This window comes from Aerococcus mictus (genome assembly GCF_003286595.3).
In the GTDB taxonomy this organism is placed as follows: domain Bacteria; phylum Bacillota; class Bacilli; order Lactobacillales; family Aerococcaceae; genus Aerococcus; species Aerococcus mictus.
Genome location: NZ_CP132985.1, coordinates 805,665 through 921,007, shown reverse-complemented (window position 1 = coordinate 921,007; position 115,343 = coordinate 805,665). Strand labels below are relative to the sequence as shown.

Annotated in this window: 74 protein-coding genes, 26 tRNA genes, 3 rRNA genes, 1 pseudogene and 1 riboswitch (2 of these 105 cut by a window edge); of the genes and pseudogenes, 9 read left to right on the top strand and 95 right to left on the bottom strand. The window is 39.6% G+C overall.

Features of this window, described 5'->3' with window-relative positions:
* Nucleotides 1–149, bottom strand: partial view of a histidine phosphatase family protein gene (locus DBT49_RS04325; RefSeq protein WP_060778105.1) — the beginning only. It extends 571 nt beyond the left edge of the window; the window shows 149 of its 720 coding nt (coding positions 1–149); it begins with the start codon at nt 147–149; its stop codon lies beyond the left edge, outside the window.
* 171 nt (nt 150–320) lie between these two features.
* Between DBT49_RS04325 and DBT49_RS04320 the strand changes: the two genes are divergently transcribed.
* Nucleotides 321–1,193: an AraC family transcriptional regulator gene (locus tag DBT49_RS04320; RefSeq protein ID WP_111872343.1), complete on the top strand. Its 873-nt coding sequence runs from the start codon at nt 321–323 to the stop codon at nt 1,191–1,193.
* Between the two features lie 195 nt (nt 1,194–1,388).
* Here DBT49_RS04320 and smpB read toward each other — a convergent pair whose 3' ends face one another.
* The 15 genes from smpB to clpP all read right to left on the bottom strand — a co-directional run bounded on the left by smpB (nt 1,389) and on the right by clpP (nt 16,273).
* Complete coding sequence (gene smpB / locus DBT49_RS04315) at nt 1,389–1,853, bottom strand: SsrA-binding protein SmpB (RefSeq protein ID WP_013669518.1); 465 nt, start codon at nt 1,851–1,853, stop codon at nt 1,389–1,391.
* 21 nt (nt 1,854–1,874) lie between these two features.
* Nucleotides 1,875–4,199, bottom strand: coding sequence for a ribonuclease R (gene rnr, locus DBT49_RS04310; protein ID WP_111822340.1), 2,325 nt, complete (start codon nt 4,197–4,199; stop codon nt 1,875–1,877).
* A gap of 7 nt (nt 4,200–4,206) precedes the next feature.
* Nucleotides 4,207–4,956, bottom strand: a complete 750-nt coding sequence (locus tag DBT49_RS04305; protein WP_181566501.1) for an alpha/beta hydrolase — start codon at nt 4,954–4,956, stop codon at nt 4,207–4,209.
* 74 nt (nt 4,957–5,030) lie between these two features.
* Nucleotides 5,031–5,261, bottom strand: a complete 231-nt coding sequence (gene secG / locus DBT49_RS04300) for a preprotein translocase subunit SecG (protein ID WP_013669309.1) — start codon at nt 5,259–5,261, stop codon at nt 5,031–5,033.
* A gap of 102 nt (nt 5,262–5,363) precedes the next feature.
* On the bottom strand, nt 5,364–6,548 hold the full coding sequence (locus DBT49_RS04295; RefSeq protein ID WP_111822338.1) for a 3-phosphoglycerate dehydrogenase family protein: 1,185 nt from the start codon (nt 6,546–6,548) through the stop codon (nt 5,364–5,366).
* Entirely contained in the window at nt 6,535–7,626 is a 1,092-nt protein-coding gene (gene serC / locus DBT49_RS04290; protein WP_111822337.1) for a 3-phosphoserine/phosphohydroxythreonine transaminase, read from the bottom strand. Before serC ends, DBT49_RS04295 begins: the two co-directional genes overlap by 14 nt.
* Before the next feature lie 118 nt (nt 7,627–7,744).
* Nucleotides 7,745–8,374, bottom strand: coding sequence for a TIGR01906 family membrane protein (locus DBT49_RS04285; protein WP_111822336.1), 630 nt, complete (start codon nt 8,372–8,374; stop codon nt 7,745–7,747).
* Entirely contained in the window at nt 8,347–9,171 is an 825-nt protein-coding gene (locus tag DBT49_RS04280; protein ID WP_111822335.1) for an HAD-IIA family hydrolase, read from the bottom strand. The genes DBT49_RS04285 and DBT49_RS04280 overlap by 28 nt, the downstream gene beginning before the upstream one ends.
* Nucleotides 9,171–9,773 carry a YutD family protein gene (locus DBT49_RS04275; protein WP_064293520.1) on the bottom strand — a complete coding sequence of 201 codons (603 nt, stop codon included), beginning with the start codon at nt 9,771–9,773 and terminating at the stop codon, nt 9,171–9,173. Before DBT49_RS04275 ends, DBT49_RS04280 begins: the two co-directional genes overlap by 1 nt.
* Nucleotides 9,774–9,940: 167 nt before the next feature.
* The gene (gene eno, locus DBT49_RS04270; protein WP_064293521.1) at nt 9,941–11,239 is read right to left on the bottom strand and encodes a phosphopyruvate hydratase; all 1,299 of its coding nucleotides are present in this window, start codon (nt 11,237–11,239) and stop codon (nt 9,941–9,943) included.
* A gap of 48 nt (nt 11,240–11,287) precedes the next feature.
* Entirely contained in the window at nt 11,288–12,043 is a 756-nt protein-coding gene (tpiA, locus tag DBT49_RS04265) for a triose-phosphate isomerase (protein ID WP_111872378.1), read from the bottom strand.
* Nucleotides 12,044–12,058: 15 nt separating this feature from the next.
* Nucleotides 12,059–13,255 (bottom strand): phosphoglycerate kinase, encoded by a 1,197-nt coding sequence (locus DBT49_RS04260; protein ID WP_013668894.1) that lies wholly within the window; start codon nt 13,253–13,255, stop codon nt 12,059–12,061.
* 98 nt (nt 13,256–13,353) lie between these two features.
* Nucleotides 13,354–14,352 (bottom strand): type I glyceraldehyde-3-phosphate dehydrogenase, encoded by a 999-nt coding sequence (gene gap / locus DBT49_RS04255; protein ID WP_111822333.1) that lies wholly within the window; start codon nt 14,350–14,352, stop codon nt 13,354–13,356.
* 36 nt (nt 14,353–14,388) lie between these two features.
* Nucleotides 14,389–15,429 carry a sugar-binding transcriptional regulator gene (locus DBT49_RS04250; RefSeq protein ID WP_181646010.1) on the bottom strand — a complete coding sequence of 347 codons (1,041 nt, stop codon included), beginning with the start codon at nt 15,427–15,429 and terminating at the stop codon, nt 14,389–14,391.
* A gap of 241 nt (nt 15,430–15,670) precedes the next feature.
* On the bottom strand, nt 15,671–16,273 hold the full coding sequence (gene clpP, locus DBT49_RS04245; protein WP_013669776.1) for an ATP-dependent Clp endopeptidase proteolytic subunit ClpP: 603 nt from the start codon (nt 16,271–16,273) through the stop codon (nt 15,671–15,673).
* Between the two features lie 269 nt (nt 16,274–16,542).
* Here clpP and DBT49_RS04240 point away from each other — a divergent pair.
* A tRNA-Arg gene (locus DBT49_RS04240) sits at nt 16,543–16,614 on the top strand.
* Nucleotides 16,615–16,902: 288 nt separating this feature from the next.
* Here DBT49_RS04240 and DBT49_RS04235 read toward each other — a convergent pair.
* The 34 genes from DBT49_RS04235 to DBT49_RS04070 all read right to left on the bottom strand — a co-directional run bounded on the left by DBT49_RS04235 (nt 16,903) and on the right by DBT49_RS04070 (nt 31,819).
* Nucleotides 16,903–17,724 carry a MetQ/NlpA family ABC transporter substrate-binding protein gene (locus DBT49_RS04235; RefSeq protein ID WP_111822331.1) on the bottom strand — a complete coding sequence of 274 codons (822 nt, stop codon included), beginning with the start codon at nt 17,722–17,724 and terminating at the stop codon, nt 16,903–16,905.
* A 333-nt stretch (nt 17,725–18,057) separates the two neighbouring features.
* Complete coding sequence (locus tag DBT49_RS04230) at nt 18,058–20,052, bottom strand: PTS fructose transporter subunit IIABC (protein WP_111822330.1); 1,995 nt, start codon at nt 20,050–20,052, stop codon at nt 18,058–18,060.
* 18 nt (nt 20,053–20,070) lie between these two features.
* The gene (pfkB, locus tag DBT49_RS04225) at nt 20,071–20,991 is read right to left on the bottom strand and encodes a 1-phosphofructokinase (protein ID WP_111822329.1); all 921 of its coding nucleotides are present in this window, start codon (nt 20,989–20,991) and stop codon (nt 20,071–20,073) included.
* Nucleotides 20,988–21,728, bottom strand: coding sequence for a DeoR/GlpR family DNA-binding transcription regulator (locus DBT49_RS04220; RefSeq protein ID WP_111862572.1), 741 nt, complete (start codon nt 21,726–21,728; stop codon nt 20,988–20,990). Before DBT49_RS04220 ends, pfkB begins: the two co-directional genes overlap by 4 nt.
* Before the next feature lie 223 nt (nt 21,729–21,951).
* A tRNA-Glu gene (locus tag DBT49_RS04215) sits at nt 21,952–22,023 on the bottom strand.
* Nucleotides 22,024–22,038: 15 nt separating this feature from the next.
* A tRNA-Phe gene (locus tag DBT49_RS04210) sits at nt 22,039–22,111 on the bottom strand.
* Between the two features lie 12 nt (nt 22,112–22,123).
* Nucleotides 22,124–22,196, bottom strand: a tRNA-Asp gene (locus DBT49_RS04205).
* Nucleotides 22,197–22,218: 22 nt separating this feature from the next.
* A tRNA-Met gene (locus tag DBT49_RS04200) sits at nt 22,219–22,291 on the bottom strand.
* A 41-nt stretch (nt 22,292–22,332) separates the two neighbouring features.
* Nucleotides 22,333–22,404 (bottom strand) — tRNA-Glu (locus DBT49_RS04195).
* A gap of 9 nt (nt 22,405–22,413) precedes the next feature.
* Nucleotides 22,414–22,501, bottom strand: a tRNA-Ser gene (locus DBT49_RS04190).
* A gap of 12 nt (nt 22,502–22,513) precedes the next feature.
* Nucleotides 22,514–22,587 (bottom strand) — tRNA-Ile (locus tag DBT49_RS04185).
* A gap of 10 nt (nt 22,588–22,597) precedes the next feature.
* A tRNA-Gly gene (locus DBT49_RS04180) sits at nt 22,598–22,668 on the bottom strand.
* A gap of 3 nt (nt 22,669–22,671) precedes the next feature.
* Nucleotides 22,672–22,744: transfer RNA gene (locus DBT49_RS04175), tRNA-Asp, on the bottom strand.
* 17 nt (nt 22,745–22,761) lie between these two features.
* Nucleotides 22,762–22,834 (bottom strand) — tRNA-Met (locus DBT49_RS04170).
* 11 nt (nt 22,835–22,845) lie between these two features.
* Nucleotides 22,846–22,935 (bottom strand) — tRNA-Ser (locus DBT49_RS04165).
* An 18-nt stretch (nt 22,936–22,953) separates the two neighbouring features.
* Nucleotides 22,954–23,027: transfer RNA gene (locus tag DBT49_RS04160), tRNA-Ile, on the bottom strand.
* 9 nt (nt 23,028–23,036) lie between these two features.
* Nucleotides 23,037–23,110 (bottom strand) — tRNA-Met (locus DBT49_RS04155).
* A gap of 14 nt (nt 23,111–23,124) precedes the next feature.
* A tRNA-Ala gene (locus DBT49_RS04150) sits at nt 23,125–23,197 on the bottom strand.
* Nucleotides 23,198–23,202: 5 nt separating this feature from the next.
* Nucleotides 23,203–23,276 (bottom strand) — tRNA-Pro (locus DBT49_RS04145).
* 4 nt (nt 23,277–23,280) lie between these two features.
* Nucleotides 23,281–23,354: transfer RNA gene (locus DBT49_RS04140), tRNA-Arg, on the bottom strand.
* Between the two features lie 18 nt (nt 23,355–23,372).
* Nucleotides 23,373–23,458, bottom strand: a tRNA-Leu gene (locus DBT49_RS04135).
* Nucleotides 23,459–23,490: 32 nt separating this feature from the next.
* Nucleotides 23,491–23,562: transfer RNA gene (locus tag DBT49_RS04130), tRNA-Gly, on the bottom strand.
* Nucleotides 23,563–23,573: 11 nt separating this feature from the next.
* A tRNA-Thr gene (locus DBT49_RS04125) sits at nt 23,574–23,646 on the bottom strand.
* A gap of 11 nt (nt 23,647–23,657) precedes the next feature.
* Nucleotides 23,658–23,739, bottom strand: a tRNA-Leu gene (locus DBT49_RS04120).
* 7 nt (nt 23,740–23,746) lie between these two features.
* Nucleotides 23,747–23,819: transfer RNA gene (locus DBT49_RS04115), tRNA-Lys, on the bottom strand.
* A gap of 4 nt (nt 23,820–23,823) precedes the next feature.
* Nucleotides 23,824–23,896, bottom strand: a tRNA-Val gene (locus DBT49_RS04110).
* Between the two features lie 10 nt (nt 23,897–23,906).
* Nucleotides 23,907–24,022, bottom strand: a 5S ribosomal RNA gene (gene rrf / locus DBT49_RS04105).
* Between the two features lie 76 nt (nt 24,023–24,098).
* A 23S ribosomal RNA gene (locus DBT49_RS04100) occupies nt 24,099–27,002 on the bottom strand.
* 167 nt (nt 27,003–27,169) lie between these two features.
* Nucleotides 27,170–27,242: transfer RNA gene (locus DBT49_RS04095), tRNA-Ala, on the bottom strand.
* Between the two features lie 34 nt (nt 27,243–27,276).
* Nucleotides 27,277–27,350: transfer RNA gene (locus DBT49_RS04090), tRNA-Ile, on the bottom strand.
* Nucleotides 27,351–27,432: 82 nt separating this feature from the next.
* A 16S ribosomal RNA gene (locus DBT49_RS04085) occupies nt 27,433–28,980 on the bottom strand.
* Together the 16S, 23S and 5S rRNA genes with 24 tRNA genes alongside form the textbook arrangement of a ribosomal RNA operon.
* A gap of 483 nt (nt 28,981–29,463) precedes the next feature.
* Nucleotides 29,464–30,813, bottom strand: coding sequence for a glucose-6-phosphate isomerase (locus tag DBT49_RS04080; protein WP_111821167.1), 1,350 nt, complete (start codon nt 30,811–30,813; stop codon nt 29,464–29,466).
* A gap of 2 nt (nt 30,814–30,815) precedes the next feature.
* Nucleotides 30,816–31,226: a CvfD/Ygs/GSP13 family RNA-binding post-transcriptional regulator gene (locus DBT49_RS04075; RefSeq protein ID WP_111821168.1), complete on the bottom strand. Its 411-nt coding sequence runs from the start codon at nt 31,224–31,226 to the stop codon at nt 30,816–30,818.
* The gene (locus tag DBT49_RS04070) at nt 31,226–31,819 is read right to left on the bottom strand and encodes a peptidylprolyl isomerase (RefSeq protein ID WP_111821169.1); all 594 of its coding nucleotides are present in this window, start codon (nt 31,817–31,819) and stop codon (nt 31,226–31,228) included. The genes DBT49_RS04075 and DBT49_RS04070 overlap by 1 nt, the downstream gene beginning before the upstream one ends.
* Before the next feature lie 154 nt (nt 31,820–31,973).
* Here DBT49_RS04070 and DBT49_RS04065 point away from each other — a divergent pair, with 154 nt between their 5' ends.
* Nucleotides 31,974–32,477: a divergent PAP2 family protein gene (locus tag DBT49_RS04065; protein ID WP_111821170.1), complete on the top strand. Its 504-nt coding sequence runs from the start codon at nt 31,974–31,976 to the stop codon at nt 32,475–32,477.
* A complete protein-coding gene (locus tag DBT49_RS04060; RefSeq protein WP_111821171.1) occupies nt 32,477–33,481 on the top strand; it encodes an NAD(P)/FAD-dependent oxidoreductase in 1,005 nt (334 codons plus the stop codon). Before DBT49_RS04065 ends, DBT49_RS04060 begins: the two co-directional genes overlap by 1 nt.
* Nucleotides 33,482–33,550: 69 nt before the next feature.
* Here the strand turns inward: DBT49_RS04060 and DBT49_RS04055 are convergent, their stop codons facing one another.
* The 14 genes from DBT49_RS04055 to DBT49_RS03990 form a co-directional block, all read right to left on the bottom strand.
* A complete protein-coding gene (locus tag DBT49_RS04055) occupies nt 33,551–34,222 on the bottom strand; it encodes a DnaD domain-containing protein (protein ID WP_111821172.1) in 672 nt (223 codons plus the stop codon).
* Nucleotides 34,223–34,236: 14 nt separating this feature from the next.
* Nucleotides 34,237–35,424, bottom strand: a complete 1,188-nt coding sequence (locus DBT49_RS04050) for a pyridoxal phosphate-dependent aminotransferase (protein WP_111821173.1) — start codon at nt 35,422–35,424, stop codon at nt 34,237–34,239.
* Nucleotides 35,425–35,437: 13 nt separating this feature from the next.
* On the bottom strand, nt 35,438–35,914 hold the full coding sequence (locus DBT49_RS04045) for a cell wall elongation regulator TseB-like domain-containing protein (protein ID WP_111821174.1): 477 nt from the start codon (nt 35,912–35,914) through the stop codon (nt 35,438–35,440).
* Between the two features lie 11 nt (nt 35,915–35,925).
* Entirely contained in the window at nt 35,926–38,598 is a 2,673-nt protein-coding gene (locus DBT49_RS04040; RefSeq protein ID WP_111821175.1) for an exonuclease domain-containing protein, read from the bottom strand.
* 27 nt (nt 38,599–38,625) lie between these two features.
* The gene (locus DBT49_RS04035; RefSeq protein ID WP_258451610.1) at nt 38,626–39,864 is read right to left on the bottom strand and encodes a CCA tRNA nucleotidyltransferase; all 1,239 of its coding nucleotides are present in this window, start codon (nt 39,862–39,864) and stop codon (nt 38,626–38,628) included.
* Nucleotides 39,861–40,649, bottom strand: a complete 789-nt coding sequence (gene dapB, locus DBT49_RS04030) for a 4-hydroxy-tetrahydrodipicolinate reductase (RefSeq protein WP_220091752.1) — start codon at nt 40,647–40,649, stop codon at nt 39,861–39,863. Before dapB ends, DBT49_RS04035 begins: the two co-directional genes overlap by 4 nt.
* Nucleotides 40,650–40,695: 46 nt before the next feature.
* Nucleotides 40,696–41,985, bottom strand: a complete 1,290-nt coding sequence (locus DBT49_RS04025; protein ID WP_181566415.1) for a tetratricopeptide repeat protein — start codon at nt 41,983–41,985, stop codon at nt 40,696–40,698.
* A gap of 116 nt (nt 41,986–42,101) precedes the next feature.
* Complete coding sequence (locus tag DBT49_RS04020) at nt 42,102–42,380, bottom strand: HU family DNA-binding protein (RefSeq protein WP_013669777.1); 279 nt, start codon at nt 42,378–42,380, stop codon at nt 42,102–42,104.
* A gap of 124 nt (nt 42,381–42,504) precedes the next feature.
* Nucleotides 42,505–43,815 carry a ribosome biogenesis GTPase Der gene (gene der, locus DBT49_RS04015; protein ID WP_064293269.1) on the bottom strand — a complete coding sequence of 437 codons (1,311 nt, stop codon included), beginning with the start codon at nt 43,813–43,815 and terminating at the stop codon, nt 42,505–42,507.
* Nucleotides 43,816–43,905: 90 nt separating this feature from the next.
* Nucleotides 43,906–45,228 (bottom strand): 30S ribosomal protein S1, encoded by a 1,323-nt coding sequence (gene rpsA / locus DBT49_RS04010; protein ID WP_111821178.1) that lies wholly within the window; start codon nt 45,226–45,228, stop codon nt 43,906–43,908.
* A 132-nt stretch (nt 45,229–45,360) separates the two neighbouring features.
* Nucleotides 45,361–46,035, bottom strand: coding sequence for a (d)CMP kinase (gene cmk, locus DBT49_RS04005; protein WP_111821179.1), 675 nt, complete (start codon nt 46,033–46,035; stop codon nt 45,361–45,363).
* Nucleotides 46,036–46,066: 31 nt separating this feature from the next.
* Nucleotides 46,067–46,795, bottom strand: coding sequence for a LysM peptidoglycan-binding domain-containing protein (locus DBT49_RS04000; protein ID WP_013669922.1), 729 nt, complete (start codon nt 46,793–46,795; stop codon nt 46,067–46,069).
* A gap of 78 nt (nt 46,796–46,873) precedes the next feature.
* Nucleotides 46,874–48,352, bottom strand: coding sequence for a RecQ family ATP-dependent DNA helicase (locus DBT49_RS03995; RefSeq protein WP_111821181.1), 1,479 nt, complete (start codon nt 48,350–48,352; stop codon nt 46,874–46,876).
* The gene (locus DBT49_RS03990; RefSeq protein WP_181566417.1) at nt 48,346–49,350 is read right to left on the bottom strand and encodes a helix-turn-helix domain-containing protein; all 1,005 of its coding nucleotides are present in this window, start codon (nt 49,348–49,350) and stop codon (nt 48,346–48,348) included. The genes DBT49_RS03995 and DBT49_RS03990 overlap by 7 nt, the downstream gene beginning before the upstream one ends.
* A 433-nt stretch (nt 49,351–49,783) precedes the next feature.
* Between DBT49_RS03990 and DBT49_RS03985 the strand changes: the two genes are divergently transcribed.
* Nucleotides 49,784–51,316: a helix-turn-helix domain-containing protein gene (locus DBT49_RS03985; RefSeq protein WP_111821183.1), complete on the top strand. Its 1,533-nt coding sequence runs from the start codon at nt 49,784–49,786 to the stop codon at nt 51,314–51,316.
* 149 nt (nt 51,317–51,465) lie between these two features.
* Here DBT49_RS03985 and DBT49_RS03980 read toward each other — a convergent pair whose 3' ends face one another.
* The 6 genes from DBT49_RS03980 to DBT49_RS03955 all read right to left on the bottom strand — a co-directional run bounded on the left by DBT49_RS03980 (nt 51,466) and on the right by DBT49_RS03955 (nt 55,650).
* Nucleotides 51,466–52,056, bottom strand: a complete 591-nt coding sequence (locus DBT49_RS03980; RefSeq protein WP_013669995.1) for an ECF transporter S component — start codon at nt 52,054–52,056, stop codon at nt 51,466–51,468.
* A gap of 108 nt (nt 52,057–52,164) precedes the next feature.
* Nucleotides 52,165–52,283: riboswitch (FMN riboswitch) on the bottom strand.
* Between the two features lie 55 nt (nt 52,284–52,338).
* Nucleotides 52,339–53,061 (bottom strand): pseudouridine synthase, encoded by a 723-nt coding sequence (locus DBT49_RS03975; protein WP_060778060.1) that lies wholly within the window; start codon nt 53,059–53,061, stop codon nt 52,339–52,341.
* Nucleotides 53,061–53,621, bottom strand: a complete 561-nt coding sequence (scpB, locus tag DBT49_RS03970; RefSeq protein ID WP_111821184.1) for an SMC-Scp complex subunit ScpB — start codon at nt 53,619–53,621, stop codon at nt 53,061–53,063. Before scpB ends, DBT49_RS03975 begins: the two co-directional genes overlap by 1 nt.
* On the bottom strand, nt 53,618–54,388 hold the full coding sequence (locus DBT49_RS03965; protein ID WP_111821185.1) for a segregation and condensation protein A: 771 nt from the start codon (nt 54,386–54,388) through the stop codon (nt 53,618–53,620). The genes scpB and DBT49_RS03965 overlap by 4 nt, the downstream gene beginning before the upstream one ends.
* Entirely contained in the window at nt 54,385–54,750 is a 366-nt protein-coding gene (locus tag DBT49_RS03960) for a reductase (protein ID WP_146742936.1), read from the bottom strand. The genes DBT49_RS03965 and DBT49_RS03960 overlap by 4 nt, the downstream gene beginning before the upstream one ends.
* A 168-nt stretch (nt 54,751–54,918) precedes the next feature.
* Nucleotides 54,919–55,650 carry an NAD-dependent protein deacylase gene (locus DBT49_RS03955; protein WP_064293257.1) on the bottom strand — a complete coding sequence of 244 codons (732 nt, stop codon included), beginning with the start codon at nt 55,648–55,650 and terminating at the stop codon, nt 54,919–54,921.
* Between the two features lie 134 nt (nt 55,651–55,784).
* On the opposite strand from DBT49_RS03955, the gene DBT49_RS03950 reads away from it, so the two are divergent.
* On the top strand, nt 55,785–56,591 hold the full coding sequence (locus DBT49_RS03950) for an FxLYD domain-containing protein (protein WP_111821187.1): 807 nt from the start codon (nt 55,785–55,787) through the stop codon (nt 56,589–56,591).
* A 118-nt stretch (nt 56,592–56,709) separates the two neighbouring features.
* Here the strand turns inward: DBT49_RS03950 and xerD are convergent, their stop codons facing one another.
* The 11 genes from xerD to mutS form a co-directional block, all read right to left on the bottom strand.
* Nucleotides 56,710–57,603 (bottom strand): site-specific tyrosine recombinase XerD, encoded by an 894-nt coding sequence (gene xerD, locus DBT49_RS03945; RefSeq protein WP_111821694.1) that lies wholly within the window; start codon nt 57,601–57,603, stop codon nt 56,710–56,712.
* 10 nt (nt 57,604–57,613) lie between these two features.
* A complete protein-coding gene (locus DBT49_RS03940) occupies nt 57,614–58,483 on the bottom strand; it encodes a CvfB family protein (protein WP_111821188.1) in 870 nt (289 codons plus the stop codon).
* A 137-nt stretch (nt 58,484–58,620) separates the two neighbouring features.
* Nucleotides 58,621–60,408, bottom strand: a complete 1,788-nt coding sequence (pyk, locus tag DBT49_RS03935; RefSeq protein ID WP_013668589.1) for a pyruvate kinase — start codon at nt 60,406–60,408, stop codon at nt 58,621–58,623.
* A 20-nt stretch (nt 60,409–60,428) separates the two neighbouring features.
* On the bottom strand, nt 60,429–61,415 hold the full coding sequence (pfkA, locus tag DBT49_RS03930) for a 6-phosphofructokinase (RefSeq protein ID WP_111872449.1): 987 nt from the start codon (nt 61,413–61,415) through the stop codon (nt 60,429–60,431).
* An 89-nt stretch (nt 61,416–61,504) separates the two neighbouring features.
* Nucleotides 61,505–64,879, bottom strand: coding sequence for a DNA polymerase III subunit alpha (locus DBT49_RS03925; RefSeq protein WP_111821190.1), 3,375 nt, complete (start codon nt 64,877–64,879; stop codon nt 61,505–61,507).
* Nucleotides 64,880–64,967: 88 nt separating this feature from the next.
* A complete protein-coding gene (gene queA / locus DBT49_RS03920) occupies nt 64,968–66,026 on the bottom strand; it encodes a tRNA preQ1(34) S-adenosylmethionine ribosyltransferase-isomerase QueA (RefSeq protein ID WP_111821191.1) in 1,059 nt (352 codons plus the stop codon).
* On the bottom strand, nt 66,001–67,038 hold the full coding sequence (gene ruvB, locus DBT49_RS03915) for a Holliday junction branch migration DNA helicase RuvB (protein WP_111821192.1): 1,038 nt from the start codon (nt 67,036–67,038) through the stop codon (nt 66,001–66,003). Before ruvB ends, queA begins: the two co-directional genes overlap by 26 nt.
* A gap of 19 nt (nt 67,039–67,057) precedes the next feature.
* Entirely contained in the window at nt 67,058–67,666 is a 609-nt protein-coding gene (gene ruvA / locus DBT49_RS03910; RefSeq protein WP_111821193.1) for a Holliday junction branch migration protein RuvA, read from the bottom strand.
* Nucleotides 67,667–67,678: 12 nt separating this feature from the next.
* Nucleotides 67,679–68,116 carry a peptide-methionine (R)-S-oxide reductase MsrB gene (msrB, locus tag DBT49_RS03905; protein ID WP_013668696.1) on the bottom strand — a complete coding sequence of 146 codons (438 nt, stop codon included), beginning with the start codon at nt 68,114–68,116 and terminating at the stop codon, nt 67,679–67,681.
* A gap of 62 nt (nt 68,117–68,178) precedes the next feature.
* Complete coding sequence (gene mutL, locus DBT49_RS03900) at nt 68,179–70,083, bottom strand: DNA mismatch repair endonuclease MutL (protein WP_111821194.1); 1,905 nt, start codon at nt 70,081–70,083, stop codon at nt 68,179–68,181.
* Nucleotides 70,079–72,667 (bottom strand): DNA mismatch repair protein MutS, encoded by a 2,589-nt coding sequence (mutS, locus tag DBT49_RS03895; RefSeq protein ID WP_111872450.1) that lies wholly within the window; start codon nt 72,665–72,667, stop codon nt 70,079–70,081. Before mutS ends, mutL begins: the two co-directional genes overlap by 5 nt.
* Nucleotides 72,668–72,793: 126 nt before the next feature.
* Here mutS and DBT49_RS03890 point away from each other — a divergent pair, with 126 nt between their 5' ends.
* The 3 genes from DBT49_RS03890 (at nt 72,794) to DBT49_RS03880 (ending at nt 74,428) form a co-directional block, all read left to right on the top strand.
* The gene (locus DBT49_RS03890) at nt 72,794–73,420 is read left to right on the top strand and encodes a histidine phosphatase family protein (RefSeq protein WP_111821196.1); all 627 of its coding nucleotides are present in this window, start codon (nt 72,794–72,796) and stop codon (nt 73,418–73,420) included.
* A gap of 31 nt (nt 73,421–73,451) precedes the next feature.
* Nucleotides 73,452–73,539 (top strand) — tRNA-Ser (locus DBT49_RS03885).
* Between the two features lie 376 nt (nt 73,540–73,915).
* A complete protein-coding gene (locus tag DBT49_RS03880) occupies nt 73,916–74,428 on the top strand; it encodes a GNAT family N-acetyltransferase (protein ID WP_070559101.1) in 513 nt (170 codons plus the stop codon).
* 211 nt (nt 74,429–74,639) lie between these two features.
* On the opposite strand, the pseudogene DBT49_RS09795 reads toward DBT49_RS03880, so the two are convergent.
* The 14 genes and pseudogenes from DBT49_RS09795 to DBT49_RS03805 form a co-directional block, all read right to left on the bottom strand.
* Nucleotides 74,640–76,169, bottom strand: a pseudogene (locus tag DBT49_RS09795) (IS1182 family transposase).
* Between the two features lie 992 nt (nt 76,170–77,161).
* Nucleotides 77,162–77,908 (bottom strand): NAD-dependent protein deacylase, encoded by a 747-nt coding sequence (locus tag DBT49_RS03865; protein WP_070559103.1) that lies wholly within the window; start codon nt 77,906–77,908, stop codon nt 77,162–77,164.
* Nucleotides 77,909–78,086: 178 nt separating this feature from the next.
* Nucleotides 78,087–78,794: a hypothetical protein gene (locus tag DBT49_RS03860; protein WP_083300447.1), complete on the bottom strand. Its 708-nt coding sequence runs from the start codon at nt 78,792–78,794 to the stop codon at nt 78,087–78,089.
* Between the two features lie 2,497 nt (nt 78,795–81,291).
* Complete coding sequence (locus DBT49_RS03855) at nt 81,292–81,753, bottom strand: GNAT family N-acetyltransferase (RefSeq protein ID WP_070559107.1); 462 nt, start codon at nt 81,751–81,753, stop codon at nt 81,292–81,294.
* A 1,216-nt stretch (nt 81,754–82,969) separates the two neighbouring features.
* Nucleotides 82,970–90,010: a G5 domain-containing protein gene (locus DBT49_RS03850; protein ID WP_181562746.1), complete on the bottom strand. Its 7,041-nt coding sequence runs from the start codon at nt 90,008–90,010 to the stop codon at nt 82,970–82,972.
* Between the two features lie 432 nt (nt 90,011–90,442).
* Nucleotides 90,443–97,051, bottom strand: a complete 6,609-nt coding sequence (locus DBT49_RS03845) for an Ig-like domain-containing protein (RefSeq protein ID WP_111872453.1) — start codon at nt 97,049–97,051, stop codon at nt 90,443–90,445.
* A gap of 2,834 nt (nt 97,052–99,885) precedes the next feature.
* Nucleotides 99,886–100,644, bottom strand: a complete 759-nt coding sequence (locus tag DBT49_RS03840) for an ABC transporter ATP-binding protein (RefSeq protein ID WP_070559111.1) — start codon at nt 100,642–100,644, stop codon at nt 99,886–99,888.
* Nucleotides 100,645–100,658: 14 nt separating this feature from the next.
* A complete protein-coding gene (locus tag DBT49_RS03835; RefSeq protein ID WP_181565423.1) occupies nt 100,659–101,708 on the bottom strand; it encodes a FecCD family ABC transporter permease in 1,050 nt (349 codons plus the stop codon).
* The gene (locus DBT49_RS03830; protein WP_111829206.1) at nt 101,701–102,726 is read right to left on the bottom strand and encodes an ABC transporter substrate-binding protein; all 1,026 of its coding nucleotides are present in this window, start codon (nt 102,724–102,726) and stop codon (nt 101,701–101,703) included. Before DBT49_RS03830 ends, DBT49_RS03835 begins: the two co-directional genes overlap by 8 nt.
* Before the next feature lie 651 nt (nt 102,727–103,377).
* A complete protein-coding gene (locus DBT49_RS03825) occupies nt 103,378–105,291 on the bottom strand; it encodes an AAA family ATPase (protein ID WP_070559117.1) in 1,914 nt (637 codons plus the stop codon).
* Between the two features lie 163 nt (nt 105,292–105,454).
* On the bottom strand, nt 105,455–109,669 hold the full coding sequence (locus DBT49_RS03820) for an immunoglobulin-like domain-containing protein (protein ID WP_070559119.1): 4,215 nt from the start codon (nt 109,667–109,669) through the stop codon (nt 105,455–105,457).
* A 187-nt stretch (nt 109,670–109,856) separates the two neighbouring features.
* Nucleotides 109,857–112,499, bottom strand: coding sequence for an immunoglobulin-like domain-containing protein (locus DBT49_RS03815; protein ID WP_070559121.1), 2,643 nt, complete (start codon nt 112,497–112,499; stop codon nt 109,857–109,859).
* Nucleotides 112,500–112,571: 72 nt separating this feature from the next.
* Complete coding sequence (locus DBT49_RS03810; RefSeq protein WP_070559124.1) at nt 112,572–114,698, bottom strand: tropomyosin; 2,127 nt, start codon at nt 114,696–114,698, stop codon at nt 112,572–112,574.
* A 210-nt stretch (nt 114,699–114,908) separates the two neighbouring features.
* Nucleotides 114,909–115,343: the 3' portion of a G5 domain-containing protein gene (locus tag DBT49_RS03805; protein ID WP_070559126.1), read on the bottom strand. The gene runs 942 nt beyond the window's last position; 435 of the gene's 1,377 nt are visible here — the last part of the coding sequence; its start codon lies beyond the right edge, outside the window; it ends in the stop codon at nt 114,909–114,911.

Below are 115,343 nucleotides of genomic sequence, written 5' to 3'. Positions count from 1 at the left end.
TTAACATCACGTAAACCTATGGCGCTCCTTTGGGCATCGCGTTTACCCTTCTCTGTTAAAGGCGCATCCGCCCAACCTTGGATCCGATGATAGTGGTTGAGGTAGGTTTGGCCATGACGCATAAAATAAATTGTTACACCTTTACTCATTTCTTTCAACCTCGCATTCATACTGATAAACCTGAAACTATCATAACAAAAAATGCTCATTTTAGCGAAACATATCAAATTATAAAACGTTTACTAAAACTTTTCTGATATAATTTATTTAGATATAAAAAGATATTTCTATTCTTAAGTCTAGAAAGAGGAAGATTTCCTATGGAACGTGAGCAACTCGTTAGAAACCGTCTTCTTCAACTTGAACTTCATTTTAAAAGTATACGCTACTTTGACCGCAGGAAGGATAAGCAATTAGAATCAATCCTCCTCTTTAGCGATCAAAGACCTAATGAATTAATCATTATTTACTGCAAAGAAGGCTTTCTAACTATAAATTCTGATGATAAAAATTATATTATGGATAATAACAGCTATTGTATTATTAACAACAGAGCCCATTTAAAAGCCCAAGATATCGATGCGGAAGCTTTAGAAAAATGGTATGAATTATCGATCATCAGTCTAGTCGGCCGTAATCAAAGTTTTAAACTATCGCATGAAAACATTGCTTGTTGTCAAGACACTCATAAAGGGATTGAAAATTATTTACAATTAATTGACTACGAAGATAAAAAAGGTGAGCTTGAAGAGGACGAAAAAGAAACCATCTTACAAATGCTGATCCAAATGTTATTTACTCGAATATATTTCCAGCAAAAAAATTTATTCGCCTTAAAAAGTGAATTTACCAATGAGGAAAAAATTCACTGGCTGAAAAAGTATATTGATAACTATTATACCAAGGATATTAGTTTGGACCATCTCAGTAATTTAATCAGTATGAATAAATACTATATGATTCGTCTTTTTTCAGAGGCCTTTTCCGCGTCTCCGATTGATTATTTAATTAAAGTAAGAATAGATAAAACCAAGCAGCTACTGAAGGCCACCAATTTTAGTATCAGTCATGTCGGTAAATTGGTAGGCTTTGGCTCAGCTTCATATTTCTCAAAAATGTTTAAAAGACTAAATGGCATCTCACCTAGTCAATATCGGAAAGAGCATAGCCAAGATAATAAAGAAAACAATTAATCACTCACAGTAGCCAAATAGCTGATTTTCTATATCATATTTCTTCCGACCTAACGCCCCTTTTAAATAATTAAAAGGACTACGACCTGTAGCAAGTCTCAAAAGTTTGACATTTAGTCTAACTTTTGGGGAACTCTTACAGGTCATAGTCCTTTTTATGAATCCTTGTTCTTTTATAACACAAGAAATAACCTTTTAATATTTTTCTTTCATTGCCCGTTTAATGTCACGCTTCATATCTTTTTCTTTTAAGGCTTGGCGCTTATCGTATTTTTTCTTCCCTTTACCAATGCCGATGAGTAATTTAGCAAAGCCTCTTTTAATATACATCCGTAGTGGGATAATCGCATAACCTTCTTGGCTAACATGCTTAGCTAGGCGATTGATTTCACGTTTCTTTAATAATAATTTTCTTGGCCGCATAGGATCCGGGTTAAAACGGTTGCCTTGTTCAAAGGGACTCACATGCATCCCATAGACCCATACCTGACCATTTTCTACCCGGGCAAAGGAATCCTTTAAGTTTACCTTCCCCTTACGAATCGATTTAATTTCTGTTCCAGTTAAGACAAGACCAGCTTCAATAGTATCTTCAATGATATAATCATGATTCGCTTTGCGATTTGTCGCTACCACATTGTCTTGCTTCTTCTTTGTCACACAGTTTCTCCCCTTTTGTTATCATTTAGCCTTTCGAATAACAAAATTCTTCTTGTTTTTCTGCTTCTTATGCTTTTTCTTATGTTTATTCTTTTTAGCTTTTTTAGAATGCTTCTTGTGTCCTTGAATATTTTTCCCTTTATGATCGGTTTTCTTAGGCTGGGAATTAGTTTTCTTAGTCTTTTTCTCTGGGTTGATAATCTCAAAATCAATCTGTCTAGAGTCTGTATCAGCCTTGACCAATTTCACCCGCACTGGGTCTCCTATACGATAAATATTCCCCGTATGCTCCCCAACTAAGATCATATGTTTATCCACATAGTTATAATAATCATCATCCAAGTTAGAGATATGGACCAATCCTTCAACCGTATTAGCGAGTTGTACGAAGATACCAAACTTGGTCACTGAAGAAATAATACCATCAAATTCTTCCCCAACTTTATCAACCATAAATTCAGTTTTCTTAAGGCTCTCGGTTTCTCTTTCGGCATCCACACTACGCCGCTCTGTTTTTGAAGCTTGATCGGCAGTAACTTCAATGCTTTGACTGAGCTCATCCTTCTTGGCAGGATTGGGCTTGTGGGTGAGATAATAACGGATGAGGCGATGGGCTAAGAGGTCAGGATAACGACGAATTGGTGAAGTAAAGTGGGTATAGTCCTTGGCAGCTAGGCCGTAGTGACCAATTGGCTGGAGGTCATACTTAGCCTGTTGCATACTCCGTAAAGCCATGACTTGGACAACGGGAGCATAACTTTCACCAGCTGCTTCTTCCAGGGTATTTTGCAAATCTTTAGGACTTACTTTGCCGTCTGTTTTCTTCACATGAACCCCTAACGTTTGAGCAAATTCAATAAAGGTCTTCATCCGCTCATCATCAGGCGATTCGTGGATACGATAAATGAACGGCAGGTGGCGCTTAGTAAATTCATGAGCCACGATTTCATTAGCAGCTAGCATAAAAGATTCAATCATCCGTTCAGCTGTTCCACGTTCCCTAACCACAATATCAAGGGGACGGCCTTCTTTATCAACAATGATTTCAGCTTCAGGCGTATCAAAATCAATCGCCCCTCTGTGATGGCGTTTATCGCTTAAAGACTGGTGGAGTGCAGCCATGTCATTAAGCATAGGTAAAAGTTCAGTGTATTTTTCACTTAATTGTTTATCTTTACCCTCTAATAATTTATTAACGTCATCATAAACCATCCGATAGTCCGATTGGATGATGCTTGGCCCAATATGATAATTTATAACCTTGGCTGATTTAGGATCAATTTCCATCAAGCATGACATGGTTAAACGGTCCTGGTTAGCCTGTAAGGAACAAATCCCGTTGGATAAGCGTTGAGGTAGCATAGGAACCACGCGATCAGTTAAATATACACTGGTCCCACGTTTCCAGGCTTCCTTATCAATAGCGCTTCCTGCGGTAACATAATAGGAAACATCGGCAATATGAACACCTAACTCCAGATGGCCATTGCCAAGTTTTCTTAAGGAAATCGCATCGTCCAAGTCTTTAGCATCAGCCCCATCGATGGTAATCGTAAGTAAGGAACGATAATCATAACGTTTTTGAGCCTCCCCTGGGTCAATTTGCTCAGGGACTTCCTCCGCTTCATCAAGAACCTCCTCAGGAAATTCATGAGGAATATCAAACATATTTAAGATAGCGAGAATATCGACCCCAGGAGCATCCTTATGACCAATGGTTTGGATGACACGACCAGTCATTTGTAAGGGCTGGTCGAGAGAAGGATATTCTGCAATTTCTGCGATGACAATTTCACCCTCTACTGGGTGTAGTCCATCACTCAAGACAAAGCAAGTCATCATTTCTTCGCCTTTATTTTGAATCCTTATCCCACCAATATAACCGGATTCGGCTTTTAGCTTATCATTATAAGGAACAAATTCACCGGTCACTCGATTCAAAGCTCTTTCTAGTACCTTTGTAATCGTGCCTTCATCTTTTTGTTCTCCCCGGTTACGTTTAGTCAATTGAACCGCCACTTGGTCGCCATTCATTGCACCACCAGTTTCACCACGGGGGATGAAAATATCGTCATCAAATCCCTCAATGGAAACAAAACCAAAGCCTTTTTGATTTAAAGAAAAACTTCCCTGATAACGTTTGTCTGATTTTTTAGAAACTAAGCCCCCGTTATCAAGAATTTCGATGTCACCATTTCTCTGTAACTGGGCAACTAATTTTATAAATTCAGGATAGTCATCACTGCTATTGCAATTAAACCTCTGACTCCATTCTTGTATCGTTAAGGGGGTCGCTTCTTTTTTTACTGCAGCGACCAATTGCTGACTGACTTGGTCTATATTCATATATGTTTTACACCACCTGGTTGAGAAATTTGATTAGTGCTTGTTCAAATGCTTGATGGGCTTTGCCAACGGTAATCACATGGCCACTATCTTCAAAATGGGCTAAGGTCACCTGAGCATTGGGCATAGCTTCTTTCAACAGACGACCACTATTATCACCGACAAGTTCATCTTGACCGGCTTCGGCGATGAAGTAAGGTTTAGTGATTGTCCCTAGTTGGCTATGCATGGAATTGTTAAAACGATTGATCTTCTCTAGGGAAAGAGAGAGGTCCGCTTCAATGTCCTTTAATTCCGCTTCCAGAGCCTCTCCACTAAAGCCTTCCTTTTCTTTGACATTTCTAGCCATGGCCATAAAAGCCTTTCCTACATTCGTTTCTTCAATGTTTGTAGTCATAATAGGCGTACAGAAAGAGCCAGCTGCTATAAATTGACTCTCTTCTTCAATAAATAACTTGGTGGCAATAGAACCACCCAAAGACAAACCAAAGACCGCTAGCTTGTCATAGCCTTGGCTGTTGATAAAGGCTAAAGCTTGGCGAGCATCCTCGATCCAATCACTTGGATCTGCTGCTAAAATATCTTCTACGCGTCCAGTGCCATGACCGGTTAAATTATGACAATAGACTGTATAGCCTTCACGATTCAAAGCCCGCCCTGTCATTCTTACATCAGCTGTGCTTCCTGTATAAGCATGAAATAAGAGGACAGCTACTTCATTATCGCCGGTAAAATAAAATGATTCTTGCTTTTGCATAGAGGTCCCTGATCTTTCTAAGATTGACATTTTTCTATAAAAAAAGCTGGGATAAGCCCAGCACTTTCCTAAAACTAGGAAGATAATTTTGCTAACACGACAGCAATTATCATAAAGGCAAATCCTAGAACGCTAATAATGCGATCCATGGCCGCGTCAAAACCGCGGGCCTTTTTTCCATTCATTCCTTGGTCCATTGCGCCTGTGATATTGGCACTGGAACTTGTTTTGGCTGGGGAAATAATCACTGCTAATATCAATAAAATACTAATTACAATTATTGAAATAAGTAATATATTTTTCAAAAGTTTCCCTCGTCTCTTCTACTAGGTTTCTTAGCAATGGTAACATAATAATCATAGGGACTCAAGGAAAAAACTATTTCGTCTCAGCAGGACAGCTAGTCATTATTTATCATGAGGATTTTGAATCATACGAATCTTTTTAATCCCTTTAACGCTTCTAACATCTTCCATAAAGGTATTGACTTTGCTTAAAAGATCATCCCCACTCACATCGACTAAGGTGTAAGCATAATTTCCTCGACTCTTATTGATAATTTTTTCGATGTTAATATCTTCATCTGCTAGGTAACGAGATATCCCAGCCACCATATTAGGAATGTTTTCATTAATAATGGACAGACGTAATGGCGCATTGAAGGTCATTTCCACATTGGGGAAGTTAACAGAATTCTTGATTTCGCCACTTTCCAGGTAATGATTTACTTCTTGGGCCACCATCAAGGCACACTTTTCTTCAGATTGTTCGGTGCTTGCTCCTAAGTGAGGAGTCATAATAAAGTCCTCCCTACCTGCCAATTCTTCAAAATAGAAATCACTAGCAAAGTATTTCACCATGCCATTTTCTAAGAAGGTAAGCATGGCTTGGGGATCAACTGTTTCTTGACGTGAATAGTTAAGAATAATCGCTCCTGTTTTAACCAGAGAGAGGTTTTCAAAACCAATTAAATGGTGGGTTTCTTCTGTATAGGGGGTGTGGATGGTGATGTAGTCGGATTGTTGGAAAATATCTTTCACATCATCACAATAAGACACTTTTTGGTTAATTTGCCAAGCATTTTTCACTGAAATATAGTTATCATAGCCAATGACATCCATACCTAGTTCAATTCCCGCATTAGCGACCCGAGCGCCGACATTACCTAGGCCAATAACTCCTAAGGTCTTGCCCATTAGCTCTTGACCACGGAACATCTTCTTTCCGGCTTCAACTTGCTTGTGGACATCTTCCCCCTCTAAGCGATTGATCCAATGTTCTGCTTGAAAGACATTGCGAGAGAGATTAATCATCATAGCAATAACCAGTTCCTTAACCGAGTTGGCGTTGGCCCCCGGTGCATTAAAGACAACAATCCCCTTTTCACTACATTCATCAACAGGAATATTATTTACCCCCACGCCTGAGCGCCCGATTGCTTTTAGTTGAGACGAAAAGTTGTAGTTATGAATATCGCTACTGCGTAAAATAAGAGCATCCGGCTCTTGGTCATTATTAATTAAGTAGCCTTGTTTACGTAAATAATTAAGCCCTGTTTCAGCGATATTGTCTAAAGTATTAATTTTTTTCATGTTTAACCTCACTTTCAAAATCCTTCATGAATTGGACTAAGGCATCCACACCCGCTTCAGGGAAGGCATTATAGATGCTTGCGCGCATCCCACCTACAGAACGATGACCTTTCAAATTAATAAATCCCTTCTTCTTGGCTGCTTGGATAAATTCTTGGTCGATATCAGCATCTTGGCTGGTAAAAGGAATATTCATAGGTGAGCGATCTGATGGAAGAACCGGGTTAACAAAGATTTCTGATTGATCAATGGCTTGGTAGAGTTTAGCGGCTTTTCTTTGATTGATTTGGTCAATAGCGGCTAAGCCCCCCTGATTTTTAATCCATTCCAGAACTAAACGCATCACATAAATAGAGAAGGTTGGTGGGGTGTTGTATAAGGAATGCTTGCTGGCATGGGTTTTATAGTCTAAATAAGTTGGAATTACTTGACCATTATCCTCTAATAAATCATCACGGATAATCACTACACTGACACCAGCTGGTCCAACATTCTTTTGCGCCCCCGCATAAATCAAAGCAAATTGAGAAACATTCACGGGGTGGCTAAGGAAGTCCGATGACATATCAGCGACTAAGTTTGAGCTTTTCGGATCAGGATAATTTCGGAATTGGGTTCCCTCAATAGTATTGTTACTGGTGATATGAATGTAATCATAGTCACTAGAATTAAAATCGGTTAAGAGGGGTAATTTTTGGTATTGATCGTCTTTAGAAGAGGCTAGAATAGTAGCCTTACCGGTTAATTTTTTAGCTTCTTGATAGGCCTTCTCACCCCAGCTACCACCAATAAGGTAAGCCGCTTTACCGTTTTTTAATAAGTTTAATGGAAGTGCTGAAAATTGCAAGGTTGCACCACCTTGCATAAATAACACTTGATAATTGGAAGGGACAGCTAATAATTCTCGAATTAAAGATTCTGCTCCTTCAATGATCTCTTGAAAAGAGTCTGATCGGTGACTCATTTCCAAAACAGATAAGCCTTGACCATGATAATCAACTAAGTTCTCCTGAACATTTTCCAATACTTCTAAGGGTAAAGTTGCCGGTCCGGCAGAGAAATTCCACACACGAGTCATTTTTAACACGCCTTCCTATATAAACTCTATGATTGTTTCATGATTTTTCTTACCAATAAGTATAGCAAAGACTAGAAAAAAAGCCTATTTAATATTTAAAGGAAAAATAAAAACCAGCCTACTTTTCGAGACTAGTTTTTCCTAAACGATAAAAATAATAAAAGGCCCCTTCAACCAGAACCACCACCAAAATAAAGCAAGCCAAAAAGAATGTCTCTGGCAAGATTTCAATCACTGGATCAAGCTTGGGATCAAAGAGCCAAGCGTCATTATTGAATAAAACTTGGTGGAATAGAACAAAAACCTGGTCAAAAAATATAAGAAAGAGCGGTATTAATAAAAGAGGTAAGACCATTAACCCCTTCATGGGTCGATATAAATAGAAGTAAGCCTGGTTAGTTTTTACTTTTTTTAGGAAGCGAGCGGATAACAGACCACTGATTAATAATAAGATATATAGGATTTGAAATAGCCGCTTGACTTCATAAAAATGAAAGATCCCTTTTGGACTCATCGGAAAATGCTGTAAGGACAAGTGTTCAATCCACGGGAAATTGAGGTAAGCAATAATACGATGGTAGTCCTGGAAAATCTCCAACCATGATAAATCAACGACTTGATTGACCTCTTCAAGATATGCACTCAGATAATAGAGTGGGGTAAACCAAATCGTGAAGGTAATCGCTCCACACAATATAAAAAGCACCAGGCTGCTAAGTCCTAAGTAAAATCGGATATTTCTTGCCATAATTTTCCTAATTCCTCATAATCTTTAACGATATAATCTGGCTTAGCAGAAAAATCTTCTAAGTCTTCTTTATGATGGACACCGGTCTCAATTAATATCGCCGGCATATCCATACGATTTGCCGCTAAGATATCGGTGGTTAAGTTATCACCCAGCATGGCCACTTCATCGGCTTGAAGACCTAACTTAGCTAAGGCACCGGACATAATCAATTTTTCTGGTTTGCCACAAACCATGGGACGCGTCCGACTTACCTCACTGATCATACGACCTAGTGAGCCAGCACCGGGCACAAATCCTCGTTCATCTGGAAATTGTATATCCGGGTTAGTTAAGTAAAAATCCGCCCCTCTTTGGACTGCAATAGCTGCTTGAGCGAGCTGGTCATAAAAAACACTTTGATTCAAGCCTACGACTACTAGGTCAATCTGCTGATCAATATTTGTTCTTAGTTCAAAGCCTAAGTCACTGACACTCTTTTTAAGAATTTCACTACCAATAATATAAGCGGCCTGTTGGTGATCGACCTGGTGGTAAGCGTCTTTCAGAGCATAAACTAAGGCATCTACACTACTATAAACCCTTTCTGGATCAACCAAGATATGGTGTTCTTTTTCTAGGAAAGCTTGGACTTCTTGGTGGGACCTCATGGAATTATTGGTTAAAAATAAAAAGGGCGTTTGACTAGTAATGAGTTTTTCAATAAATGCTTTAGCTCCCTTAATTGAACTTTTCCCACGATAAACCGTTCCATCCAAATCAATCAATAAGCCTTTTATCTTCTTAGCTTTTCTCATCACTTTTTCCTTATTTTAAACGTTTTTTTATCAGTTACTTTAACAGCATTGGCTTTACGACTGGAATTTTTCTTTTTCACCGAGAAGCGCTTACCCACTGTCTTCGTTTGTTTTTTAGAAGCTTTTTTATGATTATTTCCTTGGTTATTATGACGACTATTCCTTCTCTTCTTGCGCTTAGAATTTTGATTATTCCGTTTACTCTTCAATTGGCGATTACGTTCATTTATTTCTTCTTCACTACGCAGGTGCTTTAAAACAAAATAATCGCAACCAAAACTACAATATTCATACAAATAATCATCTAAAAAAGAAATTTGCTGGTCAATACTGGTGTGGGGTAATTTATCTTCATAAAAACCCTTCAAACGCAATTGTTGGAAACTCCAATCGCCCACCACATAGTCATAGCTATCCAAAATATCCATATAGCGGTTAGCTAACTCCTGCTTATCGATGCCCGCTTCAGCATCCTTAACCACTTGAAAAGCTTGGCCATTGATTAAATAGCGATCATCAGCCTGTTGGATGACATCAGCAAAAATATAATTGTCGCTCTTACGTTGTTCTATCCAAGCTTGGCGGTCTTCTGTTTGAGACATTTAATCCCTCCTTGTTCCCTGGAATCATTAATTTCTATCTTAGCACACTTTATTTAACACGAAAAGCCTCTTAGTTTTCAAGAAGTCTTTCCCCATTAGAGTAAAAATAAAAAGGTGGGAGCGACCCACCTTATTAATTAAAAACGTTTTTAAATTTACTTATTGGATTATTTGCTTAAGTTGTAGAATGCATGGATTCCTTGGTATTCAGCAGTTTCACCAAGTTGGTCTTCAATACGTAGTAATTGGTTGTATTTAGCCATCCGGTCAGTACGTGATAAGGAACCAGTCTTAATTTGACCAGCGTTGGTTGCTACAGCAATGTCAGCGATGGTTGCATCTTCAGTTTCACCAGAACGGTGGGAAACAACGGCGGTGTAGTTAGCACGTTTAGCCATTTCGATGGCGTTGAAGGTTTCAGTTAAGGTACCAATTTGGTTAACCTTAATTAAGATTGAGTTTGCAATGCCTTCTTCAATACCACGTTTCAAGTAGTCGGTATTAGTTACATAGAGGTCATCACCAACTAATTGTACTTTATCACCGATACGTTCGGTTAATAATTTGAAACCTTCCCAGTCATTTTCATCCATACCATCTTCAACAGAGATGATTGGGTATTTGTTAACTAATTCTTCAATGTATTCAACTTGTTCAGCAGCAGAGCGAACAGCAGCGCCTTCACCTTCGAATTTGGTGTAGTCATATTTTCCATCAATGTAGAATTCAGAAGAAGCACAGTCTAAAGCGATAAAGATATCTTCACCGGCTTTACGTCCAGCAGCTTCGATCGCGTCAATAATGGTTTGCAAAGCGTCTTCAGTACCTTCAAAGCGAGGTGCAAAACCACCTTCGTCACCAACGGAAGTTTCTAAACCGCGGCCTTTAAGAATGCCTTTCAAAGCGTGGAAGGTTTCAGCACCCCAACGTAAAGCTTCTCTAAATGAAGGAGCCCCTGCAGGCACAATCATAAATTCTTGGAAGGCAATTGGTGCGTCTGAGTGAGAACCACCGTTAACAATATTCATCATTGGAGTAGGTAAAACATGGGCATTGAATCCACCTAAGTAGTTATACAATGGCACGTCTAATTCATCAGCAGCAGCATGAGCAGCAGCAAGAGAAACACCTAAGATAGCATTAGCCCCTAATTTACCTTTGTTCTTGGTACCGTCTAAAGCGATCATTGCTTCATCAATACCTACTTGGTCAGTAACTTCCATACCAACAATAGCTTCAGCAATCACTGTATTAACATTTTCAACAGCTTTTAGGACACCCTTACCTTCATAACGATCTTTGTCGCCATCGCGAAGTTCAACCGCTTCATGTTCACCAGTTGAAGCACCAGAAGGTACTAAACCACGGCCGAATGCGCCTAATTCAGTATATAATTCTACTTCAACGGTTGGGTTACCACGGGAGTCCAAAATTTCACGAGCATGGATGTTAGTAATTAATGACATAGATTTTATCTCCTTTTATCTAATTAATTTTATAATCTATTTGATGAATTATTCTGCAGCATTAACTAAAGCAAGAAAATCGTCGACTTGAAGACTAGCTCCGCCTACTAGGGCGCCATCAATATTTTCTTGAGCTAAGATATCTTTTACGTTAGCAGGTTTCACTGAACCACCGTAGAGGACACGAACAGCGTCACTAGCTTCTTGGCCTGCAACTTCAAAAACAACGTCACGGATATGGCCACAAATTTCTTCAGCGTCTTCTGGAGAGGCGGTTTTACCGGTACCAATTGCCCAGATAGGTTCATAAGCAATGACACTCTTAGCAATTTCTTCTTGGCTAAGTTCTTTTAAGGCTGCCTTGATTTGTCCAGTGATCCATTCTTTGGCAATACCTTCTTCACGTTGCTCTAAGGTTTCACCGCAACAAATAATTGGTGTCATACCATTATCGAAGATTGCTTTAGCTTTCTTAGCAACATCTTCATCGCTTTCGTTAAATAATTCCCGACGTTCAGAGTGACCGATAACCACGTAGCTCGCTCCTAGATCAGCTAAAGCTAAAGGTGAAATTTCTCCAGTGAAAGCCCCACTATTTTCATAGTAGCAGTTTTGAGCACCAACTTTAATGTTAGTGCCTTGACTTTCAGCGAGTAAGCTTTGAACGTATAGAGCTGGTGGGCAAACCAAAACTTCAGCCTTTTCGTTACCACTTAATTTAGCTTTCAAGTCTTCAATAAAAGCTTTTGCTTCACTAGCGGTTTTATTTAATTTCCAGTTTCCGGCAATTAAAACTTGTCTCACTTTGTTCATCCTTCCTTATTTTTCACTTAACGCTTCAACACCTGGTAGAGGATTACCTTCTAAGAATTGTAAAGAAGCTCCCCCACCGGTAGAAATGTGTGAGAATTTTTCTGCAAAGCCTGAATTCTTAGCAGCTGATGCAGAATCTCCACCACCAACAATAGTAATGGCATCGTCAAGGTCAGCAACCGCTTTACATACGGCATTGGTACCAACGGCAAATTTTTCCATTTCGAAGACACCCATAGGGCCATTCCATACGACCGTCTTGGCATCTTCTAATTGTTTAGCAAATAATTCATTGGTCTTAGGACCGGAATCCAATCCTTCCCAACCTTCAGGAATGGCATCAGCAGCCACTACTTGCGTATTAGCGTCATTTGAAAAGTCATCGGCAACGACAACATCTACTGGCAGGTAAAGTTTGTCACCAGCTTTTTCCATAATTTCTTTAGCTAATGAAACACGGTCTTCTTCTAACAAGGAGTTACCCACTTCATAACCCTTTGCTTTTAAGAAGGTATAAGCCATACCCCCACCAATAAGCACTTTGTCAGCCTTATTAAGTAAGGATTCGATCACGGCAATTTTATCGGAAACTTTAGCCCCACCTAAGATAGCAACAAAAGGTCGCTTAGGATTATTGACTGCATCCCCTAAGAAGTTTAATTCCTTTTCCATCAAGAAGCCAGCTACCGCATGGTCAACATTAGCAGAAATACCAACATTAGATGCATGGGCACGGTGAGCGGTCCCAAAGGCATCGTTAACAAAAATACCGTCGCCTAATGAAGCCCAGTATTTACCTAATTCAGGATCGTTACCGGATTCTTTCTTGCCATCAACATCTTCAAAACGGGTATTTTCAAAGAGTAAGACTTCCCCGTCATTTAATTGGTCAATAGCTTCTTCTAACTCTTGTCCCCGAGTAGCAGGAACAAAGACTACTTTTTGTCCTAGGAGTTCTTCTAAGTGTTTAGCGACTGGAGCAAGGGACTTGTCTTTTTTATCTTCTTCACTTTTGACTTTGCCTAAGTGGGAAAATAAGATCAATTTCCCTCCTTGCTCAATCACATATTTAATGGTTGGTAGGGCTTGGACCATCCGATTATCATCGGTAATTTCTCCATCCTTCATAGGGACATTGAAGTCAACCCGCATTAAAATCTTTTTACCTTGGACATTAACATCTTTTACAGTTTCTTTTGCCATATTCATTTCTCCTTTTTCTATCACTTAGAAAAAAGGCAGGGAGCGTCTGACTCCCCGCCTTTACATGGATAGACGCTTTTATTAAACGTTAGCGTTTATTATAACTTAGCGAAGTATTCTAAGGTACGTACTAATTGTGAAGTATATGACATTTCGTTGTCATACCATGCAGCAGTCTTCACTAATTGCTTACCGTCAACGTCCATAACTTTAGTTAAGGTTGAATCGAATAAGGAACCATAAGTCATACCTACAATATCTGAAGAAACGATTTCATCTTCGTTGTAACCGAAGGATTCATTTGAAGCAGCCTTCATAGCAGCGTTAACTTCTTCAACGGTAACATTCTTTTCAAGAACGGTGAAGAATTCTGTAATAGAACCAGATTTAACAGGTACACGTTGTGCGGAACCATCTAATTTACCATTTAATTCTGGTAAAACTTGTCCAACAGCTTTTGCAGCACCGGTAGTGTTAGGAATAATGTTTTCTGCAGCGGCACGTGCACGACGGAAGTCTCCCTTACGGTGTGGAGCATCCAATGTGTTTTGGTCCCCTGTATAAGCATGGATAGTAGACATTAAACCTTCAACAATACCAAAGCTCTTGTTTAAAGCATCTGCTAAAGGTGCTAAACAGTTAGTGGTACATGAAGCACCAGAAATAACAGTTTCATCCCCTGTTAAGATTTCGTGGTTGGTGTTGTAAACGATAGTTGGAATATCTGCTCCACCTGGTGCAGTAATAACAACTTTCTTAGCTCCACCTTTTAAGTGTAGTTCAGCTTTTTCTTTTGATGCAAAGAAACCAGTAGCTTCTAGAACAACTTCTACACCTAAGTCACCCCAAGGAATTTCAGCTGGGTCTGGATGAGACATAACTTTAACTTCTTTACCGTTTACTTTGAAGGCGTCATCTAAAACTTCAATTTCACCATTGAAACGACCATGAGTGGTGTCATATTTCAATAAGTGAGCTAACATTTTTGAGTCAGTTAAATCATTGATTGCAACTACTTCTAAACCTTCAACATCTTGGATACGACGGAAAGCTAAACGTCCGATACGTCCAAAACCATTAATACCTACTTTTACCATATTAATAATTTTCCTCCTTCGGAAATAAAAATATTTTTAATGAGTTTCCTCATTTAAAACCTGATTACTTACCCCTAAATCTGTCACTAAGACAAAATTAAAGGGTGCGAGTTTTGCAAAAGCTTGAATGGCTTTTGCTTTAGCACGTCCGCCAGCAATTAGAATGGGATATTGAATATCCTTTATTTGATCTAATTGTAAACCAATACGGGGCATTTGATAAACTATTTCCCCCTCATTGGTGTAAAAACACCCGAATGCTTCACCAATAGCTCCTTTAGCAAGGATTTTATCAATCAATTCTGATGAAAATCCCCGTCTTTGGGCCATGATTCTAGCATCGCCAACACTAAATAATAAAGCATCAGTCCGCTTTAAAATATTTAATGTAGCTTGAATGGAGGGCTCTTTTACCAATAAGTCTCTCGTTTCTTCAGTAAGAACATCAGGGACGTAGAGAGAATTAGTGGTCCCGTTTAAGCGGTGTGCGAGTTGGTCACTAATTGTATTTGCCTGAATCGCCACCGAATCGCCCATGCCACCACGGGCAGGAACTATCGTAAAATGCCGATTCTTAGTTAAAACTTTACGGTTTAAGCTTTTAGCAACCTCGAGTATTGTCGAGCCGCCTGAAACAGCCACCGTAATGTATCCTTCTGGCAAAGTATTGGCTAGATAGTTAGATAGGAAAACCCCTATTTGCGCCAAGGTACTATTTTCTTCATCAAGATTACTCTCAATAATATGTACCTCATCGATTCCTAGTTGCTTTTCTAAGCGTTGTTCCTTAGCAAATAAACTAGAATCTTCATGGAGCATTTCACGAGCAAAAGCTAAAGCTTCCTCACCCTTAGCGGTGATAACCATTCCATTTCTAGTGGAATCTAGTAACCCTTCTTTTTTAAGGATATTTGTTTCACGCCGGAGTGGTCGCTCAGTCATGTCTAACTTCTTTGCCAAAATTTGGCGACCAATAGGTTGAAAGCGTAAGACCATTTGTAAAATTTGCATCCTTTTTTTAAAGAGGTCTTCCAATTCAGGAACCACTTTAAGGATTCTACTGTAAACGGCTTTCATGACATTCAACTTTCTATTGCATGGACTTTTATTGTCCGTCATGCCTTTTTTTGACCAACACAGTGCAAAAAAATTTGAGCAGTTCTATCTGCTATTCATTTTTCTACACTAGTAGTATAACAAGAATATCATGCAGCCGCAAGCATTTTGCAGTGAAAATCCAAATTTTATAAAACCGAGTGTACTTACTTAAGCTACACTCGGTAATCATTCTGTATATGTCTTGTAAGGCTTTAAGATACTATTCTTGACCTTTTAGTCCTTGGTTAGAAGCCATGATTTCATCAATGATGCCATAGTCCTTAGCTTCTTTGGCAGTCATCCAGTAATCACGGTCCATATCTTTTTCTACTTTGTCGATATCTTGACCAGAACGTTCAGCAATAATTTCTTTTAAGGTTTGCTTGGTTTGTAAGATATGACGAGCTGAGATTTCAATTTCAGTGGCTTGACCTTGAACACCACCTAAAGGTTGGTGAATAAGCACTTCAGAATGCGGTAAGGCATAACGTTTCCCTTTTGTGCCGCCAATTAATAGGATTGAGCCCATAGAAGCTGCTAAACCAGTAACTATGGTTACAACATCGGCATTAACAAATTGCATAGTGTCATAAATTGCCATCCCGGCAGTTACTGATCCCCCTGGACTATTAATGTAAATATAGATATCTTTATCGTTATCTTGAGCATCTAAAAAAAGTAATTGGGCAATAACACTGTTTGCCATATCATCATTAACTTCTCCACTGAGCATAATAATACGGTCTTTCAGTAAGCGTGAATAAATATCATAAGCGCGTTCGCCACGAGGTGATTGTTCAATCACTGTAGGTACTAAATTCATTTAATTTCCTCCTTTTTCAACTTCTTATTCATTATAACCTTAATAGTCAATATAGGTCAATAGATAAACTTATGGCACTTTTCCTGGGAAAATTGATGATAATTTGACATTACTGCCTTTCAGACAGTATTAGGCTAGATTTTTTACTAGCCTTTATCTGATTTTGCAAGTGAGGCTATTATAGTAAGACATCACCGATAACAGCAATATTTTTTCAAGAAAGTTCTTAACAAAACTATGCTATTTGTGCTATAATACATTTATTGCTTGCACCCATAGTGTAATGGATATCACGTAAGATTCCGGTTCTTGAGATGGGGGTTCGATTCCCTCTGGGTGCGTAATAAGAAATTTTTGATTCATACGAATCTTAATTTATAACAAATATATGAAGAGCAAGGCTAGCAAAGGCCTTGCTTTTTTTTGATTGTAAGAAGCTAGATACAAATCAAGATATAGTCTTGTGTAATTGTGTCAATTATTAAAATGTTAAAATATAAAGTAAGCAATCTGTAGGTATCTCTGAAGCAAGGTGTTTATCTGCTTACTTGATTAATCAAACTCCTTATAATAAAAAAGACCTATCCCCTATCAGAGGATCAACCTTGATAAGGATAGGTCTTTATTAACTATTCTTGGCTTTCCCAAATTGGGATACTTGAGCCATTACTTTTTTCATCGATAATTTTAGCGACTTCAGGGGTTTGATAGTACTTCACAATTTTTTTGTATGTCTCATTGTCCTTATTCTTTTCATCGACGGCAATGACATTCCAATAAGGCTTAGAACTATCTGTCGCCTTTTCTAAATAAATGGAATCTTTAGTTGGGACGAAGCCTGCGTCGGCCGCCATATCATTATTGATGCAAGAAATCGTTACATCATTTAAGGCACTAGCTGTTTGATTAGAATCCAAGGTAATGAATTCTAGATTCTTAGGATTTTCAGTGATATCCTCAACCGTTGGCATGAGCCCTTTATCTGGGTTTAACTTAATTAGTCCTGCTTCTTGAAGCAGTAAGAGTGCCCGACTTTCATTTGAGACATCATTAGGTACTGCTACCTTGTCACCCTCTTTGACTTGATCGATGCTTTCAATCTTATTGGAGAAAACTCCCATTGGGTTAAGGGTGGTATATCCAATCGTAGTGTTGTGGTAACCAGATTCTTCATTCATATTGTCCATATAAATTTCAGTTAAGGCAGCGTGCATATCAATTTCATTATGCTCTAAGGCTTCAATGGGCATCCGATAATCAGTAAATTTTACCAATTCAAGGTCAATGCCTTCCTTTTCCTTCAATTCATCCTTTAAGTAATCCCATTCGTCATTTTTCTCACCAACGACCCCTACTTTTACCGTTTTATCACTATCAGTATTGCCAGATTGACAAGCCACTAGGGTAAAAGCAGCTAATAGGGCCATTAGGCGTAAAATCCATTTCTTCATTGCAATTCCTCCTACTATTTTACTCATAATGAGCTGACCCTTATATTTTACTAATTAAAGCTTGTTATGACAATGTTCTTAGCCTTATTTAAAAGTATTCATCGATGATCTATAACAACTATCATAAGAATAAAAAAAGCTGCACATTCCGTGCAGCGACTTAAAGATTCTTAAATATAACTGAGTTGAGTTGTGTAAAAAAGTTATTAAGAAGGTAAGAATCTTCAATAGATAAAAGTATATCATAGATGAAAACTAGCGCCAACCAGTCTTTTAGTAAATTAATCATTTCATAAAAAAGTCCCTGTGTTAAGACACAAGGACTCATTTAAATTATTCAGCTTTTTGAGTTTTATCGCTCGATTTAGCGCGACTTAAAGAGACATTAAGGAGAAAGCCACCAATAAGTCCGCCGATTAGCCATGCAAGTAAGTACATTAGACCATTAGTTACCCCACCAGCTAAGACTGCAAATACACCACCGTGAGGAACGTAAGAAACACAGCCAAAGAACATGCTTAAGGCTCCGGCAATTCCTGAACCAAGGGCTAGTGGTGGAATCACGTGTACTGGGTCTTTAGCAGCAAAAGGAATCGCCCCTTCAGTAATGAAGGCAGCACCCATCACATAATTGACATAGGCACTATTACGTTCTTCTTCAGACCATAGACTCTTTTGCAGGGTTGCAGAGATACCAATGGCTAATGGTGGAACCATACCCCCACACATAACGGCTGCCATCACGTTAGATCCTGCACCAGCTGATGCGGTGACTAAAGCAGTACCAGTAACATAGGCGGCTTTATTAATCGGACCACCCATATCGATAGACATCATCGCTCCAACCACAAAACCTAAGATAATGGTCATGGAAGGTGGAATACTATTGATAAGGCTCATTAAGCCGTTCATCACTGCGCCCATTGGTCCATTGATCACAAAGAGCATCAAGAAGCCCATAATCAATACCCCAAGGACTGGGTATAGGAAGATCGATTTCATCCCGTTTAAGGATTTAGGTAACCAGGCAAATAGTTTTTCTAGTAACCAAACAATACCGCCGGCTAAGAAACCAGCAACCAAGGCGCCAAGGAAACCAGAAGAAACCGAATTTTCAAAAATTCCAACTCCAGTAAAGGCAGCAAATTTACTTGGTTCCGCACAGATACCACCGATAACCCCGATAACTAAACCGATACGGTCTGCCATGGAATGACCGATAAAACCAGCCAACATAGGTAGCATCATGGCAAAGGATAAGTTACCTACTGTATTTAAGGCTTGCGCAATTTGGTTGTAATCATCAGCGGCTGGATCAGCAGAAGTAATCCCCCAGAAGAAAGACAAGGCAATTAAGATACCACCAGCAACAACGAATGGTAACATATGAGAAACACCATTCATTAAGTGCTTATAAGCTAAACGGCCTAATGTTTCGCCATCTGAACTCTCTTCTTCTTCAGCATTTTGACCTTTCTTAGCATGATAGATTGGTAGCTTATCATTGGCTGCTCGTTCCACTAACTGGTCAGCTTTGTTAACCCCATCACCAACAGGAACAATAATGATTGGTTTGCCATCGAAACGAGCCATTTCAACTTGTTTGTCAGCAGCAACAATAACAGCTGTCGCTTCTTCAATATCTTTTTTGGTTAAGCGGTTTTCTACCCCACTTTGACCATTAGTTTCAACCTTAATCCGGTAACCAGCGGCTTGTCCGGCTTTTTTCAAGCGTTCTTCCGCCATATAAGTATGGGCAATCCCAGTTGGGCAAGCGGTCACGGCAACGATATATACATCATTATCAGTATCAGTCTTATCCGCTTCAACTGGTGCAGCTTTGGCTTCACCAGTTTCTTCTGTTGCTTCTTCACTTTCATCATGAGCCTTGATAATTTCTAGGACTTCATCAGGACTTTCTGCTTTTAGTAAAGCATCTTTGACTCCGTCTTTTAACAAGACTTTAGACAATTGCGCTAAGGCCTTCAGGTGTTCCCCACCGCCCCCTTCTGGAGCAGCAATCATAAAGATTAATTTAGCTGGTTGACCGTCAAAGGATTCCCATTCAATTCCTTCTGCGCTCCGAGCAAAAATAATAGCAGCTTCTTTGATTGATTCATGTTGAGCATGGGGAATAGCAATCTCATCACCAACGCCAGTAGTGGATTGAGCTTCTCTGGCTTCTAATTTTTCCACATAAGCCTCAGCATCACTGACGCCTCCACAATCTGAGAAACGCTTAGCTAGATGGACTAGGGTATCTTTTTTACTTTCAGTTTGTAAGTTGAGATCCATAGCCTCTTTGACAAATAAATCAGATAATTTCATTGCTTTGAATCCTCCTTTTTAATTTTCTTTCTTAACGACAATTTGATCAACTAATTCTTCAACTAAGTCCTTCGTCGTAATGCCAACGGAAAAGGCTGTTCCTGACCCAGTAGCTGCAGCGATTTTTAATGATTCGGCATAGTCCTTACTTTCAACGTAAGCACTTATAAAGCCCGACAACATGGAATCGCCAGCTCCTACAGAATTTATAACCTTTCCTGTAGGCACATTGGCCCGGTAGATATCCCCTCTTTCAGTAAGCAATAAGCTCCCGTCGCCACCCAGAGATACCAAAACATTTAAAGCCCCAGCTTCCTGTAAGGCCTTGGCATATTTTATTAAATCAGCATCTGATTCAATCTGAGTTGCGAATAATTCACCAAGTTCCTCACGGTTAGGTTTAATAATAAAAGGTTTATATTCTAAACAGGCTTTTAATAATTGCTTATTAGAATCTAAAACAAAATTAACTTTTTTTTCTAAGCATAATTTAGCAATACTGATATAAGCTTCTTCATCCAATCCAGGGGCGGCATTACCTGCTAGAAAGACCGTATCATTTTCTGTCAGTTCTTTATTCAGGTAGGTCATTAATTCCTGGAATTTATCAGCATCGACTTTTGGTCCTTGGGCATTAATTTCGGTTTCTTGTGGGCCTTTGAGCTTCACATTAATCCGAGTAGGCTGGTCAAGCTCGATAAAATGGGTATTAACCCCTTCGGCTTCTAATTCATCAATAATAAATTGACCAGAAAACCCACCGATAAAACCAGTGGCAATATTTTCCTTACCTAAACGCTGGAAGACGACTGATGCATTAATCCCTTTACCACCTGCCACATAGTGGTCTTCATGGGAGCGGTTTAGGTCACCTAATTTTATATCATCAACTTGCATTACTAAATCCACAGCTGGATTAAAGGTAATGGTATAAATCATTGAGATACCTCCATAATTTTCATATAGTTTTCATATTTTGAATTGCTCTCATTAGTTAATAAAATAGCTCGGTCTAAGTCACAGACGTGACAGAAAGTACTTTGGTCAAATTTACTTGCATCAGCCAAGATATAACGGTAACGACTATGGTCAATTGCCGCCTTCTTAATTTGTGCTTCCTCAATGTCAGGTGTGGTATATCCTGTATCAAGATCAATGCCATTCATTCCTATAAAAGCTTTATCAAAGTTAAAAGATTGAACTTGAGATAAGGCTATGCCACCGATCAAGGTTCCCGTACTTTCTTTAATTTCACCGCCCACAACAATGGTGTGGATCTGTGATTGATAGAGAGCTTGGGCAACTTCCAGGCCATTAGTCACAACAATAATTTCCTTATTAATAATCCAGGGAATCATTTCAATCGTCGTGGTACCAGAATCAAGATAAATCGTGTCATGATCAGCAACCATTTCTCCGGCTAATTTTCCAATGAGTTGTTTTTCTAAAACATTCACTTGGCTTTTCTCGGATAAGGAAGCTTCCACATTACGTTGCTGAACTCTTTTGGCTCCACCATGAATACGTTCTAATTTCCCAGCCTTTTCCAAACTATCAAAATCTCTTCTAATGGTTGATTCAGAAACAGCTAACTGTTTTGATACCTCTTGAAGATTTAAGATAGGGACTTTGGTTAAGGCTTCCATAATATACTTCTGCCTTTCTTCGGTAAGCATAATCTCCCTCCCTCCATTAATTGAAATCGTTTTCTCTTTTAACATAGGATATTATAAAGGAAATCCAGCTGTTAATCAATCATTTTCTTTCATATTCTATCAAAAAGGGCCAATTTTTGACAGATTTTGCAGAATAAAGTGTATTTTATCTATCATATTGAACAAAGCTAGGGAATATATTTAGACAAATAAAAAAGCAACCCTTTATAGAGTTGCTTAAATATGACCCGTACGGGAATCGAACCCGTGTTACCGCCGTGAAAGGGCGGTGTCTTAACCGCTTGACCAACGGGCCAAAATATATTTTTTATGGTCCGAGACAGAATCGAACTGCCGACACCTTGAGCTTCAATCAAGTGCTCTACCAACTGAGCTATCGGACCTTGAAAAAGAAACGGTCCGGACGGGATTTGAACCCGCGATCTCCTCCGTGACAGGGAGGCATGTTAACCCCTACACCACCGGACCTAAAAAATTAGGTAAAATAAAATTGCGGAGACAGGATTCGAACCTGTGACCTCCGGGTTATGAGCCCGACGAGCTGCCAGCTGCTCTACTCCGCGATGTCAATATCTCCAGTTTAAATTAGGATAATACCTAAATATGACCCGTACGGGAATCGAACCCGTGTTACCGCCGTGAAAGGGCGGTGTCTTAACCGCTTGACCAACGGGCCATTGGATAACGGAGGATAAGGGATTCGAACCCTTGCGTCAGTTTCCCGACCTAACGATTTAGCAAACCGTCCTCTTCGGCCTCTTGAGTAATCCTCCACAAATTATAAATGGGCCTGAATGGACTCGAACCATCGACCTCACCCTTATCAGGGGTGCGCTCTAACCAGCTGAGCTACAGGCCCATATAATGTAAGCGGGTGACGAGAATCGAACTCGCGACAACAGCTTGGAAGGCTGTGGTTTTACCACTAAACTACACCCGCATACGGTCCGGACGGGATTTGAACCCGCGATCTCCTCCGTGACAGGGAGGCATGTTAACCCCTACACCACCGGACCTATTCAATTTTGAATAATTGCGGAGGCAGGATTCGAACCTGCGACCTCCGGGTTATGAGCCCGACGAGCTGCCAGCTGCTCTACTCCGCGATAATAAGTAAAGGAGGATAAGGGATTCGAACCCTTGCGCGGTTTGACCCGCCTGACGGTTTTCAAGACCGTTCCCTTCAGCCAGACTTGGGTAATCCTCCATAATATAATTAACAAGATGGACCTTGTAGGACTCGAACCTACGGCCGGACGGTTATGAGCCGTCTGCTCTAACCAACTGAGCTAAAGGTCCGAACATTAATAGCGGCGGAGGGGATCGAACCCCCGACCTCCCGGGTATGAACCGGACGCTCTAGCCAGCTGAGCTACACCGCCAAATTATAATGTAATGGAGGATAGCGGGATCGAACCGCTGACCTCCTGCTTGCAAAGCAGGCGCTCTCCCAGCTGAGCTAATCCCCCCAAAGTCGGGAAAACAGGATTCGAACCTGCGACCCCTTGGTCCCAAACCAAGTGCTCTACCAAGCTGAGCTATTTCCCGATAATGCACCCAGCAGGATTCGAACCTGCAACCGCCTGATTCGTAGTCAGGTACTCTATCCAGTTGAGCCATGGGTGCCTATTTATAAAAAGTTTATGCCGAGGACCGGAATCGAACCGGTACGGTGTTTAACCACCGCGGGATTTTAAGTCCCGTGCGTCTGCCTGTTCCGCCACCCCGGCATAATAATATTTAATTTTAAGCCATTTGGCTAAGCGGAAGACGGGATTCGAACCCGCGACCCCCACCTTGGCAAGGTGGTGTTCTACCACTGAACTACTTCCGCATGAGATATAATGCCGGCTAAAGGACTTGAACCCTCGACCCCCTGATTACAAATCAGATGCTCTACCAACTGAGCTAAGCCGGCTTTTATATTAGTGCGGGTGAAGGGACTTGAACCCCCACGCCTCTCGGCGCCAGATCCTAAATCTGGTGCGTCTGCCAATTCCGCCACACCCGCATGTAAATGATCCGTGGGAGGCTCGAACTCCCGACCCTCTGATTAAAAGTCAGATGCTCTACCAACTGAGCTAACGAATCATAATGGAGAATGAGGGGCTCGAACCCCCGACATTCTGCTTGTAAGGCAGACGCTCTCCCAGCTGAGCTAATTCTCCATAAAATATTGCACGGCAACGTCCTAGTCTCACAGGGGGCAACCCCCAACTACATTCGGCGCTAAGAAGCTTAACTGCTGTGTTCGGGATGGATACAGGTGGGTCCTTCTTGCCATCGTCACCGTACAATTTATTTTTTTGAGCTTGTTCGCTCAAAACTGAATCTATCATGTCTTCCTTAAACCTCATACAACCTTATCCTTTGGATAAGTCCTCGACCGATTAGTATTTGTCCGCTCCACTTATTGCTAAGCTTCCACTCCAAACCTATCAACCTGATCGTCTTTCAGGGGTCTTACTACTTTAAAAGTATGGGAAATCTCATCTTGAGGGGGGCTTCACGCTTAGATGCTTTCAGCGCTTATCCCGTCCACACATAGCTACCCAGCCATGCTCCTGGTGGAACAACTGGTACACCAGCGGTGTGTCCATCCCGGTCCTCTCGTACTAAGGACAGCTCCTCTCAAATTTCCAACGCCCGCGACGGATAGGGACCGAACTGTCTCACGACGTTCTGAACCCAGCTCGCGTACCGCTTTAATGGGCGAACAGCCCAACCCTTGGGACCGACTTCAGCCCCAGGATGCGATGAGCCGACATCGAGGTGCCAAACCTCCCCGTCGATGTGAACTCTTGGGGGAGATAAGCCTGTTATCCCCAGGGTAGCTTTTATCCGTTGAGCGATGGCCCTTCCATGCGGAACCACCGGATCACTAAGCCCGACTTTCGTCCCTGCTCGACTTGTAGGTCTCGCAGTCAAGCTCCCTTCTGCCTTTACACTCTGCGAATGATTTCCAACCATTCTGAGGGAACCTTTGGGCGCCTCCGTTACACTTTAGGAGGCGACCGCCCCAGTCAAACTGCCTGACTGACACTGTCTCCCGACCAGCTAATGGTCGCGGGTTAGAATGGTCATCCCACAAGGGTAGTATCCCACCAGTGCCTCCATCGAGACTAGCGTCCCGACTTCGATGGCTCCTACCTATCCTGTACATGTGGCACAAACATTCAATATCAACCTACAGTAAAGCTCCATGGGGTCTTTCCGTCCTGTCGCGGGTAACCAGCATCTTCACTGGTACTACAATTTCACCGAGCCTCTCGTTGAGACAGTGCCCAAATCGTTACGCCTTTCGTGCGGGTCAGAACTTACCTGACAAGGAATTTCGCTACCTTAGGACCGTTATAGTTACGGCCGCCGTTTACTGGGGCTTCAATTCAGAGCTTCGCTTACGCTAACCCTTCCTCTTAACCTTCCAGCACCGGGCAGGCGTCAGCCTCTATACATCATCTTTCGATTTGGCAGAGACCTATGTTTTTGATAAACAGTCGCTTGGGCCTATTCACTGCGGCTGACCTTGCGGTCAGCACCCCTTCTCCCGAAGTTACGGGGTCATTTTGCCGAGTTCCTTAACGAGAGTTCGCTCGCTCACCTTAGTGTTCTCCACTCGACTACCTGTGTCGGTTTGCGGTACGGGTTGTTTGATTCTCACTAGAAACTTTTCTTGACAGCGTGACGTCGGCGGCTTCGGTACTAAATTTCCCTCCCCGTCACAACTCATGAAGTCTGAGGCAAGCCTTTCACTCACCTTCTCACTTATTGCTTGGACGCGTTTTTCCATCTCCGCGCTCCGCTTAGCCTTCTGTGTCCTTCCATCGCTCAAACAAATCAAACAAGTACAGGAATCTCAACCTGTTGTCCATCGCCTATCCCTTTCGGTCTCGGCTTAGGTCCCGACTAACCCTGGGAGGACGAGCCTTCCCCAGGAAACCTTAGTCATTCGGTGGACGGGATTCTCACCCGTCTTTCGCTACTCATACCGGCATTCTCACTTCTATACGCTCCACATGTCCTCACGATCATGCTTCTCTGCCTATAGAACGCTCTCCTACCATCCTATGGATCCACAGCTTCGGTGTTCAGTTTAGCCCCGGTACATTTTCGGCGCAGGGTCACTCGACTAGTGAGCTATTACGCACTCTTTCAATGATGGCTGCTTCTAAGCCAACATCCTAGTTGTCTAAGCAACCCCACATCCTTTTCCACTTAACTGAAACTTTGGGACCTTAGCTGGTGGTCTGGGCTCTTTCCCTTTCGACTACGGATCTTATCACTCGCAGTCTGACTCCCGGACTAAACTATTTGGCATTCGGAGTTTATCAGATGTCGGTAATCCAGGATGGACCCCTCGATCAAACAGTGCTCTACCTCCAATAGTCATCATCCGAGGCTAGCCCTAAAGCTATTTCGGAGAGAACCAGCTATCTCCAAGTTCGATTGGAATTTCACCGCTACCCACACCTCATCCCCGCCTTTTTCAACAGACGTGGGTTCGGCCCTCCAGTGTGTTTTACCACACCTTCAGCCTGGACATGAGTAGATCACTTGGTTTCGGGTCGACGACAACAAACTCAACGCCCTCTTCAGACTCGCTTTCGCTGTGGCTCCGCTTCTTCAGCTTAACCTTGCTTGCTATCGTCACTCGCCGGTCCGTTCTACAAAAAGTACGCCATCACCCCTTAACGGGCTCTGACTGCTTGTAGGCATACGGTTTCAGGTACTCTTTCACTCCCCTTCCGGGGTGCTTTTCACCTTTCCCTCACGGTACTGGTTCACTATCGGTCACTAGGGAGTATTTAGGCTTGCCAGATGGTCCTGGCGGATTCCGACGGAATTTCACGTGTACCGCCGTACTCAGGATACTGAATGAGGTGGCTGAGCTTTCGCCTACGGGATTGTCACCCTCTCTGATCGCCCTTTCCATGGCGTTCGACTAGCTCATTCACTCCCGTCCATCAGTCCTACAACCCCAGCATGCAAGCACGCTGGTTTGGCCTCTTTCCGTTTCGCTCGCCGCTACTCGGGAAATCGATTTTTCTTTCTCTTCCTGTGGCTACTGAGATGTTTCAGTTCACCACGTCTACCTTCCACTCAGCTATGTGTTCACTGAGTGGACCATTGTCGATGAAAACAATGAGGTTCCCCCATTCGGAAATCTCCGGATCAAAGCTTACTTACAGCTCCCCGAAGCATATCGGTGTTCGTCCCGTCCTTCATCGGCTCCTAGTGCCAAGGCATTCACCGTACGCCCTTATTCACTTAACCACCGGTTAAGTTGTATGATGCGAAAAGTTTTAAAACTCTTTCTTTTTCGGTTTTTACGCTTGGTAAAATTGGTTTATTGACATTTCTATCTCGCAAAAAATAGAAATGCGGAATGTTATGATAGTATTCAGTTTTCAAAGAACAAATCTGCAACGTTTTCGTTGCAATGGAGGATAGCGGGATCGAACCGCTGACCTCCTGCTTGCAAAGCAGGCGCTCTCCCAGCTGAGCTAATCCCCCGGGTATGAGTTATGGTCATATAATAAACATGTAATGGGCCTGAATGGACTCGAACCATCGACCTCACCCTTATCAGGGGTGCGCTCTAACCAGCTGAGCTACAGGCCCGGTTAAATCCATCAACCATGTGGATAGACCTCTCAAAACTAAACAAAGAAGACTCAAATATGTATTCCGAATATATCCTTAGAAAGGAGGTGATCCAGCCGCAGGTTCACCTACAGCTACCTTGTTACGACTTCACCCCAATCATCTGTCCCACCTTCGGCGGCTGGCTCCAAAGGTTACCTCACCGACTTCAGGTGTTACAAACTCTCGTGGTGTGACGGGCGGTGTGTACAAGACCCGGGAACGTATTCACCGCGGCGTGCTGATCCGCGATTACTAGCGATTCCGGCTTCATGTAGTCGAGTTGCAGACTACAATCCGAACTGAGAATGGCTTTAAGAGATTCGCTTGCTTTCACAAGGTCGCTGCTCGTTGTACCATCCATTGTAGCACGTGTGTAGCCCAAGTCATAAGGGGCATGATGATTTGACGTCATCCCCGCCTTCCTCCGGTTTGTCACCGGCAGTCTCGCTAGAGTGCCCAACTGAATGCTGGCAACTAACAATAAGGGTTGCGCTCGTTGCGGGACTTAACCCAACATCTCACGACACGAGCTGACGACAACCATGCACCACCTGTCACTTTGTCCCCGAAGGGAAAGCTCTATCTCTAGAGTGGTCAAAGGATGTCAAGACTTGGTAAGGTTCTTCGCGTTGCTTCGAATTAAACCACATGCTCCACCGCTTGTGCGGGTCCCCGTCAATTCCTTTGAGTTTCAGCCTTGCGGCCGTACTCCCCAGGCGGAGTGCTTAATGCGTTAACTCCGGCACTGAAGGGTGGAAACCCTCCAACACCTAGCACTCATCGTTTACGGCGTGGACTACCAGGGTATCTAATCCTGTTTGCTACCCACGCTTTCGGGCCTCAGCGTCAGTGACAGACCAGAAAGTCGCCTTCGCCACTGGTGTTCTTCCATATATCTACGCATTCCACCGCTACACATGGAGTTCCACTTTCCTCTTCTGTACTCAAGTTCCCCAGTTTCCAATGCACTTCCACGGTTAAGCCGTGGGCTTTCACATCAGACTTAAGAAACCGCCTGCGCCCCCTTTACGCCCAATAAATCCGGACAACGCTTGCCACCTACGTATTACCGCGGCTGCTGGCACGTAGTTAGCCGTGGCTTTCTGGTAAGATACCGTCAAGACTGGAGCAGTTACTCTCCAATTTGTTCTTCTCTTACAACAGAGCTTTACGATCCGAAAACCTTCTTCACTCACGCGGCGTTGCTCCGTCAGGCTTGCGCCCATTGCGGAAGATTCCCTACTGCTGCCTCCCGTAGGAGTTTGGGCCGTGTCTCAGTCCCAATGTGGCCGATTACCCTCTCAGGTCGGCTATGCATCATTGCCTTGGTAGGCCGTTACCCCACCAACGAGCTAATGCACCGCAAGGCCATCGATAAGTGACAGCAAAGCCGTCTTTCCAAAGGCCACCATGTGGTGGCCTTTCCTATGCGGTATTAGCACCCGTTTCCGGATGTTGTCCCCCGCTTATCGGTAGGTTCCTTACGTGTTACTCACCCGTCCGCCGCTAACGTCAGAAGTGCAAGCACTTCGTCGGTTCGCTCGACTTGCATGTATTAGGCACGCCGCCAGCGTTCGTCCTGAGCCAGGATCAAACTCTCATGAAAGAATCATGAGCGTTGATAGCTCATTTGTTTGCTGACTAGTTATAGTCTGGTCTAGACTTATTGTTTGAATTGTTGGTTCATCAACAAAATGTTGATGCCCTACACATTTGGTTCGTCTTCTTTGTTCAGTTTTCAAAGGTCTATATCGCTTGTTGCGACTTTATTATCATACCGCAACCACTATCTCTTTGTCAAGAACTTTTTAAAATTTATTTTTTATTGTTGAATTTTCTCTCAAAATGAAGAAATAAACTTTTTGTTCTTTGAGAACGAGCGAAGATTTAACAACTGTGTTTTGCTCCGCTCATCAGCGACAAGAAATATAATATAATGTTTTGCTATCAAAGTCAATAGATTTTTCCAAAAAAGTTTGAAATAAATAAAAAAGAGAAGCTTCTTGATGAAACTCCTCTTCTAAAAGCCTGATTTTTCAGTTTTTATAGTTAATTAGTTTAATTAATAAAAGTGATTATTAGTTTTAAATTAATCTAAGCGTTGGTTAAGTTCATCAGCTAAATCATCGAATCCTGGTTTTCCGAGTAAAGCAAACATATTTTTCTTATATGCTTCTACGCCAGGTTGGTTAAATGGATTAACGCCGTTGAGATAGCCACTCATCCCTACTGTCAATTCAAAGAAGTAAATCATGTAACCTAAATGATAAGCATCCATTTCTTCAATATGGATAACAAAGTTAGGTACGCGACCGTCCGTATGGGCTAACAAGGTTCCTTGAAAAGCCTTAGTATTTACATAGTCCAAGTCCTTGCCTTCTAGGTAGGAAAGTCCATCTAAGTCACTGTCTAAGCGAGGGATATCAATATTTCTTTCAGGTGTATCCACTTTGATAACTGTTTCCATCAGGTTTCGTTTTCCGTCTTGGATAGATTGCCCAATGGAATGCAAGTCGGTGGAGAAGTTAGCAGAAGATGGATAAATTCCTTTTTGGTCTTTTCCTTCAGATTCACCGAATAATTGTTTCCACCACTCTGCAAAGTATTGCATCTTTGGTTCATAGTTCACTAAGATTTCAGTGTCATAACCCTTGCGGTGAAGGATGTTTCTTAGGCCTGCATATTGGTAGGCACTATTTTTCTTCAAGTCTGCATCTGATAGGTCTTCCATGGCTTGCTTAGCCCCTTCAAGGAGGGCATCTGTATCAGCACCACTCACCGCAATTGGTAAAAGCCCTACTGGTGTTAGAACGGTAAAGCGTCCCCCAACCCCGTCAGGAATAATAAAGGTCTCATAGCCTTCTTTATCGGCTTCTTCTCGTAGGGCACCTTTTGCTTTATCAGTTGTCGCATAAATCCGTTGTTTAGCAGCTTCTTTGCCATATTTATCTTCTAGTAATTGCTTAAAGATTCTAAAGGCAATGGCTGTTTCAGTAGTAGTTCCTGATTTACTAATAACATTGACTGAGAAATCACGGTCACCAATCACTTCAATTAATTCACTAAGGTAAGTTGAGCTTAAACTGTTACCGGCAAATAAAATTTGAGGATAGTCTCTTTTATCAGCTGGGAAATAGTTAATAAATTGATGACTTAAAAAGTCAATGGCTGCTTTGGCTCCCAAATAGGACCCACCTATTCCAAGCACCACTAAGACATCAGAGTCGTCTTGGATACGTTTGGCAGCTGCTTTTAGGCGGGCGTATTCTTCTTTGTCATAGTCTGCTGGAAGAGTTACCCAATCCGTAAAATCAGCACCTTGTCCTGTCTTTTCACGTAGCATCTTGTCTGCTGCGGTCACAAAGGGTTGTAAATAGTCTAATTCATGATCTTGAATAAAGTGTTGTGTTTTTGAATAATCAAAAGTTAATGTAGACAATGTTATTCCTCCAATCGATAATCTTTAATCTTTCCTGAATGGATATCCGCTAACGAGTTTTCAATCCACTCAGGCATTTTTTTATTGATTGTTTTAAAACCTATTTGTGGTGTATGACGCCGCTTGGGTTTCTTTATCCGCGCTGGAAAATTTGGGGTGTTGGTTGCTTTAAGGGCTCGAATCGATAGACTAATTTTCTTGGTGTACTCATCGATATCGATGATTTTTACTTTGACCTGGTCTCCCACCGAAAAACGTTCTTCTAAGTTGGTGACATAGCCATGGTCAACCTCAGAAATATGAACCAATCCATGACAATGAGAGTCCAATTTGATGAATAAACCATAGGATTGAATGCCAGTCACGGTTCCATTAAGAACATCGCCAATCCGATAGTTTTCTTGACGCTCCATTACTGATCAAGGCCTTCAATATCAATCGTAACAATTGATACATCTTCTAAGGGTTTATCATGGCTGTCTCGCTCGACTGCTTCGATCTGATAGACAACATCCATCCCATCGACTACTTGACCAAATACCGTATGTTTGTGATCGAGCCAAGGGGTTCCACCCTTTTGTGCATAGTTCTCAATAACTTCTTCAGGCCAAGAGAGTGCCTTCATCTGGTCTAACATGGCTTGGGGCACTTCTTTAGCAGAGACGATAAAGAATTGCGAGCCATTGGTATTTGGCCCTGCATTAGCCATGGAGAGAGCTCCGTTAAAGTTGAAGACTTGATTAGAAAACTCATCTTCAAATGCACTGCCGTAAATACTTTCTCCCCCTCTACCCGTTCCGGTTGGGTCGCCACCCTGAATCATAAAGTTTGGAATGACCCGGTGGAAAATAACCCCGTCATAATACCCAGATTGACTCAGTTCAATAAAGTTTTTCACTGTCTTTGGCGCTACCTCAGGGTATAGAGTGAGGGTAATATCCCCTAAAGTGGTTTTAATTGTTGCGGTAGGATTCTGATCATTGCTTTCCAGTTGTAGATAGTTCATTATTTACCTCCTTAGTTTAATTGTACCAAGATCGTAAATTTTTGTATAGAAGACTTTCAATAGCAGCAAACTTTCTCAGGGTCCTAAAAAACTTTTCTAGCCTCCTAATTCATGATAAGATTACACTAGTTAATATTAGAGAGGAAACATTCCAGTGAAAAATTTCCCCTTAACTGCCACGATTGTAGCAATTATTTTCACCCAAATAATTAAATACCCGATTGCCTATCTCTTTATGGGAAAAAAGGAAACCAAACTTTCTATTATCCATACGACCGGTGGCATGCCCAGTTCACATACCGCTGCGGTAACCGCTTTAATCACTTCCCTCATCCTTCAAGAAGGCTTTTTGTCTCCCTACGTTGCCATAGCAACGGCCTATGGGTTAATCGTTATGTTCGACGCCATGGGGGTAAGAAGACAAAGTGGTGAACAAGGCATTCTGATTAGAGAGTTATTGGCCATTTTACGTGAACACTATGTTAGTGAAGAGGATGGTCCAATCAATGAGAAGTTAGATCAGATTGATGACCAAAATATGGTTATCGATGATTATCTTGGGCATAAACCTTCGGAAGTCTTTGGGGGCTTTGTCGCTGGGGTCGGTGTTGCCTTTTTTATTCGCTTTATCTTTTTTTATTTTGATTGGATGATTTAATGACAGAAAAAAACATCAAAGATTTAACTATTATTGGCGCTGGACCCAGTGGTTTATTCGCCGCCTTTTATGCAGGAATGCGTCAGCTTTCTGTACAAATTATTGATAGTCTTGCTCAAGTTGGCGGACAGCCCTACGCCTTGTATCCTGACAAGGCGATTTTTGATATTGGAGCCCTTCCGCAAATTACGGGTAAGGAACTCAGTCAAGCCCTAATGGAACAAGTGAAGCCCTTTGCTTCGACCACTAGCTTTCACTTTAACCATGACATCACTGAAATCAATGATGAAGGGGATTATTTTTCCTTAAGAAGTCAAAAGGCATGCTTTTATAGCCGAGCCGTCTTAATTGCCGCTGGGGGCGGCGCTTTTAGACCACGTTCGGCAAATATTAAAAATGAAGCTGAATTTGAAGGAGACAAGTTATTTTATACCGTTAATCAGGCTCAAGATTTTCAGGGTCAAGCAGTTGCTATTTTAGGGGGAGGCGATACCGCTTTAGATAATGCTCTATTAGTCAGCCAGTACGCCAAGAAGCTTTATCTGGTCCACCGCCGAAATAGATTCCGTGGCCATGAATTTAGCCAAGCGCAATTGAAGACTAAAAGCAATGTTGAAATTCTCACTCCCTACCAAGCTAAGGCCATTCATGCCCTCGAAGGGTCTCAGCAGGTAGAACTCTTATTGACCAAAAGTCGCAGTCAGGAAAGCAGGAGCCTTCAGCTAGACAGTATTATTTCTTCTTATGGTTTTCAGGCAAACATCAATGCCTTTAAGTCATGGCCTATCGAGTCTCTTGGCCAACGTATTCCTGTTAATGAACACATGCAAACGAGTCTGGCAGGGGTCTACGCCATTGGTGATATTTGTACTTATACAGGTAAAACCCAGTTAATCGCTAGTGGCTTCGGTGAGGCACCAACAGCCATCAACGCCATCACCCACTACCTCTACCCCGAGGAAAAACTAGCCCCTCTTCATAGCACCACTTACTTTAAAAATTAAATTGCATAAACAAAAAAACCGCAGCTAATGATTGCATGCGGTTTTCTTATGCTAGGATTTCTATTTTTCTCACTCATCATCAGGTGTATTGATAACCTTAGTCATAGGGACTGGGGGAAGGTTATTATTTTGCTGACGAATTTTAGCATTGCGGTAGTTCGGACTAGTCTCGACGTTACCTTTTTTATTTTGCTTTTGCCAATTGATTAGAATGCGGTCAATGTAGCGCAAATTTAATACGCCATTCAAAACCGCTTCTTTAATGGCTGCCTTTACCGTTACCACATCATAGTGGTCTTCACTAAACCAAGCCGCCACTTGCTGGTATTCGATTGGCGATAAGGGACGACCAAATTCTTGTTCAATAATTTGAAAGATCGACCCTTCAGCCTTCTCTTCCGCTTGTTTTTCTTTTTTAGCATGGTTTTCTTCAAAAAAACGCTCTAATTTTTGATAAAGCAAGTCTAGGCTATAGTATTCAATCTGCTGCCCCTGGTCACTTTCTTCGCTCTCAATTGATAAGAATTTTTTATCAATCAAATTCTGAATCATATCATAAGTTTCACCCTGGCTATAGCCCATACGCTTTTGTAAGGCTTGAATCGGTGGAAAATCATCTTGCATTTGCTGAAAGCTGACAATATGAATGAGAAACATCACTTCCTCATTGCTCAAAGAGAGCGCTTGATAGTTTTCTAATAAGCTGGTCTGTAAAACCGTATATTGTTTTCTTTCAACCACTAAAGTCCACCCTCTTAATTCATTTTTTCTTGCATAAAGCTACTAATCCGCTCAATTGCCTCTAAGAATAAATCCTCATCAGTCGCATAAGATAAACGGACATGTTCTGGCATGCCAAAGGCGGATCCCGCTACCAAAGCAACGTGGGCTTCTTCTAGAATCGCCATGACAAAATCATCGACACTATCATAACCACAGCTTAAAGCAGCTTGCTGGCATTTTGGAAATAGATAAAAGGCCCCTTGGGGTTTATTAGCTAGTTCAAAACCTGGTAAATTGATTACGGCCTCATAGCCCTTATTTAGACGATCTTCATAGGTTGAACGCATGGATTCAACCAATTCCGGACCGCTCTTGAAGGCCCCTAAAGCCGCGTATTGGCTCACACCAGCTGCATTACCACTGATTTGACCCGCTAATTTGTTGAGCATTTTTATAATTTTTTGATCAGCCAAACAATAGCCTAAGCGCCAACCTGTCATCGCATAACTCTTTGACATACCATTCACCACAATGGTATTGGCACGAGCCTCAGGGCTTATAGCAGCAAGAGAATAAAACTGGTTGCCGTTATAAACTAACTGGCTATAAATTTCATCAGCAATCATCAATAGATTGTGCTCCAAACAGTAGTCAGCAATAGCCGCTAACTCTTCCTTACTTAAAACCGTTCCGGTCGGATTAGCCGGTGAATTAAGCAGCAAAATCTTTGTTTCTGGAGTGAGGTATTGGTCAATAATTTCAGGCGTTAAACGGAAATCATTGTCAGCATCAGTTTGAGCTAAAACTGCCTTGGCCCCAGTTAAACGTATCTGTTCTTCATAACTCACCCAATAGGGACTTGGAACAATTACTTCATCGCCTGGGTTTAATAGAATTTGGAACAAATCATAAAGGACTAACTTGCTGCCGTTAGCAATAAAGACTTGATCAGCCGTATAAGCTACCCCATCTTTTTCTTGATGAAATTTAGCAATAGCTTCTCTAACTTCTAAAAGTCCTCCAGCTGGCGTATAATGGTGGCCTTTCCCTTGCTCTAATGCTGCTTTAGCATAATCAACAATTGGACTAGGCGTAGGAAAATCTGGCTCTCCTAAGGTTAAACTAATAATATCCTTGCCTTGAGCTTTTAATTGTTTGGCGCGATCACTGGCCTTAAGGGTGCTTGATTCTTTTAATTCTAAAGCGCGTTTCGAAAACATGCTAGCTTTCCTCCTATAATTTATCTATGGTTTCATACCAATGGCCACTCGCTGCATTAATGTAATGATAGCCCAAGTGTCCATCTTGGTTAATAAAGGAAACTTCCCATACCAATTGGTCATCTTCAATTCCAATCCGGGCTTCTTTGACCTCTTGGGTATTCACATTATTTAAGGTCAATGACTTAGCTTCTTGTTCATTGACTAATTCGTTCACCTTGCCGGTTATTTTTTTATTAGTTTCCGGTTGATAGGCATAATAAATGAACTCACCTTGGTCATTCTCTCCTTGGATAGTATAAGTCGTGTGATCCTTATTTAAAACATAAAATTTCCCCATATTTTTTAAACCAATATCTTCTCGAGCCATAGTCATTAACTGTTTTTCCTCTTGAATAATTGGTTTTTGTGAATTGAAGAAAATCGTAAATAAGCCAAAATTAATAATAATTAAACACACAAGAAATGCATTTGCTAATCTTCTTGTCATAGGTCTCTCCTTTAGTCAGACTTGAGAATAGCGTCTAAACTGACTTCTTCTACTCTTAGTTCATCCCCAATTACCTTATCAATCGCATCCTTATAAGAACTATAAAAGAGCCGCTTATCTAAAACAATAAAGTCGGCCGGCGCTTGATCACTCAGCATACGTCCTAAACTCTGCTTGAAGCGTAAGAGCATTTGGGGTAAGGATTCTTGATAGAAATAACTCTGATTACGCTCCTCCCAGTAGTCACGACGGGCTTGCTCCCTCACTTCATCTGGCGAGCGAAAAGGTAATCTCGCTAGTAGGTAATAGTCACTATGAGATGGTAAATGTAGGCCCTCAGTCAAGGCCTGCAATCCGATCAGGAGGCCATGGTGACTATCATTATAGCGACTGATGGCATCTTGGTGGCCATATTTTTTCCCTTGAATAAAAGTGACAGCGATGAGCTCTTCCGGCCAAGATTCTTGAATAAAATGATTTAAGGCAGCCAATAGCTGTTTGGAATTGAGCATGAGATAAATTTTCTTATCCCCGTTAATCAATAGCGCCTGTAAAATCTCTGCTAAATAGTGGATCGATTCCTTCTCCGATAAATCATGGAGGGAGGGGTAATCGCTAAGAATATACAAGCCTTTATTGGCATAAATCGTCTGATCAATTGGATAAGTATAGAGATGATATTTTTTTATCCCATACATGCTTTCCAGACTCCGTCGACTTTCCGGCAAATTAACTGTAGCCGATAAGAATAGCACCTGACTCGGACACTTTTCCCAAATTTCACTCATAAAGTCTGCTACCGCCTTAGGATAAGCGCTAACTCGAGGATAATTTTCTGGATAGCTAATTATATAATAATAATCATTCTTATTGGTAAACAGTTTCTGAATATCTTCGATAATTTTTTGACCCAGCCCCAAGGCTTGTAGCCATTTTTGTATGTGATTTTGCTTTAATAACTTTTCTTTTTGCGCTAACGCTAAACTAGTGCCATAGACTCTTTGAACCCCTTTGAGATCTTCCCACAATTGGGCAAAAAGTAAATAAGTATTATATAAACGAGGATCAGTTCCAGAAAAATAAACGGCTTCATGACTGTCATGATTCAATAATTCATCCAAGACATGATCAAAGGTTTTAAGAGCATTTTGCAGCTGGTCTTGCCAAGTGTATAAGACTTCTTCAATTGCTCGATTACTGGTACCAAGATAATACTTGTCCGTTAACTGACTAAAAAAATGCTCTTGTTGGTTTAAGTAATCATTGATGTCTGCCAAATTCTGATGAACAGCGAGATCTTTTTCGATAATTTGTGGGAGCTGATGGCACTCATCAATAATCAGATCGCTTGCCTTAGTCCATAAGTTCTTAGCCACTAAGTCCTCTTTATGGCGAATTAAGTAGGCGTGGTTGGTCCAAATAATATCAGCCTTTTTGGCTAAGTGTAATTGGTGTTGGTAATAATTCCACTGCATAGGCATCTGGTCACTATGATAACGATTCTGATAGAGTGCCAGATTATCCCACTGTTCCCAGAGGGGAGATTGTCTCAAGCCATGATTTAATTCCGCTAAATCTCCTGTTTGCGTCTCACTTACCCAAAGTAATAAGGACAAGGTAAACATACTTTCATTTTTAGAAACATGATTTTCCTTGGCCTTCAGATAATTGATATAAGCTTGGAAGGTGTTTAAATCTAGATAATGGTCCTTACTTTTTAAGACCGCCACTTGTATCCTTCGCCCCAATTGATTCACCAATTCTTGCAGCTGGTCTTCTTGCCATTGTCTGATCATGACATTATTGGGAAAAGATACGATTAAATGTTTCCCAGTCTTAGAAGCAACTTGTAATTGACCTAAGATACTGTTATAGGTTTTTCCTTGGCCCGAATTGGCTTTCAAAAAAGCAAATTGGTCACTATTTTGGTCAAAGAAATTCATTACATCCTCTTGGATACTCAGATGACCACTATCTTGGTCTTCTTCTGTACCAGCTAGCGGCCGATATAGGCCCTCATTAATTTCAGGATTAAGGGTAAATGATCCACGGATCAGGCCCTTATTTCTTTGACAATGGGCATGATTATACCAATAGCTGAAATATTTCCCGCTTTGCCGAATAAAGAATTTTAACCAGGGCTGCATTGCTTTATATAAAGATTCAGGGAGGCTGGCCACTTTATCCATGACTTGGACTAGTAATTGAGCAGTGGCCCGGGCGTCTTCAATAGCAGTATGGGCCTTCACTAGATTAATGCCATGGTCAAGAGAAAAATCTCCTAGCTTATAGCTGGCTGCCTGTGGATATAGGACGCGGATTAATTCCACTGTATCGATCCCCTCTAGATCAAGAGCCGGTAAACCTACGCCTTCAAAGGAAGCGCTAAGAAATTTATAATCAAAATTAATATTGTGGGCCACAAAGACACAATCTTGTAATTGTTGAAAGAGGTCTGGAGCAATGTCTTCAAATAGGGGGGCATCCCGTAAATCTTCAGTCTGGATACCAGTTAAATCGCTAATATTTTTAGGAACAGGGATGAGTGGCTGGATATTGCTTTTAAATTCACCAATCTTTTTCTGCCCTTCTAAAAAAACAACCCCAATTTGAATAATGCGGTCGCCACGGTTATATTTGGTACCGGTAGTCTCTAAATCAACCACGGCATATTTAACAGGCATCTACCGTACACTCCTTCTATTTTCAGTTCATTGATTGGCTTTCAAATAGGCTAGTAAGTCGTCCTTGCTATTAGGACATTGTTCAGCAACAACAGCTGCTTCAGCCTGATTAAGATACTGGCCAATAAGGCGTTTATCATTCGGGGCTAAGTCAGCAATAATATCGCGGCCATTAAGGGCTAAGTCTTTACGGCTATGGATAGGCAGCGCTTTCCATATGGCTTCCACTTGCCCGGCTTCTCCTTTAGGGAAATGACGAGCAAATTCACTCTTAGCCTGGTCGTCTCCTTGAATGAAATTTTCCACTGTTTGAGCTGTGTTTAAGCCAAAACGATAGAGTAATTGCGCTGTCCAAGCAGACTGACTTTCTTGACGGGCGGTTAAGGCTAGGAAATATTCCTTAATTAACCGGTTCTGCTTATTCGACATTTTCCAAGACCGGGTAAAGTCATCAATAAATTGCAAGTCACACTTAGCCAGGAAAAAATAAACTGCCCAAGCAAAAGTATCACTAGGGAAAGCCCGCTCAGGACTCAAGACATCCACCATCTTTTTGAAAGTGTCTTGGCCATTTTCCGTTAGTGGACAGTAACGATAGAGCTGTAAATCAATAAAATCGGTCAGGCCGGCTTGCCAGTGCTGGCCTTGCCATAATTTAGCCATCTCTGTCTCTATCCGTTCGACAGCAATTTTTTCAAGTAAAGGCGCTGACTCCTTTATAGCTTGAGCAGTATCAAGCTCAAGGTCAAAACCTAATTGACTAGCAAAGCGCACTGCCCGCATCATCCTCAGAGCGTCTTCTTGAAAGCGGTCATGAGCCTTCCCGACCGCACGTAAACGCCCTGCTTTTAAATCTTCTTGCCCTTGAAAATAATCAATCAAGTCCCCTTCAGAATCCATAGCCATGGCATTAATCGTAAAATCACGGCGAAGAAGGTCTTCCTCTAGGGAGCGAACGAAAGTTACCTCTTTAGGTCTGCGGTAATCTTCATATTCAGATTCCGTTCTAAAGGTAGTGATTTCATAGGTGTCTCCATTGAAATAAGCCATAACCGTTCCATGTTCTAGGCCTACATCAAAATGTTTGGGGAAGATTGCCTGAATTTCTTCGGGAAAAGCACTGGTGGCGATGTCAACATCATGGCTAGCCAATCCCAATAAAGCATCACGGATACAGCCTCCGACAAAGTAGGCTTGGTAACCGAAAGTCTCTATTTTCTTTAAAACCGGTAAGGCTTTTTGGAATTCTTTATTATCAATAATCATAAAATGTGTTCCAATCCGTAGACAAATTCCTCTAATTGGTCACTAGCCTTTAGGGCAAGAGCAACACCATGCATATAGGATTCACGGTTATAAGAATCTTGGCGGATAGTCAAACCTTCTCCTGGCGCGCCAAATTGGACAATTTGATGCGAATTTAGGCCAGGCAAACGGACACTATGGATAGGAATCCCTTTATAATCAGCTCCACGAGCCCCTGCTATCGATTCATTACGGTTAACGACAAGGCCTTCTTTTTGCTTTTGACTTTCATGGATTAAATCCGCTGTCTTAATGGCGGTACCGCTAGGCGCATCTGCTTTTTGCTCATGGTGCATTTCAATAATTTCGACATGGTCCAAATATTTGGCAGCTTCTTGACTAAATAGTTGCATGAGGACGGATGATATTGCAAAATTAGGTGCAATCACTCCACCTAGTTTCTTTTCACTAGCTAAGGCTTGTAAGTGGCTAATTTCATCACTTTCTAAACCTGAAGTTCCAATGACAGGATGAATATTATGTTCAATATAAGTCTTACAATGATCATAAACCACACTTGGCTGGGTAAAATCAACTACAGCATCGACTTCAACCTCCACTAAGGCTTCTTCCACACTAGAATAAATTGGCGCCAAGCCTTTAAAAGTTTCCAAGTCGTCTTGATGTTGGTCTAAATGATGGTTAACTAGGGCTGCTAGCGTAAAGTCGTCACTTTCATTAATCATATTGACAGTCGTCTGTCCCATTTTTCCTAGAAAACCAGTAACCATTACCTTCATCTTGATCGCTTCCTTTCACTATCAATCTTCATATGCACCATTATAGCATGACTTAAAGCTCCTGTTCCCAGTCTTTTACTTGGTCGATAACTGAGCTAAGCGCTGGGGATTGCTTGAGTTCTGGTTTATCAGCTAATAGTTTGACAATTTTTCTAAATTGACCCTCTTCCCTTAAGAAATAGATATAGTCCACTAAGAAGTCATTGTCATCTTTTAAATCGCGACTAGCCAGGTCATAATATTTTCGGGCTTGATCATAATTTTCCGTTTGATTATAGAACTGGGCCATTAACCAGTGACTATTTCCATCACTGATCCCCTTATCCTTCATGGCCTCAATAAGTTCTTGAGCCCTATCCTCATTATCAGAGTCTAATGCCAAACGTAATAATTGTTGATAAGCTCTGATATTATCCTCATCAGCTTCTAGGACCTTCTCATAGTCTGCTTGGGCCTGCTTGAATTCCTTAAGGTAGAAATAGAAATTTGCTCTTTCCATGTATAAGACGCTGGCATAAGGGTCCTTACTAATGGCTTCATTAATGACTCTTAGAGCCTGATCGCTTTCATGAAGCTCCCATTTACACTTGGCTAAAAGTAGGTAATAGGAAGGATCTAGCAAATTATTTTCATAGAGAGGACTTAGTAATTGGTCACAATAGCTATAATCCTCGTCGTGGTATGCGAGAAAGGCTAATTGTTCCTTCTCAGCCTGGCTCAGTGCGCTGTTTTCTTTATTAGAAAGCAGCTGAGCCGCCTTGTCATATTGACCGGTAGCAACTAGGGCATACTGATAGTTATCTTTCACTTCTTCTCTAATTTCAGGGCTCAGGCCCTCCTTTTGACTTAGGTCATGGTAAAGTTTAAGGGCTTCTTTGAAGTCCCCCATAGTAAAGACTAATTGAGCCATACCAAATTCTATCGCCTCTTGACCAGGAGCCAGTTGGTTGGCTTCCTTCAATTTAGCCAGACTAACTTCAGGTAGACTGAGCATTTGATAAGCGTCAGCTTCCAATAGCAAGGCTTCCAGATATAAATCATCATTTGGATCAATACTGAGTAGGTAATCCAAGCCGTCTTCATAGCGGCCATCGTCCATAGCCAATTCTCCCAATAGCAAAGGCCAGGTGGCTTCACCGGGATAGCACTTAGCGGCTTCCTGATAAATGGCCTTGGCATAGGGAATAAAGCCAAGTTGTTGTAAATTATAGCCCAGCTGAGCAAAATCTTCCTTACTTCCCCTTTTAATCAGTTGGTTAAGCAAGTCCGCTAATTTTTCTTGGGCTTGGTCATATTTTTCTTGAACAATCAGTTCGGTGATTTCCTCATATAATTCCTTCATGCTAACCTCCATATTTGTTTATTTTAGCATAGATATAAAGCTTAACCCTACCGATAAGTAATAAATAAAAACTGCCAAGTCCTTCTGAGAACTTGGCAGTTTCAAGTTAAGGAAGATTAGCCCTTAACAACGTCTTTTAAACCTTTACCTGCTTTAAATGCAGGTACTTTACTTGCTGGAATTTGAATTTCTTCACCGGTTTGTGGATTACGTCCCTTACGAGCGGCACGTTCACGTACTTCAAAATTACCAAAACCGATAATTTGAACATTTTCCCCATCAGCTAAAAAGTTTTCAATTGAAGAAAATACTGCATCAACGACTGGTTGAACATTTTTCTTAGATTCACCAGTTGATTCAGCTACTTTTTGTACTAAGTCAGCTTTATTAGCCATTTTTACACCTCCAAAAATATTTCCATTCTTCTCGTGAATGGAGAATTATCATCAATGACAATTCTCTATAAATATACCACAGAAAGCACGTCATAACAACATTTATACCTTATATTTCAATGTTTTACCGCCGATTTCTGCTAATGATATGCAGGGGCGTTCCGCTAAAATCAAAGGCTTGCCGAATTTGGTTAGCCAGGAAGCGCTCATAGGAAAAATGCATAAGATCAGTGTCATTGACCATCACGACAAAGGTCGGTGGCCCTACGCTCACCTGAGTCATATAGTAAACCCGTAACTTTTTCCCTTTATCTGAAGGCGCTGGATTAATGCGGATAGCATCCGCCAAAACTTGATTAAGTAGGGAGGATTGAATCCGACGGTTAAAGTTTTCATGAACTTGGATAATAAGATCTGGAATCTTATCTAAACGCTGCTTACTTTTCGCAGAGACAAAAAGGATAGGGGCATAGGATAGGAATTGGAATTGAGCGCGGATATTATCTTCAAATTCCTTCATGGTGTGACTGTCTTTTTTTAGGGCATCCCATTTGTTAACTAGGATAATAATTCCCTTCCCTGCCTCATGAGCGTAGCCAGCTACGGTTTTATCTTGATCACGGATCCCTTCTTCGGCATTGAGGACGAGCAAGACAACAGATGCCTGTTCAATCGCAGACATCGACCGCATGACACTATATTTCTCAGTTGATTCAGAGACTCTCCCTTTTCGACGAATCCCTGCAGTGTCAATAATTTTAAAACTGCGCTCATTATATGAAAAGTAAGTATCCACTGCATCTCGGGTGGTGCCAGCAATATCAGAAACAATCACACGGTTCTCACCCAAAATCGCATTTACTAAGGAGGATTTTCCCACATTTGGCCGTCCAATTAAGGCAAAAGAAATCGTTTCCTCATCTTCGCTATCCTCATCTTCTAAAGGAAAGAGACGGTAGATTTCTGCCAAGAGATCTCCGATTCCTAGGCCGTGTGCACCTGAAATTGGATAGGGATCATTAAGGCCTAGTCGGTAAAAATCGTAAATTTCTGCTTGTAATTCGGGGTTATCCACCTTATTTACCGCTAAGAGGACAGGTTTATCAGACTTTTGCAGTAGACGGGCGATCATTTCATCCGTTTCTGTAACCCCATCAACTACACTAGTCATCATAATAATTAAATCAGCCTCTTCCACTGCAATTTCTGCTTGCAGGCGGATTTGTTCGACAAAGGGTTCGTCGTTAAATTCAATCCCCCCAGTGTCAATTAAACGTAGCTTCCGCCCCAGCCACTCTCCTTGGGCATAGACACGGTCACGGGTTACTCCAGGAACATCTTCAACGATGCTGATTCTTTGCCCGGCGATCCGGTTAAAAATTGTCGATTTTCCCACATTAGGTCGTCCGACAATGGCGATATTTAAGGTTTTCATCCATAGTCCCCTCCTTCTAGGCGAATAAATATTCCAATCGGATTAAACAAAAATAGGGCCGGGATAGCTCCCAGCCCTTATTAATCTTTACTAATCTTCTGAAGAATCGTCAAGATTTAAGTCTTTTAGTTGGTCACCTAAAAGATCAGCGAATGAGAAGCCTGTGTCTTCGTCATTGCTACTTTGAGATGCTTGTGAACGTTTTGCTTGAGCCGGTTTGTTACGACGGTTATTTGCTTGGCTCTTACGTTCGCGACGTGGAGCTCTTTGTTCGTCTTTGTCAGACTCAGAACGTTCTGGAGCTTCTTCAAGCGCTTTGATTGATAAAGATAGACGGTGTTCTTCTGGATTTACATCAAGCACTTTGACTTTAATATCTTGGCCTTCTTCAAGTTTATCCGAAGGATGGTTGACATGTTCATGAGAAATTTGTGAAATGTGAACTAAACCTTCAACGCCAGGGAAGACTTCTACGAAAGCACCAAAGTCTACGATTCGACGTACCACACCATCAAGTTCAGCGCCTTTAGGAGCTTTTTCTTCAATATCTTCCCAAGGACTTGGAGTAGCTGCCTTAGTAGATAAGGAGATACGATCACGGTCTTCATCGATTGACAAGATCTTCACCTTAACAGTTTGGCCAACTTCTAATTCATCAGAAGGATGGTTAACATGGTGGTGAGCAATTTGTGAAATGTGAACTAAACCATCGATACCACCTAAGTCAACAAAAGCACCAAAGTTAGCTAAGCGAGCGACAGTTCCTTCAACAACTTCGCCTTCTTCAAATTTTGCTAATTTTTCGGCACGTTCAGCTTCAGCTTGTTCACGAGCAATTTCTTTATGGGAAAGAATTAAACGGTTTTCTTGAGGATTAATTTCCACAATTTTCACTTCTAATTCTTTGCCTTTATATGGTGTGAAGTCACGTACAAAGTGGTCTTCAACCATAGAAGCTGGGATGAAACCACGAACGCCAGCATCAACCACTAAACCGCCCTTAACAACTTTTGTTACTGGAACAGTAATGGTTTCTTCATTTTCAGCTTTTTCTTCTAATTCTTTCCAAACTTTCTTTTGTTCTAAACGACGACGAGAAAGTAAGAAAGTTCCGTTTTCTTTATCTTTAATGTGTTTTACAACCACTAATTCGAGAGTATCACCAACATTAGCGATTTCAGTGACATCGTCAACATGGGAAGATGACAATTCACGGAAAGGTACGACCCCTTCAACACCAGCGCCTTCAATACCAACAATTAATTGATTGTTTTCATCAATGGTTAATACTTCTCCTGTTACCGTATCACCAATTTTCACTTCTTTTGTTTCTGCAAGCATATCCTCCATAGAAGGCATTTCTTCATTTGCCTCTACTTCGTTATTTGCTTGTTGTTCAAACTCATTTGTCATAAACTTATATCCTCTCCTGTAAATAAAAGTACTAACCATCGACACTTTGGTCAATGAATACCCTTCGATTATAACATGTTAATTTAAATAAGACAAATTTCTTAAAGCTTTTTTTAGATTTATCTTATTTATTTATTCTTTTTCCTCAATTAGACTCAATATCTTTTCTTCAACCTGGTCTAAATTCAAATCAGAACTATCAATAACAATAGCATCCCCAGCTGCTTTTAAGGGGCTATTTTCACGATGGGCATCGTAGTAATCACGAGCTTCAATTGCCTCAGTTAATTCTTCAATTGTTTGTTCAGATAGTCCTTTAGCCTGATTTTCTAAGAATCGTCTCTTCGCTCTAACTGCTGCTGAAGCGGTGAGGAAAATCTTAAGATCGGCATCAGGCAATACCACGGTTCCAATATCACGACCATCCATCACTAAGCCAGTATGGTTTCTAGCCCAACTTTGTTGTCGTTCAACCATAGCCTGGCGAACTCGGTCGATCGCAGAATAAGCAGAAACCGCTTGGGTAACATGGTCTTGACGGATTGCCTTAGTCACATCCCGTCCATTAAGGAAGATCTTTTGGCCTTCAGAGTCCGTCTCAAATTGAATATCGATGCTTTCTAATAGGCCATTAAGTGCTGGTGAGTTTTCAGCTTCAATCTGTCCTTTTAAGGCCAAAAGAGTTACACAGCGGTACATGGCACCCGTATCCAAGTAAACATAGTTTAAACGTTCAGCCAATCGTTTAGCGATGGTACTCTTTCCCGAAGAAGCGGGGCCGTCAATAGCAATGTTAATTTTTTTCATTTTCTATTCCTCAATTACTCAACCTTAGCGCCTATTGGTAGACCCGAAGAACCGTACCCGGTGCGATCGGTGAATTGGCATGTAAGCCGTTTAATTCCAGTAATTGATTCAGAGTCATTCCATGGTTAACCGCTATCCGATAAAGGTTATCTCCAGCAGAAACTTGATAACTTCCTACATTTTGATTTTGATTGGTATTTTGTTGATTTTGGTTTCGACTCGCTTGTTGACGGGATTGCTCTTGGGCAGCTGCTTGTTGTTGGGATTGTTGAACGGCTTGGGATTGTTCAGCTGCTTGACGGGCTTCCTGGGCAGCTTGTTGAGAAGCTTGAGCCGCTTGTTGGCTTTCTTCTTGTTTTTTACTTTCTTCTGCTTGTTTTGATTCCTCCGCCTTCTTGCTTTCTTCTTCGGCTTGTTTTTGGGAATCATTTTCAGACTTAGACACCATCACTTGGTCCACATTCATGCTTTCTGGTTGTTTTTGTTGGTTGCCGTAAATAATATAGGCTGCATAAGGAATCAAAATAAACAAGAGTCCTAGAGCAATCAAGACCTTGACCGTTGGGGATACACCCTTTTCCTTTTTATTTCTGGAAGACCGTGAATATTGACGGTTCTTCAAATTTTCGTACTCATCGGCCGAACTCGTCTCTGGTCCTGCTTCAACTTCCTCTTCTAAGTTAGCATTTTCTTCCTCAACTGCTGGCTCTTCTTTTTTCCATTTATTTTTAAACTGATTCCAATTGTCCTTGAATGCCATGATTATTCCTCCTTTATTACTAGAAAATTGTAGCATTTATTAGGCAAAATGTCAGTATTTTCCTTAGTTAAACCATTCCTAACTAGGAAATAAGGCATTAAGTCGCGCCCGCCAATCCTTCAACACTTTTTCTTTGGGGTTCACCAAGCGCTTAGGGGCCAAGGTCAGATATTCCTTAAAAGTTGCCGTATCTTCAAAATCAGCCTGACAATGCGAGCAACAAAAGCGATTAGTACTTATCCTTTCCTTGGAAAAATGACTTAGCAAGTAACGACGATAACAGCTATTTAAGGTGAGGTATTGAATCATTTGTTCGATTTCATTTTTCTTTATTTTTTGATAGTTTTGAAAGTCCTTCTGAATCTGCTCCTTATCCTGCGGTGAATAATTATAGTAAAAATAAGTGATTAAATTTTGGATTTGCTCCTCAAGTGCTAAGAAAGTCTGACTTTGCAAAAAATCAGCCCGCTGATAAGCCTGATTTAATCCTTGATAAAAAGGCGAAGCTTGAGCGTCAATTTGCTCTTTAAAATAATTTAAACGGCTAATTTCTTGGAGATTAGAATAAAGTAATACCAAAGCTTCTTGGCCGTCACGACCACATCGGCCACTCTCTTGCAGATAGTCAGCTAATGATTGCGGAGCATGATAGTGAATAACAAAACGTACATTGGCCTGGTTAATCCCCATGCCAAAAGCAGATGTGGCTAAAATCGCGTCAAGATGTCCCTTTTGAAATTGCTCTTGGACTTGCAAGCGCTCCTCACTAGTCTTGTCAGCATGGTAGCTGGCGAGCTTTAGCTGGCTGCTCGCTTTTAAATCTTGGTAAAGTTCTTCCAACTCCATTTTATTGTGGACATAAATGATTCCCGGCTTCGGTAAGGTCTCAAGCAAGGAATTAAGATGGTGAAATTTGTCCTTTTCATTAAGCTTCAATTGACCATAGAACAAATTAGGGCGGTCCAAGGGGCATTGGACTCGCTGATAGCTTTCCCAATCACTAAACAAATGCTGGGCAATATCTGCTAGTGTATTTTGACTAGCACTACCGCTCAGGGCTAGGGTTAAAGGATGATTTAAGGCTTGGCGAAATTGTCTGAGAGCACTGTACTCCGGGCGAAAATCATAGCCCCATTGAGAAATACAGTGCGCTTCATCAATGACCATCAGTTTGATAGCAATTTGCCTTAAGCGCCGTAAGACTGCGGGTTGGGAAAGCATTTCTGGTGACATAATAATAAATTGAAAGTCATGGAGATGATGAAGTAACCAGTTTTTTTCTTGTTTACTTAATTGACTAGTTATTGCCACACTTGCTTTAAAACCTAATGCCTGCAGCTGACTAACTTGGTCTTCCATCAATGCCAACAAAGGGGAGATAAGCAAAATGGGACCGGGATTTAAATACTGGTAGATCTGATAAATCAATGACTTGCCGCCAGCAGTGGGTAAAATACCAATCGTGTTTTCTCGCTTCTGTAAGTGGAGTAAAATTTCCTTTTGCCCAGGGCGAAAAGACTGGTAACCAAAGTGAGTCGCTAAGAGATCTTCTAACATCTTATTTGCTCCTTTCTGGCCTCTTTCACTTGCATCATTTGATAATAACGGTAAAGCCAATAAGGCGCTTTAGGAAAAGCTTTCTGAAAACTTTCAAAGTGATTATAAGCAAGCGACCAATCAATCTTCTTTAAATCTGCGCCGAACAAGTCACTGGCTTCCTGGGCTAAAACTTCTGGACGAGAAAGCATAATGTCCACATAATGATCAGCTATGGTAGAAACTTTTAAATGGCGGTTTTTAGCAATTTTTTCTAATGAATAGCCCTGTTTAATATAATGATAGCTCACATTAGCAGAATCTGACCAAGGAGGATATGGGGCAATAAAGCTTTCAAAAAAGCTTTTTAAGAGGGGGTAAGCATCCGCTGATAGAACTGTGATCATGAGGCGATCAATTAAACTACTATAGTACAAATGGCATTGGTCTAAAGTAAAATGATAACGACTTGCTAATTCATCATAAGTCAGCGCTGGCAGATCAACATAACCGATCCGTGCCAATAACATATCGGCTTGCTCCAGTGGCCAAGCAGCTAAAATTGCTTCTAATTCCTGCCCTAGTATAGTCGCTAACTCCTTTTTACGATACTTTTTTTGCGTCCAAGCAAAGAAGCACTTGATCTGGTATTGAATTTGAGCACTTTGTGTAAGGGGTTGGTAGCTTTTTTCACCATGGCTAGCATTAGCTAGAGCTTGAAAGAATAAGAGTAGACTAGTCTGTATAGCCTGGTGGTTAGCTTTTGGAAATAGCCCCTGCCGGTATTTTAGACCAGCCAGTAAAGTTTGCATATCAGTCTCTGGCTCATGATCAAACTGGCCTAACTTTTTCCAGCTTAACTTGGATAATTGAGGACATAAGTTAAATAAGAATAAGAGCTGGTGACTATAGGCGTAGAACAAGCTAGAGGGTGTGCGTTTACCAATAAGAATCTGATAAAGTGTATTTTGATTCAAGTCTGCTGTGCCTTTCTTGACTTCAGCTAAGAGTTCTAACATCTTTTCCCCCCTCATTGTCTATTTTCACATTCATTATAGCGAAGACCTACGGAAAAGGAAAAAGAAGAGGCAGATGAAAGGCTAATCGAAATAAAGCCTATTAATTTTATCTATTTAACTCACCATTACTGATCAATACGACTTTGTAATTCTTACTAAGTCTGATCTCAATAATTTAGCCTTTATTTAATTTTTGGGATAGCTATCCCAAGGATTGTATATTAAAAATCAAATTCTTATGTTTTAATGTAATAAGACTATTTGTTTTTACGCATCAAGACTGCATGTGTATCATAACTGTTTTTCTAAAAAGCAAGCCCACTATTTAAAAAGACATTTACTATCAACATGATTGAGATTAAAAACAAAAAGGACGACTGGATAATTTTCCAAGTCGTCTTTAATTTTTCTTACAGAAGGGAGTAATATTTAAATGGATACATCAACAGACCAAACAATGGCCAAGCTACTGAGTAAATTAGACCAGCGGCGCTTAAATATTATCAAATACCTCATTAGCAGTGACCAAGAAATGGTGGCCATCAAAGAATTAAAGAACCATTTTAATTGTTCATCACAGACAATAATTTCTGACTTAAAGCAACTCATTTTAATTTTTCCTGACAAACTACAGTTTGAAATGAAATATAAATACATCAAATTAGTTGCTTCTACCCCGCCTCAGGTTAATGCGTTTTATCCTTACTTTTTTAGCAATAGTATTTATTTCATTTTAATACGGACCATTTTCAGTCAAAAAATTTACTATATTTCTTATATGTGCGAAAAGTTATTCGTTAGTCGGTCTACTCTTTATCGCATCATTGATTCCATTAACCAATTTTTTACCAGTTATTATCCAAGTCTCAGTCTCACCATGAACCCCTTTACTATTGAGGGTCCCGAACGTGAGGTAAGGAAATTTTATTACGATTTTTTTGAATTTGGTTACCAGTTAACCCAATGGCCTTTTAATGAGGTGAGTCATCAGGACATTAACAAAATCTCCCTCTACTTAAGGCACTCCATGCCTAGCCTAGGACTTTATAGTAGTCACCCCTTGTTCCCCATTATTCTTGCCATCAATTTAATTCGTTATAAGCATAAAGACCTGGTCCAAGACAGTTACTTACCAAGGGACCTATCGAGCTTACAAGAATCCTTAACCGCCACAAAGGCCCAATTTACTATCTTTGATATCGAGTATCGCTTAAAGGTATCCATCAATTCTGAAGCTGTCCGTCAACTCTTAGTCGGTCTAGCACCACACACCACTTACTTATCTATCCAAGCCTTACAGGAAGAAATTCGTTCTTCAAATGATCATTCTCAAGCCGTCGCTAACTTCTTTAAAGAATTGGATCAATTAACGACCAGCCAGCAATTAAGTCCTTTAGACCAAGATAAGAAGGATTTGTTGCTTTTATTACTCTATAATTGCTGCCAGGATAAGCTCGATTTAAAAGAAAATGAAAATTATTCTAAGATGCAGTTGACTGCTTTAGAAATCAGTAATTTAAAGGAAAAATGGGAACTCATCCTTCCCGGCTTTAACGCCCGTCTACAGCCAATTCTAGAAAGTTTTCAATCCTATTTCAGTAAAGGACTAATGGCCGAACGTACGGCTATTATGTTTTCTTATGTCTATTCATTTTATCCCTTAACTATCAATCATTTTTATAAGGACTATAAACGCCTAAATATCGCGGTTTATACCGGTCGTTCTTACAGTACTGGAGAAATCTGTGGAAAACTCCACCTGTTTTTTGGCTCATTAATTGAGGTCACCCCCATCACAGATACTTACTTTATGGAAGACCTAGACCATTCAAGGATTGATATTTTATTAACCACCTACCCCTTATTTAATCTTAAGGGCATAACCATTCATACAATAAAGGATGATCTAACGACTGAAGATTTAGGTTGGATTTACCAAATGATTAACCAACTCAAATTTTCTTAAAGTCCAGGAAGAAGAATGCCATCTTAACAACACGAAACATATAAAAACACCAGCTTAAGGAGCCAAGCAAGTATTAGCTTCTCATTAAGCTGGTGTCTTTTTTATTTCAATAGCAAGGGATTTACCTAGCGAATAATAACTGCCCTGAACTAAACTAAACGCCGCTTAGCCACAGGTAAGGCAGCCGATAAAACAATAAAGTTAGCTATCGAAATAATCAGACCCTTGAGTAAATTAAAGGGAACTATGCCATAAAGAATATATTCCTGCATGTTAGGAATTTCGAAATTCATCACAGCCATATAGAAGGGAGTAATGACATAGTAGTTAGCTAAAGAAAGGACAAACGTCATTAACACGCTACCGATTGCAAAAGCAAAGCAGACTTTGACATAGTACTTAGCCGTTTCAACTTGTTTGCTCAAACGAAGATCATAATTACGTAAAATATAGTAAATTGGCAAGCAATAAGAAAGAGTAGCTATGAAAGAAGCCATATCTCCGATTGGGTAACCCGCATTACCACCTGTTTGCATATAGTGTAAAAAGTTCCGTACAAAAGCAGCCCCTGCACCACTCCATGGTCCAAACAAAAAGGTGGTAAATAGGATCGGTACATCAGAAAAATCGACCTTTAAGAAAGGTATAGCAGGCAATATCGGAAAAGAAAACATCATAAGGATAAAGGCAATAGCCCCCATAACTGCGGTAACGATTAACTGACGTGTACTTGTTTTCATAACAATTTCCCCTTTCTTCTTCTCAGTCAGGGTTAATTGTTATTTCTTGAAAATAAAAAATTCCTTTCACCGAAAGTCTTCAATGAAAAGAATTAATTAGTAAGTATTTACTATCTTCTCCCATTCTGACTTTACAGTCGGTACTAGAATTTCACTAGTTCTATCAGCTCACTGATTCGCGGACTATCACCGCCGATCGGGAATCTAACCCTGCCCCGAAGATTTCATTTATTTAATTTTACAAATAAATTATAACCCCATTATAGGAGAAATGCAAGCGTTTTATTTTTGTAAGGCATATTGTTTTAAACGCTCAACTTCAGCTTTTAATAATGGCCGGTATTCACCCACTCCTAGACCTTCAGTCGTTAAAAAGCCATAGCGTTCGCGGTTCAAACGTTTTACGGGATGGCCAACTGCTTCAAGCATCTTACGGACTTGACGATTACGTCCTTCATGAATTGTCAACTCAACAGTTGCATTTTCCTTAGCAGCCTTATTTTTCCGAATGCGTGCCCTAGCCTTAGCGGTTTTCTGCCCGTCTATCACTAGACCTTCTTCTAAGCGCTTAAGAGCATCGGGACTAGGATAGCCCTTTACCTTAGCCACGTAGACCTTATCAATTTCGTAACGAGGATGCATTAATAAATTAGCAAATTCCCCATCATTGGTTAAAAGTAAGACTCCAGTCGTATGATAATCTAAACGCCCGATAGGATAAATACGTTGGGGGATCTCTTTAAAATAATCAACCACTACTTTTCTGCCCTTATCATCAGCAACAGAAGAAATGACCCCATCCGGCTTATTAAATAAGTAGTAAACGGGTTCTTCTTTATATATAGGCACCTGGTCAACTTCAACGAGGTCCTTCTTGGTGACCTTAGTGCCGAGTTCAGTAACCACCTGGCCGTTGACCTGCACCCGGCCAGCAAGGATTAATTTTTCGGCGTCACGTCTCGAAGCCACCCCAGCATGGGCAATGACCTTTTGTAATCTTTCCATTATTTATCTCCTTCTTCATCAAATAAGCTCTTATCTTCCTCATCTTCAGGTAAAAGCGATGATATATCAGGGAGGTCAGCTATTGAATTCAATCCAAAATATTGATAAAAATAATTAGTGACTTGGTAAAGAATCGGACGTCCAGGTCCCTCTTTTCGCCCAGCTTCTTCAATCAAGTCATGCAATAAGAGACGTTTAATCATGGCTTGCGATTGAACTCCCCTGATTTCATCAATTTCTAATCGGGTAATTGGGCCTTGGTAGGCAATCACTGCCAAGGTTTCCAAGGCTTGTTGGGACAGCTTCAAAGCAAAAGGACTGACTGCATATTTTTGGATTAAGTCAGCATAGATCTTTTGAGTCAGTAATTGATAGCGCCCCCCTAGACATACTAATTCTAGCCCCCGCTGACTATCAGTTTTTAATTTTTTGTCTAAGTTCCATAAACTATACTGGACCTTTTCTTTAGAAAGATCTAAAAGATTAGCTAGTTCCTCTAGGCTAAGGCCTTCCTCACCAGCAACGAATAATAAACTTTCGCAAGCACCCTCAATGGTCAATCCCCATCATCCTTCTTTTGTATGCTTATATCTGCAGCAATCTGATCTTGCTGGATAAGTAATTTTCCTTGTTTAACTAATTGTAACAGAGCCAGAAAATAAGTCACCACTTTCTCTCTGTTAGGCTGATTCGAACTCAGCAAAGAAAAAAAGGACAAGTGGTCTGACTCTTGGTCCAAGGCTTCTTCGATACTCGTAATCGCCTCATCAATAGTAAAAGTTTCCCCTTTTACAGTTCTTTCAAGTGGTTGTTCCTGCTTCAAGCGTAAAAACATTTTTTTAAAGGCCGATAAGAGGTCTTCACTGCTTACTTCGTTTTCAGGCAAAGGCACAACGGCTTGTAAATCCGAGAGGTCACTGGCCTCTTTAGAGTAACTCAAAGACCGGTCAGCTTGTTTTTCTTCTAAGATCGCTGAGACAGCCTTATATTGCTTATAAGTTAGTAATTGTTGGACTAAATCGGCACGTGGATCGTCTTCCTCTTCTTTTTCCATGGATTTTTTGGGTAAGAGTAATTTAGTCTTAATTTCAATTAAACTGGCCGCCATAATCAAGTAGTCACTGGCTAGTTCCAAGTCCCTTTTTTGGTGGCGGTGAATCGTTTCTAGGTATTGGTTGGTGATATCAACAATGGGAATATCAAAAATATCAACTTCCATCTGCTTAATTAAGTGCAAAAGCAAATCTAGCGGCCCCTCAAAAGCCGCTAGATCGATGTGTAATTCATCATTAGAAGTTTCAGTGTTTTCTTGCTTAGTTTTATTCATAAACCTTCCCCATCGTGATGAATGATATGTGGCATGGTACGTTGCTCATGTAAGGCCCATCCTTTTAAGATATCAGACATAGCTAGTGAGCCGCTAATGGTATACATAGGAAATTCCTGGGTTAAAGCAGTCAGCATGGCATAGGTAATCTCATTTTGGTCGAAAGAAGGATTAACTGAGCTATAACGTACTAATACTAATTCTTTTTCCTCATCTTGGTCAAAACCAATAATACCGACAATATTATCGGTTTCTTCATCACGCCATAAGTAAAGTTGACGCTTACCTGCTTTTATACGCTTCATTTCTGCCATCAAGTCATCCATAGACTTATAGGCATCTAGATAAGATAACAAACCCATAACTACTTTCTCATAATTTGAAATGTATGGAATTAGCATAACTCACCTAACCTCTCTTAAAGATTCTATGGTTCATAGACTATCACAAACACCCCAAAAAGAAAACACTCACTTTTCTAAGCAAATATCCAATACCATAAAAATAGAAAACTTTTTGAAATCACATTCCTAAATATCTAAAGCCTTAAAGACATTAGTTAAGGAATCCTCAAAGACCAACGTATCTTTTCTATCCACTTGAATCTTTGTTTTATTAATGACTGCTAAATAAGAGCCATTAAAATAATCAATTAAACCAGCGGCAGGATAGACTCTTAAAGAAGTCCCAGCAACGATCATCAAGTCCGCTTGCTCAATGGCTCTAACCGCCCCTAATATCTCTTTTTGATCGAGTGCCTCTTCGTAAAGAACGACATTAGGACGTACGATGGCCTGGTCAAAGCTGCATCGTGGGATCCCTTGCTCATCTTTTTCTAAGTCTTCTGTCCGATAGTGTCGTTTACATTTTAGACAGTAATTATCCCAGACATTGCCATGTAATTCATAGACTTTTTGACTTCCCGCCTCTTGGTGAAGACCGTCGATATTTTGAGTGACAATGGCAACTTCTTTCCCCTTAGCTTCTAAATCAGCTAAATAGCGGTGACAGGCATTGGGTTTAGCATCTGGATAAACTAAATGATCAAAGTAATAGTCAAAAAATATTTGGGGGTATTTCTCAAAGAAAGAATGTGAAATAATTTCTTCTGCACTGACCTGATATCCAGAATCTTGCATAAATAAACCATCCGCAGAACGAAAATCAGGAATGCCACTTGCTGTGGATACTCCTGCTCCTCCAAAGAAGACGATCCGATCACTTTCATAAATCATATTTTTTAAAGTTTCGATCTTATTCATTACCAGCCCTCCTATAGTTCTATTGTATCAAAGTTTAGCATGATCTTCGAATGGCTTTTCCTTTCAATTCTTTTCTATGCCTATTAAAGTAATGATATAATAATATCAACTTAAATGTAGAAAGGACCTATTTAATGAAGCCATTCAAGAAAATCATTGCCTTGGCCTGCCTCTGTGCGACCTTATTCTTTCTAAGTGCTTGCTCTTCGCAAAACAAAACCGATGACCTATTTTTTAGTGATCTCTTTACCACCTGGCAAAAGAAACAGGAAGCAGCTAGCCAAGTAGATAAAAATAGTGACAATGCAGGTAGTCAAGCCCTCATCAATTCCTTCAATACTGAGTGGGAGCAAATGAAAAAGTATCAAGACCAAAGCTTTAAAGATAAAGATTTAGAAAATAAGGTGCAGAACTACTTAAATGAATTAAAAGCTTGTGTGGATGCTTTGAACCAAGAGCCGGCTACCATCGATAGTCAGACTGCTTTTAATGATCATTACCGGAAGCGAATTGATATCCTGAAAGACTTATCCCAAGATTCACGCTTTATCATTCAAGCAGAAGCTTTGGAAGAAATTGACGCAGATAAAAATTCCAAAGCCCTTGAAGATGCTAAAGAAAATCTTGACTTCCGTAAAGCAACCTATTCTCAACTTGAAGAGGATTTAAATAATTTACAGTTCACTGTTGACCAAGCGGCAAGTACTGACCAAAGCATTGTCATGACGGGGACATTAACTAACCATGCCAAAGCTGACTTGGTGAATTTGGGGATAACCTTTAAATTTGTCGATGCTGACCAAAAAGAGTTAGCTTCTGATACATGGAAGACTGACCGGCTCAAACAAGGTGAAAGTCAAACTGTAACCATTAAGAATACCGCTCCTCAAGCAGCTCACATTCAAATCGAATTGAATGACGGCCTGTCTATTGAAAAATAATATCAATCTAAGAGGATAAATAAATGCTGATAAGGTCTGTTTCGGATACTTAGCGAAGACATCTTAAAAGAGTCATCACTACAGAAAGAGGTTGGAACATAACTTCCAACCTCTTTTTCTATGCTCTCGGAAAAGTTTTTTTATAAATTTCGCGCATATGTTGCGAATGGATGTGGGTATAAATTTGCGTGGTAGAAATGTCAGCGTGACCCAGGAGTTCTTGAACCACTCTTAAGTCTGCCCCATTTTCCAATAAGTGGGTTGCAAATGAGTGCCGCAAGGTATGGGGGCTGACTTCTTTTCTTATCCCAGCAGCTTGGATATATTGCTTGAGCTTCTTCCAAACCCCTTGCCGACTAAGGGGACGTCCGTGATGGTTCAAATAAATCATCCCTTGAGATTGATCATTTTCTCCCAAGAGTTTGAGGCGGCTCTCTTTGAGATAAGTCTGTAGCCAATCTTTGGCCACTTCTCCAAGAGGAATGATGCGCTCCTTGTTGCCCTTACCAACCGTTTGGAGAAAGCCGAGATCTTCGTGAAAATCACTGATTTTTAAATGGACCAATTCGCTTACCCGCAGCCCACTCGCGTAAAGTAACTCTAATAAACTACGATCACGCAAGCCAAGAGTCGAATTGACGTCCGGCATTTCTAACAAACGATCAACTTCTTCAACACTTAGCACTTGAGGGAGCTGCTGCTTCTTCTTAGGCAAGGAGATATTTTCCACTGGGTTCTCTTCAATCACTGAGTCTAAAATCAAATATTTAAAGAAGTGACGTAGGGTCGATAAATATTGACTCATGGTTGAGACTGCCCGACCCTTTTGGTTTAACTTTTCCAGCTGTTGGATAATATCCTGGCGTTTGACGGCTTGAATATCCTCTATCCCCGCTTCAGACAAAATCATTTGAAATTGATTTAAAACATTATGGTAAGTTTTAATGGTATTTTCCGAAAGGCCTTGTTCTACCCGTAAAGCAATTAAAAAATCCTCAATCAAATCATTGATAGTCAAAAAATCACTTATCCTTTAAAGTTATCCCATCTTCATTTTGTTCAATTCGCTGAGTTTTCATCAGGTGGCCCAAGGCACGTTTAAATTGAGCCTTGGAAATATTAAAGGCTGATCGAATCGCATCGGGGTCACTCTTGTCGTTATAAGGCAAAAAGCCCTCAGGAGTCCGTTTTAAGACTTGATAAATCATTTCGGCATCATCATTGATAACTTCGAAAGCACGTGGCTTTAGGGATAAGTTCAGATTCCCATTTTGTCCGATACCAATAACCCGAGCTTCCACCTCTTCTCCTAGGCGAGGCTCTACTTCCCATTCACTGGGGTGGATAAAAGCCAAGTAGTAATCCTCTGTGATTAAGTGGCTCCCATTCAATTTACACTGGTAGACCCGGGCTTTTTTGACTTGATTAATCCAACGCTTTTCATTTCCCTTAACTTTACTGGTTAAAGACTGGACAACCACAGAATCGGCAAGATTAGCCCATTGCCGGTCCTTACGATCTACGGATAATTTCACATAAAGCTTATCGCCCTTTTTAGGCCAAAGCCCTGTTTCACTAGGTAACTCATCCATAGACAAGACCATATCCTTATCTGGAAGGCCAATATCTAAAAAGACACCTAGATCATGGCGAACTTGGGTGACCTCAGCCCAGCCATAGGTATTTTGTCGACTCTTGGGAAAATCTAGAGTCGCTTTGGCTTGGTTTTTTTGATTAGTATAGATAAACACTGGGATTTCTTGTCCAATATTCAGCGATTTTATCTTATCACTGGGGTTTAATTCAAAGGTCTTCCCCTCGAACTGGACATAATAATTCTTTGCATTATAGTCACTCACTCTAGCAGAGACTACACTAGCTAGTTCTTTCATTTACTGGTCTCCTTCATATCGATTTCTTTAAGTATAGCATAGACGCGGCCCTCCCCAAATGGATTGCCAGAAGGCCTATGAGGAAAAATAAAAAAGCCAGTACCTTATAATAGGCACTGACTTCGTCTCGTTCAGGCTTAGATAGTCGTTGTGGCACCATCATAAACCATACCGCGACGTGCATCCAAGGTAATCAATTGGCCTTCTTCAAGAATGTTCGTCGCATCTTTAGCATTAACGATGACCGGTGTTCCGGTATTGACACTCATTACAGCAGCATGGCTAGTTAGGGTGGCATTTTCTACAATAACAGCCCCTGCCTTCTTAATGGCTTCATTATAGCGTTCATCAGTTGTAGAAACCACTAAGATGTTATCATGGTTAGCTTTTTCAATGGCTTCTTCTGGGCTTTGAGCTTTAACCACGTGTCCAATGACTGATTGATTTCCTAGCCCTTGAGCTTCAATCAAACGTTCACCGATCATTTGAATCTTCATCAAGTTGGTGGTCCCTGTTTCCCCAACCGGTACACCAGCTGTAATAAGGATAAGGTCGCCATCTTTAGCGTAGTCTTCTTCTTTAGCAATTTGGGTGGCAAGTAAGGTCATTTCATCGGTAGATGCTGGTTTTTCAATGACCATTGGAACCACACCACGGCTAAGTAATAACTTATGCGCACGACTTTCAGAGAAGGTAAGCGCTAAGATCATGGCATTAGGACGGTACTTAGAAATTAAACGAGCAGTATGACCTGAATTTGTTGCAGCAACGATGGTTTGAATATTCAAATTGCGAGCTGTATGGGCAACAGATTGAGCAATGGCTTCAGAAACATCACTGTTTTGATATTCTTTAAGGGCTTGTTGGGCTTGACCACGTAATTCGCTTTCACGTTCAGTAGTCATAGCGATACGGGTCATGGTCTTAACGGCTTCAAGTGGGTAGTCACCAGCAGCTGTTTCACCGGATAACATAATCGCATCGGTACCGTCTAGAATGGCATTAGCAACGTCAGAAGCTTCAGCCCGGGTTGGACGTGGGTTACGTTGCATAGAATCTAACATTTGGGTAGCAGTAATAACTGGTTTACCAGCCGCATTACACTTACGGATTAATTCTTTTTGAACAACTGGCACCATTTCAGTTGGAATTTCTACCCCTAGGTCACCACGGGCAACCATTAAACCATCAGAAACTTGCAAAATCCCGTCAATATTATCTACCCCTTCTTGGGTTTCAATTTTAGGGATAATTTGAACTGTTTCGTTCCCGGTTTCTTCTAAAATTTCGCGAATCTCTAAAACATCTTCTGGCTTACGAACAAAGGAAGCAGCGATAATGTCAATTCCATTTTCTAGGCCAAAACGAATGTCGGCTTCATCTTTTTCAGTGATACCAGGTAGGGATACGGAAACGCCAGGAATATTAACCCCCTTCTTGTCTTTGATTAAACCACTATTTTCCACAACAGTGGTAACAATTCCCTTATCAAAGTCAATGTCAGTAACACGTAAATCGACTAAACCATCATCAATGAGAATATGAGAATCAACATGAACATCATTAATTAATTGAGGGTAAGTGACTGAAATCATGTCTTGGGTTCCTTCAACTTCAGTCATAGAAATTTTAACGGTTTTACCCTTTTCTAAGAAAACCGGAGCATGGTCCTTCATGTTATGGGTACGAATTTCAGGACCCTTGGTATCTAGCATAACTGCAATCCGTTTTCCAGCTTCACGTTCCACTTGGCGAATCGCTTTGATGCGGGCTAAGTGTTCATCGTGGTCACCGTGAGAAAAGTTCATCCGGGCAACGTCCATACCTGCTTTAGCCAGTTCGACTAGGGTTTCTGGATCTTCTGAAGCAGGTCCAATCGTACATACAACTTTGGTTTTCTTTAATAATTTCATATCAAATGGCATTTCATTTTCTCCTTTTATTTTTAAGACCAAACTGAGGTTTCTTGGTTAAGATCATAGAGATATTTATTGAGCGTATTACGTTTTTGACGGTCGTCTTTTTTCTCTAGGGCATTTTCAATGTCGGTATAGACAATTTTATTATCTACAATCCCCATACATACTCCAGATTGACCGTTAGCTAAAGCTTCAACAGCTGCATGTCCTAAAGAAGTTGCTAACATACGGTCTTTAGCGCTTGGTGATCCTCCACGTTGAACGTGTCCTAATACGGTAGTCCGAATGTGGTAATTTCCATATTCATCCAGTAAATCAGCAAATTTATAGCCTGGCATAACGCCTTCAGCTAAAACAATGAGGGTATGCTTCTTACCCTTTTCACGTCCTTGATTAATTTGGTCAACGACCTCTTGGATATCAAAATTAATTTCTGGAATAATCACTTGGTCAGCACCACATCCAATGCCAGACCATAAGGCGATATCTCCGGCATGCCGCCCCATTACTTCAACCACAAAAGTCCGCATGTGGCTTTTGGCGGTATCTCTTAACTTATCCAAAGCTTCTAGGGCAGTGTTGCATGCCGTATCAAAACCGATGGTAAAGTCAGTACCAGGAATATCATTATCGATTGTTCCAGGAATACCAACCGTTGGGAAGCCACGTCGTGACAAGGCCAAAGCCCCTTGATAGGACCCGTCTCCGCCAATGACAACCAAGCCGTCAATTTCATGACGTTTTAATTGTTCTATGGCTTTGAGTTGGCCTTCTTCCTCTGCAAATTCAGGGTAGCGGGCTGTAAACAGAATCGTTCCGCCACGCGAAGATAGGGTGGAAACATCAGCAGCAGTCATTTGGAAAATATCTCCATCTGCTAAGCCACGGAATCCATAACGTACCCCATAAGCTTCGTTACCATCAAAAATGATCTTACGTACGATTGCGCGGATCGCAGCATTCATGCCAGGAGCATCGCCACCGCTTGTTAAGACCGCAATTTTTTTTGCCATATAAATCTTATCCTTTCTTTTCCCTTCACGTCATATAATATCATGTTTCTAAGCTGATTACTAAGGGTTTTCCTATTAAAACGATTTCATTAATAAAGAACATTCTCAGAGCCGTAAATTTTTCTTAATTCTTGAATGACTTCGGGGCGGGCTTGAACAGCAAAGCGCTCACCCAATTGATATTTTTTCTGTTCTTTGGCCATGGTGAAAGTTAATTTAACCCTGCCGTGATACTTGTTGATAAGAGCAAGGAGGTCTGCTTTTTTCTCACTAGCCACCTGGCTACTTGCCACGCGAATGTTTATTGTTTGAATCGAGTTCAGCCGTTTCCTTTCCAATTCAGTGAGCAACTGATGATTTAAGGGTTGACACTGGTCTAAAACCACTTGCAAGCCTTGTTTCCTGGTCTGAGTCTTGCCTTGGACAAGGACTTGCTGGCCTTCCCTTATGTAGGCAGCAAAATCAATATAAGCTTTAGGAAAAGCAATCACCTCAACTTCACTATGCTCATCACGCAAAGTTAAGAAAGCCATGGGCTGGTTCTTTTTCGTTTGAATTCTTTTCACCTTGACAATTTCTCCAATAATCGTCACCTGACTTTTATCGCTTAACTTATTGATGGGTTGAATTTGACCATTTTGGTAGTAAGGACGATAGTCACTATATAATTCGACGCTAATGGACTGACCCAGGGTTTCTTGCTCCCCCTCCAAAAGAAGACGATCATCATACTCATTCAATTGCTTAATTTCAGGAGCATAAAGCTCGCGATTCTCCTGATTGAACAAGGAAAGTTGCTGGTTGTTGCTTCCGCCAAATAAGTTCACCGCTTCTAGTAACTTTGGCAAAGCCTCTTCTATTAAGGTGCGGCGATTATATCCAAAGCTGTCCAAAGCTCCCGCAAGCGCCAATTTTTCCAGATTGTCAGCCTTTAAATAGTTTTTTGGCAGGCGTTGAATAAAGTCTCCCAATGACCGATACTGCCCCCCATTGAGCCGTTCCTGGACAATGGCTGTGGTAAAGTTTCGCATCAAGCCACGAATATCAGTAAGACCGAGTAAAATATGCTGGTCATCAACTACCTGCATGGTTGTATATGACCGGTTGACATCGGGGAGTTGGAGCTTAACTTGGCAAAGACTAGCCTCATAAGTTAATTGCTGACCCTTAGTCTCATAAATCTTATGTTGCAAGAGATTTCCATAGTAAAAGGCGGCCGGATAGTGAACCTTTAGCCAGGCCATCTCATAAGCTAAATAGGAATAAGCATAAGCATGTGACTTGTTAAAGCCATAATCAGCAAAAGCTTCAATGTAGGCATAAATTTTTTGGGCAACGCTTTGGCTGTAGCCCTTAGCAACAGCTTGGCGAATAAATTTCGCCTGTAAGCGGTCCATGGTTGCCTTATCTTTCTTACTGATCGTCCGTCGTAAGATATCAGCTTCTCCCAAAGAAAATCCAGCAATTTTTTGGGCAACTTGCATGACTTGTTCCTGGTAGACAATAATGCCATAAGTTTCCTTCAAGATACCTTCTAAGTCCGGATGGGGGTAAGTAATCGGCTCCTTACCATGTTTACGATTGACAAAGTGATTAATTTGTTGCATGGGCCCTGGCCGGTAGAGAGCATTTACTGCCGCAAGGTCCGCCATTGAACTTGGCTTCACTCGCCTCAAGACACGGCGAATCCCATTAGATTCAAATTGAAAGACACCCAAGGTATTGGCTTGACTAAAGACACGATAGACCAATTGATCATTACGAGGAAAGTCTATAGGACGTAAGCGACTTTTGCTGATTTTTTCTGCTGCTCTGACACTATTGGCTAAAATCGTTAAGTTACTTAAACTCAAAAAGTCAATTTTTAATAAACCAATCCGCTCAATTTCATGCATGGTGTATTGGGACTGGTGAATGGAATGGTTAAGGGCAGCCTGTAAGGGGATAAAATCGGTCAAATCTTGGTCACTGAGAATAACCCCTGCCGCATGGGTAGAGACGTGGCGAGGCAAGCCTTCAATCTTTTTAGCGGTCTGAAACCAGAGCTGGCCATCCTCCTCTGCTGCTATATATTGTTGGAGTTGGCTGGAACTTTGATAAGCTTCTTCAAGAGTCTGATTTTGCGAGCTAATGGTATTGGCCCAACGGCTCATGGTCGCTTGACTCTTATTAAAAGCATTACCGACGTCCCTGATGGCCTTCCGGGCAGCAAAGGTGCCAAAGGTAGAAATTTGAGCCACGTGGTCACTACCATATTTGTGATAGACATAATTCAAAATATCCTGGCGCTTATCATCAGGAAAGTCCAAATCAATATCCGGCATCGACTGGCGTTCAGGATTAAGAAAACGCTCAAAAAGTAAATGATTTCTTATAGGGTCTACATCGGTAATAAAAAGACAATAAGCTACCAAGGAACCCGCAGCAGATCCTCGACCTGGTCCGGTCATAATATGCTTCTTATGAGCATAATCCATCACGTCCCAAACAATGAGAAAATAATCATTGAAGCCCATTTGATCAATAATGGAAAGTTCGTAATCCAAGCGCTCTCGGTAGCTTTGCTTATTACCCACCCGCTTAGACAGACCTTGATAGGCTAAATCTTTGAGAAATTCCTTACTACTTTGCCCTGATTCAATGGGATACTTGGGCAAAAGCGCTTGGTCAAACTGAATGTCTAAATGAACCCCATCAAAAGCCTCTGACACTTGGTCAAAAGCCTTAGCTAGTCCCTTGTTTTGGTAGGATTCTTGATAAGACGCTAGACTCCTTAGAAAAAACTGCCCTTCTGCCCCTGCTTTTTCTCGATAATTATCTAGGGGCTGATTGACTTCAATAGCAGCTAATACTTCCTGGGTAAAGACATCATTTTTTGACAAATAAGCCAACTTTGACTGGGCGATCAAGGGAATCTGACTTTTCTTAGCCAAGTCTTCCAAGGCTTCTTGATGGTAGAGATAAGATTCATCAACCCCCATATATAAGTCAGAAGCCTTGAAGATTTCCCGTAATTTATCTAAGAAGGCAGCGGCCTCTTCTTCACGCTGTTGCTTGAGAAAACGCATATGTGGGCCATTATTAGCTTCTAAAATAGTGATCCAATTGCGGTGGTTGTTAAAGATAAAGTCTCTAACCGCCTGATAATCAATGGGCTCTTGGCTTTTAATTAAGGAACTTAAGCGCATAAGAGAGCGGTAGCCTTGATCATTTTTAGCATAAATCAGCCACTCCTCTTGGTCACGCTGGTCAGGACGTTGAATTGAAACGGTCATTCCAATTAAGGGATTGATGTCATAATGCTTGCAATAATTATAAAAATCAATTACCCCATACATCACATTGACATCACTTATCGCTAAGTTTTGATAGTCTAAGGCTTTGGCCGCTTCGACATAATCCTTTACCGGCATGGGACTCTTTAAAAGCGTATAGGATGTATTCACATTTAAGGGTGTAAACACGATAGACCAACTCCTTTTAACATGATAAAAACCATCAGTTTAGCCAGCTTATTTACATATAGTCACCGCTTACTGATGGTAAAGACACTTATTTTTCTGTGTATTGCGGGCCGCGGACAAACATGGCATCCCCAAAAGAAAAGAATTGATACTTCTCCTCGACCGCATGACGATAGGCGTTAAGCACATGGTCTCTTCCGGCAAAAGCAGCCACCAACATCACTAGGGTTGATTTAGGTAAATGGAAGTTGGTAATGAAATGGTCGACCACAGTAAACTTAAAACCTGGATAAATGAAAATATCAGTCCAGCCAGAATCTGCTTTCACTTGGCCATCAAATTTTTGACCAATAGTCTCTAAAGTACGAATACAGGTTGTCCCGCAAGCAATGACATGGTGGCCATTTGCTTGGGCTTGACTAATTATTTCAGCATTTTCTGGATCTAAGCGATAAAATTCTGAATGCATTTGGTGGTCACTCAGATCTTCTTCATTCACTGGTCGAAAAGTTCCCAAACCGACATGGAGGGTCAGATAAGCAATCTTAACTCCTTTTTCCTGTAGGCTCTTTAGATAGTCCTCAGTAAAGTGTAAACCCGCTGTCGGGGCTGCTGCCGAGCCATTTACTTTAGCATAAACTGTTTGATAGCGGTCTGGATCAGTTAATTTGTTCTTAATGTAAGGTGGCAGAGGCATCTCTCCTAGACTCTCTAAAATCTCTAAGAAAATCCCATCATAATAAAATTCCAGCAGGCGACCACCACCATAGTCAAGTGTTTCTTTGATTTCAGCTTTCAAGCGACCATCGCCAAAGCTAAGCCTTGCGCCGGCTTTCAAGCGTCGTCCTGGTTTAACCAGTGTCTCCCAAAGGTCGCCTTCCACATTGTTTAAGAGTAATACTTCAACGTGGCCACCTGTCGCTTCTTTTTCGCCGTAAAGACGGGCCGGTAAGACCCGAGTATTATTTAAGACTAAGACATCCCCTGCTTCAAACTCCTCTTCAATAGCTGAAAACATCTTATCCTGGTAGTGGCCATCTCTAGCATTCAAACATAAAAGTCGACAGTTTAAGCGATCCTTAGTGGGACTTTGGGCAATGAGTTCTTCTGGTAAATCATAATCATAATCTGTCGTTTTTAAGGTCATCCTCGTTCTCCTCTTTATCAATTCCTAAATGTTGGTAGGCCTTAGCCGTGGCCATACGCCCTCTAGGGGTGCGTTGTAAAAAGCCCATTTGAATTAAATAAGGTTCATACATATCTTCAATGGTTTCTTTTTCTTCTGATAAATTAGCCGCAATAGTGGATAAGCCTACCGGGCCACCTTGATAATAGAAAATAATAGTCTCTAAGATGCGTCGGTCAAGATCATCTAAACCAGCCTTATCAATTTTTAAAATACTTAGGGCTCTTTCAGTGATTGCTAAATCAATAATTGCATTGGTATTATATATTTGAGCAAAGTCTCTGACTCGCTTCAATAAGCGGTTGGCAATCCGAGGGGTTCCACGCGACCGTAAGGCAATTTCATAACTTGCTTCTTCTTCGATGGTTACCTCAAAGATTTGGCTACTCCGCTTAACGATTTCTTGTAATTCATCCACCTTATAATAGCGCATATGCTGGATGATACCGAAGCGGTCCCTTAAAGGAGCAGATAAGCTCCCAGCCCTAGTCGTGGCTCCTACCAAGGTAAATGGAGGCAGATCAAATTGAACCGCGTGGGCTGAACTCTCTTGGCCAACAATAATATCAACACGAAAGTCCTCCATGGCACTGTAGAGCATTTCTTCGACATTGCGGGGCAGGCGGTGGATTTCATCGATAAATAAGACATCTCCAGGGGCCAGTTCGTTGAGTAGAATTAAAAGATCACCCGTTTTTTCAATGGCTGGGCCGCTACTGGTCTGCATATTGACCTGCATTTCATTACTAATGACATTGGCTAAGGTGGTTTTTCCTAATCCCGGTGGGCCGTATAACAAGACATGGTCTAAGGATTCCGTTCGCTGTCTAGCAGCATGGATATAAACCGATAGTTCGTGCTTGGTTTCTTCTTGACCAATGTAGTCTTTGAGAAGTTGCGGTCTTAAGCTAGCCTCCATGTCTTCTTCTTCAAAAAATTCTTCACCGCTTTGAAGCCTTTTTTCACTAGACATACTTATAACTCCTCACTCCTTATTTTAAGGTTATGTATCTTAAGGCGACTCGGATAGCATCTGCAGTATTATCGACCTCTGAAAAATCGCCTTTTTTGATCACTTGATCAATCTCCCGCTTAGCGTAACCTAGACTGTTTAGGGCTGCTTCTAATTCAATCATCATCTGATTTGACTCTGATTGATCAGAAATGACTTCTTGGTCAGCTGGAAGCGCTTCGGATTTAAGGCGGCTGAGCTTACTTTGTAAGTCTAAGATGATCTGTTGGGCAGTTTTTTTACCAACGCCGGGAAACTTGGTTAAGAATTTAACATTTTCCGATTCAATCGCTGCAATAAATCCGGCTTGGTCACCATAAGCTAAAATTGATAAAGCACTCTTAGGCCCGATTCCCGAAACACTTATTAATTGTAAAAAGAGTTGTTTCTCGGCCTGATCAAAAAAGCCATACAGGCGTATGGCATCCTGGCTAACCGCTTGGTAGAGCCAAACTTGCACCTGTTGGCCTTTTTGATCACTTAAGCGATAAGGATTTGGAAAATAAATATAATAGGCAAGTCCCGCCGTTTCAAGGACTACCGCTTCACTAGTTAAATCAACAAGTAATCCCTTGATATATTGGTACATCAGTCAACCTCATTACTCCACATATTTTTTGTAGTCACTATAGCCAGCTTGGTCCATTTCTTCATAGGGAATAAATTTTAAAGCAGCAGAATTAATACAATATCTTAACCCCCCTGCTTCACTTGGACCATCAGTAAAGACATGCCCCAAATGAGAGTCTGCTGCTTGACTTCGTACTTCAGTACGAACCATGCCATGTGAAGTATCTTGGTGCTCGTTAACAACATCCTCTTCAATAGGTTGGGTAAAAGCCGGCCAACCACAACCGGAATTGTATTTTTTACTGGAAGAGAATAAGGGTTTTCCATCTACAATATCTACGTAAATTCCCTTTTCAAAAAATTCATCATAGTCACCTGAAAAAGGACGTTCAGTGGCTTGATTTTGAGTCACTTCATAAGCTAAGTCACTAAGTTCTTTTAAACGAGCGGTTTTTTCTTCTTGATTCATAGCAGTCTCTCCTCTTTCTTTAATTTGCTTTATTTTATCATAACTAGCGGATAATCCCTATATTATTGATTCTTAGGACTTTCATGAGCATCTTGGATCCGTTTGAAGCTGCGTTCGATTTCATAATTAGAATAATGGATTAAAACGGGACGTCCGTGGGGGCAATTATAAGGGTTCTCACAGTAAGTCAGGTCATCTAACAATTGCCGGGCCTGACGATCATCTAAATAATGGTTAGCTTTTATCGAAAGCCGGCAAGACATCATAATAGCGGTTTTTTCCCGGTAGGTATTGACCGAAAAATCTTTATTTTCAATGGCTAGTTGGATCATGGAATCAATGTGTTCTTGGACCTGGTCACTCCCCATCCAAGCGGGATGGTAGTTGACTAAAAATTGATTGGGGCCAAATTCTTCAATGCCAATCCCCATAGCCCGTATCCGGTCTAAGACTTGCCTGACATCATGACTTTCTGATGAGGGATAGTCTAAAACTAAAGGAACCAGTAATTCCTGGCTAGCTGTATCCATATCACCGATGGCTTCGCGGAAGTATTCATATTTAATCCGTTCTTGAGCCGCATGCTGGTCAACTAAATACATCCCGGTTTCATCGGAACAGACCAAATAAGAAGCCTGTAATTGGCCCACATAGTCCAGTTGAGGGAAGCTTGGATTCCTCTGACCTAGGACTTGCCCCTCTTCATGATTAGGGCTAGCTAGCTTAAGATCACTAGGTGTGCTTGTGCTTGGTGGGAAACTTTCTTTATGAGCCCCCTCCCCTTGATAAGCTGTCTGGGATTCCGCTTGCCAGTCTTTGACATGGTCTGTTTCCTTAACTAGGAAAGCTTCATTCTCAGCTGGCTCTACTTGATTTTTAAAATCAAAACGCAGTTGCTGGCTATCTTCTTGACTTTTTAGGTCAATGCTGGCTAGGTGGTTAGCTGTCTCAGTAATCTCTTTCTTGCCTACATCGGGGATCCTTCTTAGGGGAGATAGTCTTTCCTGAACACTGCTTTGGATGAGGTCGTAAAGTTCTTCTTCCTTACTAATGCGAATCTCTTGTTTGGTTGGATGGACATTAACATCAAGTAATTGGGCATCAGTAGAAATATTAAGGACAGCTATGGGGTAACGGCCGATCATGAGCTTAGAAGCGTAACCCTTGATAATTGCCTGACTGAGGACATAGTTTTTGATATAGCGGCCGTTAACAAATAGGGACATATAATTGCGTGAGGCCCGGGTAAGTTCTGGTTTAGAAATATAACCGCTGAGTTGAAAATCATGGTCCTCATTCTCAATCGCTAACATGTCTTGAGCCTGTTTAAAACCGTAAACTGCAGCGATAACTTCTTGGAGGCGGCCCTTGCCATTGGTCCTTAGTAGCTCTCTGCCATCATGAGTATAAGTAAACCGGATATCAGGGTGGGCCATGGCTAAACGGTTCACGACATCCGTAATATGAGAAAGTTCGGTGCTTAATTGCTTAATGTGCTTTAAGCGGGCTGGGGTATTGTAGAATAAATTTTCTACTCGGATGGTTGTTCCTTGCCGTAAATGCGAAGGACGATATTCTATTTCATCGCCCCCAATTAAGCTGATAGAGGAGCCCTCTTTTCCATCACTGGTTTCCAGCGAGACTTCAGCAACTGAGGCGATCGAGGGCAAGGCTTCACCACGAAAGCCCAAGGTTTTGATCCGAAAGAGGTCTCGTGAATGGTAGATTTTACTGGTAGCATGGCGTTTAAAGGCCAACTTCACATCTTCCCCACTCATTCCTAAACCATTATCAATGACTTGGATGCTCTTCAAACCAGCATCTTCGACTTGGATATCGATACAGGTTGCCTGGGCATCAATCGCATTTTCTAAGAGTTCTTTTACCACGGAAGCCGGCCGTTCGACCACTTCCCCAGCGGCAATCTGATTAGCAACTTGTTCAGGAAGTTCGTGGATCATCCTAATCCTCCTCGCTTAGTTTCCTTTGTAATTGGTTCAATAATTCTAAGGCTTCAATGGGTGACAAATGATTAATATCGACAGCATCTAACTGGTCTAAGACATAGTCTTCACTCGCTGTTTTTTGATTGAAATTTTCTTGGTCAGTGAAGAGATTAAGCTGCTTAGGCTCTGCCCCTTTAGCGGCTTCACTCTCCAAGTCAGATAAAATATTAGCTGCATTGGCTAATAAGCTCTTAGGTAAGCCAGCCAGCTTAGCAACATGAATCCCATAACTCTTATCTGCCGGGCCATCATAAACCTTATGAAGAAAGACCACCTCACCATCTTTTTCAATGGCGCCGACATGAATATTCTTAAGGGCCGGTAAATGATTATCCAAATCAGTCAGTTCATGGTAATGGGTTGAAAAGAGCACCTTCGCCTTAAGATGGTCGTGTAAATACTCTAAAATAGCTTGGGCTAAGGCAATGCCATCATAAGTCGAAGTTCCCCGTCCAATTTCATCAAAGAGTAACAAGGACCGGTCAGTCGCATGTTGAATAGCTTGGTTAGCTTCCATCATTTCGACCATAAAGGTACTTTGCCCCGCTTGCAAGTCATCGGTTGCCCCAATCCTGGTAAAGATCTGGTCAAAAATAGGCAGGGTCGCTTGATTAGCGGGTACAAAACTTCCCATTTGGGCCATGATCACGGTGAGGCCCAGCTGGCGCATGTAAGTGGATTTCCCTGACATATTAGGTCCGGTAATTAATAGAATGGAAGTGTCCTTATCCATGATGATGTCATTCGGGACAAAATCATCTCGGCCTAAAGTTTCTTCAACCACTGGGTGGCGGGAATCTTTAATCAATAAGGCCCGGTCTTCTCCACTAAAATGAGGACGTACATACTGATTTTGTTCGCTAATTTCCGCTAGGGACTGAATCACGTCCACCTGGGCAATAGCCTGGGCGATGGCTTGTAGGTCTTTTTGGTAGACTTTTACCTTTTCTCTCACCCCAAGGAAAAGCTCATATTCCAGGTCAACTGATTTTTCCTGAGCTTCCAAGATCCGATATTCCATTTCCTTTAGTTCTGGAGTAATAAAACGCTCAGCATTAGTTAGGGTTTGCTTTCTCTCATAACGACCTTCTGGTAAAAGATGGAGGTTGGCCTTGGTTACCTCGATATAATAACCAAAGACCTTATTATAGCCAATTTTTAAAGATTTAATCCCGGTCGCTTCACGCTCCTTGGCTTGCAGGTTAGCAATCCATTCTGATCCGTGGCGAATCGCCTGACGATAGTCATCCAGCTGGTCACTAAAGCCATCCCTAATAATGCCACCTTCAGTAATCGATATATTAGCTTCCGGATCAATAGCGCTTTCGATAGTTTCAACCACTTCTGGTAGGGCTGCCAGGCTGTCAAGGAGCTTGGTCCAAACACCGGTTTCTTGTCTATCACTTGGATTATCTTGGATAGCTTGTAAATTTTCAGAGACTTGGGGAACCTTTTTCAAGGAATTCATCAATTGCAGGAGCTCGCGGGCATTGACCTGCCCCATCGAGATCTTAGCCACTAAACGCTCCAAGTCGTAGACCCCAGAGAGATTTTCTTGGATATTGCGCCGTTCAAAGAAGGCGTCGATCAAGGATTCTACTTGGTCTAAGCGCTCTTCAATCGTTGCTCGGATAATTAGGGGACGATCCAGCCACTGTCTTAGCAAACGTCCGCCCATGGCGGTTTTAGTCTCATCGAGAAAATGCAGTAAACTTCCTGAACGTTTCTGAGTTCGAATCGATTCGGTTAATTCTAAATTGCGTTTAGCAAAATAGTCCATATGCAAGTAATAATCTAACTCATAGGACTCCGCTTGGCGCCAGTGGTTAACCATACGAAACTGGGTACTATAAACATAGGCCATCAAAACGCGCAGAGCCTTAAGCTCAATACGATGCTTAATATTTTGAGTAATTTTTTCAAAGGCAGTTTCCGGCAACTGATCGAGGGTTTTCTGATTAATATAGGAAGTGGTAAAAGGAAAGAGCTGCTCGAGTTGGGCCAAGTCATCTTCGTTCAGTTCATGATAAAAGACGACTTCCTTGGCTTGAATTTGTGAAAATTCTGTTAACAGCATTTCAAATGAATTCATATGGGTCACTTTCAGCTCGCCTGTTGAAATATCAGTATAAGCTAAAGCATAGGCGGCTTCTTGATGTATAATCGCACAAATAAAGACATTTTCCTTATCGCTAGAATTGTAATAAGTCCCCGGGGTAATCACCTTGATCACCTGGCGGTCTACCATACCCTTGGCTTGCTTAGGATCTTCCATTTGTTCAGCGATGGCTACCTTATAACCTTGATTGACTAGGGTTTTCACATATTCGTCCGCTGAATGATAGGGAACACCGCACATAGGAATGGGGTCATCCGCATTCCGATTTCGGCTCGTTAAGGTAATTTCTAATATCTGCGCCGCTTTTTTGGCGTCATCATCAAACATTTCATAAAAATCACCCAACCTAAAAAATAAAAAGGCATCGGGATATTGATCTTTGATCTGATAGTATTGCTCCATCATTGGTGTTTTTTTCTTCGCCATTGTTTACATCCTTTAATCTTAACTTTTTACAATCTTATCCATTCTAACACAGAAAAGCAAAGGGTGAAATTCACAGCTTTAATAATTCGTGATAGAATAAAAGCTAAAAAAGGAAAGGAATTAATCATGTTAAAGCACTTATATCTCATGCGCCACGGCGAAACGGAATTTAATTTGGAGAACCGCGTACAGGGCTGGTGTGATTCCCCTTTAACTGAAAAAGGTATCCGACAAGCCGAGCTGGCTAGAGATATGCTAAGGGAACGGGAAATCACTTTTACCCATGGCTACAGCTCACCACTTGATCGGGCGATTACGACTCTAAAACACGCTATTCCTAATCCCATGCCCACAGAAACAGTCACCGGCTTAAAGGAATGGGGCTTTGGTTCACTAGAAGGGCAATCTCGCGACCTCATGCCTAAACCTCTCTCAGCACCTAAAACGGATGATTACTATTGTCAATATGGTGGTGAAAGAGCTAGCGAAGTCTGTCAACGCATTAACCATAGCCTCCAAGCCATCATGACAAAAGAGGATAGCCAGCAAGTCTTAGCGGTCGCTCATGGGGCTGTTATCTACCAATTTGTAAAAGATTTCCTTCCTAAGCCAGCCTCAGGTATTGGCAACTGCGAAATCTTTCACTTTGTTTACGATTTCAACACCTTTACCTTTATAGAAAATATGAAGCCTTATCGGGAGATGTCCGTGTCTGGTGAAAATTTATTTGCAAAATCGGACAAAACGTTATAAGATATACTTTGTTGCTAACTTAGTTTAGCCGGGAGAAGTAGCGAAGAGGCCGTAACGCGCTTGACTCGAAATCAAGTTGTCGGGAAACCGGCACGTGGGTTCGAATCCCACCTTCTCCGTTGGAGATTTTCTAACACATCCTACGAATTGCTAAAGCCTGTTAAATCAGCGTTTGAGAGGTTTTAAAATTTCTAATAATTGCCAATAAACGCTAGTTTTCGTTAGAAAATCTATGATTTTTCTATGATTCTACGATATAAAGATTATGATATAGCCAGCATGTTAAGCACCTATTTATAGGTGCTTTTTCTATGATAATTATTTTATAAAGTCAATAAGAGAGAACATACTAAAAAACACAACTTATAAGTGTTATTTTTTGTTAGATAATATAACACGGTAAAATCTATTACACAAACTAATAAGTATATATTTTTTGTAAAATTTTATATATTATTATAGAATAATGTGAAATATAGAAAGGATAAGATCGCTATGGCTGAAATCGTACCTTGCCTACAAACTGATTTAAAACAATTAAAGGAAGTTAGTATAGAAACTTTTTCCGATACTTTTGGCTATGCTAGCAGTGAAGAAGATTTACAAAACTATCTAGAAAAAGCATATAATATTGATAAATTACAAAAAGAACTAGAAACCCCCGATGTTAATTTCTACTTACTTAAAGAGGAGGAAGAAATTATAGGTTATTTTAAAATTAACATTGGAAATAGTCAGACAGAGCACATAGGCGACAATTGCCTTGAGATTGAACGTTTCTATATTCGTAAAGGCTTTAAAAGACATGGTTACGGCAGGAAAATGATGAAATTTATTCATGACTTGACAAAATATCTAAACAGGGATTGTATATGGCTAGGAGTGTGGGAACATAATCAGCCTGCTCTAAATTTCTATTCGAAAATGGGATTTAAAAGGATCGGACAGCATGATTTCTATGTTGGTGCAGATCGACAAACAGATTATATTGTCTCTAAATACCTTTAGAATTAATTTATATTAAATAACTAATATGATAGATTCTTTTACATAATTTTTTTATAACATAAAGCGAAGAAAATAAAAATAGTCCACAAGTACATTAGTTTAATGTCCCTACTAATTAGAGTTTATATATTAAGAGTCTGGGACAAAAGTCTGCGAACTCTAAAACTAAAAGAGGATCTATAAATTACTTAATCGTGATTTGTAGATCCTCTTATTTTATTGCTTTTATTTTGCTATATTTTTTCAAATTATTGGCCATAAAGGCCAATCCAACATCAGTTTTAACCCTTGTTTTTCCTCTGAGGTTAAATCGAGTAAACCCTAAAATAGCTTTTATCTGACCAAAAACTGGTTCAACGTCAATTTTCCGTTTGGAAAAGAGCTTAGACCCTTCTTCAGATAAAAGCTTCTGGGTTTCTATATTTTTTAATTCCTGATAGTTTTTATTATAGTAAAGCGCCTTTTGCGGCGCATTTTCTGTATCCAAAGGCTTATAAACCTGAACTTCAGAAATATAACCACTCATTTTATTTTTTCGTTTTTGGAGATGACTAAAGAAATAAACCGTGCCGTCAGGATGTGTAAAAGTATTACTTTGCTTATCGTAACTCCAATTATCCATATTTTTAGCTGATTTTTTATGTTTCTTTTTCTGTTCTTTATCAAACCGATTATATTTAATCAAATGGTTAATTTTGTGGTTATCTAAATAAGTAAGGTTTTCTTCGCTACCATAACCAGCATCAGCTACAATGCATTTCGGTGGATTAGGAAAACTTTCAACAAAGGGTTGTAAAGTCTGCGTATCCGTCGGATTGTGAAAAATATCATAATGAAGGACAAATTGGTTTTCAGTCGCTACTTGGATATTGTATCCAGCTTTCAATTACCCATGCATCATATGATCATCTTTCATTCGCATGAACGTCGCATCAGGATCTGTTTTTGAATAGCTATTTCTTCCGTTAAACGTTTCAAACTGTTTGGCATACCTTTGTTTGCGGGGGAGAAAATCTTGACTCACTTTACGGTAATGTTTTTTTCAAACGACGACGTTCTTGTTTACGTTGATCTGGCCCTTTTACAGGAGATTCCTCAATGTCTTCAGTGAGTATATCGATTCTTCCCTAAGAACTTTAGATATCTCTTGAAGCATCGTTTCTTCTAGATCTAAATTTTCATCATATTGGATGCCAGCATCAACCATCGGTTGAATTTCATTAAAGTAGTATTCACGTGAAGTCGTTTTTAATCGTTCTGCATATTTTTCAGTTGCCTTTTTCCAAACAAAAGAATATTTATTGGCATTCGCCTCAATTTTAGTTCCGTCTATAAAGCAATTTTCTAAATGAATTAATTTCTCTAACTTTAACTGAGTGGTAAACTCAACGAATAAATTTTCTAAAAAACATCTGCAATTTTCTGAAGAACGGAAGCGATTAATCGTTCGATAGCTAATAATTTGTTGAGCGACTAACCACTGCATTGGTAAATTTTCAACCATCAGTTCCTCTATTTTTCTTCCGCTAAATACGCCTTTACTATAAGCATATAGAAGCGCCATGATTAAAGGCTTTGGATGATAGGCAGGATGACCGTCCTGCGTACTGAAGCTTTCAAAGCATTTTTCATCCAAAGATTCAATAAAATTATAGATTGAAAATACAATATGATCTGGAACGATACATGCAGATAATTCTAGTGGAAGTGCTGTTTGATTCATGTTATATTGTATGTACATAAGAAGCACCTCTTAATCTTTAGTGTGGTTACTAATATTATAACAGGGTGCTTTTTTAATACCTAATTTTAAGTAAAAGGGTTAAGAAATTAGTGAAAACTAACTTCTTAACCCTTTTTATTTCGAGGCTTTTGTCCCAGCCTCTTTTTTATCGCTTTTTTCCGATTTACCTTTAGTACTTAATATAAGACTACATTTATGCGAATAAAAGACAAATTAATCAAGCTGTTACAACAAAAAAAGAGGGGTTATCCCCTCTTCTAGTGCGATTTGTGAGCAACATTCAGACATGTACACATCTGTTGGGTTAGCAGCGCACTTCTGCCCATAAAGTAACAAAGTAAATACACTTTGCATACATATCATAGCATAAATTAATCAAATTAAATAATAACTTATTTTAAAAAGTAGCCTTTTAACTACAAAAATTTGTTTCAGAAAATAATATAAGTTTAATCAATAATTTAATCAGAATATTGAGACTTGAAGTGAAATTACAATACTACATAATAATTACGTTTTAACTGTTACCACAAAAAGCTTTTGATTAAAAATAAAAAAGCGGCTACTTAATTAAGTAGCCGTCCGAAGGACAAACTTTTATTGGGTCATATTATAGATGATACTAAATTTAATAGAAATGGTAGATCAGCATGCCCTTCCTTTTTAATATAATACCGATAACTTATCTTAATATCAAGTAAAAACCGCGTGTTGCACAAAAAAGATATTTATGCCACTGTATAAAAACATTATAAATTTACCTTAGATATAAACAAATCTTTATTATTAAAAGAGGTTTTAAATTTTAGTGTATATATGATGGGTTCACAGCTTATTTTTTATACTTTAAAATAATTTTATAGAATATGATAATTAATCTTCAATATTTGTATAAATAATCACTACACAAGACATAAATTCTAATATAAAAGTTCTATTAAGCATTCTTTATATATTAACACCAATTAAGCTTTATCCAACTTAATTCTTTATAATAAAGATTGTAGTTCTCCAAAAACATTTGCAACTGAATCTTCAAAAATCAGCGCATCTTGCCGAACAGATATTGGCGTTTTATTAATCGCTACTAAATTCGTTCCTCTAAAATATTGAACTAAACTTGCAGCTGGATATACTACTAAGGAGGTCCCTGCAACAATCATTAAATCTGCATAACTAATTGCTTCAACTGTATCTAGAAGGACTTCTTCATCGAGGGCTTCTTCATACATTACTACCGCTGGACGAACGATTCCGCCATCATGAGTGCAACGAGGTATGCCTTGCCCATCTCTAAGACTCATTGTCGTTTCAAGATCATAGTGCCGGCCACAATTCAAGCAATAATTATCGGATACAGTTCCATGTAGTTCAAGAACCCGACTGGATCCTGCCTTTTGATGAAGATCGTCAATATTTTGCGTTACTACAGTTACTTCTTTTCCACTGTTTTCCAACTCTACTAAGAAAGTATGAGCTAGGTTAGGCTCCACATCAGGAAAAACTAGCTTATCAAAGTGAAAATTGAAAAAAAGTACTGGATGCTTCTTTGCAAATGAATGGGAAATGATTGTTTCTGGAGCATACTGCGTGCCAGTATCTTGATTAAAGACACCTTGTGAAGAACGAAAGTCAGGAATCCCAGATTCCGTTGATACCCCTGCCCCTCCAAAAAAGACGATGCTTTCAGCTTGCTCTACTGCTTCTTTAAAATTATATAAATTATTTCTATCCATTTGAAACTCCTCCCTCTTTTACTATCTCTTTAAATTCATTATAACATGCATCTATCTCGTATCGTAAAAATGAGTACATATACAATATTTTAACTTTCATAAAAATAAATTAAGATAGCACTATAAACTGTGTCACAGGTTAGACCGATGGACAATAAGCTAGATCCTTATTAATATACTAGAAAAAAAGAAAATCTTTCAAACCATAGATTCTTAGAGCTAAAACAATTAGAAAAATGCCAATGATTACTAGCAAGATTGGTAAAATCTTATTAATAAAGAAATCCAATACACCTGAAATCTTGTTATAAATTCTAAGCAAAGAAGAATGAAAAAATACTGAAGCAAAATACATTAAAAATAAAGGCCAGTTAAATAAAAATAAATTATAAAAAAGTATTAATAAAAAAGCAAAAGCGGGATTAATATCAATAAAAATTAAGTAGGTTAAATACGCAATATAGGGAGCCGCTGAGGTTAATTCAGCTAAGCAGGATATAACTCCTGTCAGAAACAATTGAATTGGATTTAACTTTCCCCCTTCAGTTTTACTAATAGATTCATTTGAAATTTTTTCTTTTTTATTCGTCTTAAAATACATTTGGTACGCCTTGCGCATTAAGTAAAAGCCTAAAAATAGCAGTATGATCGGTAGAAATAAAGGAAACTTTTGATGTAACGTCAGGCCAATATCGGCTATTATTTGTGCTAACCCAAAATAATACAGACAACCGAAAATAAAATTAGTAATCCCAATCCCAAAAATATAATATAGGATACTATGTTTAGATTTAGTTTTTGACTGTAGAATGAACTGCTGAATGAGAGCAATTGGATTCAGTCCATCAGACAATCCAGCTATTAAAGTAACAACTACGACTTGCATCATTATATCTCCTTTCTAAATAAAAATAGCTATCTCACCACACACTATGGCCTAAGTGCGGTAAAATAGCTATCCGGCGATAAGCTTATAAAAATAGAAAAAGATGCAGAAGTAGCTGAAAGCGTACTTCTACAACTTAATTAGCTTCCCTAAAAATTAAAATCTCAGCAAGGAGAATGTTAGCTGTACAGATAATAACTAATCTGACATTGAATTTTTGAAGGATATATAGGAAGCTATATCCAGTTTTCGTTTCGACTAGTATGAAAAAAGGCTGACTATTTTTGGGAAAGGAAAACAGAACATATATCCTTCTTATTGACTATCTTAGTGGGAAAATATAAAAATTGCAAATAAATAACATGACGCAATAAAATAGTGTCGACAACGTTAACTGAATATTATAATAGCATTCTTCTATTTTGAGATGTATAAAACCTTTAATATAAGATAGTTATACTCTAATATTTACTATATAACTATATTACACTCAAACTTAAAATAATAAAACTGTAGAAGTGGCTAATCTTATCTAACTACTTCTACAGTCTTACTTATCTTCCCGTTTTAACTTTAATGAGGAATCGCTAAATAAATTGAAATGGGTAAGAAAATTTATTCAACATAACAATTTACGGGAAGAAATATCCCCTCTAAGTTCCATATGTCTTAAGAAAGGTAAGTGGAGAGGACATTTAACACTATATAAAGTCTATAACAAAAATAAGCTTTTATCAACCATAACAGATTCTATAATATTAATGTTAATAGTACTTTCGATTCTCAATAGGACCAAATACTATGGAATGAAATGCCATGTCTCTTTGAAATATAATACTAACTATAACAATTCACTACAGCACTATTTGATAGACATAATAAAACAAAGCGACTACCGTTAAGATAGTCGCCCGAAAGGATTTAGGGAAGTATAGCACTCTTATCATCGCTACTTACTAGTAAAAATATGAAAAAATACTCACAGATTACTTTAGAGTGTATACTTAACCTCTCTTAAGTATATCATAGAATAACTAAAATAATATCAAGATAAAAGGCTGCAGAAATAACATATACCATTTCTGCAGCCAGTAAGAGGTTCCTTATTAAGTTTTTATTCTATGTCTTTTCTAAACGAAGGAATGTGACTATTCTATCAGCTCTGAAAAAAGAGGATATGAGGAACCTCTTGTTCCACTATTATTCATATAAATAATGGCATAGTATCCTCTAACAGTTTATGATACTGATAAAAAGAAATATTATCAACAAAAAATAATAGCACTTTTTAAAGAATAATTTAGCGAGATGTTCTTCTCATTAACTGTAAAAAAATAAAATCTACGAAAAGCCATTAAATATGGAACAACTTTATACAAATCACCATATATGTAACTAATAGCGCTATGCCAATAGTTTTGCAAATAGCTATTATATGAAACGGTATGCTTATGTATATTTTATACGCTGAAAACCCCTGATAAACAGGGGATGGGAGAGAATGTATTCGGACAATATACATCCACTATAAATACAGAAGAGACCTATCTCTGCATATAGTATGATACAATCCTTTTTTCTAATTTTCAATCGAGTTTATAAAATTTTAAAATAAAAAGATAGGGACTATGTTAGGACATACTCCAAACACAAGCACTCTAACAAACAGACCATGTTATATAATATATAGCTTAAAAAAACTAATAATGGGGACAAAAGACACTATTTCCATCCAACATTTTACAACTTTACTTACTAATTATTCGGTTATACTGAGTAAAAAAACAATTATAAATTTAATCCAAAAATAAGTATTACAATGTTTTTTCTTTACTAAGTTAAAATTTCAATCTCATAACACTATTTATTGTCATAGATTTGGTAAACGTAAATAAAAAAACCTCCTATATAGGAGGTAATATTGTGATGGACATTTTCATTTTTGCCAAACACAATCACATTAGACCATAAAATGGAGGAAGCACTGCAGCATCCTTAGACTATCGCTAAACATTAGCTCTAATCCGTATATTGATACTATACCATATAACACATTACTAGTCAAAACAAAAAGACGACAAGCTCTAGTTGAAAACTTATCGTCTTGAAAGGATATCAGGGAACAAAATTCCGCTATTTTTCTCTGCATGAAAACACCTTTTAGGACAAATAGAAGTTAAATTTAAAAATAGACGGAAATAAGGACTATCCCTTCAGTTCCATACTAACTATAATACGTAATAAAATCAAGTCTATCAATATTATGACTAACCTTTCAGAATGGCCTCATTTTTCGTTTATAAATGCCACTGCACATCCATAATAAAGCAAAATAAAACACCCCTACGATATCATAGGGATGTGTATACGGACACATTATGTTACACTAAGATACATATAATTGTAATTTTAACATATAATCAGCGTTCGTCAAGCACAAAAGACAATTTTTATTTAACTAAATATTCAATAACTATACCTTATCGTAGATAAAAGCTTATTCACTACTATTATCTATTTGATAAGTATAATTAATCCATGTCCTATCTTCCTCAGCACCTTGTCGTTTATAAAAGACTTTTGCTTTTTCGTTCCAGTCTGCAACTGTCCATTTTATTGACCAGCAGTTATTAACTTTTGCTATCTCCTTTGCCTTTTCAAAGAGTTGTGTACCAATCCGCTGACCTTGGAAACCTTCTTTTACAATAAGCTCTTTCATATGCATATAAGGCTTATGCTGGGCAGTGTAAAACTGATAAAAATATACTAATATTCCTACTACTTCTCCATCACTATCTGCTAATAAACAATTTGCTAACTTTTTTTCCAGTATTTCTTGTTTAAGTAATTTTGGAGTAATAGCAAAGGTGTCAATATAACCTTCATAGGTTGCTAAGTCTTTCATAAGTTCCCATACCTGCATTATGTCCTTTTCTTCCATTTTTCTTATTGCTATCATCTTCTAAATCTCTCCTTTTTATTTTAAAGGATCTGATTGTCTTTTTTTATTATACAATGAATATTTGTATTAAGCTAATTAAATGATGTTAACTCACATGGGGGAAATCTATCATTTGAATGACTTCAGTTAATTTTAAAGTAATTAATTTTTAGCACATAGTAAATAATATATAGTCTACCTTATTAATTTTGTAATTATCGACTATCACACTACCTAATCATTATAGTAGTAAATAACAGTCTTATTGAATTCGTAAGGGAGAGTCTTCACATTGGTAGAAGCATCTATTCAATATAGCTAGTATCTATATGAAAATAAAACACTATTCACTTTGTATAAACCTTAAAAATGTTTATGAAATATATTCTTATAATTAGTTTCTATATATCAGAATTTTTATTATTTATCTCAGTATTTTTAAATTTCACATATTTCTATTAATTCTTTATACAATTTACAAACATTATTTCTACTAAAAAGATTATTTTCTATCACCTTTATATAAAGTGATTCCATTATCAACGAATTTACCGTAAAGAGGCTTAGATAAAATAAATCTCGATATCGACAATTTTCTAGAGTATCTCCATTTTTTTGCTTCAACAAAGGTAACTATAATAAAATCGTGTTAACAAACAATTTCATCTATTGAGAAGCTGTCTATATCCATAAATTTAATACTGAAATTTAGAATAAAATAAAGGTTCAGCGGGTTTCTTACTTTTAATAAAAGATATTGCACTTCAGGTATTAAAATTGTAAGATAATAATAGAAGAGTTAGAGCTCTTCTCCCTATTTTATTTTCTATAGTTTTCCTAACGTGGCTATAAGAAGTCATATTACCTAATGGAGAGGATTTTGAAAAATCCTCTTTTTCTATTTAATAAATTATAAAATATGTTGATATTTATAAAAAAATATTGTACTATATTATATGAAGAGATCCATCTCTTCTAGCATATCTATAGAATGTGTTTTCCATTGAATACATTCTCTTAAGCCCCTGGGTTTTCAGGGGCTTTTTTGTAGAAAAAAAAATATTTTCTATCATTTTAAAATCTGCTGAATAATAAAAAAGCTGTAGACCATGAGGATACTTACTCATTATGGTCTACAGCTTTATTTGTCTTTAAAAAATTATGGGAAAATCTTATACATTCTGTTAACTTTCATTAAGCCTCTAAAAAGCGCTAGTTTTTAAGAATTAAGTCCTTAATTCTTTTTCTTACAATCAAGTTTGAGACATCCCAATCCAGCCAGAAGTAGGGATAAACCGACTCCTGTCACTGAAGCAACCGCACCTGTTTGTGGTAAGACTGAAGCCACTTGTACAGGTTCAGTGCATGCTGTCGAGCTGTCCTTTTGACTGGCAGGGTTTAAAGTTGCAGATGACACAAGGTCATGAGCTGACTCATCGTTGATCAGCTTATCTGTTGGACTATCTCCTCCTGAACTTTTATCTGTTGAGACTTCTCCGTCAGCGATACCGTTCCCTGGTCTAGGATTATCGGGCGTGTTGTCACCTGATGGATCATTTTCCCCTGGTACTAGTCCATTAGAGCTAGACCCACCTGGTTTGTCAGTAGGTTTAGGATCTTCTGATGTCTGACCACCTGGTCTGTCATTACCTGGTTTGTCATCACTTGAACTAGGATTTTCCGGTGTATCCGTTCCTGGGTTTGGTTCTCCAGGATTAGGAGTTTCGGGGTCTTCTCCCTCTGGACTGTGTCCACCTGGTGTTGGTTTATCATCAGGTTTGTCTTCATTTGGCTTGTCTTGGCCAGGTTGATCAGGTTGGCCAGGAACTGGGCAGATTGGGCAATCTGGTCCCACTTCAATGATATGATCAAGAGCTGCGACTTCATTGTGACGGTCTGCTTGGAGAGGGCCGTCAGCTTGGCCATTCTTAATCTTTTGGGTAAAGGTCACGTCATAAGAGCCTTTGACACCTTCTTGGACGGTCTTCACTTGACCTGGTTTCAAGGCCTCATTGCGGCGTACGATTACCTTAAAGGCAGTCTCGAAGTGTTCCGTATGGCTGACTTGACCAGTAAAGTCCTTGTCACCTACTTTAATCACTTCGGTCACTGCTTCCTTAGTTACCACAGCATTTGGACTACCGACAACTTGAGAGTTTTCAATGGTTACGGTGGTAGTCTTTTGACCGACTTGACCAGGGGTTTCTACCTTGTATTCACCCTTGTTTAGACTTGGGTCAACTTCCACGACCACCTTGAATGGAATTTCTTCCGTATGGGTGTAGCTTCCATCGGTCTTCGCTCCAATGCGGACAATTTTCTTCACTGGGGCCTTGGTTTGCTTGGTCTCACCTGGAGTCGATTCGGTCACTTGACCATTGACAATGGTATGGGTGGTTGGAGTTTCTGCTTCACCGAGAACGCCTTCTTGGTCAACCACTTCTGTTCCTGGTGCTAGGTTTGGATCCACCTTGTACTCCACTTCAAATGGGACTGAATCCTTATCGACGGTGGTGAAGTTTCCGGTCAGGTCTTCATTGCCTACTAAGATCACCGCTTTTTGTGGTGCCTTAGTGGTGGTGAAGTCCGAAACATTGCTTACCTTAGAGTTTTCAATGGTGATGGTCCTTTCCTTGATACCACTGACTCCTCTTTGATCTACACCGTTCACATTAGCATACTTCCATTCGCCCTTCTTGAGGCTTGGATCGTATTTGACTTCTACCTCGAATGGGATAGTATCGGTATCCTTGAAGCTGCCAGTAGTCTTAGCCCCGATTTCAATCACGCGGTCTTTTGGTTCTCTGACCGTGGTGTAGTCACCGAGGACTTGTTCGCCAAGTTTTCCATTGGTGAAGGATTGGCGAACTGTCCGTTCCTTGAGACCAGTATTACCTGCCTCAACCACCTTGATTTCATTTGGCGCCAAGTTAGGGTTGATGGTGACTTGGGTATGATTTGGAATTACATCGGTATCCTTATATTCAAAGTTTCCAGTGTAATCCTTGGTCCCAACGATGATTTGTTGCTTGGCTGAGGTCACCACATTTTCAACGGTGTTGACCACTTGGCCGTCAACCACCTTGGAAATGACCTTGCTTTGGGTCTTGCCAGGGGTGACTTGACCGGCTTGAACAAAGCCCTTGTCCTTGGTGTTGTCGTAAACATATTCGACTTCAACTGGAACGTCTTGTTGGATTGGGGTTTCAGTGCCAGATACTGGCTGGGTACCAACTTCGATGACCCGGTTAACTGGTTCTACGCGGTTGGCTTCGGTCTTCACTAAGTCCCCTTCCGCTTGGCCATTCTTGATAACTTGACTGTAGGTCACGTCAACGGAACCTGGCTTGCCTGCTTCAAGAACTTTGGTTTCGCCAGCTTTGACGTTGGGGTTGTAACGGATTTCCACCGTATTTGGTACCGGAACCGTTTCGGTATGGGAGACTTGACCAGTGAAATCCTTGTTTCCAACCTTGATTAAAGCATTTGTGGCTGGGGTTTCTTGGATCACCTTGCCTTGGCCGACCACAGAGTTAGTAATTGGCCATTCGGTGGTCCGTGAGCCCACTGTCCCTGGGGTCACGATTTCATACTTGCCGGCTTGGATAGCTGGGTCGTATTCTACCGTGTAGTTGAATGGGAGGTCTTCAGTGTAAGTATGGACACCTTCTGTCTTAGCGCCCACCTTGATCTTGCGGTTGACCGGTGCCTTGGTTTGAACCGGATCAGAAACCACTTTCTCACCCGGCACGCCGTTGGTGATGGTTTGGGTCACCTTGGTGGTCGTTTCGCCTAGTTGGCCTTTTTGAACTTCAACCACTGCATTTGGAGTCAGACTTGGGTCGACTTCAACTTCGGTTTCAAAAGGCACCACATTGGTGTACTCGTGGCTGAACTCGCCGTTATAGCCTTGGGTCCCCACAATAATCTTCTTATTGACAGGCGCCTTGGTCTCAGTTGTAGTCGTGGTGCCTGGAGTGACCGTGCCATCTTGAGCGGTCACTGGAGTGGTCTTGCTTTCTTCACCTGGCACCCCTGTGTTTGGCACGACTTCAACGCTTCCAGCAGGCTTCGTATTGTCGTATTCGATTTCCACATCGAATGGTTTTTGGTTGGTGGTCATCACAGTGGTAGAGCCAGTTAAAGGCTTGGTGCCAACACGAATAATGTGTTCTTGAGGCGCGCTTTCCGCTTTGACAGTTGAAGTCAGGGCGCCATCCGCTGTCCCATTCTTGATGGCTTGGGTATAAGTCGTGGTCTTAGAACCTGGAACGCCTTCTTGGTCGACATGGTAAGTGCCCTTATCCATGGTCGGATCTTCAACAATCTTGATTGGGAAAGGCACTTTTTCAGTGACATCGTGGCTGACTTTGCCGGTGAAGTCTTGGTCACCCACTAGAACTACGGCGTTAGTTGGTTGTTCATTGATAATTGGTTCAGAAGTAGCGGTCACTTGCGAGTTTTCGATAGTCAGGGTCTTGGTTTGACTACCTGGCTTACCTGGGGTTTCAAGCTTGTATTCGCCCTTCTTCAAACTTGGATCCTTCTTAACTTCCACTTGGAATGGGATGGGTTCCGTCACTTGGTAGCTACCGTTGGACTTAGCCCCAATGCGGACCACCCGTTTGACTGGATCCTTAGTTTGAATACTTTGACCTGGGGTTGAAGCGGTCACCTGACCATTTTGGATGGTGTGGGTGGTTGTGGTGGTCTTCTCACCGAGTTCACCTGGATTTTCGACCACTTCTTTACCAGGTTCAAGGGTATTGTCGACGATATATTCAGTCTCATAAGGAATTGGATCCTTGTCCACGGTTTCAAAGCTGCCGGTGTAATCTTTTTGGCCCACCTTGATGACTGCATTGACTGGGGCTACCGTTTCGACAAGCGGCTCGCCTACGACCTTGGAGTTCTCAATGGTCCAGGTCTTCTTATTGGACCCGGCTTGTCCTGGGGTTACGATCTTATAGTTTTTGGTCGCGTCAGGATAGTTCTTGTAGAAATCCGGATCGAATTCCACTTTATATTTGAATGGAATTTCATCGGTATCGACAACGGTTCCGGTAGTCTTGGTGCCGACCTTAATGATTTGATCTTGTTTTTTGGTGATATCCTTTGTCGTCACTCTACCCGGAATAAGAATCTTGCCCTGCGGACCATTCTTTTTGTCAATATCTAATAACTGATCGATAGACTTGCCGTCATATTGAGCTTCTTCCCATTCTTCTCTATAGATTTCACCATTTCCAAGATCAATTTCCTCAAATACCTTTGCGTTTTTGTTGTAGAGAGTTTTATCCCAATAGCCTTTTTCTACCATGAATTTGGCGATCTTGTCGTAGTTGATTTCTCCATTCTTCAAAAAGCCACCGTCTACATCGCCATTGGTAAGGTAATCATTAAGCTCATCTAAATCAGCAATTTGCGCTGGGGTGACTCTCGTTTCGGTCTTACCGACAATCCCTTCTTGCTCAACGACTTTTTCGCCTGCTGGCAAGTTATTGTCAGTGATCACGGTCGTTTCATATGGGATATCATTAATGTGTTGGTACGGTGCAACGCGAATCTTACGCGGTTGCATTGGACTAGTCACTTCTTGAGTGATTTTCACTTCGCCTGTTTTCGGATCTCTTACGGTTTTGACAGTCACTTCACCGTTTTGACCTTTCTCCATGATTTCTTGACCTACCTTAAGCGTAGGATCCACAATATATTCGGTCGTCATCGGAATAGTGATACGATTAACTGCTGGCTTGACTCCTACCTTTACTAAGCGATCAACAGGGTCAAGTATCTTGGTTTCAGTGACCTTCTTTAAGCCCTCGACAAATTGCCCTTGGTCATCGTAATGGCCTTTAACGCCATTGATAACAACCTGTTCAAAGGTTAACTTGGATTGACCAGGCGTTCCTGGAAGTTCAATCTTGATCACGCCAAGAGGCAGACTCTCGTCATATTCCTCACGTGAATCGAAAGGTATCTCCTTGGTTGTCTCATGGGTCACAGTCGCTTTGTACTTGGGACGGGCGATGAATTGAGCTTTAACGGTTTCTACTCTCTTTTCGCCAGTAATCGGAGCTATATAATTAGCCTTTACTGGAACATGCAGTATTTCACCACCTATAATGTCCGTGTTTTCTGGAACTACAGCGGTTACTTCTCCAGTTTGAGAGTTAATGGTTACATCTGTCCAAACATTACCCTTGTCATCCTTATAAATATATTCTCCCTGTTCATTAGGAACTAACTCAAAGGATATCGGTTTAAGTTTATTTGGATTGTCGGATATTTCAGGAGTTAAAGTGAGCTTATCTCCCTGAAAGCCTGCCTTAGCATGGTACTCCGGTTTGTTGTTATCAGAATCTTTAACAACAAAGTAGAAATTATGATTGTCAGTCGAACCGTTGGTGTAGGTATAGACAACAGGTAAATACATGGTATCCCCTGGATTCGCAGTGGTGGGTGCAATGACGGTAAACTCTGATGGATTACCAGGTGTTGTTTCTATTTTCCAACCCTTAGCTTCTGCTTCTTTTTTAAATTCCTCGATAAAACTTCCTTTGGTTAGACCCTCTACCCGTGCTGCCTCCATTTCTTCATAATTTTTAGAAGAAGGATCCACGCCTTCTAACTTACCTGAAGGTGAATTAATTTTGAGAGTAATAGACTGACCGGGTCTTAAAGCATTCGAATAAGCCGTATCGTCTTCGGACTGGATGCGGTTAAAGGTCTGCTCATAAAAGCGGGTATCATCCAGGTGAACCGTGATCTCACCCAGGCTGTTGTAGTGGTCATATCTTGCGATACCTTGCTTATCGATTTTTACCTCTTGACCATTATGAATGATAACCTGGGTACCAGCATCAGTACCAACGTAGTATTTATCTTCATATCCTTGAATTGCATTGACTTCATTAACGATCGCTGTAAATTCTTCAGCCGTACGCGGTCTGGCAAAGAATTCTGCTCGTAAACTTTGGATACCTTCAAAACGTTTATTATTGAAGATAGATTCAGGGTCTTCCAGAGCACCCTTAGGCATCTTGAAAACAATATCGCCTTCTGTAAGAGTAGATTCATCTACTCCCATGGCCACAGCGAGCGCTGACTTATTAGCTGGGCTAACTAATATCGCCCGGGCTTCACTAGGATCTACTACTGTCCCGTCAGGATGATAGACCTCTGACGTGACTCGGGTATAGTCTTCTGGATCTAGATTTCCAATTCTAGCGCCTGTTTTGACATATTGCCCCTTTACCGGCACCTTATCAACCGTCGTATCGCCCACGACCTGAATGATAGAAAGTTTTTTGTTCTCATTAGGATAAGGGTTTACTGAGAAGCCCGCCCCGAAATTTTCACCTGTGAACATTTTTTGGTTCGGATTATCTTCGGTATATTGCGACTTCCAGGCAATATTTGTTTTATTATTACCAACCTTGTTCAGATCAGCTAGGAAGCCTTTTCCAGTACTAATATTAATTTCCGTTTGTCTACCTTTTGAAACGTCAGCAGAAATATTACTTTCTTGTTCTAGAGTAGTTGGATAGTTCACCCCAGAGAAATCCGGATCCTGGTTAGGTTTTATAATTTCTCCGTTAGTCTGACCATCAACTGGCGCACCTCTTTGGTTATCCGTGACATAGACACCATTATAGGTTCTTTGGGATTTCTCTCTATCGATATCAATCTGGATACCAAATTTTCTTCTTTTTCCTTCCGGAAAAGAGTAGGATGGGTTAACAACTTTTACAGTAACCCCTTCTTTGGTCGTCCCAACTGTTTCTGCGGTAAAGCTTCCACTAATTCCATTATTAGCAAGATCAGATACCCTATAATTGCCAACTTGATTTTCATCAGCAGATACTGAATTTTCTTTATCTGTCTTTACCTTTCCATCTTCATTTTTGGCTACTCCGTCTCGAAGCGTTTCTTTTTCTGCTGTCGCATTAACTCCGTTAGCTACTCCTTCTGCTGGGGCTAACTCTGCAGCTGCTGGAGCTGCTACAGTTTCTGCAGTTGAGCCTTCATTTGTTAGATTATCTGCCGTCGCTACTTCCGTTGTAGTACTATCTACTGAACTTGGTGAAACATCGAATCCACTAGTTTCGACAAAATCTTCTGCTAAAGAATTTGTGTTTTCATTTAAATGGCTCATTGCATGATTTTCAGCTGCCTGGACTTCTTGTCCTTGTCCTGCTAAAAAAGCTGCGATAGCAACACTCGCAACACCCAATGTGGTCTTACGGATTGCATATTTATAGTTTCTCTCCATTTTGCTCCTCCAATAAATCATAACATCAATGTACTTTTATGAATAAATCAAAAAAATAAAACTATGTGCTCATAGTTTCCATATAAAAATAAGATAAATTATAAATTAAATAAACAACTCCTGTCTTATTTATAGTTCTTCTATGAATATAAATAAAGCAACAAAAATATACAGTTCTCATCGTTTATACTCTGAATTATTCAAATTGTAGATATTATTTATTTTACCTTAAAAATTAGTAAGATACAAAACAATTATTATGAGAATAGTACATCGTGTAGATATTTTACATTAATTCTTTATAAAATTCTCTAATAAAATATAAAATCATCTGCTTTTTTAACAAATTAAAAAACCAGGAATGAAGAATATCATTCCTGGTGAAATAGTTTATTTAACTTTTACTTAACAAGAAAACATGCATAACATTGACTAGTCTTCTTTTTTCTTTTTACCTAAAGCCAGGATGGAACCAGTTCCAATCAGAGCTAGAGCTAATGAGTTTGCTAACCCTGCAACTGCGCCGGTTTGAGGCAGTTGGGTATGCACTTGGGCAGGCGCTGCTTGAGTCTTGCTCTTATCTTCCTTTGCAGGAGTTTGAGTCTTAACTGAAACAGTCTTATCGTCTGCTTTAACAGGGTCGTCATTGGATTCTGGCTCTGGATCAGGTCTTACTTCATCTTCAACTTCAGGCTGTTCTTCTGGTTGTGGTTCAGGTTGAGGTTGAGGTGTTGGAACTGGTGTCACACCACTGCCGTCTTTTTCTTCTACCGTAACCGTAACAGTTACTGTTTCACTTGAACCATCAGGATAGGTGACGGTGACTGATTTTTCAATCTTATCGCCTGGTTTAGCATCTGCAGGAACGTCTACAGTGACATGACCAGTTTCAGGGTCAACCGTGATGCCGGTTTCGCCAGCGCCGGGTTGGAAGCTGGTGCCAGCTGGTGGATTGACCACCTTGCCATCTTCGTCTCTAAAGATAGGTTCACCGATTTCAACCTTGTCGCCTGGTTGACCGGAACCTGGTTGATATTCAGGCTCGTAGATGTCCTTGTCTTGTTTAACGCTTGGACGGCCAGTTGAAGTCACCGTGGTTTTCACAGGGTCGCCGGTTCGTGTTTCGACAGTGCCATCTGGATTAGTATAGTCCTTCGATGGGATGATTGTGATCGTGTCACCATTTCCTTGACGAGGCACTTCGATGGTAAAGTCGCCATTATCGTCAGAAGTGCCGGTACCAATGGTGTTACCGTCCTTGTCTTTGACTTCAATGGTCGTATTTGGAACGGTGGTCTTACCGGTGACAGTGGTCTTGTCTGAGTCAGGCTCGTTCTTAGCCCCTGGATTGGTAATTTGAGGGGTTTCCTTAACGACCGTTTCGGCGCCACCTTGAGGATTGCCATTGTCGTCTTTGACAGGCTTGAAGTTGCCTTGGTCATCCTTCTTACCAGGGACAATACTAATCTTGTCACCAGGATTTTGTTTTGGTACATCGATCTTAATATTACCGTCTTCATCTGACGTACCAGTGCCGATAGTATTGCCATCCTTATCCTTGACTTCCACATCGGTATTTGGCGTAGTCTTGCCAGTTACTGTAGTGGTGTCTTGGCCAGGTTGGTTTTCAGCACCTGGTTCGGTAACACGTGGGAAGCTGTCTTCATTTTTCGGATCGGTACCGCGGTCTTTTTCCTCTTTATCAGTCCAGCCGTCGTTGTCATCGTCCTTGTCGCCTTGGTCGATGCCTGGAACATTTGGATTGTTTGGATCTTGAGGCATACCCGTATCCTTGTCAGGTTGGCCATCCTTATCGGTGTCGCGGTAAACGGTGATGGTTGATTCAGCGGTCACAGGGTTACCGTCTGTATCAGTGACAGGCTTGCCGTCCTTATCTAGGACAGAAACTTCAACGGTAATGGTCCGGGTTTCTTCTTCAGGCGCCCAGTCAGTAATTTGTGGTTGACCGGTCACTTGACCAGTTTCTGGGTCCACGGTTAGACCTGGATAAGTGTCTTTACCATCGATGGTCACTTTAACGCTTCCACCTTCTGGGACATTGTCCGCTTGTGGGGTCACTGGGGTAATGTCCTTACCTTCCAGAGCGTTTTGTGATTTTGGTGTGACTTCGACACTGACTACAGCTGGAGCGTCTTCAGTAACGGTGGTTTCCACAGGGTCGCCGGTCCGTGTTTCTGTTGAGCCGTCTGGGTTGGTGTAGTCCTTAGATGGGATGACAGAAACCTTGTCGCCTGGGTTTTGACGAGGGACGTCGATAGTAAAGTCGCCGTTTTCATCAGAGGTACCGGTGCCGATAGTATTGCCGTCCTTGTCTTTAACTTCAACGGTGGAATTTGGAACAGTGGTCTTACCGGTCACCTTAGTTTGGTCTGAATCGGGATCGTTCTTAGCCCCTGGATTGGTGATTTGTGGGGTTTCCTTGACTACCGTTTCAGCGCCGCCTTGAGGCTTACCTTGGTCGTCAGTAACTGGCTTAAAGTTACCTTGGTCATCCTTCTTACCTGGGGTGATGGTCACCTTGTCGCCAGGATTTTGCTTAGGCACATCGATAGTGACCTTGCCGTTTTCGTCGGAAGTCCCGGTGCCGATGGTGTTACCGTCCTTGTCTTTGACTTCCACATCGGTGTTTGGCGTGGTCTTGCCGGTAACTGTTGTCGTGTCCTTACCTGGTTCATTTTCAGCGTCGGGTTCGGTCACTTGAGGGAAGTCAGTTTCATCTTTTGGATCGGTGCCGCGATCTTTTTCATCTTGGTCGGTCCAGCCATCGTTGTCATCGTCCTTGTCGCCTTGGTTGATGCCTGGGACACTAGGATTGTTTGGATCTTGAGGCATACCCGTATCCTTGTCAGGTTGGCCATCCTTGTCGGTGTCGCGGTAAATGGTGATGGTCGATTCAGCCTTAACTGGATTACCATCGCCATCACGAACTGGATTGCCATCCTTGTCTTGAACTTCAGCGGTTACCGTAATGGTCCGAGTTTCTTCTTCAGGCGCCCAGTCGGTGATTTCTGGTTGGCCGGTCACTTGGCCGGATTCTGGATCAACGGTCAGACCTGGATAAGTGTCTTGGCCATCGATCGTTACCTTAACAGAGCCGCCTTCTGGGACATTGTCCGCTTGCGGCGTCACTGGGGTGATGTCTTTACCTTCCAGAGCGTTTTGTGACTTAGGCGTCACTTCAACGCTAGATTCCGCTGGTGTTTCAGCTGGATTTGGATTGGTTACGGTCACTTTGACGGTCCGTTGGATAGCCTCGTCAGTTGGTTGGCCTTGACTATCTTTTTGTCCAGTGCCAGTTGAGCTAATTTCAACAGGGATTTCAACGACTTTTTCGCTTTCACCTGGTTGGAAGTCCACGTTTGGTGTGCCTACTAAATTACCGTTCTCGTCAACTGACAGGCCATCAACTGGAGTTGGAGTAGTCACCTTAGCACCAGGTTTATTTGGAGTGACCACCTTAGTATTAGCAGGCACTTCTTGGCCGTTAGTTGCGGTGGTATCAGTGGTTTTAGCATCGAGGCCGTCCCATACTTTCGATGCATCATCGTCCTTATCTGGAATGCCGTCGTTGTCGTCATCTTCATCGTTTTTGTCTGCTTGGCCGTCACCGTCTGTGTCGCGAAGCACGGTTACATTGATTGGTTCACTTGCTTCATTGCCGGCTGGGTCTATCGCCTTCACGGTTGCTGGGAAGTCGCGAGACTCATCTTGGTCATCTGCCCATTGCACCGTACCCTCTGGAACCGTCCCTTCGATCTGCTTTGTCTCAGGATTGTAAGTCAAGCCCTCAGGTAGTCCATCAACTGTCACGGTCGCTTCCGGATCATCGGTGGTTACAGAAACCGGATCGATTGCTTGCCCTTCTGTCGCTTGGATATCCTTAGCGGAAACGGTGATGGTTGGGGCGGTGGTGTCTGGTACAACAGTCTTAGTTGCTGTAGCAGTGATAGTTTGATCTGCCTTAATAGCTGTTCCTGGTTGAACATCCCAAGTTGGATTCTCATAACCTTCAGCAGGTTGAGCTGTTGGGTAATGATCTGCTGTTAAAACTGCACCATCTTTCACATGGTAAACCTTGTTCTCAGAAAGTGAAGCAACGCCTTCGCCTGCCTTAAAGTCTACCTTATGGTAGCCTTGAGGAACAGGAGCATTTGGATCTTCACTACGATCAATCACATCAGGTGCTGTTACATTCACTTGTGCTGTCACTTGGTCAGTGGTGCCATCTTCGTAGGTAACAGTAACTGGTACTTCAATCGTTTGTCCCGGAACTTTAGATGTTTCTTCCGCAGGGATTGTAATCACACCGGTTTCTGGATTAATCGTTGCACCGTTTGTTGGTGTGGTAATTGAGAAGGCAGGTTTAGCTGGATCCTTGGAAAGTGGGACATTGCTGAAGTCAACATCTGTTTCCTTACCTTCCAGATCAACTTGCTTAAAGTTAGGTTGTTGACCTGTGAAGTTTTTACCAAATTCCGCTTCTTCTGGCACATAGTTTGGTTGGAATTTATCTTGGTCTTGACGGTCATCTTTAATGGTAATCTCTGCATCTGCTGATAAGCGTAAACCATTGTCAAAGGCAACAGATACTGGAACGACAACCTTTTGTCCAGGTTTTAGCTTAGCTGTTTCTGATGCTGGAACAGTAACGACACCAGTATTTGGATCAACTGAAACTTGAATATCTTGTCCGTCAACATTGACTGTTTCAAGTGGTTTATATTCTACTCTAATTTGATCATTGGAATCAGTTGTCACAATACGCTCTACATATTCATATTTTGGCGCTCTCTGGCCCTGATAATTTGGTTCATACTCATTGCCGTCTTTATCAGTGAATTTTGGTGTGTCAGTTTTTGCCTCCTCGCCAGCTGTTACTTCAATTGGGTGATAATTAACCCCAGGTGCGGCAATAAAGGAATCAGCAGCTAAAGCTTCTGATAAATCATCTGCATCACTATTTCCATAGAACACCGCTGATGAATAGTTTGCAGGAGCTGCTAAATCAGCTGGCACAGTCATAGGAATAGAGCCAATTCGACCGACTTCATTACTATTCACTACAGTTGCTTCACCAATTGCTTTGCCATCCTTGAACCATCTCACTTTATATTGTTGGTTAGGAAGTAAGCCAGCGGTTTCATTCTGTACTTCTTGACCTGGCTTAGCAAAATTATTTTGGTTATCGAATTTCTTAATATCATGTAGAGGTTGGGCTGCTAAAGCAGCAAAATTCACATTAGAGATATTATCTGAAGCTAAGTTGTTAACCAGAATTGGAGCAATTGCGCTATTCGTTAGTGGCGCAAACATATTATTTTGTGAAGTATTTCCCCAAATAGCATAGTTATCAATCAATGGAGCAACATACATATAATCTGTATTTATGTGACGATGTTTTTGCCCTATAGTACCATTCCATTGCATTAAATTACTATGATTAACATCTTCATCACGAACAAGTTGACCATACTCTTCATCAGAAATAGTATATGATATTCGTGTTCCTGAATTTTGCTGATAAGGGCTAATACCGTATAGTCCTCTAAATGGAATATAGTACTCTCCATCGCTATCTACAGTGCCAACGACTGTTTCAGCAATATGAGATCCAGTACCATTCTCGGCCTCGTACTCACGAATAATATTCTCCTGAGCAGCTCTGAAATCTTCTAAGCCAGCATTTGGATTAGCCTCCTTCCAAGCATCAAAACGGCGAGCAACCTCATCATTGACATAGGAAGCAACAACTTTGGTTCCTGTAGCATTAACATCCCATGAATCTTTCTTCCAACCGGCAGCAACAGACCCCATTGGATCCCCATTTTCGTACCAAACGTTGCCTCTTACAGTACCATAATTGCCAACTTTAGGCCAAATACCATCTTGATTAGGTGAGGTCGTCCATTGGTCTCTAGGTTTCACTAACCAGTCGTTCATTAGAATTTTTTCTTGAAGAGCAACTTGGCCATCAACAATCCGGTTGATCCCAGCTGTAAAGTCCCAAGTTTCGTTAGTCCGGCTTAAGCGGGTATGGAATCCGTATTTTTGGTCACCTGGTTTCACAATGTTATATTTTTCAGGATTTGGATTTTCAACCCAAGTTCGGATCGCAAAGTCCCCATTACCAGCTAATTGAAAATGATGAACATTACCAAATTGGTCAACTTCAGGTTGCTGAAAGTTGAAAGTAAAGGTCCCGTCAGGACGGGAAGTGGTCTTGTATACATTTGATACATAACCATCTGAATCTACCCATTGAAGATAAACATTCACACCAGGAAGAGTTTCATCGCCGACATCAGCCAGACTATTGTGTCGATAAACATAAACTGTCCCAGAGTAGGATTGCTTATCACCTTTCTGACCAGGAGAGTAAATTGCATTATCTTCTACTTCATTAATATCAACTGAACGCGCTGAAGTATTTGGACGTTCGTCATTTTCAGTCGTTGAACTTATGCTGGGTTCAGATTCTGAATCTTCGTTTGTAACAGCATTACTAGTAGCATCTTCACCGCTCACAGAAGCTTCTGGATTAGTGGCATTTACTTCTGGGCTGTCAGAAGCAGTCGTTTCAGCTTCAGGTTGATTCTCAACTGGTGTGGAGTATGATACAACTCTATTTTCTGATGAAGGACTAGCTTCCTTAAGGTTTTCTGGAGCTACATCATTCGCTTCTTCTGGTAAATTTTCACTTGATTCACTTGTTATTGACGTTTCTGCTTCTTCCGAAGTCGTTTCCCCACTTGTTGAAAACTTCTCTATTTCTTTAGCTTCTTCATTAACAGGAATTTCCTCAACAACAGGACTTTCTTCTTTAGCTACTGGCTCAACTTCTTCACTTACAGTAGCTTCTTCCACAGCTGCTGCTTGAACAACAGCAGCGTCTCCCATAAAAAGGAGCCCTGCTGCTACTGCAACAGAAGCGACGCCAACACTTAAACGCTTAATCGAGTAACGATAGAATTTGTTACTCTGCTTTTCTTTTTTTACTTGGAAATTATTTTTTCCAACCATATTTTTCCTCCTATGAATAAAAAATAAAATATATAAAATTTCGCTAAAATTATCGATATACAATATTGTTCTTTAAACTTTAAAAATATGTCTCCTTAAAAGAATATTTAAAAACTTTTAAAATAATAAAGATAGTTTCTTTTCTTTGATGCGTTGAACAAATAATCGTATCGTATAATTTTATTCCCTAACGACATAGTACAAAAAAAAAAAAAAAATGCAATAATATTTTATAATTATTTATCTAAGGTAAAAAACAACACGGAAATCTTTTTTAAATACATTATGAATAAATTTAATTTGTTGAAAGCTTGATCAGAAAATATGAAGAACTATTTTGTTTTTTATTTCATAACCAATATTTACAAGCTAATAATTCATAATAAACCAAAATAAGGAATTATAGCCAGATTATCCATGAACTCATACGTTACTAAGTGGTTATATTACTTTTAAGGGTTAAAAACAGAAGATTAATATCTTGTATAAACATTAAGTGATGTAATATTGTTGAGAAGCCCTTCTTATATTGATATCAAGTCACTTTCATTCTGAAATAAAGCTAACATGTGATAGGTGTGTAATGATAAAAAGAAAAGTATTAACAGCTACAAATAATATAGCGGATTTAAGAGAAGAACAAAATAATCACGTTTTAATACAGATGAAAATGGATAATATATGTAAAACGCGTGTGAAGAGTTATAAATATAGAAAGATATGTAGTAGAAAAAGTAGTAATGAAGCGATGAAAATTTTTTCAAGAAACTTAAAAAAGCCTTTTGATACTTTTATGTATATTCTCTGCTTTTGCATCTCTTTATGTAGGTTCTGCTCAAAAAACTGAAAATTAGAAAGTTGAAGCAAGAGAGACTATAAAGTTCAACGAAAATAGACTAGATTTAATATCAATTTCTCTCAACTTAGGAAAGATGAAGAAAATAAAGTAAGACTTTCTAAGTATAGACTAGTGCATAACATGCCCACGCTTAAAAAGTATATTTTTGCCCGCATTTCAATCGGTGGAATTATAGAAACAGTAGTTTTTATTGTATTATTATCGGGTCAGAATTCATTTCAAGAGAATTTACAGAAGAAAATATTAAACTTTTACTAATAAAAACCTATTCTAGGAGAAAATTACTTCTTTCTAATTTTAACGATTACAATAATCAGTCTAATTGAAATCTTTAGTGAAGTTTTCATGAATATGTTTTTATTTGGATTTGCTAATATAGATTCAGTCGACTTATTTATGATTGAAAGCGGGCAGATGGTAATGAAACCAACATCAGTCCAGATACTTAAATTTTATAGGGACCATTCTTTTCAAACTTAGGTTATGTAAGCTTTGCGTTTATGATTTCTACAATAATAAGAAGTAGTGCCTTTTCGCTGGGTATTTCACTTTTAATGATGGTTATTGGAAAACTCAATAATTGAATTAACATCAAAAATTGCTTTTCAAAAATATTTATTCTTTAATAATTCCGACATGAGTCTATATATCCGCCATCTAGTACTAAGAGATGAGATGACTATGACTTTTTAATGATCATTCTTTATATATGATTATTTTTCTTGCTATTAGATTGTTTTCCTTAAATAAAAAAGATATATTAATTAAAAATATAATAGCGAATTCCAGGACTTACCTATAAGGCTAAAAATAAATATCGCATATAAATAGCAGCACTTGATAAAACGCTTGAAATGGTATCTACTGATAGCGCTGTATCGGGTTTCTGATTATAACTTTTATATGATCCTGTATAATTTTGCTACTTTTTAGGCATTAAAAAAGCCCCTACAGGAAAGGGGCTGGGAGAGAATGCATTCATGAAATACATTCACTATAAATATACAGAAGAGACTTATCTCTTCATGTAGTATAGTACAATCTTTTGTAATAATTTTCAATAGAATTTATAGAATGTTAAAAATAAAAAAGAGAGGACCCATTAAAGGGCCCTCTCAGGACAAAAGGACTCCAGCAAGCGAATTGCTTGCAGAAACTTAATAATGGGAAGTGAAGGGCATGAACCCTCTATCCCTATCTTATAACTTTACTTACTGAATATCAACACATACGAAAAGAGGACCCAGGGAAAGGTCCTCTCAGCTAAAAGGGTCTAACAAGCGATTGCACCAGATTGCTTGTAGAAACACAATAATTGGAACGTGAAGGGATAACCCCTCCAGTTACTATCATACAATATAGAAGAATAAGTAGTCAAATACTTGTAAAGAATAAGCGAAGGTCATAGTTAAATTAAGGGCAAATACGTGAATGAAAAACTTATTTAAAATCAATCATTATAGAACTATTTCTAGATAAAGTGGAAGTCAATAAAGCTTAAACAAATCACTTAGAATAAAGTCAATAATTAGTGAATATATTCTAACATGCTAATATTAAAAAAACTAAATTTATGAACTAAGCAAAAATATTTTTTTTACAAAATAGAGAATTTGTACGAGTTTGTCAACCCCTGATTGATCGGGCTTTTCTATAGGTGATAGTGCTTTTTATCTTGGAATAAAATTGCAAAGCACCTCCTTAAATTAAGGCCTATAAGTTAATCAGCAGTCTGTCTTGACAAAGCTTGAATGAAGTAATTAAACACTTTAGAAGATTCACGTAATTTTAAGCCTTCCCACAACCTCTTTTCAGACTTTTACCGAATATCGATTATACAATACCTAAGTGTACTGTAGGCTATGTTTCCCCTCTCGAGAATGTCAGTTGCAATAATAAAGTTATCAGTTTTTCACTACCTTAAATTTATTTTCTGTTAATCTACTTTAACTAAAAACCTATCAGGTTCAATCTTTCAAAGATAATTAATTCCTAAACATCCATTGGGAAGGCGGTTAGTAACGATATCCACCTTAAAGACTTGACTTAATTGCGGGCTGGTCAAGACCTCTTCGGTAGGGCCGTTCAGAACGATGGACCCTTGATTGAGCAGGATGAGACGGTCACAGAAACGGGCCGCTAAATTTAAATCATGAAGCGAAGTAAATACGGTGAGTCCTTCCTGTTTAATCGTTTTGAGGATCGACAGCTGGTAATTAATATCTAAATGATTGGAGGGCTCATCCATCAAGAGAATATCGACCTGCTTGGCGAGTGCCATAGCAATCATAACCCGTTGCTGCTCACCACCGGAAAGCTGGAAATAATTTTTATCCTGCAAGTCGACAAGTCCCACTTTTTCTAGAGCCTCTTGGACAATAGCGGCATCCCTTTGATTATTTCCTTGGTACCAAGGATGGTGGATGAAGCGGGAGAGCTGTACCAGGTCAATTACCTTAAAATCGAAAGCCAGGTTATGTTCTTGGGCGACGACAGCACAGGTCTTAGCAAATTCCTTCGTTGATAAATGGTCAATGTTTTGGGCGTTGAAATAAATCTCTCCGGATTGGCGGCTTAAGCTCTTATCTAAAGCCTTTAGCAAAGTAGACTTACCTGACCCATTGGGACCGATTAGCCCCACAAACTCACCTTTTTCCACTTGAAAACTCAGCTCTTGAAGGATCGACCGACCGGATAGGCTAATGTTAAGCTGGTCTACTGAAATTTTACTCATAACATGTTACCCTCCTATGCCAATTTATCTTTACTGCGCTGCATTAAAAAGATGAAGAAAGGAGCGCCGACTAGGGCGGTCACGATACCAACCGGTAATTCTTCTGGGGAGAAGACTACCCGAGAAACAGTATCGGCGACCACCATTAAGATTGCTCCCGCTAGAGGTGCAACCAGTAATAAACGGCGGTGTGTAGGACCTACCAGCAAGCGGGTAATGTGAGGAATCACCAGGCCCACAAAGCCGATCACCCCACTTTTGGCCACTAAGATCGCTGTTAATAGGGAAGTTATCACAAAAATCAGCGATTTAAGAGCAAAAACATTGATCCCATTCATCCGAGCCCGATCATCACCCAACAAGAGCAGGTCGAGGGGCTGATGGATTAAAAATAGGATAAGGCTGGAAAGCAATACAGCGATCGCTACCGGAGCAACGTCCTTCCAGCTGATGCCTGAAAAACTCCCACTCATCCAGAAGAGGGCACTAGAAATAGCACGGACATCAGGCGTTAAAAAGATGATAATGCTGGTTAGTGCCGAAAAGAGGGCAGATAAAGCCACCCCAGTTAAAATCAGGTGAATGGTGGAAAGCTTCCCCTGCTTACCGGAAATCAAAAAGACCAGGCCAGTGGCAAGTAAAGCCCCCAGGAAAGCCCCGACTTCTAAGGGCAGATAACCGATCACTGGTACAGTGCCAACTAAAATCGATAAGACGGCTCCTGTTGAAGCTCCTGAGGAAATCCCTAAAAGATAAGGATCCGCCATCGGGTTATGGGTTAAGGTTTGCATCAGTGCTCCCGCTAAACTTAACCCCATCCCCGTCAGTGCAGCAACCAGGGTCTTTGGTAAACGCAAGTCCCAGACAATAGTTTCGGCTGAAGCTTGCCAGGTGACCGGAAAAATTTCGGCTTGGCTTAGCCGGTTAATAATAATCTTGCCAACGTCACTTGCTACGAGGTCGACACTACCGACATAGATAGAAATAGTCATCGTTATGCCTAAAATTAGTACTAAGACGGCTGCTAGGACAAGTATCCAAGGGCGATTAGGCTGTTTACTCATTAGCGAAGGCCTCTGGGTGGAAGAATTGTGCGAGGTCTTGGATCGCTTTGACATTCCGCACCCCAGGCATTAAATCAGACAAGCCGATGACAGTAATCCGGTCATTCTTTACCGCTTCAGAATCTTTAAGGGGTGATTGATTTTTGAGGTAATCGAGTTTTTCTTCAATTGGGGTGCTTTGTTCGTAATCGATCACGATAATGGTATCGGGATTCTTGTTAACCGCGTCTTCCCATGAAACAGTCGCATAGCCCTTGTCGCCACCCGCAAAGACATTTTCCCCGCCAGCTAAGCGAATCAGTTCAGTTCCTAAGGTAGCGCTCGCAGTTAGAGGAGCATCTTCACCACTGTCATAGACAAAGGTAGTTACCGGTTTTTTATCTTTTACTTTATCAACAACGGGTTGGATGCCAGCTTTCATCTTCCCAATGACTTCATTAGCCCGGTCTTCAACGGCAAAGATTCGACCAAAGTTTTGGAAGTCTTGGTAGACGGTATCCATGGTGGCATTAGGGGCTTCAGATAGTGGGACATAGAACTTCATTTGATTGTCATTCAGGAATTGAGGTGGGAAATTTTTATCAGAAAATGAAGAAGTCCAGCCCGTCACAAAGTCTGGTTGGCTAGCGATAAGCACTTCTTTGGAGGGATTTTGGTCCGATAGCTCTTTGACTTTGCTTAGGGCCTCTTTGTATTCAGGGAGCACTTCATTATCTTGGTAAGCGTAGCCGACCATTTTGTCTTCTAAACCAAGAGCTAGTAACATTTCAGTCGTGAAGCCACTAAGCGAAACGGCCTGTTCTGGTGATTGTTCGAAAGTTTGCTCATAAGTTTGTCCCTTTAATTCATTTTGGACGGTAAATGGATACCCACTTTCAGGGTTTTGAGTGCTTGTTTGGCTGGTTTGAGCGCTTGAAGCAGCCTCAGAATTGGCGCCCTTTTGATTGGCTTGTCCGCATGCCCCTAAGGCCAAGCTAGCGGTTAATAATAGTCCAAATACTTTCTTATAGGATGACATAAAAATTCCTTCTTTCTAAATTCATTGGAAGTATAATTTATACTCAAATAGGCAAAAATGATTCCGGTTTCAAAACCCTACATATTGTATTTCATGATCGATATTTTGTCAACATGTTGTGAATTAACTTTTCAATTCCCAATCTTATCAATTATAGATAATAGTATAAATTAATTTTTTAATATGTTCTCCTCATCGAAAATAAATTAAATTTAATAACCTACATGCACAGGTATCTGAAAGAATGAATGATACTTTCAAACAAAAAATTGACATAAGGATTAATGATACTAGCATGGAATCGATTTAAAAATCCCATAAAGTTAAAGCCGGGATATAAGATGGCCATCCTTGAAAAATCTAGTGACCCTGAAAATAAATAGAAAAGTGAGCGATGAATACTGTTATGCCCACAAGTCCTAAAGACATTGGCATAATTATTCTCCTTTTATTATCATAATAGACATGATAAAATCATGTACTCATTTTCAGTATAACAAATTAATTGGCTTAAAATGCGAAATTAATTCAATTCTTAGGCAGTGATTTGCTTGCAATAAATAGGTAAAATTATCCATCTAATAATCTGAAATTGCACCAGAATCGCTCTCAGCAACGACTAATTTCACCTAATTTATCCATTTTATGTTATTAATTATGCATATACTTTTCTTCCACTTTTCTAATATCCTCTGAATTAATTTGTTGTAAATCATCATTAGTTAATTCCATATTTGAGAATTGACTATTAATTCGAACGTCACGGGTTTGAATAAGATCTTGTACATAGTTTCTAATAGTACGCCCATTTCCTTTTAAATAGGTTTGACCATTGTTTGTTAAACAGTTATAGACATTTAAAAAAGATTCTAATAATACTTCTTGATCATGTTCACTAATGATAATACCTTGCTGTTTTAAATTGATATCTAAGATCTGAATAAGTTCTTCTAATGAATAATCGGGAAATTCAATCCAATTTTTAAAACGTGAAGCAAGACCTTCATTAGCTTGCAAAAACTTTTTCATAGGATCAGTATAACCAGCTAGGATAATTACTGTATCTTCTCTCAATTCATCAGCCAACGCAACAATTTGATCGATAGCTTCTTGTTTAAAACTATTTTGACCTTCTTCAGGAGTTAATGAATAAGCTTCATCAATAAAAAGCACACCACCCTTAGCGGACATAACAATATCTTTAGTCTTTTGAGCGGTTTGGCCAACATAACCAGCAACTAAATCTGGTTCACTCGCAAAGGCAAATCGATTAGTGGGTAAAACACCACTTTCATATAAAGCCTTCCCAAATAACTTAGCTATTGACGTTTTTCCTGTACCAGCGTGTCCACCAAATATCATGTGCATGGAAAAACCACTAGTAGTTGGTAACCCTCTTTGAAGACGTAAAGCATTCATCTTAGAAGACGAAATGAGGTCATCTAATTGACTTTTAACATTTTCTAATCCGATATATTCTTTAATCTCTTCTACGGCTGTTTTATTAGATTCTTTTGATTCATCATTAAACAAAATACTTTGACTATTTAAATTAGACAATTTTACATTTTCCTTAACTGTCCAATCGTTAAGATCCGCGACATTTTCAAAGCGTACTGTTGAATTAACCAGAACGCCTTTTAAAGGATTAAATTCTAATGTTGAATCTGTTAATAACAATTCAGATTCACTAATTATTGAAGGACAAGTTTTAAAATATGAACATTGTTCACTAGGGAAAGATAAATTGCTGATCTCAAAAGGTTTTCCAAATTGACCTTTACCAGTTTGATTAATAATTAAATACACTAATTGATCTAATCGATAAATATCATTAGTAAAGCTTTTTAAGTATTCCTTCTCTGATGAAAAAGCTTCACCTTTTTGATTGAGGTAAGGAATAAATTGTAAATAGGAAATGTTGCCATCGATTTCTTCAAAAGCTAATTTTCCTTGTGATTTTAAATTTTCTCCCGTTAGTAATGCGTTCGTATCGCTAAACATACTTTTTATTGTCATATGATTTAAAGAAGTATTTTTAATATTTAACCTATTTGTATATAACAAGCTTTCGGCTCTTGTTAAACTTCCAATTTGAGAATTTTGAATCGACATTGATTCAGCAATAATTTTTAGAAAATCAGTTTTTACATGATTTAAAGTTAAAGAATAATTAGATGTATTTGCATGAATTGGCGAAAAGAAATCCCGTGAATCACTCTTAGTGGAAAATTCTACTTCAACATTATCGAATGAAACGTTTCCTTTGAAGTTTTCCCCTAATAATAAAAAGTTAGATTTCTTTTGCAAAAATATCTTCAAATTTTTAATTGTTAAAGATAACTCACTATCAGCAACCAATAAAGGTTTATCATGATAAACGCTGATTGTATTATTATTACCGTCAATCGTTAAATCATGATTGAGTAAGAGTGGTTCTTGTTTTTCATTTGCACTAAGGTTCTTTTTTATTTCAATAATATCTCCAATACGGCTTTTTTTAATGGCATCTTCCATTGATCGACTTCGACCAAATCCTAAGCCCCCCAATTTTATAATACTCATGTTATCCTCCTTTTTTGATCTATTTGAGATTAGCATCCTACAAAGGATAGCAAGATCTTGCTACCCTTTAAATGATGTTAATTTCTTACTTTTGAACAATTAAATTACTGAGAAAATATAAAAAAGCCCCCAAAGCTAACTTTGAGGGTCATGATTTATAATATTATTTCTTTCCATTTCTATATAAGAAAATACCTGCTAATGAACTTAAAGTAGCACCAGCAACCCCAATAAGAGATCCTAGACTACTAATCCCTGCTTCAGGCAATTCTTTGCCCTTTTGAGGTTGATTTTTAGATGAGGAATTATCGGTCTTATCTTTATTATTTGAAGCTAAATCTTCTGATTTAGATTGATTTTGATCTGTATCGTATTGAAGTTTATCTTTTTCTTCATTAGATTGACTATTTTTTTCATTATTATTGTCTAAAGAAGCTTTATTTTCTTGATTGTTAGAATTAATATCTTTGTTAGCAATAGACATTGATTCAGCGTTTTCATTATTTTCCTGCTTAGTCTTCTTGAACGGTTTTGTAATGGTATCAATTACCTTCTCAATCAAACCAGGTTCTGCGTTTTCTTGTTCAATTTGAGTTTCAGTTTCTTCTAATCGATCGATTGAGTCTTTAGCATCTTGATTATCAGTACCAATAGCTTTCAATTTTTCTTGCAATTGAATTAATGTCGTCTTGGCCTTTTCTATCTTTTCACCTGCGGCTTCCGTTCTATTTTCCATGTTGCCATGGTTTTCCGCATAGTCGGAAAGATTATTAGTCATATTATTGACGATTTTATCAATATTATCAATAACTTTGTGCAGTTGTTTGGATTGAGTAGCGCCTTGATTAGAAAGTTCTTTTAATTGATCACTTTCTTCTTTTAGAGCTTCAATGCCTTCTGTAGTTTTATGAGCTACATTAGATAATTCTTTATCATTTAAATCGTTTTCTACTTCATCAAGAATTTTTGCAATTTCTTCTTTTTTACCATTGAGTTGATCAATTCGATCGGTCACTTTGTTAATTGCTTGACCAGATTCGCTAAAAGTTGCCTCTAAAACTTCTAATTGTTTTTCTTGGTTGTCTAAAATTTGTTGACTAGACTGTAAGAGCTCATTCGCTTTATCTAATCGAGCTTTATCTAATTCAAGTGCTTTATCTTGTTGATCAGCTGCTTTTTCACCTTCACTAACCATTTTATCAACTTCATCGAGTTTTTCTTTCGCCTTATTGATTTGATTTAAGAATTCTTCTTTTTTGCTGTCAAATTTAGGGTCAAGAGATTTAATATAATTTTCTAATTGGTCAGCTTGGCCACGTTTTTGATTTAACTGATCTTTAATAGATGAAAAGCTCTCTTCACTCTTATCAACATGAACAGATAAGTCATTCAATTGATTACTTTGTTTGGTAATCTCTTGATCTAACTGAGAAGCTTTTTCATTAAGATCACTCAGCTCTTTTTCACTAGCTGCTAAATCTTTTTCATTAGATAAAGTTTTATCTGCAATGTTTTGAAGTTGATCTTTTAATTGAGAAATCTTCTCTTGATTCTTAAGAATCGCCGCTTTCAATTCTTCATTGTCTTTATTTACTTGGTCTCCCAACTGATCGAAAACGTTTCCTAACCCTTTGGATTGCTCTTCGAGACGAGTTAATTTTTCAGTTTCTTCTTGAATCCCCTTAGCTAATTGAGAAACACGACCTTTTAATTCCTTAATTTGTTGGTCTTGTTGATCAGCTGTTTTTTGAAGGCCTTCTAAATTAAAATTCATGTCATCAAGTGTTTTCTTGACTTTATCTAAATTATTGGTATTTTGAGCAATGTCATTACCTATAGATTTTAAAGTTTCGTGATACTCGTCTAAGGTCTTTCGATTAGTATTAATCTGCTCTTTAAGCTGGCTGAAAACTCCTTGATAGCGATCATCGACCCCTTTGAGATCTCTTTCAAAACCATCTAAGCGTTCATACAAGTTATCTACTCGACTCATCGTCTTATTGGTATGTTCTTCTGCACGTCTTAAACGCGCTTCTAGCGATTGTAAACGATCATAATGATTAGTAATTTGATCTCCGAGATCATTGACTTTGCCTTGAAGTCCTTCAAAACTCTTTTCAACATCACCTAACTCATTAGCTAATCGTTGGTCTTCAGCTTTTAAGGTATTAATATTGCCTTCTACTTCCCCAATACGTTTGATAAGGTCATCAGCTTGTTGACGTTGAATAGGATCAGTTTTTTCTAAGGCTTTAATAGAATCATTAATTCCATCTAATTGTGGCTTCAAACGATCGTTGACTTTAGCTCGAATTTCATCAGGTAACTTGTTGACATTATTTTGTAAGTCATTAAATTTATTTTGTAACTCTTTAATCATTTCTTCCGCTGGAAAACGTTTAACAATCACATTCGAAACAACAATATCTGTCATTCCATCGGAATCCGTCACTTTATAAGTGACAGGATAAGACCCGTCTTTGGTATAATCCACTTCACCTTCAACAGTTACTTTATCACTCAAATTGCCATCTTCCATATCTTCAGCTTCAATCCCATGCATGAGGTTTAACCGTTCACCGTCACTAATTTGAGTTTGGTGAACACCCCAAATATTAGGTGGATGAGGAATTCCATAATGGATGATCTTGTCGACTTTTTCCTTAACAATTCCTTCCCATTGAAGAATCCATTCGGTACTTGGATGGAATTTTTGTTCAATTCTACGTTTAAGTCCTTCTTCTCCTTCTTGAACGACTTTTTCGACTCCTTTAGGTAAGGAAGGTTCTTCAATACGAATCGTATCATATGGAATTGGTGTGTCTTGTCGTCTTACATCATCATTTTTAGGAGGAACGAAATCCTTTCCATATTCTAGAATCCTATCTTGCTTTTGTTTTGTGACTTGCCAATCGCTAGTTTTTTTATTTCTACGATTACCTGTAGAGTCTTCTTCCCAAGTAATGGTGCGTTTACGTTCCCCTGTAATACCAGGTTGAACTTCGATATAGTCTGTACCTTTTAACTTCTCATTAAATCGTTTATAAGTCTGAAACGGAATCGGTTCTTTTTCTTCTCGTTTTTTTTGTGAAAAGACAGGTTCTTCTGGTTTTGCTAGTGTACCAAATCCTTTTAAGGCATCATCCGAATATTTTAAAGCATCGACTTTTCCATTAAATATCTGAGATCCATTCTCTGTTACATTAATACCAATCGGTTGATTAAGGTGAAGTAACATTCTATTAGGATCTTTTCTAGCTCGATCTAAAGATTTGATTTTCACATCAGGAATATCAAAGTAATATGTCCATAAACGTTTGTTCATATCACTTGAAATATCTTTTTTGATGGTGACATCCCATGTTAATCGTCTTCTATTATTGGAAACTTGTACATTATGAATATTAAAGACATCTTTGAATGAGCGATCTCCATATTTATAAGCTTCGACATAATCAAATTTGAAATTTAAGGCATGTCTAGCATTTTCTGGCGGATCTACTCTTTGATTATTTTGGAATTCAAAATCATTAGATAAGTCTACTTGAAAATGATAAGTTTGTCCTTGGCGGCTAAATTTATACCCAGGGTTAACTGACAATCCAAGTAAAGCTTTTTCATAGGAAAGACCTCCATATGTAAACGACGGCCCTGAATTTGTCCATAATTTATCTGTATCTCGTGTAATATTTACTGGTGAGCCTTTTTCGACTCCATTAATCCTTACTTGATAAGGTAAAACGACACGTTTTTGATCGACACTAGTGACAAAAGTACTTTCTCCGCTCTTTTCAATAGAAAAGTGAACGTTGTCATATTTTTTAATATTATCATTAAATACAACAATCGTTCCGCCTTCTGGAATACTATTAGGGCTATCATTAGCGCCATCCGTTCCAACCGCAGACCATGGGGCACTAGCTTCCCCAATTTTCACTTTTCCATCAGGCGTATCTGCATAAATATCTCCTGAAGGTAAAGGAATGAGAGGTTGTTCACTTTTATGACCGTTCAGATATTGACCTTCAGAACCAAATGAAATGAAATAAAGTTCCCCTACCTTGGCATTAGGAGATACTTTAAAGTTTAATTTTAAATCAACAATTTCTCCATGCCCATTGACACGATTTCGACCACTTTGACGTCCAGTAACACTAACATTTGTTAACTCAATATCATTGGGGTTTGTTTTAAAATAATCCATTGTTCTTGGACGTTGACTAGCTTGTTCTTGGTAATATCTATCAAGCGCTGGATGCCTTTCAGCAGCATAGGCTACAATAGCAGTATTTGTGACACTTTCTACAAGTGGTACAGCAGATAACCCTAACGCTAACGCACTATAAATTTTTATACGTTTCTTTTGTGTTGGTTTCATTTTTCTCCTCCTTATAATTTCCATGTTTACAATAATTTGTTAAAAAATAGCACTCACCTCATTTAAGAACTAAAAAGTTACGTACTTTCATCAATTATTAAACGCTATTTCATTTAATAGCTTATGAATATAAAAAGGACAGCTACCTTATTAGCTATCCTTTTAATTCAATATTTTGTTTTACCGTTTATTTATCATTTTTCTTCTTATCTTTTTTATTAAATACACCCATAGCCCATAAAACGCCTGCTATTGCGACTACAGCTAAACCGCTAAATAATAGATAAATCGGGTTTTTAGTACCAGTCTCAGGTAAGGCTTTTCCTTTTCCTGATTGGTCTAAAGATTTATCCTTACCCTTGTTAGATTGATCAAGGGATTTATCTTTACCTTCTTTAGATTCTTCTTTACTGTCTTGCTTTTTATCATCAGAAGTAGTGGATTTTTTATCTACCTTTTCTTGTTTAGGGGTTTTATCGTTAGATTGATTACTTTTCAGTTCATTATTAGGAGTTTCAGTTTGTTTACCTTGGATAGTATTGTCTTTTGCTTTTGAAGAGCGCTTATCTTCATTATTTTTACTATCTAAGGATGCCTTATCATTTTCAGTTAATCGAGGATTCTCTTGTTTGTTATCTTCACTATTAGGATTATTATCTTTTGAAGTGAGATAATTTGTTTGATCGACTGATTTTTGGATACCCTCTTGGCCATTTTTTAAATCTTTAATCTTCTTAGCTATATCTTCAGCAATCTTTTCGACTTCGTTACCAGTATCTTCAAGTCCTTCGATTTTTTGTAAAAGTTTTCCTTCGTTATCTGCAATTTTATTGACTTGTTTTTGTAATTGGTCTAAAGCGCCGTTAATATTATCAACAGAGCCTTGCAAAGCATGTTGATCTCCTAATAATTTATCAAAATTATTTTTTAAGAAAGTCACTTGTTCTTTTAATTGATCTAATGAGTCACGGTTTTTATCAATCAATTCTTTAAGAGCTTGACTCTCATTATCCCTCTTACCTTCTAGAGATTTTGCTTGCTCTTCTAACTTCGCTTGATCGGCTTCTAGAGAGGATAATTTTTGATCTGCATCAGCAATTTGATTTTGAAGTTGATTTGCTGTGCTTTCTAATGTATTGATTCGATCGGTTTGAACTGAAGCTTTTTGGTTAAGTTGTTCTGCATCTCTTTCAAGAGCGGTTACTTCATCAGCCACTTTATCTAAATCAGCATTATTATTCTTAATTTTATCTAAGATCCCTGTCATTCTACCCTTTAACTCACCTGATTGGTTGGCTAAAGTATTGATCTGATTAGATAAATCTTTAAATGCCTCAGAATTTTTATGATTGGATTGATTAATAAGATCATTAAGTTTAGTGATTTGATCATCCAATTTTACTAATTCATTTTGAGTGCCTTGTAGACCATCTTCGATCTTACTCATTCTCAAATTTAAATAAGCAATCGTTTGGCCATTAGTATTTAGTTTTTCTCCTAATCGATTAATAACATCGTTAAGGTCATTAATACCTTTTTGAATTTGATCAGCCTTTTTGTCTTGACCATTGGCTTGTTCTTCTAAAGCACTTGCTTTTTCTTTAAGACCTTGAATAGCTTCAGTATTAGCCTTAATCTCATTCATTAGTTCTTCTTTATTATTACCAAGTTGATCAGAAATTTGTTTGGCTTTTTCCGCTAACTGATTATTCTGATCTTCCAAGGCTTTAATACGATCCTTAGCATGATTTAAGCCTGCCTCAGAATCACCTAATTTAGTGAACAATTCGCTAATTTCAGCGCCATGCTTGCTTAATTGATTTTCAATACCGTCAATATCCTTATTCAATTGGGTGATACGATTAAATAATTGATCAATATCTCCTGAATTTTTCGCAACCTCTCCTTTTAATTCAGCAATTTTTCCATTGAGGTCTGCGATTTTTGCTTTATTGCTATCAATTTCTTTTTGAAGACGATTTGCTTCATCATTGAATTTTCCTTCTAGTAAGCGAAGATCATCTTCTAACCATTTTGTCTTTTCCTCTAAGTAGGCGACACGTTCAATAGTTAAAGCAAGATTTGTTTCTACTCGGAACATACGGGGTTCAAGATCATCTAAACGTTGTTCATGCTGTTTGACTTGATTTTGTAACCCGTCAACTTGAGAACCTAATTTTCCTAAGTTAACTTTTAGATCACCGATTTTATTAGCTAGCTCTTGGTCAGCGCCTTTTAGCCCATCAATATTCTTTTCTGCTTGAGTAATACGCGCTCTTAATTCTTCAAGATCATCAGCTAATAAGCGATCTTTTTCACTTAATTCTCGGATTTTATCATTAATCCCTTTAATTTGGGGTTGGATTTCATTAACAATTTGATCTGGCAATTTATCTTTTAATTCATTTAAGTTATTTTCAACCCGATTTGCTTGATATCCAAGCTGATCGAGTTGTTGTCGCCAGTTTGGTAATTGAACAGTAACAGTCGTTTTTGCTGTTGCTGTTTGCCCTTGTGAGTTTGTTACTGAATAAGTAACATCATATGTACCGTTCTTGTTATAGTCAATATTATGAGAGACTTTAATATTACGACTAATATCCCCATCTGTTTCATCATGTGCTTCAATACCATGTAATAAATTTAATTGTTGTCCATCGCTTACTAAACCTGGATGAACACCCCAGATTGTAGGAGCTGAAGCTGCTTGAGCGATGGTTTGTAACGGTACATTAATTCCAGCACTCTCTGCTAAAACACCACCTACAGAGAAAGCGCTTAAAAGCAAAGCACTTTTAGTCATTAACCGTAAGATATTTTTGTTTTCCATATTTTATTTCCTCCTATATTCAATAAAAATAAAAGACTCTCAATACAGCGTTGAGAGTCTTAGAATTATTGATTATTTTTTCTTATTATTTTTGTAGAAAATAAACCCTGCGACTGAACTTAAAGCAGCACCAGCAACTCCAATTAGAGAAGCCGCGCTAGTCATACCTGTTTCTGGTAAGGCTTTTCCTTTTCCTGACTGATCTAGGGATTTATCCTTTCCTTCTTTAGATTCTTCTTTAGTGTCTTGCTTTTTAGCATCTGAAGTAGTGGATTCTTTATCTGTCTTTTCTTGTTCAGAGGTTTTATCGTTTCCGTTATTTGGCGTTACGACTGATCCATTTTGACTGGTCGTTTGATTGTCTTCTGTGTTGACGATACGATGCCCATCTTGATTGTCTTGAGTAATAGATTCTGTTTTTTGGGTAGAATTACTTGGTAAATGATTTTCAATGCGCTTATGATCTTGTTCTAAGGTATCTTGTTGTTGAACTCGAGAATCTTTTAATACTTTTAATTCATCTTTTAAAGCTTGAATGTCTTTACCTTGCTCTTCTACTTTTTGATCAGTCGCTGATTGCGATTTCTCTTGTGATTCATCTGTTTTCATTACTTTTTCTAAATCATTTTGGATTTGTTGAATTGTATCAGAACTCTTATTTAAGTTATCTTTTACTGTTTTTAGATCGTTCCCCTGTTCTCCAACAGATCCTTCTACTTTAGCAAGTTGATCTTTAGCTTTTTGTAATTCATCTTTCAAACCGTCGTTTGTTTTTGCTTTATCTTCCAGTCCTTTAATAACATCTTTTAGACCACTAATTTCTTTATCAACTTGTTCCTTATTTGATTGAACCGTTTCAGCAAGTTTTGAAGTATCTAATACTTTCTTGTCTAGTTCACGAATTGCAATATGTACTGTATTCAATTCATTATGAATACGATCAAAATCACCATCATGTTTAGTTAGGCCTTCTTCTGCTTTTGATACTTTTTCTTTCAGATCGTTGATTGATTGGTTATTTTGATCAATTTGAGATTTAAGCTCTTCAGCAACTTTAGGATATTCAGTTTCGATTGCTTGAACTTTACCAGCTAATTCTTGGTTAGATTTTTCTAGATCACCAATTTTATCTTTAGCAACTTTAACATCTGCTTCAACAGTTCCAAGACGAGCTTCAACCTGGTCTAATCGTTGTTTATCTTTAGCAACTTCTTCTTGCAATGCCTTAGCGTCAGTAGCTAATTTTTCAACTGACCCTTTTAAACCATCAATATCAGCACCATGTTCTTGAATGGTCTTTTCTGCTTGATCAAGGCGCTGGGTGAGATCGTTAAGTTTATCTTCATGTGCATTTAATTGATCATTAATTGCTTTCACATGATCATCATATTTTTCATCAACAGCTTTTAATCCTTCACGTAATTGGTTGATAGCTTCTTCAGCTTGAGAAACACGATCTGTAGCAGCCTTTAAGTTTTGATCAATCGTATTCACTTGAGCTTCTAAAGCTGCATACGATTTTTCTAAATTACCCACTCGATTAGTGAGATCTGCGATAGCTTTTTCAACTTCATCAAGTCGTCCTTCACCTTTAGACATACGGTCTTTTAATGATTGAATTTCGCCATTAATACCATCAATCGCCTTTTGAAGTTGATCTGTTTTATCAGCATACTTATCATCGACAGCTTGAATTTTATTTTCTAATTCACCTGTCTTTGCCTGTAAAGCTTTAATAGCTTCCTCATTAACACTTACACGTTTTTCAATGGCCTGAATGACTTGGTTAAGCAATTGATCTTTATCTTCTAAGCGTTTTAAATCATTTTGAACTTGTTTAACTTGGCCATCTAAACCTTGAATATCTTCTTCATTCTTACCTACTTTTTCACTAAGTTTAGATAAGCTATCTTTTACAACACTGATCTGTTTCTGATTATCTTCCGCTAAAGCTTTCACGGCTTGAATTTCTTCGCCAGATGGCATAGCATCTAAACGTTTTCTAAAATTATCTTGATTAGCTTCTAGTTTGGATAAACGTTCATTCATTCGAACCATTTCATCTTCAACACGCATTAAGCGGTTTTCAGTAGGCGTATTCTCTACAGTTTGTGCGTAAACTTCCACACCTTCAGCAAATACACCAGTTGAGATTAAAGCAGTTGTTAACACAGCTACAGATTTATTAAATAATTTCATATCTTTTTCCTCCTAAATATAAAAAAGACCATATCGTGGTCATAAAATAAATATTCAAAAACAAAGTAACAACAACAATGGCAGATAATGAAGGCATTCCCCCTTTCAAAAAATATTTATTCAAACTAAACAGTTTTTGAGTGTTAGCTTTCACTAATGTCTTTTTAAATAAAAAAGGCACTCATCAATGAGTGCCTAGTTAAATAGTAACTATTTAATACCGTTAGGATTGTTTAGTTTACCCTGTTTATAAAGTTCATGCATAAATAAATTATCTTCTTTACTCATTTGAGAATCTCCCGAGAATGTAGCACCTAGTGGGTTTCCAGTTTGCCCATCATATTGACCAAGTTTAATTGATAGTACAAAAGCTTTTGCATGTTCACTCATCATATTACTGTAATGACCAGGAGAATTCTTCCAGGTATTAAACACTTTTTCTGCTAAATATTTTTCACTAAGAATGGTATAAGGGTTGCCTAAAACCCTGTCAATTAGAGAATTTTCTGATAAGCCATATCTAATTGTTGGATCATATGCAGTTCGGAATGAACTTCCATCATGCGGTCTTACATGCGCTTTCCCATTAACAACAATATGACCATAGTCAACTAATTCTTGTGATCGTGTATCTGCCCCTTCTTG

Coding starts and splice junctions, on each gene's coding strand:
- rnr (WP_111822340.1), bottom strand. CDS start 4,199: ATGAATATAGACCAAGTCAGTCAGCAATTGGTCGCTGCAGTAAAAAAA.
- cmk (WP_111821179.1), bottom strand. CDS start 46,035: ATGAAAAAAATTAACATTGCTATTGACGGCCCCGCTTCTTCGGGAAAG.
- DBT49_RS04305 (WP_181566501.1), bottom strand. CDS start 4,956: ATGCAAAAGCAAGAATCATTTTATTTTACCGGCGATAATGAAGTAGCT.
- DBT49_RS04060 (WP_111821171.1), top strand. CDS start 32,477: ATGACAGAAAAAAACATCAAAGATTTAACTATTATTGGCGCTGGACCC.
- DBT49_RS04000 (WP_013669922.1), bottom strand. CDS start 46,795: ATGGCATTCAAGGACAATTGGAATCAGTTTAAAAATAAATGGAAAAAA.
- pfkA (WP_111872449.1), bottom strand. CDS start 61,415: ATGGCAAAAAAAATTGCGGTCTTAACAAGCGGTGGCGATGCTCCTGGC.
- DBT49_RS03820 (WP_070559119.1), bottom strand. CDS start 109,669: ATGAAACCAACACAAAAGAAACGTATAAAAATTTATAGTGCGTTAGCG.
- DBT49_RS04250 (WP_181646010.1), bottom strand. CDS start 15,429: ATGAAAGCCGTTTACAGTAGAATCCTTAAAGTGGTTCCTGAATTGGAA.
- DBT49_RS03880 (WP_070559101.1), top strand. CDS start 73,916: ATGGCTGAAATCGTACCTTGCCTACAAACTGATTTAAAACAATTAAAG.
- queA (WP_111821191.1), bottom strand. CDS start 66,026: ATGACCTTAAAAACGACAGATTATGATTATGATTTACCAGAAGAACTC.
- ruvB (WP_111821192.1), bottom strand. CDS start 67,038: ATGTCTAGTGAAAAAAGGCTTCAAAGCGGTGAAGAATTTTTTGAAGAA.
- clpP (WP_013669776.1), bottom strand. CDS start 16,273: ATGAATTTAGTACCTACAGTGATTGAACAATCACCTCGTGGCGAACGC.
- DBT49_RS04075 (WP_111821168.1), bottom strand. CDS start 31,226: ATGGAGCGTCAAGAAAACTATCGGATTGGCGATGTTCTTAATGGAACC.
- DBT49_RS04260 (WP_013668894.1), bottom strand. CDS start 13,255: ATGGCAAAAGAAACTGTAAAAGATGTTAATGTCCAAGGTAAAAAGATT.
- DBT49_RS04025 (WP_181566415.1), bottom strand. CDS start 41,985: ATGAAGGAATTATATGAGGAAATCACCGAACTGATTGTTCAAGAAAAA.
- DBT49_RS03845 (WP_111872453.1), bottom strand. CDS start 97,051: ATGGTTGGAAAAAATAATTTCCAAGTAAAAAAAGAAAAGCAGAGTAAC.
- DBT49_RS04050 (WP_111821173.1), bottom strand. CDS start 35,424: ATGTTTTCGAAACGCGCTTTAGAATTAAAAGAATCAAGCACCCTTAAG.
- DBT49_RS04040 (WP_111821175.1), bottom strand. CDS start 38,598: ATGCCTGTTAAATATGCCGTGGTTGATTTAGAGACTACCGGTACCAAA.
- DBT49_RS03980 (WP_013669995.1), bottom strand. CDS start 52,056: ATGAAAACAAGTACACGTCAGTTAATCGTTACCGCAGTTATGGGGGCT.
- DBT49_RS04070 (WP_111821169.1), bottom strand. CDS start 31,819: ATGAACTATCTACAACTGGAAAGCAATGATCAGAATCCTACCGCAACA.
- ruvA (WP_111821193.1), bottom strand. CDS start 67,666: ATGTACCAATATATCAAGGGATTACTTGTTGATTTAACTAGTGAAGCG.
- DBT49_RS03965 (WP_111821185.1), bottom strand. CDS start 54,388: ATGAATAAAACTAAGCAAGAAAACACTGAAACTTCTAATGATGAATTA.
- DBT49_RS04235 (WP_111822331.1), bottom strand. CDS start 17,724: ATGAAGAAATGGATTTTACGCCTAATGGCCCTATTAGCTGCTTTTACC.
- mutS (WP_111872450.1), bottom strand. CDS start 72,667: ATGGCGAAGAAAAAAACACCAATGATGGAGCAATACTATCAGATCAAA.
- DBT49_RS04035 (WP_258451610.1), bottom strand. CDS start 39,864: ATGATTATTGATAATAAAGAATTCCAAAAAGCCTTACCGGTTTTAAAG.
- DBT49_RS03825 (WP_070559117.1), bottom strand. CDS start 105,291: ATGAGTATTATAAAATTGGGGGGCTTAGGATTTGGTCGAAGTCGATCA.
- rpsA (WP_111821178.1), bottom strand. CDS start 45,228: ATGACAAATGAGTTTGAACAACAAGCAAATAACGAAGTAGAGGCAAAT.
- eno (WP_064293521.1), bottom strand. CDS start 11,239: ATGTCATTAATTACTAACATCCATGCTCGTGAAATTTTGGACTCCCGT.
- DBT49_RS03950 (WP_111821187.1), top strand. CDS start 55,785: ATGAAGCCATTCAAGAAAATCATTGCCTTGGCCTGCCTCTGTGCGACC.
- DBT49_RS04275 (WP_064293520.1), bottom strand. CDS start 9,773: ATGTCTCAAACAGAAGACCGCCAAGCTTGGATAGAACAACGTAAGAGC.
- DBT49_RS03955 (WP_064293257.1), bottom strand. CDS start 55,650: ATGAATAAGATCGAAACTTTAAAAAATATGATTTATGAAAGTGATCGG.
- DBT49_RS04220 (WP_111862572.1), bottom strand. CDS start 21,728: ATGCTTACCGAAGAAAGGCAGAAGTATATTATGGAAGCCTTAACCAAA.
- DBT49_RS03855 (WP_070559107.1), bottom strand. CDS start 81,753: ATGATAGCAATAAGAAAAATGGAAGAAAAGGACATAATGCAGGTATGG.
- DBT49_RS04045 (WP_111821174.1), bottom strand. CDS start 35,914: ATGACAAGAAGATTAGCAAATGCATTTCTTGTGTGTTTAATTATTATT.
- DBT49_RS03890 (WP_111821196.1), top strand. CDS start 72,794: ATGTTAAAGCACTTATATCTCATGCGCCACGGCGAAACGGAATTTAAT.
- DBT49_RS04280 (WP_111822335.1), bottom strand. CDS start 9,171: ATGAGAAAAGCTAAGAAGATAAAAGGCTTATTGATTGATTTGGATGGA.
- DBT49_RS03840 (WP_070559111.1), bottom strand. CDS start 100,644: ATGAGTAAAATTTCAGTAGACCAGCTTAACATTAGCCTATCCGGTCGG.
- DBT49_RS04320 (WP_111872343.1), top strand. CDS start 321: ATGGAACGTGAGCAACTCGTTAGAAACCGTCTTCTTCAACTTGAACTT.
- DBT49_RS03860 (WP_083300447.1), bottom strand. CDS start 78,794: ATGCAAGTCGTAGTTGTTACTTTAATAGCTGGATTGTCTGATGGACTG.
- DBT49_RS04285 (WP_111822336.1), bottom strand. CDS start 8,374: ATGGCAAGAAATATCCGATTTTACTTAGGACTTAGCAGCCTGGTGCTT.
- DBT49_RS03830 (WP_111829206.1), bottom strand. CDS start 102,726: ATGTCATCCTATAAGAAAGTATTTGGACTATTATTAACCGCTAGCTTG.
- gap (WP_111822333.1), bottom strand. CDS start 14,352: ATGGTAAAAGTAGGTATTAATGGTTTTGGACGTATCGGACGTTTAGCT.
- pfkB (WP_111822329.1), bottom strand. CDS start 20,991: ATGATTTATACCATTACCTTTAATCCAGCTGTGGATTTAGTAATGCAA.
- DBT49_RS03815 (WP_070559121.1), bottom strand. CDS start 112,499: ATGGAAAACAAAAATATCTTACGGTTAATGACTAAAAGTGCTTTGCTT.
- DBT49_RS03835 (WP_181565423.1), bottom strand. CDS start 101,708: ATGAGTAAACAGCCTAATCGCCCTTGGATACTTGTCCTAGCAGCCGTC.
- DBT49_RS03850 (WP_181562746.1), bottom strand. CDS start 90,010: ATGGAGAGAAACTATAAATATGCAATCCGTAAGACCACATTGGGTGTT.
- DBT49_RS03995 (WP_111821181.1), bottom strand. CDS start 48,352: ATGTTAGAAGATCTCTTAGCGACTCACTTTGGTTACCAGTCTTTTCGC.
- DBT49_RS03810 (WP_070559124.1), bottom strand. CDS start 114,698: ATGAAATTATTTAATAAATCTGTAGCTGTGTTAACAACTGCTTTAATC.
- pyk (WP_013668589.1), bottom strand. CDS start 60,408: ATGCCATTTGATATGAAATTATTAAAGAAAACCAAAGTTGTATGTACG.
- DBT49_RS03990 (WP_181566417.1), bottom strand. CDS start 49,350: ATGTTAGAACTCTTAGCTGAAGTCAAGAAAGGCACAGCAGACTTGAAT.
- DBT49_RS04230 (WP_111822330.1), bottom strand. CDS start 20,052: ATGAAATTATCTGATTTATTTGTCAAAGAGGCTATGGATCTCAACTTA.
- DBT49_RS03975 (WP_060778060.1), bottom strand. CDS start 53,061: ATGGAAAGATTACAAAAGGTCATTGCCCATGCTGGGGTGGCTTCGAGA.
- DBT49_RS03865 (WP_070559103.1), bottom strand. CDS start 77,908: ATGGATAGAAATAATTTATATAATTTTAAAGAAGCAGTAGAGCAAGCT.
- DBT49_RS03940 (WP_111821188.1), bottom strand. CDS start 58,483: ATGAAAGAACTAGCTAGTGTAGTCTCTGCTAGAGTGAGTGACTATAAT.
- msrB (WP_013668696.1), bottom strand. CDS start 68,116: ATGAATCAAGAAGAAAAAACCGCTCGTTTAAAAGAACTTAGTGACTTA.
- DBT49_RS03985 (WP_111821183.1), top strand. CDS start 49,784: ATGGATACATCAACAGACCAAACAATGGCCAAGCTACTGAGTAAATTA.
- DBT49_RS04020 (WP_013669777.1), bottom strand. CDS start 42,380: ATGGCTAATAAAGCTGACTTAGTACAAAAAGTAGCTGAATCAACTGGT.
- serC (WP_111822337.1), bottom strand. CDS start 7,626: ATGACTCGTGTGTGGAATTTCTCTGCCGGACCGGCAACTTTACCCTTA.
- der (WP_064293269.1), bottom strand. CDS start 43,815: ATGAAAACCTTAAATATCGCCATTGTCGGACGACCTAATGTGGGAAAA.
- DBT49_RS03960 (WP_146742936.1), bottom strand. CDS start 54,750: ATGGGTTTGTTATCTTATCTAGATGCCTATAAGTCTATGGATGACTTG.
- DBT49_RS04295 (WP_111822338.1), bottom strand. CDS start 6,548: ATGAAAAAAATTAATACTTTAGACAATATCGCTGAAACAGGGCTTAAT.